Raw genomic sequence first — 109,919 nt, 5'->3', positions numbered from 1 at the left:
GTCCACCCGCTGGCGCTCGAGGGTCACATCGCGCAGGAGGCCTTCCGGGCTGACCAGGCTCAGGTGCACCTCACTGCCCTCTGGACCCCGAAGGGCGGCGGCTGTGGCCTCCAGCCCCAGGTCGCTCGCGGCCTGACCCTCGATGGCCAACACCTGGCTGCCGCTTGAGATACCCGCCCGTTGGGCTGGAGATCCCTCCAGTGGCGCCACCACGACGATGGAGCCTTCCTCGTCAGCGAGGGCCAATTGAAGCCCGACGCCGGTCACGGTGCCTTCGGTGTTCGAGCGCAGGGTGGCGAAGTCGGCGGGCCGCAGCAGCCGGGTGTAGGGATCTCCCAAGGGTTCGAGCATCGACTCGATCGCGGCGTAGGCGTCCTCGCTGCTGAGGATCGGCCGCTCGAGCGCCTTCTGGCGGAGTCGCCGCCATCTGACCTGATCGAAGCGGCTTGGATCGACGAAGCTCTGGTTCACCAGGCTCCAGCTGGCCACTACCAGCTCCTGGACATCGCTGAGGGCCAGGGCCGGCCCGGCCCGCAGCAGCAGTGGGCTCAGGACGAGTGCCGTGCTCACGAGCAGGGCCAGCAGCCCCTTGTGCGCGGAAAAGGCCCCTGTTGCAATCGGTTGAGTTTCCCGGTGGCGGGGGCGCTTGGCGTTCACGGGCGCTCCAGGTGGATCGGTAGACTCTCGCAACACCAGCCCCCCGCTGCATGGCGAATTCCTCACCTGCCGCAAAGTCCTCGCCGATCTACGACTGGTTCGAGGAGCGTCTGGAGATCCAGGAGATCGCAGACGATATTTCCTCCAAGTACGTCCCCCTCACGTCAATATCTTTTATTGCCTGGGCGGCATCACCCTGGTCTGCTTCCTGATCCAGTTCGCCACTGGATTTGCGATGACCTTCTATTACCGGCCCACCGTGGCTGAGGCCTACAGCTCCGTCCAATACCTCATGACGGACGTCAGCTTCGGCTGGCTGATCCGTTCGGTGCATCGCTGGAGCGCCAGCATGATGGTGCTGATGCTCATCCTGCACGTCTTCCGCGTGTACCTCACCGGTGGATTCAAGCGCCCTCGCGAACTCACCTGGGTGACGGGCGTGATCATGGCCGTGATCACCGTCTCCTTTGGCGTCACCGGTTATTCCCTGCCCTGGGATCAGGTGGGCTATTGGGCGGTCAGCATCGTTTCAGGTGTTCCCGCGGCCCTGCCTGTGGTGGGTGACTTCATGGTCGAACTGCTGCGGGGTGGTGAAAGCGTCGGCCAATCCACCCTGACCCGCTTCTACAGCCTGCACACCTTCGTGATGCCTTGGCTTCTGGCGGTGTTCATGCTCCTGCACTTCCTGATGATCAGGAAGCAGGGCATTTCCGGACCCCTCTGAGCCAACCATCAAGGTCCAAGGTTTTAGTTCTTTTCATCGCTTCAGCCACCGTTCCCCATCACCAGTCCATCCCATGCACATCCTCAAGAAGCCGGATCTCTCTGACCCCAAGCTGCGGGCCAAGCTGGCCAAGGGCATGGGACACAACTATTACGGTGAACCCGCCTGGCCAAACGATCTCCTCTACATCTTCCCGGTGGTGATCCTGGGAACCATCGCCTGTGTGGTGGGCCTTTCGGTACTTGATCCAGCCATGCTTGGCGACAAGGCCAACCCCTTCGCCACTCCCCTGGAAATTCTGCCCGAGTGGTACCTCTACCCGGTGTTCCAGATCCTGCGCGTGGTGCCCAACAAGCTGCTGGGCATCGCCCTGCAGACCATGATCCCCCTGGGTTTGATGCTGATCCCCTTCATCGAGAGCTTTAACAAGTTCTCCAATCCGTTCCGCCGCCCGGTGGCCATGGCGGCCTTCCTGTTTGGCACGGTGTTCACCATTTACCTAGGCATTGGCGCCGCCCTTCCGATCGATAAGTCACTCACCCTCGGGCTGTTCTGATCTCCGTCAGCGGAGCAGCCACGTCCAGTTGACCTCTCAAGCCGCTGCCATGGGTAGCGGCTTTTTTCGTTCCCGGCGGGCGCTCCCCGGGATCGTCTCCTTCGCTGCCGTTCAGAGCTCTTCAAGGTTGATCAGAGTGACGTCTTCGGGACGGATCCGCAGCAGGTGGTGCAGCAGCAGGAAGCCCACAATGGTCCAGGTCTGGTAGGTGCGCGATTGTGCCCCCACCCAGGTGCCTGTGGGGCCGTCGAAGTACTCCGCCCACTGTTGACGTGGCAGCTGGTTGAGGTGCGACCAGTAGCACTCCTCGAGCATGGCTTTCATCTGACCCATCAGCAGGACGTCGGCCTGGGGGTGTTGCCGTTCGTGCAGCAGGATCGCGCTGCCCATGTACCAGAGCAGGCTCGGCCAGTGGCCGCCATTGTGGTAACTCCAGGGCCAGTTTTTGGGATCGGCACCAGTCTTGTTGGCCCATTCACCGTTCTCCATCGGTGGGTGGCAGATGCGCATGGGCATCTGGGCCATGAGGTGATGGCGGTTGTGCAGCACCAGCCGGAACAGGGCCCGCTGCTGGGGGGCGCCAGCACGCCGAACAGGCAGCCCAGGCTGTTGCCGAGGCTGTAGAAGCGGAAATCCGGCCGACCCGTACGCATGTTGCCGATCAGGTAGCCGCCCCTGTTCTCCAGCCAGTCCTGAAGCCAGTCAGGGATCACCTGGGGCTGGACGTTGAATTCGTTCTCGTGCTGGTGGTCTCCGTACTGCTCGGTGGGCCGGCGCCTGAGCACCTGCATGGTCTTGCTGGTGACCCAGTAGTGCTTGAGCAGGTAGATGCGCAGGTCCTGCTGCCATTGGCGTGTCAGCGTCAACCTTTGCTCGAGCAGCCGGCTCTTGCTGCCCTGCTGGCAGAGTTCCATGAGACGGCAACAACTGCGTAGGCATCCAAACAGGAGCACCTCCACCTCCAGGGGGCTCCCCACACGTCCATCGGACGATCAATCATGAAGGCGCAGTCTGGTACGAACAGCACCGGCGTCCCCTCGAAGCTGGGATGCAGAACAAGATCCAGCAAAAGCTGAACCCCCTCTGCACCTTCTGGCTCGCCCCGAACTCCCAGTCCTTGCTGCGGCGCACGTAGAGCCAGCAAAGCACCGGCCACCAGAGGCTGGCATCCACCGAGGTGATCCGCCCGATCGATCGCTGGCCATAGTCCGCGATCAGCTCGCCGTTCTGCTCAATGAAGCTGGTGGGGAACACCCCCGTGTCTGGTACGCGCTGCTCTGGAGATCGAGGCAGAGGTCCAGAAAGTTGCGCACGATTTCAAAGCGCCCCTGCGTCAACAGGTAGATCATCACGGGCACGTTGTCCCGCAGAAAGATCTCGCCGTAGTTGAGTTCCTGGTGGTTGCGGGGATGCTCCAGGGCCGCCACTGATCCGGCCAGCTCGCCGCGTACCCGAATCAGCGTGCGCTCGAAGTGCTCCCGGGCCCGTTGCACCACCGCCTCTTCCTTCGAGCTGGGCCGAACGCGCAGCTGTTCTTGGCTGAAACTCCTGGCCACGCACATCCCCCCGGGCGAATGCCCTGTCTCCAAAACCTAGGCATGGCAAGGGGTGTGGGCGGCGACTTGGGGGCTTTGTTCAAGACTTCTATGGGCTTGATGGTGGCTAGCTGACTCCTGTGATACAGTTTTGGACTGCGCACCACCGAGAGGCGGAGCGCGGAGCCGAAAGCAGCGGATGGCGAGAGCCGATCGATGTTGTAGGTTGAAAAGGCGGTTGAGAGACCGCCGAACCGGAAGCCCTGAGAGGGGCGAACGGAGCACCTGGACAACCAAAAAAGTTTAGGAACTGACGCTTTTGCTGCGTCATGTCTGCTTTGAACTGAAGGCGCTGATCCGTTTGGGTTGAGCGCTAAGGGGAGGAGCAAGATGTGGCCGAATAGCAGCAAAGGTGTGAGGTCCCGTCAAAAAACAAACTAGCGACGGGAGCTGGAATGGAAGATTAATTGATGTGTTTTCACGGACGCAGCGGTTGATAGAAGAAAACCACCCAGTGACTGTTGCGACCGGATCTGAGATCTGGAAAGTCATTTTACCAGTGAGAGCAAAGCGCAAGTTTTGGGATTGATGGTGAGATGCGCTCTCGAACCCTTTTTAAAAAGGAGGCCAATCACTAAAAGTAGTACGCCAGTGCTGCATTTTAGGGATCAGGCAACACATGTTGAGAATTGCGCGAGCAGTTTAAAAGGATATGTGACTACAACGGAGAGTTTGATCCTGGCTCAGGATGAACGCTGGCGGCGTGCTTAACACATGCAAGTCGAACGAACCTTCGGGTTAGTGGCGGACGGGTGAGTAACGCGTGAGAATCTGCCCTCAGGAGGGGGATAACGGCTGGAAACGGCCGCTAATACCCCATATGCCGAGAGGTGAAATGAATTTCGCCTGAGGATGAGCTCGCGTCTGATTAGCTAGTTGGTGAGGTAATGGCTCACCAAGGCTTCGATCAGTAGCTGGTCTGAGAGGACGATCAGCCACACTGGGACTGAGACACGGCCCAGACTCCTACGGGAGGCAGCAGTGGGGAATTTTCCGCAATGGGCGAAAGCCTGACGGAGCAACGCCGCGTGAGGGATGAAGGCCTCTGGGCTGTAAACCTCTTTTCTCAAGGAAGAAGAACTGACGGTACTTGAGGAATAAGCCACGGCTAATTCCGTGCCAGCAGCCGCGGTAATACGGGAGTGGCAAGCGTTATCCGGAATTATTGGGCGTAAAGCGTCCGCAGGCGGCCTTGAAAGTCTGTCGTTAAAGCGTGGGGCTCAACTCCATTTCAGCGATGGAAACTACAAGGCTCGAGTGTGGTAGGGGCAGAGGGAATTCCCGGTGTAGCGGTGAAATGCGTAGATATCGGGAAGAACACCAGTGGCGAAGGCGCTCTGCTGGGCCATAACTGACGCTCATGGACGAAAGCTAGGGGAGCGAAAGGGATTAGATACCCCTGTAGTCCTAGCCGTAAACGATGAACACTAGGTGTCGGGAGAATTATCCCTCTCGGTGTCGTAGCTAACGCGTTAAGTGTTCCGCCTGGGGAGTACGCACGCAAGTGTGAAACTCAAAGGAATTGACGGGGGCCCGCACAAGCGGTGGAGTATGTGGTTTAATTCGATGCAACGCGAAGAACCTTACCAGGGTTTGACATCCTGCGAATCCCTTGGAAACGAGGGAGTGCCTTCGGGAGCGCAGTGACAGGTGGTGCATGGCTGTCGTCAGCTCGTGTCGTGAGATGTTGGGTTAAGTCCCGCAACGAGCGCAACCCACGTCTTTAGTTGCCAGCATTCAGTTGGGCACTCTAGAGAGACCGCCGGTGATAAACCGGAGGAAGGTGTGGATGACGTCAAGTCATCATGCCCCTTACATCCTGGGCTACACACGTACTACAATGCTACGGACAAAGGGCAGCAAACTCGCGAGAGCTAGCAAATCCCATAAACCGTGGCTCAGTTCAGATCGTAGGCTGCAACTCGCCTACGTGAAGGAGGAATCGCTAGTAATCGCAGGTCAGCATACTGCGGTGAATACGTTCCCGGGCCTTGTACACACCGCCCGTCACACCATGGAAGTTGGCCATGCCCGAAGTCATTACTCCAACCCGTAAGGGAGGAGGATGCCGAAGGTGGGGCTGATGACTGGGGTGAAGTCGTAACAAGGTAGCCGTACCGGAAGGTGCGGCTGGATCACCTCCTAACAGGGATACAATACAAATTTCTAGTCCAGACATTTTTGTAGCTGGCTAGGGATTCTGTCATCTCGATGGATAATCGGTACCTCAACTGAGGAGAGGATAAAAATCAGTGTCAACGAAAGTTGAGATTAATTTGAGATCCTTTAATTCAGATCTCAGTTCCTAAACTTTGTCTAGGTCACACCCCACAGAGGATTCTCCTGGGCCATTAGCTCAGGTGGTTAGAGCGCACCCCTGATAAGGGTGAGGTCCCTGGTTCAAGTCCAGGATGGCCCATTCGTGTTTGGGGGTTTAGCTCAGTTGGTAGAGCGCCTGCTTTGCAAGCAGGATGTCAGCGGTTCGAGTCCGCTAACCTCCACTGACCAACCCTTCCAAACAACGGGAGGTTTACTCTGTGTGTGATTGACTTTAGATTTGATCCGCTGCCTGCGGATTCCAGCTTCATTTCATTCCCATTGATCAGCCGATCAATAGCTTATCCAGCTGCCAATCATTGGCCTGCTTGATTGCCATGGGTTGAAACGACGCTGGGCTCCTTAACGAGTTCAGCAGAACCTTGACAACTGCATAGGAAAGTCTGTTAATTAAGCATCTCATAGATGCCTGACATTAACGTTCAAGCTTTGGTTTGATCCAGGCAATCACTGAGAGGTGATGGCTTGAGTTGAGCCGGGGTTTTGAGGCGTCAATGAGCAGGAAAATTCTTGAGCAAGAGCCGAGACTCCGCATCATTCCTCAAATGTCGCCGAGACAGGAGGGGTCTGATTCCTTGTTTCATACCACTAGAAGAACGCTGACATCAAGGCCAATCGAAAGATGCGCCAAGAAAAAAGCCAAGCTCTAGCCGGTGAAACTGGAAGAATCTGCTTACAACAGCAGCAATGTGATGTGGAGGTTAATTGGTCAAGCTACAAAGGGCTCACGGTGGATACCTTGGCACACAGAGGCGATGAAGGACGTAGTTACCTGCGATAAGTCTCGGGGAGCTGGAAACACGCTTTGATCCGGGAATTTCCGAATGGGGCAACCCCTAGAACGGTCCGCTGAATCTATAGGCGGACGCGAGCCAACCCAGCGAACTGAAACATCTTAGTAGCTGGAGGAAAGGAAAGTAAAAAACGACTCCCTCAGTAGCGGCGAGCGAACGGGGACGAGCCTAAACCGATGGTTTCGACCATCGGGGTTGTGGGACAGCAACGTGGACCAGGGAAGTTAGAGGAAGCGTTTGAATGGCGCGCCATAGAGGGTGAAAGCCCCGTACTCGAAAATGGAACTGGCCTAGCTGTATCCCGAGTAGCACGGAGCACGTGGAATTCCGTGTGAATCAGCGAGGACCACCTCGTAAGGCTAAGTACTCCTGTGTGACCGATAGCGCAACAGTACCGCGAGGGAAAGGTGAAAAGAACCCCGGGAGGGGAGTGAAATAGAACATGAAACCGTGAGCTTACAAGCAATGGGAGCCCGACTGATCGGGTGACCGTGTGCCTGTTGAAGAATGAGCCGGCGACTTATAGGCACTGGCAGGTTAAACCGGGAATGGTGGAGCCATAGCGAAAGCGAGTCTGAATAGGGCGATCGTCAGTGTTTATAGACCCGAACCCGGGTGATCTAACCATGGCCAGGATGAAGCTTGGGTAACACCAAGTGGAGGTCCGAACCGACTGATGTTGAAAAATCAGCGGATGAGCTGTGGTTAGGGGTGAAATGCCAATCGAACCCGGAGCTAGCTGGTTCTCCCCGAAATACGTTGAGGCGTAGCGTCTAGTGCTCCAGCAGGGGGTAAAGCCACCGTTTCGGTGCGGGCTGCGAGAGCGGTACCAAATCGATACGAACTCTGAATACCCTGTGTGTAACTAGGCAGTCAGACTGTGGGGGATAAGCTCCATGGTCGAAAGGGAAACAGCCCAGACCGCCAGCTAAGGTCCCCAAATCAATGCTAAGTGATAAAGGAGGTGGGATTGCCCAGACAACCAGGAGGTTTGCCTAGAAGCAGCCATCCTCAAAGGAGTGCGTAATAGCTCACTGGTCGAGCGATCCTGCGCCGAAAATGAACGGGGCTAAGCATTGTACCGAAGCTGCGGATTAATTTGTTCTTTGGAACAGATCAATGGTAGGGGAGCGTTCCATGTGGGGTGAAGCGTTAGCGTAAGCGGGCGTGGACTGCATGGAAGTGAGAATGTCGGCTTGAGTAGCGAAAACATGGGTGAGAATCCCATGCCCCGAAACCCTAAGGGTTCCTCCGGCAGGCTCGTCCGCGGAGGGTTAGTCAGGACCTAAGGCGAGGCCGAAAGGCGTAGTCGATGGACAACAGGTCAACATTCCTGTACCTGTCATGTTTTGGGAAGGGGGACGGAGAAGGCTAGCCCAGCCAGATGTTGGTTACTGGTTCAAGCGTTCGAGGCGTTGAGAAGTGGCGAAAACACTTTGAGCTGAGGCGTGAGTACGAGCTTCTACGGAAGCGAAGTGGGTGATGTCATGCTTCCAAGAAAAGCCCTATACCCGTTAAGGCATGATGGCCTGTACCCGAAACCGACACAGGTGGGGTGGTAGAGAATACCGAGGGGCGCGAGGTAACTCTCTCTAAGGAACTCGGCAAAATGGCTCCGTAACTTCGGGAGAAGGAGTGCCACCGCAAGGTGGTCGCAGTGAAGAGGCCCAGGCGACTGTTTACCAAAAACACAGGTCTCCGCTAAGTCGCAAGACGACGTATGGGGGCTGACGCCTGCCCAGTGCCGGAAGGTTAAGGAAGCTGGTCAGCGAAAGCGAAGCTAGCGACTGAAGCCCCGGTGAACGGCGGCCGTAACTATAACGGTCCTAAGGTAGCGAAATTCCTTGTCGGGTAAGTTCCGACCCGCACGAAAGGCGTAACGATCTGGGCGCTGTCTCGGAGAGAGGCTCGGCGAAATAGAATTGTCTGTGAAGATGCGGACTACGTGCACCCGGACAGAAAGACCCTATGAAGCTTTACTGTAGCTTGGTATTGTGCCCGGGCTCGCAATGCGCAGGATAGGTGGGAGGCATTGATCATCAGCTTGTGGGTTGATGTGAGCCAACGGTGAGATACCACTCTTTGCGAGCTAGGGTTCTAACCCTCATCCGTTATCCGGAGAGGGGACAGTATCAGGTGGGCAGTTTGACTGGGGCGGTCGCCTCCTAAAAGGTAACGGAGGCGCGCAAAGGTTTGCTCAGGCTGGTTGGAAATCAGCCGACGAGTGCAAAAGCAGAAGCAAGCTTGACTGTGAGACCAACAAGTCGAACAGGGGGAAACCCGGCTTTAGTGATCCGACGGTTCTGAGTGGAAGGGCCGTCGCTCAACGGATAAAAGTTACTCTAGGGATAACAGGCTGATCTCCCCCAAGAGTTCACATCGACGGGGAGGTTTGGCACCTCGATGTCGGCTCATCGCAACCTGGGGCTGAAGTCGGTCCCAAGGGTTGGGCTGTTCGCCCATTAAAGCGGTACGCGAGCTGGGTTCAGAACGTCGTGAGACAGTTCGGTCCATATCCGGTGCATGCGCAAGAACATTGACAGGAGTTCTCCCTAGTACGAGAGGACCGGGAGGAACGCACCTCTGGTGTACCAGTTATCGTGCCAACGGTAAACGCTGGGTAGCCATGTGCGGAGAGGATAACCGCTGAAAGCATCTAAGTGGGAAGCCCACCTGAAGATGAGTGTTCTCATGGCTTAAGCCAGTAAGGTCACGGGAAGAACACCCGTTGATAGGCTCTACGTGGAAGCTTGGTAACAGGTGAAGCGGAGGAGTACTAATAGACCGAGGGCTTGACCAACGCTCGACTCTTGCACAGAAGGTGTGAGATGTTTGATGACAGACAACTGAATGACAGGTCTGGTTTTGTGAATGCAAGCCGGATGAGTTGATCAGTTCCTATGCAGTTCTCAGGGTTTTCCTGAGGATGAAAGACCAGGTCTGGAGACAGACCTATCCTGGTGTTCATGGCGCCGTGGAACCACTCCGATCCATCTCGAACTCGGTTGTGAAACGCGGCAGCGGCGAAGATAGTTGGAGGGTAGCTTCCTGCAAAAATAGCTCAATGCCAGGTAAAACTTTCATCCAATACCATCAGCTCAAGCTGCCGATCATCCGAGAGGAGTGAGTGGCGCGAGTGAGATGGAGAGAAGGCCACCCGAAGGGGTGGCTTTCTTGTGTCTGGAGATTCTGTGCCTCGTACGCGAGCACCCATTGAGAGATCTGATCGGGTGGCGCTGTTTATGTTATGGCTGGAGTATTCCCAGGCGTCCCGTTCGGTTCACTTAATTAATGACAATTTGATCAAAGTGAGTGATCCTGGCGAAGCCTTCATTGTCCCGTGCTGGGTTCCCTGGGCGGTCACTGAAAAGTGCCTTCATGCCGGCTGATTGGGCCGCTTCCAGTTCAGCAATGGAATCACTGATGAACAGGGTTTGATTGGGATCAACTTCCATTTCAGCGGCGATAAGTTTGTAGCTATCCATTGCCTGTTTAGGGCCCGTGCGCGTGTCGAACCAGTGGCCGAACAGATCCCTCAGGTCCCCCTCTGTTGTGTGTCCATAGAGCAATTGTTGGGCGGTCACGGACCCCGATGAGTAGACCGCCAGGTTGACTCCAGCCATGGCCCATGCCCTCAGGGCCGGGGGCACATCGCTGTAGAGAGGCGCCAGCAGTTCGCCGTTTTCATAGCCGCACTCCCAGATCAGCCCTTGCAATTGCTTCAGTGGTGGGAGCTTGCGGTCTTGATCGATGAGCCATCCCAGATAGGCCACCAGCTGGGCATGGGAGTCCAGATCAACTCCGATCGCCCTTGCTTCCGGGTCGATGGCTCTGGCCTGTTCCGCCTCATCGAGGAGGCCTCGGACGGGCTCTTCGTGACGGTGGCGCTCCAGATACTCCGCCAGATGGTTTCGGGCATAGGGGAAGAGTGTTTCTGCCACAAAGCTCACCGGACAGGTGGTTCCCTCGATATCAAGCAACAGATGGGTGATGGGGGCCATGGAGAGATCCTGGGTCGTCGTCAATGGCTGGGATTGGGCAGGCGATTGAGCCCATCCAGTAACAGTTGCCTCCAGTGTTGCTCCAGCAGGAATTCCAGGATTTCCAAGTGGCGTCGGGCGCTGAACAGCGCATCTCCCCAGGCGTACAGCCCATGGCCAGCGATCAACAGCCCCTGGGGCGCATCGGCCAGCAGGGGAGCGGCCCGAACACTCAGCCGCCTCAGGTCCTGGTCGTTGGCGAGCACGGGCAGCCGCACTCGCGTGTCATGGCTGTGTATTCCTTTGAGCCCCTTGAGCATCTCCAATTGCTCGAGCACCACAGACCCATCGGCGCCGGAGGCTCCAGGGCTGTGGCGATCAGTTGCCAGGGCCCGGCGCGACAACAGTGTGGCGGCCTGGGAATGGGTGTGCAGCACGGCCCCAGCGCCCGAGCGCCGCACGATCTCCAGATGGAGGAGGGTCTCGGCGCTGGCGCGTCCATGGCCGCGTAGCACCTGTCCGTCGCCATCCACCACGATCAACGCCTCAGGGGCGACGGTTCCCTTGTCGACACCACTGGGGGCCATCAACAGCTGCAGCGGTTCACGCTGCAGCACACAGCTGAAGTTGCCGCCGGTGCCATCGCACCAGCCCCGCCGGTGGAGGGCCGCGATGGTGGAGCTCAGGTCTTCGGCGAGGTCGGCCGTCACGGCAGATGGGCACTGAACTCCCTTCTAGCCCACGGGCCTCGGCTCAGTGCTGGCAGCTGGGACACCAGTGGCTGCTGCGTCCCGCCAGCCGCTCCCGCGCAATGGGGGTGCCGCAACGGCGGCAGGGCTCGCCCGTGCGCCGGTAGACCCAGGCCTGCCCCCCATAGCTGCCGTTGGTTCCGGAGAGGTCGCGGAAGTCGCTGAAGGTGGTGCCGCCGGCCCCGATGCTGGTCTCGAGGATCTCCACCAGGGCCCGTTGCAGCCGCTCCAAACGGCGGGGGCCCACCCGTCCGGCCGCCGTGGCCGGTGCGATGCCGGCGGCGAACAGGGACTCATCGGCGTAGATGTTTCCCACACCGGCCACCAGGCTCTGATCCAGCAGGGCCGCCTTGATCGAGCGTTTGCTGCCCGCCAGCCGCTTCTGCAGATAGGAGCCATTGAAGTCCGGCCCGAAGGGTTCAGGCCCCAGCCGCCTCAGGCCGGTGATCACGGTGTCCGTCGCTGAGCCGGGGGCACCCACCACATTTCGCCGAAGCTGCGCAGGTCCACGAAGCGCAGCTCCTCGCCCCGGTCGTTCCAGAGGCGCACGCGGGTATGCCGGCATGGCTCCCGCGGCGTCTCGATCCAGAGGAACTGGCCGGTCATGCGAAGGTGCACCCCCCAGGTGCCCGCATTGGCCTCGCCTCGGTGCAACTCCGCCAGCAGGTACTTGCCCCGGCGGCTCCAGGCCCCCACCCGGCACCCCTCCAGGGCGGCGCGAAAGGCGCCCGGGTCTTTGGGGGCGGCGATCGCCCGCTCCCTGAGCACCTCCAAGCGATCGATGCGGAAGCCTTTCAGCTGGCGCTCAAGCCCCCGGCGCACGGTTTCGACTTCGGGCAATTCGGGCAAGGAAACTCCCCTTTCGCACAGCATGAAGAAATCCCTGATCCGGTGGGCGGATCAGGGATCAAGACATCGAATGGAGCGTTGCAGGCGGGCCGTTCGAGCCTTTGGGCTCAGGCCTTCACCAGCTCGCTTTCGGCGAAGTTGTTGGTGTTGATGCCGCCCTCTGAGCCGCTGTAGCCGCTGTAGTTCACCTTCTCAAAGCGCACCACCACGGGGTAGCGGATGCCGGAGGTGTCGATCGAAGCGACGGTGCCGACTTCGTTGAACCAGTAGGACTCAGGACGCTGGATGCGCACCTTGTCGCCGCGGGAGATCGCCATCGCTGCGTTGAGGAGGATGTTGCTGTCGAAGGGACCATACCCCTCCTTTTTGGTCAAGGTTGCGGGGCCGTCACGAAATGTCGCTGCCCATGGATCGCCCGTTTGTGTGCCATCGGCCCGGGCCCCCGTGGCACGATCGCCTCCGCTGAACTTCGTCTGTGCTGGAAGCCCCCTCCCTGACCCTGGATCTGCCTGATCCGGAGCGGGACGACATCAGCACCATGGAGTTCCTGGCCCGGCTGGAGGAGGCCTGGGCCGTGTGCGATCGCTTCGACCTGCAGACCGAGATCTGGCGCGGCCGGATCCTGCGGGCCGTGCGTGACCGGGAGAAGCGGGGCGGTGAGGGCCGGGGCACAGGCTTTCTGCAGTGGCTCAGGGAGCAGGAGATCAGCAAGACCCGTGCCTATGGGCTCATCCAGCTGGCCGATTCCGCCGACAGCCTGGTGGGGGATGGCCCCCTGGAGGAGGCCTGCGTCAACAATTTTTCCAAGCGAGCCTTCGTGGAGACGGCCCAGGCGGACCCCGAGGTGCAGCTGATGATCAGCGAGGCAGCCAATGAAGGGCAGCAGATCACCCGCAAGCAGGTGCGCCGGCTCACCGATGAGTTCACCGCGGCCACCAGTCCGCTGCTGCCGGAGGAGATCCGCCAGCGCACCCAGGAGAACCTGCTGCCCCCGCGGGTCGTCGCGCCCCTGGTGCGGGAACTGTCCAAATTGCCGGAGGCCCAACAGGACGACCTGAGGCGGGTGCTGCGGGATGAGCCGGAGTTGTCGCGGGTCAAGGATGTGACCAACACCGCCCGCTGGCTGAGCAAGGCGGCCGAGGCGGGGCTGGCGGTGCGGGCCTTCCAGCAGGGGGAACTGGACCTGGAGAAGGCGATGCAGGAGGCCCAGCGCCTCGATGCCTTGGGGTTGCTGGCGGATGCGGTGGGCCAGGCCCAGCAGTTGGAGAGCGCCGTGCTCAAGCTCCACACCAGCTGGCGGCGGCTGGGCGGCCTGCAGGAGCGTCTGTGGTTGGAGAGTGGCAGCAGCACGCCCCACCTGCGGGAGCTGCTCCAGGCCTTGGGGAGTCTCAGCGGCGCCACCCTGCGGGTGTCCCTCGGGGAGCTGGCCGGCGGCAAGCGGGTGCGGCTGCAGCTGGTGGAGGAGTCGCCCGACCAGCTGGAGGCGCCGCCCCTCACCTGAACCCCCTCTCCCCCAGATCTGGTGCCGGTTAGGTTCGGGCATCGCCAGGGGTGGGGTGGAGGTGCCATCGGGCGCAATGCGTGCGGATCCGTCTTTGACCGATCCTCCCTCGAGCGATCCCCTGCTGACGGCGCTCCAGGCCCATTTCGGCTGGGAGGACTTCCGGCCTGGCCAGCGGCCGGTGGTGGAGGCCCTCCTGCAGGGGCGCGACTGCCTGGCGGTGCTGCCCACAGGAGCCGGCAAGTCGCTCTGTTATCAGCTCCCGGCCCTGGTGCGGGAAGGGTTGGTGCTGGTGATCTCCCCCTGGTGGCCCTGATGGACGACCAGGTGCGCCACCTGCAGCGGATGGGCATCGCGGCGGCCTGTCTGCATGGCGGCCTCGATCTGCCGGCCCGTCGTCAGCTGATCACACGCCTGCGGGAGCGCAGGCTGCGCTTGCTGTATCTGGCCCCGGAGCGGCTCCAGGGGGAGGCCACCCGTCAGCTGCTGGAGGAGGTGCTGGAGCAGGGGCAGCTGGTGGCCCTGGCGGTGGATGAAGCCCACTGCATCAGCGCCTGGGGCCATGATTTTCGGCCCGATTACCGCCGGCTGGGGCAGCTGCGCCGCCTCTGCCCGGGGGTGCCTCTGGTGGCCCTCAGCGCCACGGCGGCCCCGCGCGTGCGCGCCGACATCATCCGCTTGCTCGAGCTGCGACGCCCCCTGATCCAGGTGCGCTCCGCCCGCCGCCCCAACCTGGCCTATGGCATGGCGCGGCGCCCCACCGATCCCCTTGAGCTGGTGATCGAGGCGGTGATCGCCGCCCGGGGGCGGTGTTGATCTATGCGCGCACGCGCCGCTCGGTGGGGCGCTGGGCCTCCCTGCTCACCGCCGCCGGCATCGAGGCGAGCCCATACCACGCGGGCATGGATCCGGAAAGCCGGCGCCTGGCCCTGACCCACTTCCAGGAGCACCCGGCGCCCGTGCTGGTGGCCACGGTGGCCTTCGGCATGGGGGTGGACCGCTCCGATGTGGGGCTGGTGCTGCACCTGGACCTCCCGGCGAGTCCGGAGGGGTATCTGCAGGAATCGGGCCGGGCCGGGCGTGATGGGCTCCCGGCCCGCTGCCTGGTGCTGTTCGATCCGGAGGATCGCGCCAGCCTGGGCTGGGCCATGCGGGCGGCGGGCCACCAGCTCAGCCCCGAGGCCCGCCAGCAGGAGCAGGTGCGGCTCGAGCTGGCCCAACGGCAGCTGCGGCGCATGGAGGCGGTGGCTGAGGGGGAGGAGTGCCGTGAGCAGGCCCTGTTGCTGGCGGTGGGGGAGTTGGTGCCCCCTGCGGCCGCTGCGATGCCTGCAGCGCCCGGCCCCAACGCCAACGCCAGGACTGGAGCGAGCAGGTGGGCCGGTTGCTGGGGCAGCTGGAGCAGCGGGACGGCGTGGGCCAACGGGGCCTGGGGGAGACCCTGGCCGGTGAGGGGGACTCCCTGAGGAGCGTTGGCGCTGGCTGGCCCGGCGCCTGATCCAGGAGGACCTGATCAGCGAGAGTGACGACGGTGCCCAGCGCCTCTGGCTGCGGCCGGCTGGCCGGCGCTATCTGCTCCAGCCCTGGCCCCTTCGCTGGGCGGCCTGAGGGGGTCAGAGCCCCTTGGCCCTGCAGAGGTCCTTCACCAGCTGCGACTCGAATTCGGTCTGGGGGGCATCCCAGGTTTTCCAGGCGCCGGACTGTCCGGTGGCGTTCAGCTTGCGGGCGGTGCAGTTGATCGCCAGGTAGAGAGGTTGCCCGTTGCTGTTGAGGCTGGGGGCCACGTAGCTGCCGCCCATGGGCTGCCAGTTGGCCCAGTCCACCTGCAGGGGGCCGTAGGTGCGCCAGTCGGGAGTGCTGGCCTTGGCCACGGCGCCGGGTTTGGCGGCTGCGCTGGCCGCCGTGGGATTGGGCCGGCTGGCGACGACCGGTCGGCTGGCGGTGGGTCGGCTGGAGGCGGCCACTGGGGCGGCGGTCGCCGGTTCGACGCTGGGCTTGGGCCGGGCCGTGGGCGACGGCTTGGGAGCTTCCGCACTGGCTGTCTCGACCGCCGCCTCGGGGGTGGGCCTGGGCCGGGGGCTGGGGCCGGTGCTGGTTTAACGGTGGTGGCGGGCTTGGTCGTGGCCACCGCTGGAGTCGGCTTGGGGGTGGGTTGCTTCTCCGCCGGGCTGGGCTTCGCCGCCACAGGGGCCGGCCTGGTGGCCGCCTTGCTGGCTGCGGCACTGCCGCCGGGCAGCTTCAAGCGGCTGCCGGCGGGGATGGAGTTCGGCTCCTTGATGTTGTTCAAGGCAATCAGGCGATCGATCGACACGCCATAGGCCTCTGCGATGTGAGACAGGGTTTCACCGGGCTGCACTTCGTGCTCCTTCGCCCCCTTGGCCACCGCCACGGGCTTGCTTCTGGCCTTGGCCGCGGCCGTTTTGGCCGCCCCAGGCACCACCAGTTGGCTGCCGGCCTGGAGGTCGTTGGCTGATTTGAGGTTGTTGAGCTGGATCAGACGGTCCACGGAGACGCCGTAACGATCGGCCAAGGCCGAAAGGGTGTCACCGGGTTGAACGGTGTAGGTGCCGCTCCCGCCAGGGGCGGCCTTGGCTCGGTTGGATCGGCCAGCGCCGGCCGCTCCTGGCACCACCAGTTGGCTGCCGGCCTGGAGGTCGTTGGCTGATTGGAGGCCATTGAGCTGCTTCAGCCGTTCCACCGAAATGCCGAAGCGCTCAGCGAGCTCCGAGAGGGTGTCCCCCGGCTTGACGGTGTAACCACCGCCCCCGCCACGGCCCGGCCGGGCCAGGCTGGTTCCGCCACCGCCGGGGACCACCAGCTTGCTGCCCGCCTGCAGGCTGTTGGCGTCCTTGAGGCCGTTGAGCTTGAGCAGGCGCTCCACCGTGACGCCGTAGCGCTCGGCGAGCTCGGAGAGGGTCTCACCGGGCTTGACCGTGTAGCTCCCAGCCAGGGCAGGCCAGGGCAGGAACAGGGCAAGGGCCAGGGCAGCAAGCGCTCGGCGCATGGAGATCGATCAGCTGGAGGAACCATAAGGACCTCCGCCCGTGGCGCCAGGGGGCCGTGGGCACGGGGCCCAGGCCAGCGATGGGCCGCGCTCAGCCCAGCAGCCGCTTCACCAGGCCCAGGCGCTCGCCGTAGGGGGCATAACGAAAGCGCAGATCCAGCCAGAAGGGCCGCCGCAGCACGCTGCGCCGGTGGGAGAAGGTCTCGAAGCCGGCCAGGCCGTGGTAACTGCCCATGCCGCTGTTCCCCACCCCGCCGAAGGGCAGATCGGGCACGCCCACCTGCATCACCACATCGTTGAAACAGACCCCACCGGAGCTGGTGCCCTGCAGCACCGCCTGCTGGGCTGCCGCGCTCTGGCTGAACAGGTAGAGCGCCAGGGGCTTGGGCTGACGCCGGATGTGCTCGATCGCCTCCTGCAGACCGCCCACGCTCAGCACCGGCAGCAGTGGACCAAACAGTTCGTCCTGCAGCAGTGGATCGGCCGGGTCATCCACCGCCAGCACGGTGGGGGCGATCCGCAGACCGGAGGGATCACACTGGCCCCCCGCCAGCACCTGGCCACGGCCTCTGGCCGCTTCCAGCAGGCCTGAGAGGCGCGAATACTGGGCCCGGTTCACGATCCGGGCCAGGTCGGGGGAAGCGAGCGGGTCGTCGCCATAGCTGCGCTGGATTTCTTCCTTCAGCTTCTCCACCAGGGCGGACCTCACGCTCTCCTCCACGAGCAGGTGGTTGGGCGCGATGCAGGTTTGCCCCGCATTCAGCCCCTTGCCCCACACCAACCGCCGCGCCGTGGTGGGCAGATCGGCATCGGCCAGCACGATCGCCGGGCTCCTTCCCCCCAATTCGAGCGTGACCGGCACAAGGTGCTCCGCGGCTGCGGCCATCACAAGCCGGCCCACCCGTTCGCCCCCGGTGAAGAAAATGTGATCGAAGGGCTCCTGCAGCAGGGCGGCGGCCACGCTGCCGTCCCCCTCCACCACCCGCACCACGGATGGATCGAAATGGAGCCCCACCAGCTCGGCGATCAGGGCGGAGGTGTGAGCTGCCTGCTCCGAGGGTTTGAGCACCGCGGTGTTGCCGGCCGCCAGGGCGCTCACCAGCGGCTGCAGCGTGAGTGAGAAGGGGTAGTTCCAGGGGCCGATGATCAGCACGCAGCCCAACGGCTCCAGGACCACCTCGGCCCGCCCCGGCCGCTGCGACAGGGGCAACGGCGCCCTGCGGGGGCCATCCAGCGACCTAGCTGGCGCTGGGCGAGCTTGAGTTCGCTGCGTACCGCGACCACTTCGAAGTAGGCCTCCAGCGGCGGCTTGCCCAGATCGGCCGCCAGGGCCGCAAGGATCGCGCCCTCGTGCTGATCGATCAGCTGCTCCAACCGCTCCAGCTGGCTCAGGCGCCAGGCCCGGGGGCGGGTGTGGCCGCCCTGCACGAGGCCCCGCAGGTTGGCCAGGGGCAGGCGCTGGGGCAGAGAGATGGTCATGGTCGCGGGCACTGGATCGCCCCAGCCTGACAAGGCTGCCGCCCCGCCGGGGCAAGACATCACCCCTGCCAGCTAGATCAGGTGGGCTGCCGTTGTCCTCGGGAAGCGGGGATCCGATCAAAAGCCCTTGACGAGATTTGAACTCGTGACCTCTCCCTTACCAAGGGAGTGCTCTACCACTGAGCTACAAGGGCATGTGGAAAGGTGGGCCGGGTTGGATTTGAACCAACGTAGGCAGAGCCAGCGGATTTACAGTCCGCCCCCATTAACCACTCGGGCACCGACCCGAACCACACCGCAAGAACTTACCAGCCGACCTTCCTGATGCAACTGCTGCTGCTGCACGGCCCCAACCTCAATCTCCTCGGTACGCGGGAGCCCCATCTGTACGGCCACCAGAGCCTTTCCCAGCTCGACGACGACCTGCGTCAGCGGGCCCGGGACCTGGGCGCGGAATTGGAGAGCTTCCAGAGCAACCACGAGGGTGAGCTGGTGGATCGGATCCACCGGGCCCGGGGGGCGAGTGACGGCATCGTGATCAACGCCGGCGCCTACACCCACACCTCGATCGCCCTGCGGGATGCCCTGTTGGGGGTGGCGATTCCCTTCGTGGAGGTGCACCTGAGCAACACCCACGCCCGGGAGCCCTTTCGCCACCATTCCACCCTGGCGGATCGGGCCATCGGTGTGATCGCGGGTTTTGGACCCCTCAGCTACCGGCTGGGGCTTGAGGGGTTGGTGGCCCACCTGCGCGCCCAGCCGTGAGCCCCAGCACCGCCCCGCTGGAAACGGTTCGCATCCGCTGGCTGACCCAGGCCAGTTCAGCCGCCTGGCTGGAGCAGGCCCTGGCCCATCCCGACCTGGTACTGATCGATCATGCCCATTGCGAGCGCAAGGCCGCCGGTGTGGCCCTGCAGCTGATGTTCCGCTACCCCTCCGACACGGAGCTGGCGGAGGCCCTGAGCCCGCTGGCGCGGGAGGAGCTGGAGCACTTCGAACGGGTGCTGGCCCTGCTGCAGCGCCGCGGCGTGGCCATGCGTCCCCTGGCCGCCCCTCCCTATGGCGCCTCCCTTTCGGCCCAGGTGCGGCGCCAGGAGCCGGAGCGGATGCTCGACAGTTTGCTGGTGGCCGGTCTGATCGAGGCCCGCAGCCACGAGCGCATGGCCCTGCTGGCGGCCCACAGCCCCGAACCTGAGCTGGCGGCGCTCTATGGCGAGTTGCTGGCCAGCGAGGCGCGTCACTTCGGTCTGTATTGGGTGCTCTGTGAGCGGCGCTGGCCGCGGCCCGAGTTGATCAAGCGGCTGGAGGAACTGGCGGCGTTCGAAGCGGGGCTGCTGGCGAGCCTGCACCTTGAGCCCCGCATGCACAGCTGATCCCGCAGCCCTCAGTCCAGAAGCGGATAGCTCTCGGCGATTGGATCGCCGGTGAAGACAGCCACCCAGCCCTCGGGGTTGTCGAACAAGCGGATGGCGCTGAAGCGGGGGCGCTGCCCATGTCGAACCAGTGGCGGGTGCCGGCGGGCACCCGCAGGAAATCCCCCTGCTCGCAGAGCACCTGGGCCACCTCGGCGCCGAGGTGCAGGCAGAACAGGCCGCGGCCCTCAACGAAGAAGCGGACCTCGTCTTCGGCGTGGGTGTGCTCGGAGAGGAACTTCTGGCGCAGGGCCACCCGGTCGGGGTGATCCGGGCTCAGGCGGATCGCATCCACGGTGGGGTAGGTGCCACTGGCCTGCACCCGGGCGATCTCCTCGGCGTAGGCGCTCAGCACGGCAGCGGCATCGGCCGCCTCTGGCAGCTCCGCTTGAACGGGCCAGCGATCGTAGCCGATGCCCCGTGCCGCCAGCAGCTCGGCGATCTGCTGGGGATCGCTGCTCTCCAGCAGGGGAGCGCCTGGCCTTTCGGCGCTGCTGGTTTCGGCGTAGAGGGTGAGGCGGCCCATGGGCAGAGAAGGCAGGGGTGCGGTGGGCCCGAGCCTAGAAAGAGAGCCCCTGGGGGCCGCGTGTGTTGGAGGAGTGGGGGGCAGAGACCCCGCCGCAGCCGGGGCTGACCCTGGTGGGGGTGGGGCCCGGCGATCCGGAGCTGCTCACGGTGGCGGCGGTGCGGGCGATCCGCGGGGCCGCTGTGGTGGCCTATCCGGTGGCCCGCCCGGCGGCCGAGGGCATGGCGGCCCGCATCGCCGCCCCCTGGATCGCCCCTGGCCAGCGGCGTCTGCCCCTGGTGTTCCCGATGGTGGAGGAGGCCGAACCCCGCCGGGTCGCCTGGCGCGCCGCCGCCCATGCCCTGGCCTCGGAGGTGGCGGCGGGCCATGCCGTGGTGCTGCTCTGTGAGGGGGATGTGTCGCTCTATGCCAGTGCCTCCTATGTGCTGCTGGCCCTGCGCCAGAGCCATCCGGGGCTGCCGCTGAAGCTGATTCCCGGGATCACGGCCGTGGCGGCGGCCGGGGCGGCGGGGACCTGGCCCCTGGCGCTGCAGCAGGAGCCGCTGCTGATCCGGCCGACCCCGGAAACGCCAGCTGAGCTGGCTCGGTTGCTGGATGAGGCGGCGAGCGCGGGGGCGGTGCTGGCGCTGCTCAAGCTGGGCCAGCGCTGGCCCTGGGTGCGGTCCCTGCTGGAGGAGCGGGGGCTGCTGGCGGCCAGCCTGTTCGCCTGCCGGCTGGGCTGGCCCGATCAACAGGTGTGTCCGGGCAATCAGTGGCCGGCGGAGGCGCAGCCCTACTTTTCGCTGGTGCTGGTGCGCCAGGGCTGGCCGACGGTGCTTCCCTAGATCCTGCAAACGGGCGAACGATGACGGCGATCGATTGGTTCAGCCTTCTGCACCCGGTGCTGATCATCCTGTTCGTCTACCCCGTGGTGGGGGCGACGATCCGGCTGGGGATCCTGGCGAGGGAGCGGCGGTTGAAGATCAACCCCCTGCCGCCCTCGGTAGGGGTGGAGCACGCTGAGCACGGCCGCTGGGTCGCCACCGGGGTGGTGGTGGCGGTTCTGGTGGCGCTGCTGTACTCCTTTTGAGCAAATTCCTCAACCCCTCCACACCCTTTGACGGCGGCGCTCCGCGCCTGGCCCTGTTGCTGCTGGTGAGCGCCGGCACCCTGGGGAGCCTGCTCGCCCTCTGGCGGGTGAAGAAGCCATGGCTGCGGGCCAGTTTCGCCCTGCTCACCTGGGCAGGCATCCTGGGGCTGGGAAGCCAGGGCGAGATCTGGCGCCTGTCCGACAACCCCCTCAGCGGTGCCTTCTGGAGTTCCCACTACTGGGCCGGGGTCTCGCTGGTGGGTTTGCTTCTGTTCGCCACGGCGGCAGAGCAGGACATCCTGCGCTCGCTGCGAATGCGGCGCCTGCATGTGACGGCCGGGGTGCTTTCGGCCGTGCTGCTGGCGGTGCTGGGGATCACCGGCACCCGCGATCTGCTGGAGATCCCGCTGAGCTGGCAGAAGCCGGTGATCTACGGCTGCAACTTCGAAGCCCGCACCTGCCCAGCCCCGCCCCCGGCCTCCGCAAAGCCGCCCGCCTAGACGCCCGCCAGATCGCCGGCGGCCCGCTCCAGCAGCGCGTCGGCCTGGGCTGGATCGGCGGCTCGCATCAGGGCGTGGCGCAGCTGGGCCGCGCCGGCGAAGCCCTGGCAGGTCCAGCCCATGTGCTTGCGGGCGATCAGCAGACCGTGGTCGCCCTTGGCCGCCACCAGGGCCCGCAGCTGCTCCTGGGCCAGGCGGATGCGTTCGGTGGCCCCCGGTGTGTGGGGCACGGGGCGCCCGCCCAGGGCGGCATCGATCTGGCCCACCAGCCAGGGGGCGCCCATGGTGCCTCGGCCCACCATCACCCCATCGGCGCCGGTTTCCAGCAGGCAGCGCAGGGCGTCCTCGGGGCCTTTGATGTCGCCGTTGGCGATCACCGGGATGGCCAGGGCGGCCTTCACCCGGGCGATCGCCCCCCAGTCGGCGGCACCCGCAAACCCCTGCTCGCGGGTGCGGCCGTGGAGTGTGAGCGCCTGGGCTCCGGCGTTCTCCAGGGCGCGGGCGAAGCCCACCGGATCGGCCGAATCGCCGCACCAGCCCAGGCGGGTTTTCACCGTCACCGGAACACTCACCGCGGCGCTGACTTGCTCAACGATGCGGCAGGCCAGCTCCGGATCACGGATCAGGCCGCTGCCGCCCCCTTGCGGGCGATCTTGCGCACCGGGCAGCCCATGTTGATGTCGATCAGAAAGGCACCGGCGGCCTCGGCTCGGCGGGCCGCCTCGGCCATGGCGCCGGGGCGGTGATCGAACAGCTGCACGCCGATCGGCCCCTCCTCTTCGCTGATCTCCTCGACCTTTTGGGAGCCGAAGCCCAGCTCCAGGCTGGTGGCGTTCACCATCTCGGTGAACAGCAGGGCGTCCGGGGCCCAGCGGCGCACCAGGGCGCGGAAGATGCGGTCGCTCACCCCGGCCAGGGGCGATTGCAGCACCCGGCAGGCCAGGCTGCGCGGCGTGCCCCGGCCCGGCAGCAGCAGGCCGCCGCGCGCCAGGGCCCGATCGGTCGGCTCGAGGTCGTGGAGCGCCAGGGGGCTCAAGGGACGCGGGGCGAAACAATGGAAGGCCATTCTCCCGCTGCCCCCTGCCGCCGCCCATGGCCCCCAGCTCCTACCCCCTGAGCCGAGCCCTGCTGGAGGCGGCGCTCGCTGACCGGCTCACGGACCGCTTCGTCTGTGAGCTGGTCTGGAGCCGGTTGGGCTACGAGCCGGCGGGAGCTGAGGGGGCGCGTGGCGCTCCGGAGCGGCGACGCCGCCCGACTGGGCCGAGGCCTACCCCCTGGCCCCCGAGCTGATCGCCGAGCGTCCCCCGAGCGTGCGCCTGACCCGTTCGATTCAGGCGCCCCACAAGCAACTGCTCAAGGAGCAACTCGGCTTTAGCGGTTACCGCATCGGCGAGCTCTACCCCCGCCGCACCCGCCGGGCCACGGCGGTGAACTGGTTGCTGGCCCACCTGGCTGTGCGTGGGGAGCCACTGCCTGAGACCGGCCCCCTGCCGACCCTGCGGGAGCCGCCCGCCGATCCAGCGGCGGAGGATGGCATCGCCCCTCTGTAGGGTCAAGAGACGCAACTGTTGATTGGATCAGGCCTCTTGGCGCTCCCTGTCGTCGCCATTATCGGGCGCCCAAACGTAGGCAAATCCACGCTGGTGAACCGGCTCTGCCGCAGCCGTGAGGCGATCGTGCACGATCAGCCGGGGGTGACGCGGGACCGCACCTACCAGCAAGGCTTCTGGGGGGATCGCACCTTTCGGGTGGTGGACACCGGCGGCCTGGTGTTCGATGACGACAGTGAATTCCTGCCGGAGATCCGCCAGCAGGCCAACCTCGCCCTGGCGGAGGCCACGGTGGCGGTGGTGATCGTCGATGGCCAGCAGGGCCTGACCGCCGCCGATCAGACCATCGCTGAATGGCTGCGGGGCCGTCCGTGCCCTGTGCTGCTGGCGGTGAACAAGTGCGAGTCACCGGACGCGGGCCTGGCGATGGCCGCCGACTTCTGGGCCCTTGGCCTCGGCGAACCCCATCCGATCTCCGCCATCCACGGCGCAGGAACCGGTGATCTGCTCGATCAGGTGATCGCCTTCCTGCCGGCCACCGAGGAGGTGGAAACCGAAGAACCCGTGCAGCTGGCGATCATCGGTCGCCCGAACGTGGGCAAATCCAGCCTCCTCAATGCCATCTGTGGCGAGCAGCGGGCGATCGTGAGCCCGATCCGCGGCACCACCCGCGACACGATCGACACCACCCTCGAGCGCGAGGGCAAGACCTGGAAGCTCCTGGATACGGCGGGCATTCGCCGCCGCCGCAGCGTCAGTTACGGGCCGGAATACTTCGGCATCAACCGAAGCTTCAAGGCGATCGAGCGCTCCGATGTCTGCGTGCTGGTGATCGACGCCCTCGATGGCGTCACCGAGCAGGATCAGCGCCTGGCCGGTCGCATCGAGGAGGACGGCCGCGCCTGCGTGCTGGTGGTCAACAAGTGGGATGCGATCGAGAAGGACAGCCACACCATGTCGGCGATGGAGAAAGAGCTGCGCGCCAAGCTCTACTTCCTCGACTGGGCGCCGATGCTGTTCACCTCCGCCCTCACCGGCCAGCGGGTGGAGAGCATCTTTGCCCTGGCGTTTCTGGCGGTGGAGCAGCACCGCCGCCGGGTCACCACCTCGGTGGTGAACGAGGTGTTGCAGGAGGCGGTGAGCTGGCGCTCACCTCCCACCAGCCGTGGCGGACGCCAGGGGCGCATCTATTACGGCACCCAGGTGGCGATCCGCCCCCCGAGTTTCACGCTGTTCGTGAACGATCCAAAACTCTTCGGTGAGACCTACCGCCGCTACGTGGAGCGCCAGATCCGCGAGGGTCTGGGCTTCGAGGGCTCTCCCCTGAAGCTGTTCTGGCGCGGCAAGCAGCAACGCGACGCCGAACGGGATCTGGCCAAGTCCCAGGGGAAACCGGGCGGTCGTTGATGGACTGGCTCCGGCAGCTCCCCATCGGCCAGTACGTCGATGGCACCAGCAGCTGGCTGCGCCGCCTTGATCCCCGTCTGAAGCTGGCCTGGACCCTGGCCTTCCTGGTCACCCCGATCCTGGCCGGCCCCTGGTGGCGCCTGGCCCTGGTGGGGCTGCTGCTGCTGGTCACCGCCGTCAGTGGCTTGCCCTGGCGCCTTTGGCGGCGCAGCCTGCCCGTGCTGCTGGCCCTGGCCCTGCTGGTGGGCCTGCTCTCCGCCCTGATCCCCGTCGGCGAAACCGTGACCCGCCAGCTCAACCGTCCCCCGACGGAGCTGCTGCTGGAGCCCGTGCCGGCGGGCGGCCCGCCAGCGCAGCGCAGCGGTGAGGCCTGGGAGTTGCTGCGTTGGGGCCCCCTGCGGCTCGGACCCCTGCCCCTGGGCCCCCTGGTGGTCAGTCGCCGCTCGGCGGAGCTGGGGCTGAACGGGGCGACGCTCCTGTTCACCGTGATTCACAGCGCCAACCTGTTGCTGCTCAGCACCCCGCCGGAGGAGCTGGTCTGGGCCCTGAGTTGGTCGATCGGTCCCCTGGGGCGCCTGGGGCTGCCTGTGGAGCGCCTGGGCTTCACCCTGCTGCTGGCGCTGCGCTTCCTGCCCCTGGTGCAGGAGGAGTTCCAGAACCTGCTGCGCTCGGTCTCCACCCGGGCCGTGAACCTGCGGCGCCTGGGCTGGAAGGCCTCCCTGGGGCTGGTGCTGGCCCTGGGGGAGCGGCTGTTGGCCAACGTGCTGCTGCGGGCGGAGCAGGGGGCCGAAGCCCTGTTGGCCCGGGGCGGCCTGTGGATGGCACCCCGGGACTTGCGTCAGGCGCCCAGGGGCTCGGCCTTGCTTGATCTTGGCGGTGGCCTGGCCCTGATCCTGCTGTTCGGTTTGCGGTGGAAGTACGGTGCGCTCTGATCGGTGCCATTCCCTACAGACGACGTGAGCGCAGAGCATTACCTCAATCACCCCACGTTTGGGTTGCTCTACCGCGTGGCCCAGGCCGGTGAAGGCCGGGATCTCTACGCCACCCTCTACGCCCAGCGGATGTTCTTTCTGGTGACGTTGCAGGCGCGGGGGCCCAGTTCGAGGTGCTCCCCTGATGGACGCCCGCCACCTGGCCGAGCAGAACCTGGCCCGCTCCCGGAGGGATGGCAGCGAGTCCCACGCCCACTGGCGCCAGCTGTTCGACCAGACCTTCATCTGAGCGGGGACATCGTCGTGGACGGCCTTGCCGCCAGGCTGGATCAGCTGCGCTCGGCCCTGCCCGCCTCGGTGAAGCTGCTGGCGGTCAGCAAGGGGCAGCCCCGGAAGTGATCCGCGCGGCGGTGGCCCTGGGCCTGCGCAGCTTCGGCGAGAGCCGGCTGCAGGAGGCGCAGGCCAAGCAGGGGGCCCTGGGGGATCTCGAACCGCTCGATTGGCATTTCATCGGCCGCCTGCAGGCCAACAAGGCCCGGGGGTGCTGCGCCATTTCGGCACGATCCATTCCGTCGACAGCCTGGAGCTGGCCCAGCGCCTGGGGCGCATCGCCGCCGAAGAGGGCCTGAGCCCGGCCGTGTTCCTGCAGGTGAAGTTGCGGCCCGATCCCAGCAAGGGCGGTTTTGATCCTGAAACCCTGCGCCAGCAGTGGCCCGAGCTGGCCGCCCTGGCGCCGCTGCGGCCGGTGGGTCTGATGACCCTGGCGCCCTTGGGGCTGGCGAGCGACGGACGGCTGGCGCTGTTTCGAGACTGCGCTGCGCTGGCGGCGGAGCTGGGGCTTGGCGAGCTCTCGATGGGCATGAGCGGCGACTGGCCCGAGGCGGTGGAGGCGGGCAGCACCTGGGTGCGATTGGGGGGGCGTTGTTTGGCTCCAGGCAGATGTGAACGGAGTTTCAGGACTCAGTCACACCTTGCAACCCATCCCGTGGGACGCTATTTAGGTTCTGTGACCACAGAGGAATTCAAGGTGTCGTTGTTTTCACGCCTGCGTGCTGTCGTTTCCGGAGACGACTACCTCGATGGTGACTACGACGACGAACTCGATTACGACGCCGAGGAAGGCACCGAAGGAAGTGCGGCAGCTCGCCACCACGGTTCCGGCCTCCCTGGATCCGGCGCCCTGGCGCTGAGCAGCGGTTTTGGAGCCGATGATCCCTTCATCGGCAGCAACGTGATCGGCATGCCGGGCCTGTCTTCCTCGGCGGCGGAGGTCACCTTGATGGAGCCCCGCAGCTTCGATGAAATGCCCCGGGCGATCCAGGCCCTGCGCGAACGCAAGACCGTGATCATCAACCTCACGATGATGGAGCCGGATCAGGCGCAGCGGGCCGTGGATTTCGTCGCCGGTGGCACCTTCGCCATCGACGGCCACCAGGAGCGCGTGGGCGAGAGCATTTTCCTGTTCGCCCCCAGCTGTGTGACCGTGACCACCACCAGCAGCGACGAGGCTTCTTCCCCCACAATTGTTTCCCGGGAGCTGTCCCAGGAGCAGGAGGCCGCCCCCAGCCCCGCCTGGGGCCGCAGCTCCGATCTCAGTGCCGGCCTGGGTGGTTGATCGCCTCAGCGGCCCCTGCCTTTTCCCCTGAGACCCTCGGGGTGATCGGCCTGGGCCGCATGGCCCAGGCCCTGCTGCTGCCTCTGCTCGAGGATGGTCTGATCGCCCCTGGCTCCGTTCGGGCGGCGGTGGCCACGGAGGCCTCGGCCCAGCGGTTGTCGGCGCTCCATGGCCTTGAGGTGACCACCGACCCCAGCCGCGCCTGGAGCGCACCTGTGCTGCTGCTGGCGGTCAAGCCCCAGCAGCTGGAGGCCCTGTCCCCCCTGCCCCTGCGGCTAGCGCTGCCGGTGGCGCTGCTCCGCTGTTGGTGTCGGTGCTGGCCGGCGTCAGCCTGGCGCGGCTCCAGGCCCGTTTCCCGGGCTGGGCGGTGGTGCGCGCTGTTCCCAACACCCCTGCCTGGTGCGCGCCGGCCTCACGGCCCTGGCCTGGGATGAGCGCGTCAGCCCCGCCCAGCGCCAGTGGGCGTTGCAGCTGTTTGGCCGGGTGGGGGAGGTGTTCGAGTTGCCGGAGGCCCAGCTGGATGCCTTTCTGGCCCTGACCTCTTCGGGTCCGGCCTTCGTGGCCCTGGTGGCCGAAGCCCTGGCCGATGGGGCGGTGGCGGTCGGGCTGCCCCGGGCGCTCGCCCACCACCTGGCCAGCCGCACCCTGGCGGGCACCGCGGCCCTGCTCAGCGAGCAGGAGCTACACCCCGCTCAGCTCAAGGACATGGTGGCCAGTCCGGGGGCACCACCATCGCTGGGCTGCGCCGGCTGGAGCAGGCGGGGCTGCGCTCGGCCCTGATCGAGGCGGTGGTGGCCGCAGCCGAGCGCAGCCGATCGTTCGCCTAGGCCCAGTGGAGGGCGGGCCGGGGGCTCAGGGATCGACCTGCCTGGCAGCCCCCAGCTTTGGTTCGCTGCCGGCCAGCAGTCGCTGAATGTTGCTGCGATGCCGCCAGAGCACCAGGGCGGTGGTGAGCAGCGCCAGCAGCAGGTAGGCGGGCCGCAGACCACTGCCCTCGGCGGCAAACGAGCCCAGCATCAGCAGCGGCAGGCTCAGGGCCGCCAACACGCTCGAGAGCGACACGATCCGGCTGACACTGAGCACGGTCAGGAAGATGCCGAAGCAGGCCAGGCCCACCAGGGGCACCAGGCCCAGCAGCATCCCCAGCCCGGTGGCCACCGCCTTGCCCCCTTGCCGCCCAGCCAGATCGACCAGCTGTGGCCGGCCAGGGCCGCCAGACCGCTCGCCACCACCCACCAGTCGGTGGCGGCTCCCAGGGCCAGCGGCGGCAGCAAGGTTTTGGCCAGCAGCACGGCGGCCGCCCCCTTGAGCACATCGACCAGGAACACCACCAGGGCCGGGCCCTTGCCGACTTCCCGCAGCACGTTGGTGGCGCCCGTGGAGCCGGAACCGTGCTCCCGCAGGTCGATGCCCTTGAGCCAGCGGCCCGCCAGCCAGCCACTGGGAATCGAGCCCAGCAGGTAGCCCGCCAGCAGCGTCAGCAGCAGGGTGATCGGCGCGTTCACAGCAGGTCGTCTTCGAGGGCGAGTTCGGCCGGGCCGGGGGCGAAGGCCAGCCAGAGCGGGAACTGCAGGATGGGAATGTCCACCACCTGCTCGGCCGCATCGACCACGATCAGGGGCAGCTCACCGCGCTCCTCCAGCCGGTCGGCCCGCTCGATCAGGGCATCGGGGCGCTCGAACAGCACGATGCCGCTGTTGGGGCCGAAATCCTCCCGCGCCAGGCCCAGGCAATCCTGCAACCCGCGGCGCCATTCCCCCAGCCGCTCCGGCTCACCCGCCAGCACCAGGGTCTGGAGGCGTTCGCCGTAGAGCTCTCCGAGCACGGCGATGGCGGCGGCGGCCACTAGGGCGTTTCGGTTGCGGCTGCCGCTGCTGGGCTGGGCGCCACGACCCCCTGGCTCAGGAACCAGTCCTCCAGCAGGGCGGCCCCGGCGGGCTCGAGGGTGCGGCGCAGCTTCCAGGGATCGGCATAGAAGTCGGGCTGCCCCAGGAAGCGCTGGAGCCGCTCGCGGATCAGCGCCTCGTCCTGGCTGAACAGGCCTGCGGCGGCCACGGTGGTGGCGGCCTGCTGGGAGGCCACCGCCGCCGCCTGGGCCTGCTGATCGAGGGGAGGGCTGCACCAGCAGCGGCTGGTTCACCAGCTCCATCGATTCCGCCTGGATCACCAGCTCCTGGAGCGCACCCACCAGGTAGTCCTGAAACCCCTTGAGCCGCCGGGCGATCGCATCGGACTGGCCGGCGAAGCTGGCGCCGAGCTCCTGCTGCAGGACAGCGCGCCGGCTTTCGAGCTCCTTGATCTCCGCCTCCAGTGCGGCCCGCCTGTGGCGCAGATCCGCCAGGGCCAGATCCAGCAGCTCGCTCGGGGCGGCGGCTTCTGGCGAGGCTTCAGGGCCCGGCGGCTGGGGGTCTCAGGATCGACCGGGCCGGGCAGGTCGGAGCCCGGGAACGGGGAATCGACGGGGCCTGTCATCGCACGTGCAGGGCGAGCTGGCGGCGCAGTTCGCTGGCATCAAACAGCACCGGCAGGAAATGGATGCTCTTCTGTTCACGGAAATAGAACAGCACCGGCAGCGGTGTCCAAAACAGGGTCCAGCCCAGCCAGGCGTCGTAGGGGAAACGGCGCAACTCGGTGCTCTGGCGCCAGACCACCAGCGCATCGCCGGTGAACTGCAGCCGCAGCAGGGCGGTCTGCAGCAGCAGGAACAGGCCGAACAGGCCTGTGGCTGAGGCCACCCACAGGGCCGGGCTCCACAGAAGCGTCAGGGGCAGCAGCGCCACTCCCAGCAGCATCACCCCCAACGCGACACCGAAGTGGGGAGCAAGAATCACCCCGGCGCTGGGGTCCGGAGCGCCCAGCGGGGTGGAGGGCGCCTGGGCGGAAGGGACAGTCATGGGATCCATTGTCGTGGTTCGAGTTGTCATCGGCCGACTCGTCATTGGCCGAAGAGCAACTGGGTGAGCACCACGTCCATCAGCGCCACGGTGATCAGAATCATCACCACCGCCCCGGTGGTGCTGGTGCCCACCTCCTTGGGCCCCCCTTGGTGCTGAGACCCCAGCCGCAGGAGATCACGGCGATCAGCAACCCGAAGACCACCGCCTTGATCAGCATCGAGGGCAGATCGGAGGGCTCCATCCAGGTGCGCACCGAGTTCCAGAACACGGCCGGCGGGATGCCGTAGAGCGCGGTGCTGCTCATCTGACCCGACCAGACCGCCACCGCGAAGAAGAGCAGGCACTGCACCGGCGCCATGATCACCATGGCCATCACCCTGGGCACCACCAGGTATTCGACCGGGTCGGTGCGCAGCATGGTGATCGCGTCGATCTGCTCGGTCACCTTCATGGTTCCCAGCTGGGCGGCATAGGCCGTGGCCACCTTGCCCGTCATCAGGGTGGAGCTGAGCAGCGGGGCGATCTCCCGGGCGAGACCCAGGGCGAGGATGCCCCCCACGGTGGATCCGGCCCCCTGTTTGGTGAGCTCGGCGGCCACCTGGATGTTGAACACGGTGCCGGCAGCCAGGCCGGTGATCAGCACGATCAGGAAGCTGCCGGGGCCGGCCTCCATCATCTGCTCGAACAGATCGTTGACGCTGATGCGCCCCCGGGCGATGGCGGCGACCGCCTGGCCGCCGATCAGGGCGCTGGCCCCCAGGCGCCCTAGCCAGCGGGGCGCTCTCATGGGTGCCCGTGGAGCAGGTGGGCAGCCCGATCCGGCCAGCGCCGCATCACCAGCAGCCCCAGCACCACCATCACCGCCGGGATCAAGCCCATGCACAGGCGGATCGCCACCAGGGCGCTCTGGGGCTGAAGGATCGTCTGGGTGGCCTGGTAGCCGCTGAGGCTCATCAAGTTGCCGAAGAAGAACAGCGCCAGGGAGATGCAGATCTTCTGGGCCAGCACCATCCAGGCGCTGTACTGACCAGCCGGTTTCTCTGGATCGGCGTCGATCGCGTCGGGAAGCAGGGCCCAGGGGATCAGGTAGGCCGTGGAGGCCCCCAGGCCCGCGACCATGATCGTGAGCACCAGCAGGACCAGTCGCAGCAGATTGTCGGGAGAGCCGGTGGGGGTGATCGCTCCGTTCAGGGGGCAGCACCATGGCGGCCAGGCAGGCACCGATCCACAGGCCGCAGCCCAGCTTCAGCGCCTGGATCCGGCCGCTGCGGTAGGCCACGGTGTTCCAGATCCACAGGCCCCCAGGGTGCTGACCATGAAGGGCAGCAGAATCCAGTTGCTCCAGCCCTCCGGCAGGCGCATCACCACGGGCAGATAGATCAGGGCGGCCGTCTGCATCAGTTGCAGGGCACACCAGAGCAGCAGATAAAGGCCCAGCACCCGGATGAACCGACCGTTGGTGGCCACCCGCTTGAGCAGGCGCCTCGTGGTGCCGGGGTGGCTGGTGGGTCGTTGGCAGTGGCGGGCTGCCGGGGCGAGGCCCCAGCCACAGAGGAGAGTGGAGCCGGTGATGATCACCCCAGAGAGCAGGCCCACCTGGAGGTAGCTGCTGGCGTTGGAGTGATCGCGCAGCAGCAGGGCACCGAGCACGATGCCGACCAAGGACGCAATGATCGAACCGGTGAACCGTGCTGTGTTGAGCCGAGTGCGCAGGGAGACATCGGTTGTGAGTTCGGCCGCCAGGGCGGCGTAGGGCAGGTTGACGCAGGTGTAGAGGCTGTTGGCCACCATCGAGATCAAGATGAAGAAGGTGAACTTCATCCAGGGACCGCCTGGCGGCAGCCACCACATCCCCGCCATGGCGATGCCGAGGGGCAGGGCGCTCCAGAGAATCCAGGGCAGGCGGGGGCCTGAGCGGGAGTTGGTCTTGTCGCTCAGCCAGCCCACGATGGGGTCGTTGAGGCCATCCCAGAGCCGGGCGATCATCAGCACCAGCCCTGCCATCCAGGGCGGCAGCCCGGCGGCTGAGGTGTAGAAGATGAACAGGTAGAAACCGATCAGCGAAGCGGCCATGCCGGTGCCGGCATCGCCCAGGCCGTAGGCCCAGAGCAAGCGTTGCCGGGCTCCCCCGCGCAGATCGGCCGCATCAGTGAGGACCCTCGTGCCGCCTTCGCTCAAGAGGCTGGGGATGGGGGCCAAGGGCTGGAGAGCGCACGCAGGCCATAATGCTCCAGCCAGCCGTGGCAGAGCGGCTGTGGCAGGCATCCCCAACCCCGTCCATGGGCTGGTAGGGATGTATCACTGCGGGCGTAGTTTAGTGGTAAAACCTCAGCCTTCCAAGCTGATGATGCGGGTTCGATTCCCGCCGCCCGCTTACTTTTCTCGATAAGGATTTTTCCTTCAAATCCCTTTCTGTCACTGGCTTTCGTGCTGCCAGTGGTTGGCTGGCTTTGGCTGGTCGTGCCAAGCTTTGAGGCCAAACATCTCACATAACGTCTCACATGCCCGCAGCCCTTGCTTGGGAGATTGTCCTGAGGGCAGGCGTGTCCCATTCCCTGTCTCAGCGGGGGTGCCGCCGGGGGTGGACGGTGCTGAATCACCGGGGCCTAACGCGCCTCAACATCGCTGCTGGAGCTGGGGGTGGACGCCGCCGGCAGCTGCTGTTGCCCGTCCCCTGGCAGGGCAACCATGTCGATCAGATCCGCGATGCGGTCGTTGAGGTCTACGACGCCTTTCGGGAGGGGATCGACCCGGAGACCTGTGTGGCCCGGATGGCAGCATCAATCGAGTTTCCAGCGGCTGAGCCTGCTGCAGGGCTTCAGGCTCCCCATCGACCAGGTCGGCTGAAGCGAAGGGGCCTGATCGAGGCGACAGGCCCTCTGGTCTGGCAATCCCTGGTGGAGGACTACCGGAAGTACAAGCTCATCAGCGGCGAGATCAAGGCCTCCACCTGGCACCGGGTGCATCGGCATCACATGCGGCATGTGCTTGCTGCCATGGCCGCGCCTCTTCCGCCTGAGAGCGCCAAGCAGTTGCTCGACTCCCTGGTCCAACTCTGGCCTGATACTCCTGGAGGCCGCACCCGCCAAATCCAAATGCAGTGCACAGCTGCACTGTTGCGGTGGGGGGTTGGTGATCATCGATTGGGGGAGGACTGGGAGCCCCCGCAGGATCTGGCTCCTTTCGTTGGCCGTTCACGCGCGCCCCGGGCGATCACCACTCCTCTTGAGGTGGAGCACATCCTTGCCCTAGTCCTGGCGATCCCCGACCTGCGCTGGCGGTTCGCTTTCCAATTGATGGCCGCCTACGGCCTCCGCCCCGAGGAGCTGCAGCACCTTCAGGTGCGCCAGGGTCGCCTCTGGTGCCTGTACGAGAAGGTCGCCTCTCGCGGCAAGACCAAGCCCCGGGTGCTGCGCCTGCTGCCCTGTGATGACTGGGCTGATGGCTGGCGGCTCGAGGAGCGCTTTCCATCTCAGGAGCTTCCGCCGATGCAGCCGGGCCTCGGTGGGGGCTACTTCGGCCACTACCTGATGAACCGCACCCTCTGGAAGCAGCTGCGGCGGGACTACGAGGCCAGGGGCGAAAAACTCGTGCCCTACTCCTGCCGGCACGGCTACGCCCACCGGGCCCATGTGATCTGTGACCTGCCGCCCAAGGTGGTGGCCGCGGCGATGGGCCACAGCGTGCAGACCCACCTCGCGGCCTACAGCCGCTGGTGCGGCGATGACGTGGTGGATGACGCCTTTGCCAAGGCGCAGCGGCGGCTTCTGGCTTTCTGAAAAACCCATCAGGCTTTCAAAGCCAACTTCTCGAGTCAGTCCATGAGACCTTTTTAAAGACCTTTTCTGCGACCTATGATGGGTGCATAAATCGGTTTGAGCTGTTCATGGCGCATCGCGTGCTGACCGAGACCGCCGTGAGCATCTCGGAACTCAAGAAGAACCCCATGGCCGCGGCGGCGTCCGGGAAGGCATGCCTGTGGCTGTGCTCAATCGCAACGAGCCGGCTTTCTACTGCGTGCCGGCCAAGGCCTATGAGGAACTGTTGGATCTGGTGGACGACCTGGAGCTGGGTCGCATCGCCGATGCCCGACTGGCAGATGGGCAGGAGCCGGTGCGGGTCAGCCTCGATGCCCTTGAGCTGGCCTTTCATCCCGAGGCTCTGCGGGAGTGGCACAAGCTGACAGCGGGCATCCGGGAACAGTTCAAGAAGAAGCTGGCAGAACGGCTGATCGAGCCCAGGATGCCGGCCAGCAAGCTGCGGGGCTCAACCGATCGCTACAAGATCAAGCTCCGGGCGGCTGGATTTCGTTTGGTCTACGAGGTGCGCGATCAAGAGTTGCTGGTGCTTGTCGTGGCGGTGGGCAAGCGGGAGCGCAATGCTGCCTACAGGAAGGCAGACCAGCGCTGAGGACCTCCCGCCATGGCTGACTCCAGTTCCTCTGAGCTCGATCAGCTGCGCCTCGAGAACGCCCGGTTGATTGCCCTCCTGGAAACCCATTGCATCGACTGGCAGTCCACTGAGAAGGCGCCATCCACACAGCAGTTTGCATCGGCCGAGCTCCCCGATGCCGCGCCGCGCTCGGCCCAGGAGAAAGTGGCGCTGTTCCGGCGTCTCTTCCGCGGCCGTGAAGATGTCTATGCCCTGCGCTGGCAGAGCAGCAGCAGCGGCCGCTCTGGCTATGCGCCGGCCTGCGCCAATGAGTGGCAGCCGGGGGTTTGCGAAAAGCCGCGGGTTGCCTGCCGCGATTGCAGCCACCGACAGCTGCTGCCCCTCACGGACGTGGCGATCTATGGCCATCTGGCCGGTGAACACACCCTCGGCCTCTACCCGCTGCTGGCGGACGACACCTGCCATCTGCTGGCGGTTGATTTCGATGAGCACGACTGGCGTGACGACGCCCGCGCCTTGCTGCGCTCCTGCCGGGAGCTGGCGGTGCCGGCGGCCCTGGAGATCTCCCGTTCTGGGGAGGGCGCCCATGTGTGGGTGTTCTTCGAGGAGGCGGTGCCGGCGCGGGACGCCCGCCTGCTGGGGGCGGCTCTGATCAGCCATACCTGCAACGCATCGCGCCAGCTGCAGCTGAGCTCCTACGACCGGCTCTTCCCCAACCAGGACTTCATGCCCAAGGGTGGCTTCGGAAATCTGATCGCCCTGCCGCTGCAGAAGGAACCCAGGCAGCGGGGCGGCAGCGTCTTCGTTGACGAGGACCTGCGCCCCTATCCCGATCAGTGGGCCTATCTGGCCTCCATTCAGCGCCAGTCCGTGGCTGGGCTGCAGACCCTGCTCCAAACCTCTACCGGTGGCGCCCATCCCCTCGATCTGCACTTCATTGATGAGGAGGATCTGGCGACTCCATGGAAGGCCGCTGCAACTACCCCGAAAATCAGCGGGCCGCTGCCGGTGTCGATCACGCTCACCCTGGCCGATCGCCTCTATGTGGAGCGACCAGGGCTGCCGCAGCCGCTGCTCAATCGCCTGATCCGCCTTGCCGCCTTTGCCAATCCCGACTTTTACAAAGCCCAGGCGATGCGCTTTTCGGTATGGGATAAACCGCGGGTGATCGGCTGCGCTGAGAACTTCCCCCAACACATCGCCCTGCCGCGTGGCTGCCTGGAGCCGGTGCAGACTTTGCTTCGCGAACAGGGGATCCATTGCGATCTGGTGGATGGGCGCCAAAGCGGCTTACCCCTTGAACTTGCCTTTGCGGGCCAGCTGCGTGACGACCAGGAGGCGGCGGTGGAAGCGATGCTGCGCCACGACATCGGCGTGCTGCAGGCGCCGACGGCCTTCGGAAAAACCGTTGTGGCAGCTGCGATCCTGGCTCGCCGAGGGGTGAACACTCTGGTGCTGGTGCATCGCTCGGAGCTGCTGCGTCAGTGGCAGGAACGGCTCCAGACCTTCCTGGAGGCACCACCGGAGACGATCGGCTGCATTGGTGGCGGTAAGGCGAAACCCACTGGGCGACTCGATATTGCCGTGATGCAATCGCTGGTGCGCAAGGGGAGGTGAATCCGCTGGTGCAGAACTACGGGCAGGTGATCGTCGATGAATGCCACCACATCGCCGCCGCCTCATTTGAGGCCATTCTCCGTCAGGTCAAGGCCCGTTACGTGCTGGGGCTATCGGCCACTTTGATTCGCCGCGACGGCCTGCAGCCGATCCTGTTCATGCAGTGCGGCCCCATCCGCCATACCGCTGAGCGGCCCGCCGGGGCGCCCCATATTTTGGAACTGGTGAGCCGCAGCCATGAGCTCCGGGGGCTGCCCACCGATCTGCCGATTCAGGATCTGATGCGCCGGCTGGCGGAAGATCAGCAGCGCACCGACCGGATCGTTGCCGAGGCCCTGGCCGCCTGGCGTGAGGGCCGCAAGCTGCTGCTGCTGAGCGAGCGCACCCACCACATCACGGCGATTGCTGCCGCTCTCGAAACCCAGGTGCCGGAGCTGTTCCTGCTGCATGGCCGCCTGAGCGCACGGCAACGCAGCGCCACCCTCGCTGCGCTGGAGGAGCTACCGCCGGAGTCGGCCCGCATCGTGCTGGCCACCGGGCGACTGGTGGGTGAAGGCTTCGATCACCCGCCGCTCGACACCCTGCTTCTGGCGATGCCCGTGTCCTGGAAGGGCACCCTGCAGCAGTACGCGGGCCGGCTGAATCGGCAGCAAGCAGGTAAGAGCAGCGTGCGGATCATTGATTGGCTCGATCTCGGTCACCCTGTGACGCAACGCATGTGGGAGCGACGGCTGCGCGGGTATCGGGCCATGGGATACGAGCTGGTCTCCGCTCAATAGCCCATGCCGAGCACTTGGGCCATCAGGGGTCTGCTGGCTGGTGAGCTCGTGAACCGGCACCTAGGAGACCGCATTGCCCTGGGCCATCTGCACCAGGATTCCCTGCAGCAATTCCAGAACCAAGGCCGGGATCGGCACGGATGCGCGCTTGCCATTTTCCAGTTCAAGGGAGAGGCTGACTCGCCGCAGCCCATGGGTATCCCGGAACCGGGCGAGATCGCGCAGGCTGGCCCCTGCGGCCTCGGCGGCCTCTGCCGAGGGGACCACCGGCTCACCGGAACTGGGGAGACCGACTGCCATGGGCAGAAGGAGGAACAGGCTTTCCGAACCGTCCTGTGCCTGCTTGAGCCCATGGGTGCTCTCGTGGCTTCCCGCTCAGCGGCTATGCGTCTGCGGTTGCTCGCCCCCGTGGTGATGGCAGCCGCACCGGCCCCTTGTCATGCGAGCCGTTTTATTGAGATGACAGCAACCACGTCGCTCAGCTGCTGGCCAAGCTTTCGTGCTGCCATCAACCCAGCGTTGGGCGCACCAGCTCGAACATCTCCCCCAGGCGCGTGTAGTCGTTTAAGGCCAACTTGCCCACCGGGCGGAGGGCTTCCGCAGAAGCGGTACCGGAGGGGCCTAGGCAACGCTCCTGCACGTGCAGCATCACCACTTGGCCCAGCACCATGGTGAACGTGGTGCCGGGCACGGGGATCAGCTTGAGCAGCTCACACTCCAGGCAGGCGGCGGCATCCCGCAGGCGTGGGGCCGCTATCCGGCTGCTTGGCACAGCCGCCAGAGCAGCGGCCTCGAATTCATTGGTGCCGGCTGGGTAATCGGTGGCTGTGATGTTCATGGCCCCGGCGAGCCGCTCATCCACCACATGAACCGCCAAGCAGCGGGTCTGGCGAATATTCCGCAGGGTGTCCTTTTCCCGGTCGCGTCTGGCACCGATCGACAGCATCAACACAGCCGGCTGATCACTCACGGCATTGAAGAAACTGAACGGCGCCAGGTTGGGTTGCCCCTCGCTGCTGATGGTGCTCACCCAGGCAATCGGCCGAGGCACCACCAGGCTGGTGCAAAGCCTGTAGAGCGCCCCGCCATCCAGGCTGTCTGGGTCAATGGAGCGAATCGGCTCGGCTTCGAGCATCGACGGGCCGATCTCGGGGAAACACAATGCTGCAGCAACCACGCTGCCCTTGAGATTCGGCTGTGGCGAGGGCCTGTTGGTGCTCATCAACAGCCGGTTGCCTTATGCCAGCCGCTCGATCTGAAATGGCCGCGAGGCATTCAGCAGTTCAGCAGGCCACTGGGCGCTCTGGTGCGTGCCCTACAGCTGCAAATTGCGCCGGCTCCAGCCGGTGATCGTGGCCTCCACGTTCTCGAGATGCCACTGCAGCGGGCCTCGGCCCTTGGTGCTGGCACGGCGCGGTGGAGGTGGTGCTTTCTGAATGCGATCCAGGGCAAGCAAGCAAAGCTGGATTGGCTGCTGTTGGATCGGCCATTCAGACGCAATACAATGTGGTGCATGAAGAGCTGCTCCCTGACGATCCGCCTGGAAGAAAAGCTGGAGCAGGAGCTGGAAGCTGCCTGCGCTGAAACCGGCCGCTCCCGCGGCGACATCGTGCGGGACGCCCTGCGCCGGCAGCTTCAGCTGATGCGCTTTGAGCGCTTGCGGCGCCAGGCCCTGCCTTTTGGCGAGGCGGCCGGCTGGCTCACTGATGACGACGTGTTCGCTGCCATCTCCTGATCGGCGTGCGGGTTTTCTTCGACACCAACGTGCTGGTGAGTGCTTTTCTGGCCCGTGGCCTGTGCTCCGATCTGCTGCGGTTGGTGCTCACCGAACACACCCTGGTGAGCAGCGAGGTGGTGCTGGATGAGCTCAGGGATGTTCTGGGCCGCAAAGGCCGACTGCCGCCGGCCCAGATAGAAGCCATTGAGAAGCTCCTTCGCGACCAGCCTGTTGGGGCAAGACCCCCGGAGCATCTGGAGCTTGGGCTCGTTGACGCAGACGACGAATGGGTTGTGGCCAGTGCCGTTTTGATCGAGGCAGACCTGTTCGTGACCGGCGATCAAGGCGTGCTGGCCTGCAGCCGGCCACCCTTACCCATTCTCAATCCACGGGCCTGTTGGGAACAGTTACGCGGGCCTGGCTCATGACATGGCCATGCTCGTCATCCCGAATTGCTATCCCCACAGGTTCTTCCTGCTCCAGCCTGTGATGGTGGCCTCGACGTTGTCCAAGTGCCATTGCAATGGCCCTCGGCCCTTGGTGCAGCCCCAGCGGCGGTAGTGCTTGCCGGGAACCAGCACCCCCTCAGCCGCAGCTGGCGAAGGGTCTCACGGCTCATGCCCATGGCTGCGCATGCCTCTGCTGTCGTCACCCAAACCCGTTGACGGGTTGGCGTTGTCGGGGTTTCCATCAGCTTCCTGCGAACTGAGCCCGGAAGCGCTTGAGGGTGTCGAGCAGCCAGGAGCGGCGGTAGCTCTTCACCTGCCGGGGAGCGCCATCGACGAATTGTTGGCGGCAGGGCGGCTCTTGGCCGAACTCCTGGCGATAGGCCTGAGCCACGAGCTTTCCTGCTGAGCAGAACTTCGTGCGCGGCAGCACCTGCTGGAACACCTCCAGCCAGGCATCACCCAGGGTCAGCTCGTCGTCTGCAGCGATGGCGGGCAACATCCCCGAGCTCGCGGTGAGCACGTTGCTGCGCACGATGTCCTTGAACAGGAGCTCGTCGCGCTGATCCAGACCGCCGAGCCGCTCGAAAAGCCCGATACTGATCTCCACCAAGGCGATCACCTCGGCTTCCCTGAGTCTGGGATGGGGTGTCACCACCGGTGCCGGTTGAGCCTGCTGGACGCTCTCCAAGAACCAGCCGTCCATCCACACCGCGAAGGGTGCGCTGATCCAGCGAGCCAGGTCGACCGCGACCTGGGGATGGACCCAGGTTCCGCCGCCGCCCGCACCGCCTGAGCGGGACTCCACAAGAGCGTGGACGGAAATTCCGGCCACGCTTTCCAGGGCGTCCAGATAGTGCTGGCACCGATCCGATTCGCGGTAGTCCTTCCACCGCTTGCCGTTGGCTTTGCACATCGCCGTGGCATTGACGTAGCCATCCGTCGTTCGGCGGCTGATCGGTGTCCCTTCCCACGAGCGGGTCACCAACTCGAAGGACGCCGGAGAGGAAACGATGCTCTTCATCGGTATGGATGCGGTGTGACGGAAAAAGTCCCGGCTGCAGCGGTGCCGGCTTCTGGGCGGAAGGCGTTGGTGGCCGGGGTCAGCCGTGGCGGAACAGGACCGGCGATCACCAGCAGCAGGGTGCTCAGCTGGAAAACCAGGACCAGCAGCACCAACCGGTAGAGCCCCCGCAGGCTGCTCACAGAAACGGTGGTGGTGGGCCGGCGCGTGCGGCAGAAAGCTGGTAGCTGGGGTTTGCCCCCTGGGGCCGGGCACCACCTACGCCGCCGCGGATGCTGTGGAGGTGGGTCATCAGAACGGTGCCTCCTCGTCGTCATCGGCGGCCCAGCTGCTGGAGCCGGAGTCGGTGGATGTGTTGACCGCGGAGTAGCCATCCAGCTCGTCGAAGCCGTCGGTGGGATCCACCTGCTCGTAGGGCACGAAGTCGACGACCTGGACGGCCCTGGGCTGGAAGGTCATGCCGCAGCCGTTCTCGCCGTCCCAGTCGTAGATGTCGAAGGCGACGATCACCTTGGAGCCGTTGCCGATGGCGGCCCCATCCCAGGGCTGCTTTTTGGAATCGACGATGCGGGGCCCCTCGGAGAGGGAGCCATCGCGCCGCTGAAACTGCGGCACCTTGAAGCGCACCACGGTGAGCTCGCTGGGCTTGTCCTTGTCGGCCTTCCAGGGGAAGCCCTTCTCCGCTCGGCGTTTGCGGCTGCCATGCAGGGCGATGAACTGATCCTCCATCGCCAGCAGGAAGGATTGCGCCCTCTCGTCGCTATTGGGTAGCAGCAGATCGCAGGTCCAGGCCAGCGGTTTGCTCTTGTCGAGCTGATGCCTGGGGGTGATCAGGTGGGCCCAGCGCACTGCGGCGAGGGGCGTGCGGAACAGGTCCTTAGCCATGGTGTGAATCCTGTGAAACGGTCGGTTGATCGAAGGGAGGAAGCGGCGGCAGGCCAAAGCGCTCACGCAGCAGGTGGTGCACCGCTCCGCTGGCGGAGAGGTTGCGGGCCTCCATCAGCTCGCGGATCCGCAGGTAGACGTCGGTGCGCACCTGGGTCTGGATGAAGTGGCGGCCGGCCAGTGAGCGGGGCTGCTCGCCGTAGCGACGGGGGGCCTGGGGCGATGGCTCAGGCTCATGGGGCGCACGGCGTGGGAACGACCTCCGGCTCCTGGCCCTGGCATTCCTCGAGGAAGCGCTCGATGAAGTCGCCGTGCTGGCGCTGGGTGATGCGATCGCCTATCGAGCGGGCACTGCGGGGCACCTGGAAGTGCTCACGGAACGCATTGGTGAGCTCGCGGCGAACGGCCGGCGGCAGATCCAGCACCTGGCGGTGGTAGCCGCTGATCTCCTCGGGCGTCAGCGGGAGCAGTGCTGGGTCGCCACCTTCATCGGGGCTACCGCTGCTGCTGGGCGGGGCCTCGGCCAGCTGGACTGATGCTTGGGCCTCCTCAACGGGCTCCGGCCGAGCCACAGCCATCAGTGGGCCGCCAGACTTGTCAGCCCCACTCAGTTCTTCACTGTCACAGGGCTTTGCAGCCTGAGCCTCTGGGGACACAGGAATGCCCAGCAGCATGGCCAGCATCAAGCCGGTCATTCCAGGCAGATCGCCGGTTTCCTCGACCCAAGCCTCACTGTTGAGCTCAGCGCCAGCGGCGTGCCTCACCGTGACCTGCAGCCTGGAGCGGCCCTGCTGCTCGTCCAGTTGGGCGGACCAGCCGATGCCCTGGCGGAAGGCAGGGCGTGCAGCCTCCACGACGGCGCCCAGGTCGGGGCAGGGGATGGCGGAAACCTCGGCCTGAAAGCAGGCCATGGCGTGGGTGAGCTGTTGCTCCGGGGGGTGATGAGACTGGGCCTCCAAGAGCCTGGCTGGTGTGACCATGAGGAATCAGATCGGGCGGTTGCCCGCTGATCGTGATCTTAGAACTCTTTACTGAAAGCCGCATTAGCAGCGGCTGTTAATTCCTAGCCATTAGGCCACGACGGGCTTCTTGCCCTTCCCCCTGCCGGGTTTGCGCGGCTGGCAGTTGGCGGTCTCCCACTGATCAAGCCAGCGCTTGGGCTGATACAGGTCGCCCTCGATCCAGAGGGGGGCCAGCTCTTCGGGCTTGTAGTCGCCAAAACCGGTGAGGACGGCGTAGAAGCGCTTGCGGTGTTCCTCGCTGGCTTCTGCCGCCAGGGCGGTGATGGCCTCGCTGGGCTCGAGCTCGCACTCGTCGACGACCCGCCGCAGCTGGTTGCGCCACTTGGTCGACAGCTCGGTGGCCTTGCGCTGGCCGATGGACGGGGCCGGCGTGGTGCGGAACGCATCCGGCACCTCGCGCAGGCCGCAGTAGCAGGCCCAGAATTCCAGTGGTGTCCAGACCGGGCAGTTGTTGTCCCCGATGGCAACCGCGCCCTTCAGCTTCTCCTTGATCGCCTGATCCTTGAGTGCGCCCCACTCCTCATCGGCGATGCGGCGGTTGAGTTCTCCCAGTTGCCAGAAGGCTTTCTGCCGCAGCTCGCCCGCCTTGCCCTGCTCGATCACCGAGAGGTTGCCGTAGGAGATTGTCTCGAAGCCAACCTCTTCCGCCCAACTGCAGGCGGTGTACTGGGTCCAGCCGTTGCGTCTGCGCCAGTTCAGCAGCATGCGTCCGAATGCAGCGCGGTTCTCCTCCTGGTGCTCAAGCAGCTCCGCGTAGGTGACGGCCACGTTCTGAATTCAGAGTTCTTAGCGAGAAGCTAAGACAAACTTGGCACCCGCAGCCAGAGCCTGTCATGTCTTGGCATGTCAAGACTGGTCAGTACCAAGCCTGTTGAGGATGTGCTTGGCCTTTCCCCAGTGATCGCTTTGCTTGTCTCCGCCTGCAATCTCAAAGCCAATGTGTAGGGATGCTCGCCGGGGTGGAGCTGGGCCAGCCGCCTGAGCCGCCGCTGCAGTTCTGCCGGATCCATCAGTGGCTCAGCCGGATCGATCTGGTCACGGCGAGCGACTGCTCGGCTTCCTCGATGGAGCAGCAGACGGCCGACACACCCCCGAGCTGCTCCACGAGTTGCAGAAAGGCCCGCTGCTCAGCGCTGACGACACCGTGGGTCGTCTTGATCTCGAGGGCGACGAACTGGGCGATCCGCTGGCCCACCATCTCGGGTGTGACCTCCAGCATTCGCAGGCCGATCAGGTCGCTGCTGCCCTTACAGAGCCCAAAGCGCACCAGCCGGCCCTGCTGATCGACCAGGGCACCGGTGTTGTTGCGCCAGAGCCGCACCGGCCCTCGGCCGCAGGACAGGCGGATGCGCTGCTGGATCTCGTATTCGTTGGGTGAGGGGGCCATGCCCCCTATTGCCGTGCTGCCTGGGACTGCTGGCCCCTGCCTCATGGATGGGTCTCGCCCCAGGATCCCGTTTAGAGTTGGTCATCTAGATGGACAACGGCATGAGGCAGGTCACGGTGGCGGAAGCCAAGGCCCAGCTTTCGAGCCTGCTCGACGTGGTGGAGAGCGGCCAGCCGGTGGTGATCACCCGACGCGGCAAGGCCATCGCTGAGCTGGTCCCCAGGCATGCCGTGCGCGATCTCCTGCCCCAGCTGCAGGCTCTGCGGAACTCCCTGCCCCATCAGGCCACCAGCGGCGTGGAGACCATGCGCGCGCTGCGGGATGAAGTCGGCTCCTGATGCTTTACGTCGATACCTGCGTGCTGTTGGCGGCTCTGACACCGGAGGCCCATTCCGATACCGCAGCGGCATTTTTCGAGCAGGCCACAGCACCACTGGCGATCAGCCCTTGGAGTGCCACCGAGCTCCATTCCGCTCTCGGGCTCAAGGTGCGCACCAAGGCCCTGAGCCGCTCGCAGGCCGAGGCGGTGCTGCTGGGCTTTGAACGCAGCCTGGCCCCAGGTCTTCTGATGCTGGAGGTGGAACCGCAGGACTTCCGTAATGCCAATGCCTGTCTGCTCGGCTGGACCACGGCCCTGCGGGCGGCCGATGCGCTGCACCTGGCGATCGCCTCCGGACGGGGCGCCACCCTCTGCAGCCTGGATGCCCCGTTTGTGCTGGCGGCACAACAGCTGGGGCTCGATGCCCAGTTGATTGGGGCTGACGAAACCTCCATTCAGGCCTGAAGACCCCGCTGCCGGGCAGCCCAGACATGCCTGGCCCAGCCGGGTTTGTAGCCCCGCTCCTGCTCCCGCTGCTGCAACTGCTCGAGGCTGCGGCAGCCGGCCGAGGGCGATCTGTGGCGTGGCCGCTGCTGTTGGCGGGGCTTGGGCCGGTGGGCACCGGCGACGATTTCGACCAGATCGCCCTCGATCTGCTGCAGACCGCGGCGCTGCTCATCGCGCTCCTCACTGAGGAACAGGTGGCCGCAGTCAGGGCACTGCTGGGCCGCGCTGGGGCAGCTGCAGAAACAGAGCGGGCAGTCCTTGATTGGAATCGAGACTCCCTCCCGGCGCTTCCGGCCGGCCAGGTTCCATTCGCGCTCGTCGGTGGGCAGCCCGTGGCGATGGGCATTGCCGACGTGATCAAGGATCACCGCCTCGCCCTTGCCTGGTGCGGGCCGCAGGGCCCGGCCGACCATCTGCAAGTACAAGCTCAGGCTGGCGGTGGGGCGCATCAGGATCGCCCCGCCCACCGAGGGGATGTCGGTGCCCTCGGAAATGATCATGCAGCTGGTGAGCACCTCCACCTCGCCGGTGCCCAGTCCGGCAATCAGGCGCCTGCGTTCCTCTGCTGGGGTGCTGCCACTGACCGCGGCGGCGCGAATTCCCGCAGTGCGGAAAGCGCCGGCCAGTTGCTCGGCGTGCTGGATCGTGCAGCAGAAACAGATCGCCGTGGCCGGGTGCAGCCGGCGGCGGTAGTGCGACACCGCATCGCCGACGGCAGCCCGATCGCCGAAGGCGCGAGCTGCCTGCTCCAGATCGAACTCACCCATCCGCTGACGCAACTTGGCGCCTTGCCCCTTGTTCTTTCTGGCACCTGGCCAGGAGAAGACCCTGGGCCGGGCCAGCCAGCCCTGCTCCACCAGCCAGGCCGCAGGCGGCCCCAGCACCAGGGCCTCAAAGAAGCCGCCCGCCTCGACGCCAAGCCCCTTGCCGTCGAGTCGCTCGGGGGTGGCGGTCTTGCCGATCAAGTGGGCGCCTGGCCAGGCGTTGATGATCCGGCCCCAGACGTTTCCCGCCACCAGGTGGTGGGCCTCGTCCTGAATGATCAGATCCGGCGCCGGAAGCTGCTTGGGACCATGCCCCTCCAGCCGCCTGGCCACGGTCTGCACCGAGCCCACGGCCACTTGCTGACCCTGGAGCTGGTGACCGGGGACGATCAGGTCGGGCTCCAGACCCCAGGCCCGCACGGTGGCGCTGAGCTGCTCGATCAGCTCGGCCCGGTGGGCCAGCACCAGCACCCGACGGCCTTTGTCGGCAGCGCCCCGCACGATCGCGCCGATCGTCTGGCCCTTGCCGGCACCGGTGGGCATCACGGCACAGACCCGCCGATGGCTCTTGAGAGCTGTGCGGAGATCGTCCAGGAGCTGGAGCTGGTAGTCGCGCAGAACGATCAGGGCCATGGAGAGGACTGGATGCTTGGCGCTGATTGGCGCGGGCTGACAATGTTCAACTTACCAAGCCTTGCCCTGTGTGCTTAGGCTGTGCTCAGAGTTCCTAGTCCGCATGGCCTCGTTTGCTTCACCGCTGAGCTTCTCGATCACCGAGCAGCAGCTGGCTTGGCTTGATCTGCGCCGCCGTCACGGTGCCCTGAGCCGCTCGGCAGCGCTGCGGCAGGTGCTGGACGCCGCCATCGCCGCGGAGCAGGGCAGCCTGAGCCAACCGGAGCCTTTCCCCGTGCCTGCTCTGGCAACGCCTGCTGCTCGGCGTTGATCCGCGGCGACATCCATGGCAACCGACGTGATCACGGCGGCCACGGGCCGCTGGAGTGAGCTGCTCAGCGCCCTGGCCGGACTGAGCCCGGAGCAGCTCAGCAACCACCATCAGCCCTGCCCCAGCTGCGGCGGCAGGGATCGCTACCGCTTTGATGATCGCGATAGCGGTGGCTCCTGGTTCTGCAACCAGTGCGGCGGCAAGGATCACATGGGCGGCGGCGGCTCCGGGATGGACCTGCTGATGCGGGTGCGCCGCTGGAGCTTTCGGCAGGCCTGCCAGGAAGTGGAGCGCTATCTCGGCCTCGAGCCTGAACCGGATCAACGGCACCGGCCTCTGCCGTGTGCGACCTCCAACGGATCATGCGGCAGACCAGTAGCTGCATCTCTTGCCGCACTGCCGGGCCATGGTGGCCGGCCCTGGCGGCAGCCCGAACTGCCGCCGCCGGAGGCTTTGCCGCCTGCTCTGGAGGAGGGCGCCATCGCCCAGTGGTGCTACCGCGACCCGGCCGGCGCTCAGCTGTTCTGGATCCAGCGACTCTGCCCAGGCCGCAGTGGCCGCAAGGCCTTTCTGCATCGCGTCTGGCTGGATGGCGGCTGGCATCGGCCCAGCCGCCGCGACGCCTTCTCCTGCGAGTGGCCTGCGCCACGGTCCCTCTACGGCCTCCATCACCTGGTCGCCCGCCCGGAGGCACCGGTGCTGGTTGTGGAAGGGGAAGCCACAGCTGATGCAGCAGCGCTGCTCTTTCCGCAGCACGTGGTGATCAGCTGGGCCAACGGCACCAACGCCATCGCCAAGGCCGACTGGAGTCCGCTGGCAGGGCGATCGCTGACGCTCTGGCCCGACGCCGATGCACCGGGCCGCAGGGCGATGCAACGCCTCGCCTCACTGATGGCTGAGCAGGGCTGTCCGGTGCAATTGGTGGAGCCCCCGGCCACGGTTCCCGAGAGCTGGGATCTGGCCGATGCGGACTGGACGCCAGCCCAGGCTGCCGAGCGACTGCAGGAGTGGGTGACGCCCCCGCCGGCCGGTGAGGCGGATGAGAGTCCTGGAGAAGCGGCCGGTGAGAAGACCGCCGGCGGCAACGAGACCACGCCCATCGCAGGCGGCGGCGCTCCGTTTCAGTGCCTCGGCTACGACAGCGAGTCGAACTACTACCAGCCCAGCAGCACCGGTCAGATCCTGCGGCTGGGCCGCTCCTCTCACACGGCCACCCAATTGGTGGCCCTGGCGCCGCTGCGCCACTGGGAGACCCTTTACCCGAGCCGCACAGGCGTGAACTGGGCGGCGGCGGCCAGCGACCTGCACGAGCGTTCCGCCGCAACCGGCATGTTCGCCCCCGAGCGCATCCGCGGCCGTGGCGCCTGGTGGGATAACGGCCGCACCGTGCTGCACCTGGGCGATCGCTTGATCACACCGGACGGGGAGCGGCCGATCACCGAACCCTTCCGCTCGCGGCACATCTACCAACGCCTCAAGCGCCTCCATGGGCCCGGTGGCGTGGGGCCCCTGACGGTGGAGGAAGCCGCCGTGGTCGTGAGCATCGCCAACCGCTTCCGCTGGGAGGTGCCCGCCTCCGGCACCCTGCTGGTTGGCTGGGTGGTGCTGGGCCCGATCTGCGGTGCCCTTCCCTGGCGCCCCCACCTCTGGCTCACCGCCGGTGCGGGGACGGGCAAGAGCGCGATCCTCGATCGCTTCGTGGTGCCGCTGCTCGGGGACTTCGCCCTGGTGGTGAGCGGCGCGACAACGGAAGCAGGCCTGCGCCAGACGATCTGCTGCGATGCCGTGCCAGTGGTCTTCGATGAGGCGGAGAGCAACGAGAAGGGCGACCAGCAGCGCATGCAGGCCATCCTCTCGCTGGCGCGGGTGGCCAGCAGCGAGAGCAGCGCCGCCATGCTCAAGGGTTCACCGAGCGGCGAGGTGAGCCGCTACCGGGTGCGCTCGATGTTCCTGCTCAGCTCGATCGCCACCGCCCTCAAACAGGGTGCCGACAAGAGCCGCTTTGCCCAGCTCACCCTGCGCAGCCCGAGCGACATCCCCAAGCAGGAACGGGAAGCTCACTGGACGGCCCTGGACCGTGATCTGGAGCGCCACATCACCCCGGAGCTGAGCCGGCGCCTGATCGCACGCACGGCAAGCCTGATCCCGATGATCCGTCAGGCCGCCGGGGTTTTCACCCGCGCGGCGGCGCGACACTTCGACTCTCAGCGGCTGGGCGATCAGTACGGCACGCTGCTGGCAGGTGCCTGGTCGCTGCTCAGCGATGTGGCCCCCACAGAAGCCGAGGCCGAGCTCTGCATCGCGGCCCACGAGTGGGACAGCTATAGCCAGAGCACCGAGATCCCCGACGAGCGGCGCTGCATTCAGACGATCCTGCAGCGGCCGATACGGGTGGAGACCAATGACAAGCCGCTGACTCGCACGATCGGCGAGCTGGTGGATCTGGCCACCAGCCGCGACAGCTGCATCGAGATCCCACCGGACCTGGCCGATCAGACCCTGGCCCGCCATGGCCTGCGGGCCGAACCAGAGCGCCTGCTGGTGAGCAACACCGCCAAGGCGATCGAGCAATTTCTGGCCGATACCGCCTGGGTGAACAGCTGGCCGGTGGTGCTCTCACGGCTGCCTGGAGCCATGCGCTTCGGCCCCGTGCGCTTCCGCGGCGCAGGGATGGTCACGCGCGCCGTTGCGATCCCCCTCACCTCCCTGTGACAGACCATGCGTCACGACATGAGCTCCTGGAACACCGCCGGTCACGCCGAGAACGATTGCGGCATCTGGGTTTGCGGCATGCGTAACGGTGTGACGGTTCCGGCGGGGCAGAGCCCCCCTTACAGAGATCAAGAGCTATCCCCCTCTCTAGTGATCCCTCTTCTGCTGCTTGCTAAAGCTTCTATGCCTTTACAGATGGTTACCTCGTTACAAGGGGCTCTAACCCTCTTCCAGCCAGGGATCTCGGTTGTGACGTCCACCGTCACCCGCCGTTGCAACCGAAACAGCGATGCTGAAGAGCACCTGGCTTGATCCCATCCCCGGCCTGTGGCGGGATGAGGCCGCCCACCGCTACTGGCTGGGCGAGCACCTGTTTCCGGTGTCGATCACCGGCGTCCTGGCCCATGGCCTCAGCGCCACGGCCCGCAGAGCGATCGAAGCCAAGCGGCCGGTCTGGGAACCACGCGGCAACACCGTGCACGCCGCCCTGGAGCGCTACAGCCAGGCCCGCTTCTCGGGCGGCCGCAACGCAGAACAGGCCTTACTGGCAGTCGAGCAGCTGCCTGGGCACCACCGGTACCGGGACTGGATCCTGCCGCTGCTGCAGCTGCCGCTCTGGGACGAGGTGCAGGTGATCGCCAGTGAACGGCTCAGCTGCTGCCTCACCCGCAATCTGGCCGGTGGCTTCGATGGGGCCTATGCGTCACCGGCTCTCAGTGACCGTCGGGGCCGCGAGGTCCGGGTGCTCTACGACCTCAAGACCCTCTCGGCCCATGGCCGCCCCTATTCCACCGCCGCCCAGCTGGGGGCTACATGGTGCTGGAGGCCGCTCAGGGAAACCACTACGAGCTGGGCCAGACGCTCTGGAGCAGGCCCGGAGAGGCAACTCCGAGCACCTTCTACAGCCGTGAGCAGTGCCTGGCGGCCTGGGCCGCCGCCTGGAGCCGCTACTGCCTGGCGTGCCGGCCGTTCTGAGCAGCAACGAAAACACCATAGGAATTAGCAGCCGCTGTGCTTGCGGCTCTAAGAACAGAGCTAATACACTGAACTGATCGCCAGGCTCCACTCCCCTGGCTTGCTTGTTGCTGTGCTGGCTGCCATGACCACCGCCCCTGCCGCTGCTTCTGCCTCTGCACCGGGCCCAGAGGCGATCGACGCCGTGCTGGATGCCCTCACCGCGCTCAAGGCCCAGCAGAAGCAGCTGGAGCAGGAGCTCGAACCCCTGTTGGAGTCGCTCAGCGCGGCGATGGACGCCGGCGAGCTGGATCCCTCCTTCTCCCACAACGACTGGGCCTTCTGCCACAACGCCGGCCGCCTGAACTACGAGTTCCCGCTGGCCGTGCAGCAGATCGAGCAGCAGCTCAAGGCTGCTCGCGATGCGGCAATCCAGCAGGGCAGCGCAACGGAGAAGCGCGGCAAGCCGTTCTGGACCATCCGCCCCCCGAAAGCAGCGGCACTGCCGATCTGAGCCCCATGCCGCCCCGGTCCGCCCCACCGACGCCAGATCCGATCGAGGAATTGCGCTCAGCTGCCAGCGCAGAGGATGAAAACGGCCAACCGCTGTATGAACCGACTGACCCCGCCAGGCCGATCGGGCACGCCAATCCTCCCCGCCGGCCCAGAGGCCTCGCCTCCCATCAGCCGCCCAGGCCCTCAAGGCTTGAGGTCGAACGTCGCATCGCCGAGGCGCAGTTGTGGATTGCCCAGCGGATACCGCTGGTGTTGATCTACGAAAAAGGTCGTGAAAGCTGGGGGTGAACAACAGCCAGACGATCAACAGGTATCTCAACCTCGCGCGCGAACGCATGGTTGAGGAGCTGATCTCGGATCGCAAGCGTCACCAGGCCGAGCAGATCTACGCCCTGATGGATTGCGCCCGTCGGGCAGCGGACGCCGAGCAGTTTTCCGCCGCCGTGGGTGCCCATCGGGTGATCGCAGAGATCGCCGGGATGTTGCGTGCCCCGGTCAAGCCGCCCAGCGAGGCCAGCTCATGACCAGAGGCTTGCTGCAGACCGACCAGGCCCACGCCCAGGCCCGAGCTCCTGCTCTCGTCACAGTCGGGCCGCTGCTCGATGGCGGCCTGCTCCACTCTCCGCACCACCTGGACTGCTGGCGTGATGGCGGCGTGCTCGGTGTTTCTGATCCCTCCCTCGCCTCTGCCAGCACCGAGCCACTGAGCTTCCGGGAGTTCATCGCCCAGGCCTATCCCCGCTACGGCTTCCATCGCTGGGCAGTGGTGCTTATCGCCCTGCTGCAGTCGATCGCTGATGGCGAGCTCTCGCGCCTGATCGTCACCTGCCCGCCGCGCCTGGGCAAATCACTGCTGGTCTCCAAGCTCTTCCCCGCCTATTTCATCTACCGCCACCCGCATCTGTTCGCCGCCATCGCCAGCTACTCGGGCGAGCTGGCCTATGCCCACTCCCGCGAGGCCCGGCACTTCTACCGCGTCACCGGCAACTCGCTCTCGAAGGATTCCGCGGCCGTTGGCAACTGGCTCACCCCGCAGCGTGGCGGCTGCATCGCCGCCGGTGTCGATGGTCCGTTCACCGGCAAGGGCTACAGCCTCGGCATCATCGACGACCCCTACAAGGGTCCTGCGGATGCTGGCTCGATCCGAGTGCGAGCACGCATCGAGGACTGGCTGAAAGCCGTCTGGTTCACCAGAGCTGAGCCGCAGTTCATTGACGCCGGCACTGGCGCCCTGCAGCGCAATCTCTCGGCTCAGGTGATCGTGCTCACCCGCTGGGATCACGAGGACGTGATCGGGTGGCTGATGGCCCAGGAAAGCGGAGATGCCCCGCAGGAGTGGCATGTGCTCAACCTGCCGGCCATCGCTGAGCACCGGGCCGATCGGCAGAGCTTCCCGTCGTCCTGCACCGTCGAGCCCGATTGGCGCTTACCCGGCGAGGCGCTCTGCCCCGAACGATTTCCGCTATCTGAGCTGCTCAAGATCCGCACCCGGGTCGGCTCCTTCTGGTGGAACGCGCTCTTTCAGCAGCGCCCCTCGCCGATGCAGGGCGCCATCTTCCAGCGGGCCTGGATCAAGCCGCCGTTCCCTCGCGAACAGCCGCGCCGCTTCTCGCCCTTGGTGCTCTCCTGCGACCTCTCCTTCAAGGGCGAGGAGCACAACGATCACTGCGGCTTCGTACTGATGGGCCTGCTGCTTCCCGATTCGGCGGGGCCACAACAGCTGGGTCCTCTGGCCCGGCCTCAGGCTGCGCAGCTGGAGCTGGAGGTGATCTGGGCGGCCCGCCACCACTTCGATCTGCCGCAGACGCTTCGCTTCCTGCTCTCCACCCTCGCGGCCCTCGACGCCCAGGGTCTTCGTCCCCACGCGGTGCTGATCGAGGACGCCGCCAACGGTCCGGCGGTGCAGCAGACCCTCAAGCGCAAGGTGCCAGGCCTGTTGCCGATCCCCGCCCGGGGCAGCAAGGAATCGCGCGCTCATGCCGTCGCCCCGCTGCTGGAAGCAGGCCAGGTGCGTTTCCACCACCGGGCTGCGCCGCTGATGGAGGAGCTGCCGCGCTTTCCCAAGGGCACCAAGGATCTGGTTGATGCCTTTGGTCATGGGGCCCTGTGGCTGGAGACGCGCTACTGGCGCGGCCTGGGCATCAAGCGCGATCCGCTGCCGATGCTTCTCTCCCGGTGATGCCGTGGCCCAGCTCCTCCTGCCGCTGCTCGCGTCCGCCACCGATGTTGTTGTCTCCTCGCCCAGGCCCCTACGGCGCCGCCGCCGGCTCCCCAGTGTTCATCAGCAACTCGTCTTTGCTTTCCCCTACCAGCCGCCTCCCCAGACGCCGCGCAAGACCAGGCGGCAGCGGCCGGAGCACCCTCATGCGGCTGTGCATCGGCTCGCCCTGGCTCACGTGGACCTGGCCGACAAGATCGCCGGTAATTTTGCCCGCCGCACTACTCATTCTTTTGATGACCTGCGCCAGCTTGCTGTGATCGGTCTGCTCAAGGCAGCCGCCCGCTTCGATGGCACGGGCGGGCGCTCCTTTCGGCCCTACGCCCGCACCTACGCCAACGGCGAGATCACGCACTACTTACGAGACCACGGCTTTGCGATCAAAGTGCCGCCGTCCTGGCGTGACCTCTACGCCAGTGGCCAGAAGTTGCTGCGGGAAGGACAGCCGCCCCATGCTGTGCCGCAGCGGCTGGGGATCACCGCCGAGCGCTGGCGGGAGATCCATGATGCCTGCTCGGTCACCGTGATTGCGCTACAGGCGGATAGCTGAGGATCGAAAAGCAGTTGTGGCCCATTCATGGCCTTTCCTGACAGTCTTAAAGATCTTCAACCTGGTGAAGTCAGAGTATCGGGTGGTTTGACTCCTTAGGTTTCTTCAAAATAGTCGTTGTCCACATTCTTCAATTCAAAGATTTCGCGTGGGTTGACACCTATGTTGTTTGTAATCATCAGTCTAGCGAGGCGTTCTCCGTCAATAAGGATGATCTTGCGATCAATGGAACTGACAAACTCATGGGCGCTCTTGGGAAAGTCCGAAGTAGTAATGAACACTCCTTTTCTTGCGTTCTTGCCCATCAGACTTCCAGCGAAATCACGAATTTCCTTGACTGGAACTGTGTTTTCCCAGCGTTTCGCCTGCAAGTAAATAGTATCCAAGCCAAGTTTATCCTCGTTTATAATTCCGTCAATTCCTCCGTCTCCAGACTTCCCTATGGCGCTACCGGCCTCTTTACGTGAACCACCATATCCCATTTCAATCATGAGATCGATGACGAGTTTTTCAAAGAAGGCGGGGGAGCAGCCCTTCACTATTTTCAGCAGCTCACTTACCAGTCCACGGTTGACGATTTCGTATGCAGCGAAGATAATCTCCTCGGGCGATCTAGTTTGTTCTTCAACCGCGGATTCCGCTTCAGCATCGACGGACTCTTTGCCTTTGGCTTGATGAAATTCTTTGAAACGTGGAATCTTCTTTAGGTCGCCAACCTTAATCTCTCCATTATGATTGGCAAGAAACTCATGACCACTTTTTGTTATTTGTAGATATGCGCGCCTATCAGACCCAATCAGCCCTGCTTTCTTCAGATACGTGTTCGCCCATCCTAGTCGATTGTCAAAAAGGAAGGCTCTTCCGCTAGGGATTTTTTCTCTTAGGTCGTCCTCCGTTAACTTGAATAATTCAATAAGCTTCTTTTTGACGACCTTTAGTTCTTGCTCAGGTAGACCATCGATAACCTCGAGGAGTGGTCGCATAAATGTCTGAAAATCCGGCACGCTCATTGGGATTCTTCCCTAAATTCCTTGTCAGCGAGTAATCCTAACGCTTAAGATCAGCGCCGGGAAGGATCTCCATGCTGGCATCGAGCTTTATGGATCCGCCCGCTGCGCCTTGATGTTAGGCAGATCAAATGAACATTGTAAGAGCGAAATTTCATGTGAACTCAAAAACACTAGATCGTGGCATGCGACGATTCGAGGATGCTTTTGGGAGTATCTCCATCATTGCTCTTGCACTGTTGCACATTAGTTAGGTGGTCGAAAAGCGAGTTCGATGCACAACGCGCTATGGTCGCTCTCGCCGCCTGGACGACGTACGTCGTGCCTGTAAGCACACTCGATAACTTCGAAGTGAGATGATATGAATGCGTGGTCAAACCACCGCTCAGGACGCGAAGCTGAGCGTGTCAAATAGGTTGCTTCCATCGCACCGGTACCGTACTTTGCCCAAAAGGCGTGCTGGAGGTCATGCAGGGCACCATCATCGAAGAACCAGCCGACCGCATTGTCCCAGCGTTGACGCGGATGACCTTCCATACCGCCTCGAGCGTTCTCGCGAGTCATCAGCTCATCTCGGCGACTCGCCCAGCTTTTCTCGCTTGTCCACGCCCAACTACGAACAGGAAGTTTGCCAGGAAAGAACTGTGGTTCATTGTAGTCGCCAGTAACGATTACTGGGCCAGGAGAGATCGATCGAATTACTCGCTGAACCGCCTCTAGCGTATGGATCTTGTCCCAGCCATTGTTGGATCCATTTGGTGCATGTACGGTCAGGATATCTACACCCTCATTGGTGCCAATTGAAACATGTGCACGACCGATGAGGCAAGGAAACGGCGGTGGATTGGACAAACCGAGTGGCTTTTGTTCAATCGGCCACCTGCTCGCAATTAAGTTACCGTATGTTTTTCCACCATCCCCCGAGTCTCCAGTGTGTATCGCGTGAAACCCTAGTTCTGAAAGACGTTGCATGAACTCCGTGGCGTACTTGTTCTTCACCTCCTGAAACGTCAATAGATCAAAGGCAATCTGACCATCGACAATGAACGCGTTGAGAACCTTCGCGGGACGGAAGTTCACGTTCCAGGTCAATAGACGTATATTCATGTTCACAACTCAAGAAGGCATTCTGACGTGTATTGAGAGAGATGCACAATGCGAAGAGAAGGTACCAAAATTCCGTTTTTTCTAACCGATAGCCGTCAGCCGCGGTGGCATCAACTGGTTACATTCGCCTCCGTCGGCTGCACGGCGTGTTGGCCAGCTTGTTGTTCAGCACTCCACAGGTAAATTCGACGATTCCTGGATTCGATGAACTCTATTGCGGCCTGCCGATATGCCAGATAGCCATCAAGGTCCTGCGGGACCGGTGATGTGTTGAAGTCCATGAATGAGGAGAAGAATCTCACTGCCGAACAGTCCTCGGTGACGAGGTCTTGTAACAGGAAGAACTCAACGTATCCGCGAAAGTCACCGAACAGACCCAAAAAGGAACCGTATCGCTGGAGAACGTCACCCAACGGACTTGGCTCGCTGCGGTAGTGTCGACGGATACACTCGACCGTAAGGTCGAACCGATCTTTGATCCGTGGGTGGAAACCGCGTGCGCCGTTGATTGTCATCTTTCGGCCAACCCGCTCTGCTGGGAACACCATCATCCCGCCGATCGTGTAGCCCACCCGTAGAAAGGACTCCTGCTCTGCGGTAGGGATCGAACTGAGGACCTTCTCCAGACGCGATTCTTTCCTGAACGTAGGGATCACCGCATCGCTGGCAAGGAAGAATTCCCCCAATCCGGACCTGTGGTGTAGGTAGTGCTGGCCGATGTCATCGAGTGTGAACAACACGCCATTAGGTAGGTGTTTACTCCACAAATGCCGATGATGTCGACGAAGAGCTGGGCTGTAGGAGTCTGGATCTTTCTTCGGATAGCCGGGTGTGTCTGACCTGAAATCAAACGTGACGTCAATCTGATTGTACGTGCGCATTTCAGGCATGATGTGTTATCTGAAGGAATAGCCTGGCGTACCAAAATTGTAACTGGCTAACAATGATTGGGCGGGTCCGCAACCTCCCTACAGGCTCACCATCCAACCAGATAAAACCCTCAATTCCTGCAGTGTAGGAGCCTAGATCCATTTATGGCCAACTGATCACAGAGACCTATGTGGCTTGTTCTGAACTTTAACCGGGTCTGAGAACCAACTGTTCTTAAAGTTAAAAAGGGGCGGCTGGGCTTCGAAAACCGAGTTTGCTCTGGTTCAATTCATGTCTGTTGATCATGGTCGTGCTCACGTCCCGATGACCCAGAAGCTCCTTGATCGTGCGAATGTCCAGACTGCCCTGCAGTAGGCGGATGGAATACAGGTAGCGCCACTTCATGCCGTTGGAGGCTGACATTGAGGCACCCCCTGTGGCAATAGCTCCCAGCCGCACCAAGCCCTTGGCCTCCAGGAGTCGCAGCCGATCCCGCAACAAGTGGCTGCCGCTCTCTGCGAGCGAGCAGCGGGCACGCGCTGCCGCCAAGGGCACCCCGCTGCTGGAGCCCTGGCGCGAGCACAACACCCTGCGTGGCCTGCGCGATCGGTTGCAGCTGGCCTTCGATTGCTGGAACCTGCTCGATGCCCCTGACGGCACCAGCCGCCGCACGGTCTACCTGCCCCCAGGCGTCAAGGAGCCGGATTCCTCCTATCGCAACCGGATCGAAAACGCCAGGCCCACCGGGTTCTTCCGCGACGCGCTGCGCACTTATGCCGGGATGCTCTCTTTCCTGCACTGGCAAGCGCTGCCGCCGTCGCTGCAGGCGGTGATCGGTGACGTGGATGGACGCGGCACCGATCTGGGGGTGTTCCTGTTCATCGCAGACCTGCTGGTGCTGCGTGATGGCGGCTGCCTGATCCTGGTTCTGCCGCCGGAACATCGCTGGCCCTCAGAAGGGCACAGGCTTGATGCTCTGCACCGTGGTGATCGCCTCTCGTTGCCTCGGCTGGCCCTGGTGCCTCGCGCTGACTTCCTCGACTGGCAACTCCCCAATCCCAACGGTCTGCCGGTGCGCGTGGCCTGGCGGGTGGACGTTCACAACCCGATCAGACCCGACCACTTTGGGGGGTCCCGGTTCATTACCTCACGCCGAACAACACGCCGGCCTACGACCTCTCCAACTGGACCTACCGGGTGGCGGAGCTGGCCGCCGATGGCCTGCGATTTCAGGCGTACCGGGCCGTGCCATCGACCTCGGCTTCCTGCGGCTACCAGGCTGAGCCCCTCGGGCCTGCGGTGCTGCTGGAGGGCCAGCACACCATGCCCTGCGTCTGGTACGCCGCCGACGGAGCGGCCTTCGGGGAAGGTGATCTGCCTCACCTGGGCCTGGCCAACCAGTACCTCACCCACTACCGGCTCAAGAGCGAATACGAGGACCTTCTCTCCCGCTGCGCCCTGCCGGTGGGTGTGCGCAGCGGCCTGGTGGATCAGTACGGCTTCCAGCGCACCGAGGACGGCGAAGCTCGCGCCCCTGAGCAGCTCGTGCTCTCCACCTCCACCTTCATGGACCTGCCTGAGGGTGCGGACTTCAACTGGAAGGAGATCCGCGCCCGCTCACTCGCCGAGCACCGCGCTTACCTGAGCTTGCTGGATGAAACCATGCGCCGTGATGCGCTGGTGCCGACCCAGAACCGCGGACCAGGCAAGAGCGAGCAGGAGGTGAGCCTCACCGCTGGCCAGGCCTACGCCCTGCTCCAGTCACTTGCCACCCAGAAGACCTCGGTGTTCTCCACCCTGCTGGAGCATTGGTGCCGGGCCACGGGTGACGTTCTCCAGCAGGGTGCTGGCGTGTCTCTGATCGTGACGCCGCTCACCCCTCCGCCCAGGCCGCTGCCGTCTGTTGGCGAGTGGCTCACCCTCCACGAGCGCGGTGTGATCAGCACCGATGAGCTGCGCCACCAGCTGGCTCTGGCTGCTTCTCCGGGGTTGGTGACACCGATCGGCAGCAGCAGCGCCGACAGCTTTGCTGCCTCGGCTCCGGAGGCAACGTGAGCGAAACCCCCAACCCCTACGCCTGGCGGCCGTCTGATCTAGAAGCGATCCGCCGGGCGCTGACGATCCCTGTGTCGCCGGCCAGCATCCGCGCCATCAACGACGAGATGGCGGCCCTGGAGCGCAGCTACCCCGACGCCATTCCAGGCGCCAAGGCCAGCCTCGATGCCATTGCCGCGATCGATGCCGCCCTGGTCGGCGGTCAGACGGCGGCCGATCCGTTCGTGATCAAGACCACTCGCAAGGCGGCCGTCAGCCCGGCCGACCCCAACCAATTGCCCAAGCGGAAACTCGATGTGATCGAGTACGCCACTGAGCTACTCATGGAGGAGGTGTCGACGGAATACGCCGAACCGACCGCCGCCAATGGATCTCTCAGTCCCGGCGCTCTGCGGCGGGCGCATGTCGAATCTCTGCTGCTGATCCTTCCGCGGCTGCGCAACTGGCAGGCGCCGCAGCCCACGCCCTTCCAGGGCCAGCTCGCCCGCGGCTGACCATGGCACCGACTCCCACCAGCTCCCCGCTGCAGTTCGTCGCCAACGTGCGGCTGCTGCTGCGCCAGGTGGATCACACCGGCGCCAGGGAGCCGCTGACGCTGGCTCGCCACGTCTTTGAGTGCTTCATCCAGCAGACCAAGCTGATTTCCAGCCGCGACAACGGCCCCGGCGTCGACACCGGCGACATCCTCTGCGAGGGCTACCTGTGTCGTGCCGCGGTGCTGCCCCATCCGGCCGTGGACGCCTGGGACTGGCTCGATGCTGATCTCGACTGGCAGGGCGCCGCCGTGCGAGGTGAGTACCAGCCGCCGGCCACCGGTGGCGTGCTGCCGCCCAGCTCCACCGTCCAGGCTCCTGCCGATGGCGCCTGCTGGCTGGGTGATCTCTCACTGCTCCAGACGCCTGGCGTGCTGCCCCATGCGCCCCGGGCGCTCTTTGCTGCTGCCAGCCTGCTGATGATCGGCGCCGCCTACGGACCCGGTGGGATCGGCGCCCTGGTGCAGCCGGAGCTGGGCGAGAAGCTGACCTTTGCGATCAAGCCTCACCGCGTCTACGTGTTGGAGGCGGGCGACACGCTGAATTCGATCGCCTATCGCTTCGGTACGACGGTGCCGACACTGCGGCGCGTCAACCAGGACCTGCAGGAGCTGCAGACGATCGAGACAGCCCCGGGGGACACGCTCACCCTGTTGGCCGGCACCTACGGCACCACCGTCGAGACCCTGCGCAAGCACAACCCGGAGCTGCTCCGGGCCGATGGCCACACGGTGGTGGAGGGCGACACGATCGCCACGATTGCTGAGCTGTACGACACCACCAACCGCACGATCCGCAAGTACAACCCGCCCCTGGCGGAGTACCCGAAGCGGTGATCAGCTTCCGTTGGCCATGGTGGTGAACGTGCCAGCGATCCGGCCGTCGTCACCGCTGGACCCCGGCCAGGAGCTGCTGGTGCCCAGCGTCACGCCATCAACCGTGCTGCCGGCTGGCGGTTGGATCTACCTGCCGCAGCAGCGGGCGGTCTCCTTCCCTGACGAGATCGACCTGGACGCCGCGCCGCCACCGCCGGTGGCCATGCTGCGCAGCTCGGCGCCGCTGAGCCTCTGAGCTGCTGGCAATAGGAAGCGTGAGCGCAGCCCGGATGGGGTGCTCGCGTCAACCACAGCCGTGATGGGTGGACCCATGACCAAGCGAACTAGAGAGCTCCAGCCCCAGCCCGAGGCCGCATCGCAGTCCTACGTCACCTACGCGCAGCAGCAGCAGTGGCCCAATCAGGACTCGTCGCTTTCTGAGGGCGAGGAGCTCGATGCCGTTGATGACTCTGAGCTCGATCCACTCGATGACGAGCCCCTCGATCCAATCGAGGAGCCTGCCACCACGGGCGATGAACCGGCAGCAGAACCCGATGCCCTCAAGGCCGAGCGCCGCAAGACCAACCAGCTGGAGCGGGATCTGCGCACCCTCAAGCGTCAGCTCTCCCAGTTCTCCAAGATCAACCCCGACGAGTACGAGCGTCTCCAGGAGGCCGAACGCCAGAAGGTGCAGCTGGAGCGCGAGATCGCGACCCGCGAACGCCAACTGGAGGCCGCTGCGGCCCGCAAGGTGAAGGCTGTCGCCAAGGAGCGCGACGACGCCCTGGCCGAAGTGCAGCAACTGCGCAAGGACCGGCTGCTGGAGCGCCTGTTCGTCGACGCCGAGGGGCGTCCCGGTGGTGACAACCGCGGCTCCTTCTTTGAGATCTTCAAGCAGCAGGTGGGCGGCGAGTTCCGCCTGACCAAGGACGGCAATAGCCGTGACGTGCTGGAGCCGATCGATTCCAAGGGCAATGCCCTGCTCAGCGACAACGGCAACCTCCAAGCCGCTGAGCATGTCGAGAGCCTGCGCACCCATCCGGTGCTGGGCTTTCTGTTCCAGCAGCGCGGCGGCATCGGCCCCACCACGGTGATCGCCGAATTCGATGGCAACGGACAGGCCACCAACCTGCAGAGCATGAGCGCCAGTGAGCTCTATCTGGCCAGCTACGCCCGCAAGCCAACCGGCGCACGGAGCTGAGCTGAGCTGAGCTGCCGCGATGCCGCCGTACCTCGCCTTCTGGAGTCGCCGCACAACCGCCACGGTGGTCAGTGCGGCAACGCGCTCATCGGCGCGCTCGCGTGCAACTGCCAGGCACCGGGCCGGTTACGGAACCCTGGTGAGTCTGAGGCGAGCGAATGCTCAGGACAGCCGGCTGATCGAGAAGGGAACCTGGGTGCGTCGCCGCCGTGATGGCAGCAGCCCCCAATTCGGCAGCCGAGCGCAGAAGGCAGCGGCACGGCGCCAGCGCAGCCGCTACCGCTCCTGGCTGTAGCAGTGGCTGCCGCGAGCGGAGCGAGGGAGATTGTCAACCAACCAACCAATCCAGACATTCGATCAATCAATCGAACAACCACATCCACAAAAGGGGGTAATACCCCCGAAAACGAGAATCGCGCGGACAGCGCTTCTCAAATGTCGCAAAATCTGGAAATTTACTTCTGCAGCGCATCGCGCAAGTGTCGGGGCCTCCACGAGCCAGCGGAGTGAAGCCCGAGCAGGCGCGAGAGGCGGAGCGCAGCGGCAGGAGTCCCGGCTGCTGGATTGAGGGGCGGCACGAGCGGCAGAAAGCGCAATCCCGAGCGGGAGCGAGTGGGTGGAGCGTTGCCGCAGCCGCCCCGGCTGTTGGTCCCTGCGTTGCCCACGTGTCGGGTGAAAGGGCCCCGCAGGGCCTTTGAGCGGAGCTGGAGGCGTGCTCACACGGCCCAGCGCAGCGGGAGCTCCAGATCGGCCTCATCGAGCTCACTGGGATCGATCAGATCCCACCAGGAGCCGGGGCAGATGGGCTCGACCGGCTTGGGTTCGACCCACCGGCCGGCGGCCACCTCGGCTTCCCAGCCGCTGAAGGCGGCTTCCTGCTGCGGATCAGGACGATCAGCGGCTGCTTTTGCTGGCGGTTTGATGCGCCGGGCGGCGTAGCCGGCGGTGAACCCGGCCTCATAGGTGAGGAGACAGGCGAACCAGATCACCGCGATCGAATGCGCGAGAGCGGAGCGGAGCAAGGGGCGCAGGCTGGTGAAATCCACGAGAGGCGAAGCGAAGAACGCCGCCGTCACGCACCGGAACGAGGAGGAGACAAGGGCGGCGAGGAACGAGCCGCTTGCGCAGCCCTTGACGCCTCCGCGCTGCCAGCCCGGGAGTGCAGCGATCGGTTGCTGGCGCTCTGGTGCAAACTCGGGCGCGTTTTGCTGACCCCCGTGGATCCCCTCTGAGTCCCGGCCGCCTCAGTGCTGACTTGCTGTGTCTGAGAAGGCTGCGGTTGTTGTCCACCTGGCCGGGTTGCCGCTTGCCGCGAGAAGAAAAAGGGCAGCCAGCTTGCGCTGACCGCCCCTGCAGTGGAGCGCTCAGTGGGCCTGGGCCGTGTGGTTCCGGAACGGATCCGCGCAGTAGCCCTCGATCAGCTCCATGGCGAGGAACGAGGGAAAGCTGATGCGGCCGTTGCCGATCGATTCGCTTGCGCCTGGGAAGGACCGCCTCAACGCCAGCGGGCGGCTGGGTGGCTTGGTGGCTGGCAGTTTCTCCCTGGGCTCGAACTCCTGCAGCCGGCTTTCAACCAGCGCCCAGAGGTATTTGGGGATCTTGCTGGGCCTTGTGCCTCGCCAGGCTTTGCAGGTGGCATCCCAGGGCCTGGATTCTTTCAGCAGCAGGCCGTTTTTGCCGGCCTTGGTGAACAGGACCATGACCAGGTGCTCGCTGATCTGCTCGCTGACGGCTGCTTTCCAGGTGATTCCGCTCATCGTGGAATCGTGAAGTGTGTGTGCCATGGTTGTGAACCAGGCGAAGGACGCAAAGCGTTGGCGCGGCGAGGGCAAGGGTGAGCGAAGCGAACTCGCCTGGCCCTTGCGCCGCCGCGCACGCTGAAGCAGGCCGCCGCCGCCCTTGTCGCTCACCAAAGCCCAGGCTCAGCTGACGTCGAGCTCAGGCAGCTTCCATAACTGCTCGCTGCGCTCGGGTTGCTTCTGTCGATCTTCTTTCAGAGCCTGATCCACCTCGATCATGCTCCGTTCGGTCTCTAAGTACTCAAATGCCAGAGCTGTGGGCTTGATGCCACGCAAGGCAGCTTGGTGCTGTATGGAGCCTGCGATGAAAGCCCGGATCAGCGGTGGCACCGGAAGCTGGCCGGCGAGCTTGATCTGCAGGCCCGCCAGCTGCTGCCAAGTGATGATCCCAGAACGATGTTGTGGACCAATGAAGTGGGCTGCGTCATCAGGAATGAAGGCTTCATCAATGCAGTAGATGAGCCGACGGCTCTCTGCGGCCTCCTCGAATTCATCCTGATCAAGGTAGTAGCCAGGATTCTGGTTCTTATCGCCGGTAAGCGTTTTGCCAAGATTCTTCGCTTCAATCACAAGGAGTCCAAGAACCCCACGACCATCGCGGTAGTGGATCACGACATCGGCCATCGGCCGACCGTTCTCCCCCTGTTCCCACTCGTAGCTCCAGCGGCAGTCCACAACTTCTGATGGCGGCTCCAGGCCTGCGAGTTCAACAATCGCTGGGATCCATTGATCGGGCTCAAACAACGTGAAGTTCTCCCAGGCCCCCACAGTGAGGTAGGTCTCGTGCCTTGGGTTGACGAACTCATGGGAACGCTTGTTGAGGTATTCCCTGGTTTCCCCATCCTTTGGAGGCGTTCCGCTGAATCGCGTGGTGTCACGCCAGAGGCGGCCAAGCCTTCGGTGCTGCAGCCCGTCGGGCTCGGGAGGGATCATGGGAAGGGCCATCCACCAGTCACTGAAGTTTCCGCTGGCTGTGTAGGTCGACCCTGACTTGGCTCTCATCCCGTCGCTCTTGAACGGCCCTGGTCCTAGCCGGGATGGAGCAGATTTGGGGAAGACCTGCAACTTATCAATGAGATTGATCAGAACTGTAACGTCGTAATGCCATGTGGAGATCTCCCTTGCGAGATCCCAGGACAGCTACAACTTATGGACTTGGGGTTGATCCACAAGACAGAGAGACGCTGGCCATCACCTGCCCACAAAGAGCTGAAGGAAGAATATCCAAGAGAGCGCAATGAATCTGCGGATGCGGGCCAGGTGCATGGCCATGTTAGCCAGCGTGCCATTGAGAACTACTTGTTAACAGCAATCAACCGCTCCCTACCGCCGCAACACTGCTTCGCACAAGATATAGCAGTGAATATCGCAGACTTTGTTGGCCTAGGGATTAGGAGTCTTCCTTAATGCCTGCGGTTGTTCCGATAAGGTTCGACCTCTGGTGCCTGACTGTTTGCGATTGAGAAGTAGAATCTGATGGCGCTGGTGCGCTCTTCAAGGCGGACCAGTTACTGACAAGCCAGGATAAGAACGTTGAAGCCAAGATACTAAAGACGGCCCATCGTACCGTAGCCTTAATTCCTGATTCACCCTCTTTTTGAACCGGGCGGATTATGTTCTTGTATACATCAATATAATTAGACGCAACCGTGTTAACGCTCCCCAGTTGTCCCTCAATCTGTTCAAGCGGGCGCAGTAGCGGTTTAAGAAGATCGCTTTTCAAGGCCTCTTTCTTGACATTCTTAATTTGGAGTTGAGCGCCCATCAACTCTTCGGAGAGTTGGTGAGGGTCAAATGTCAAGATATCCTTGAGATCTCCGCGTAGCGATGTGAGCTCCGTATCAATTACCGTCAAGAGCTCAGTTAGCCTTTGTGCGCTGTGTTCTGTGATGCCTGCAATCACGATAGGGGCAAAGCCATCCTCTCCGATCTCTTCGTATGTGAGAGTTCCGTTGCCGTTTAGGTCGTAGAGGGCGGTATCAAGTTGGTATGGCTTAGGTATGATTGTGTCGAGATCACGCCAGAAATCCTCGTTTTTCGAGTCGATGTGCCCCTCTGTATCGGCATGACGAATGAATGCGGCGATCAATCGTGCTTGCTGTAGAACCTTACGTGGATCTTCCATTCTGAGGTTCGAGTAAGGATGAGGAACAACTTAGAGTGGGTTGAGCAGCAATCGCTGACCCAGCACAAAAGATACAGGTCAGCAGGCTAACTCTACTTCGGCAGAACGTCCATCCTGCCGATCTTCCTATCCCATTCAGCCCATCATTCCTCGCTCAACAACCACATTGCCCCCAGAATCCTCCAACTGCAACTCCTTGCCTCAATGGGTGTAGCTCACGATACCTGTTTAACACTGTCAGCCTATCCAACCTCTCACTCTGGGAAGTTTTGCCAATCTCTACACCCCCGCAGGCCATTGATTGAGGAACTGCGTGGGATTCATGGTTGCCGCAGGCAGCCCTTGAACGTCATTTCTCCCAATGCGAGACCAGTGCTGTTGGCGAGTTGAAAAAAGGGCCGCCGCAGCGGCCCTTGGGCCTCAGATGACCGAAACGGTGCAGCCCTTGGTGCCCTGCAACTTGCGGGCGATCGCGTGCGCCTTTTCGGCGGGAATGAAGCGCATCTTCTTGACGGGCTTGCCGCGCTTCCCGAAGAACTGCAGCTCACACGGGTGGGCGCTGCCCTTGAGGCCACCGGGATAGAAGTGAACGACGACGCAGCGGATTGGGCTGCTCGGGCCGGATGGAACTTTCATGGTGCGTGTGGCGAGGGACCCCTCGGTGCTGGCCTCCCGCACAGGAGAAGGCAGGGGCGGCTTCGCCGCAGCGCGGCAGGCCGCTTGCGTAGCCCTTGCCGAGCCGAGCAGGAGGCCACCGTGGGGGACCCATCGCCATGCCCTGAGGTTCTGCAGCAGCCCCAGTTGACGCCGTTCGGCCGTGCTCCCGCCACGAGCTGTGAGCGCGATGGGGGACGCCAAGCGTCTGGCCCACTCCAAGAGCCTCTGGATCGGGTGCTCAGCGAAACCAGAGCGAGCACTCGCCGCCAAAGAAGCGCTGCAGCTGCTGGCCGCGCAGCTTGGCGATCGGAGCGGGCACCAGGCGGCAGGGCCGCACCACCTGGCCGGTGGCATCGAGGAACCAGATGCGGGCTTGGGCGCCGGGGTTATCGGCCGGCTCGAGGAACTCGACGCCGATGCAGGCAATGGCGGACATGGATGGCGAGCGACGGACACCCGCGCCGCGCCCCGCCAGGGGCATCCTGGCCGTGGTGCCGAGCCGCCATCCAGCCGCCACTGGTGCACGACGCCCGGTCGGCGCTGGCCAACCCAAGCGAACTCCTGCTAGTACAGGTGTACCTCTCGCTTGGCGCTCTGGTGTCTGCTCCCCCTGCTCGCTCTCGCGGTTCCCATCGGGACACGAACCCCAGCGCGGAGGAAGTGACCGTCGAGGACTGGCCCTATCTGGATCAGGCCGTGCTGCGCCCCAGCCGCAGCCGCAAGGTCTGCATGACCTGCCACTTCTTTCGCCACCACGCCGGGGTGAACTGCATTCCCCTGCTCACCTGTCAGCTGCACCAGGGACTGCTGGCCCAGGGCGAGCACCTCACGCACCGCTGCAAGGGCTGGACCGATGACATGACGCGCCAGCGGGGCTGGTGTCCGGAGGTGGCATGAGCAGGCATGGCCATCAGCAAGGGACCACCCCTGTCGCCCAAAGAAGGGTGGCTCAGCGACGGCCGCCAGGTGCTGCGTTTCCGCCCCACGCGCTGGGAGCGCAACCGCTTCCGCATCGTTGGCGTCCTGCCCGGGCCTTTCGCCTCAAACAACTGGGCTACGTGATTGCCCTGGCGCTGTTTCAGGGGCTGCTCCGATCGGATGGGTGAATGGCCGGCATCGTCCCAATCGACACGCAAGACAACAGTGGCAGTGCAAGTGCTAAAATAGTGAGATCCTCAATGACGTCCTGAAGCCCCCATGGATCAACTTCCTCCTTTGGCCCAGAACTGGCTTGATCAGCTGACCGTGACCGCACGCAGCATCGACAACCTTGTGGAGGAGGGCTTCATGGGCTGCTCCGAGCAGGATCTGCTCCCCTGGTTGGCTGAGGCCCGCTCGTTTGAGGCCATCAGCCGGATCACCTGGGTCAAGACCAAGCCGGATGGAGAGGGAGAGGTCGCCCTGATGACCGCCGATGTGACGGGTCTGGACGAGCTGCTCGAGTGGATGCTGGAGAGCCGGGGTTTCTGTCCGAAGGTCTATGCGCCGGAAGAAGAGCCCATCGTTCCCGGTTCCCTGGTCGCGCTGATGCCCACGGCCTACAACCTGCCGGAGGGCAGCAGTTCGGAGGAGGTTCTCAGCGAGGAGGTGCTGGAGGTGCTGGCCGAGATTTTTCAGGATCTCAAGCAGGCTTACGGCAACCACGCTCATCTCCATCGCCTGGACTATGGAGTCTTCATGGCCGCGGTGGACGAGCACGACGTCATCGTGCTGACGGGGCAGTTCATCGACCTCAATGATGGAGAGCTTTACGACTTCACGATGGATGGGATCAACCAGCGCCTGCGCTACAGCTCGACCGGGGTGATCCATCCCGCGTTTGCCCACCGGGAGGACGGAGTCGCCGCTGAACCGGCTCACGCCACCTCCTCACAAGCGTGAGCGGAGGGACGATGCCATCCCTCCCGCTAAAAGTATCGCCCGTCCTTCTTGACGACCCACCTTTGCATTCTACATATAAGGTTTTACCGTCCTTGGTCGTCTCAATATCGTTACCCGATTAGCTATTTAGCCTAAATGAGACAATATTGTACCCATTGCTCTTAAGTTAAGCGCACATGCTTCCACTGCACCGTTCCCAGTTGGCATGCCAATTCCTAGTTCGTTGAGTTCCAGTGTGACATTGTGGCTGGCTTAGAACACAACTCCAGTTTGGTCACTGTGAACTCAAGGCTTACAGTATTGGGGTGGGTTTCAATGTCACTGATCTTCCTCATACCAAACGGAGTTTCGCCCATTGCTCTTGAACTCTCCGGTAAATGCACGAGCATTCCGGAAGGCGACGACGATACGCCCTTTATCGACGCATTCTTGTACGTGGGCGCTAGCAGCTTGTATGGAAAAGGAGTCCTTGTCTTTCGAGTGCTTGAGCATCTCGTGCTCGACGTACTCATCAAGACGCTTCGGGTCCATGACGTGCGTCGCATCCGTGTCAATCTCAGCAGCAAGCAAGAAGTGATGCCCATTGAGCGTGCCAATTCTCAGGATGCGCTCATTGCGTACGCGGTTCAGCGATGCAAGCCAGAAACCAGTAATTCCGTGGCATGAGCCAGATGGCTTGGCGAGTACAGAATCGACTACCGCATCTACCAACCAAGACTTGACGTTGAACGACATAGGGTATCCAATTCAGTTCAGCTGATATCTCGGCGATCATCTTCCATGGAAGCTTGGACCAAGCGGCACAACCGATTGATCTGCTCCGCCTCCTCCACCGTGTTGGCGATACCCGTTACGAGGCCGGGTGAGCCGACAACGATCGAGAGGCAACGGGCACGGCTGATGGCCACGTTGAGCCGGTTGGGCTGCAACAGGAAACCCAGGCCTCGGGGGCGGCATCTCCGTCACTGGCGGTGAGGGAGTGGATGGCCACGGGGGCTTCCTGGCCCTGGAATCGGTCCACCGTTCCCACCCGGGCACGGTTGCCCAGCCTTTGCTGCAGCCGGTTCACCTGAACGTTGTAGGGAGCTGTCACCAGGATGTCGATCGGGGTTAGAACCCCACTGCGTTCAGCGCCGCTGCTGGCATGGCGGTAGCTGGAGCCCAGCAGGGATTCCACCAGCCGAGCGATGCGCTCGATTTCTTCTTCTGAGCTGACGCTGCAGCCGGTGTGCTCAACCGCCTCAAACACCAACCCTTGGCTGGGGACGACTCCACCATCGCTGCCGGTGAAGGGCTCCCGCCACTCGATCCGGTTGATCGCATTGGCGGGGCTGGCCTTGAGCCGGCCGTTGTAGAAGAGCGCCGAAACCATCGAGGTGAGCGAGGGTTCCATCCGCCAGCTGGTGGCCAGGAACACGCCCCGATCTGCCGGCACCACCGCTTTGTCCTGCATCAGATACTCCAGGCAGGAGCGGCCGCTTTCTCCCGGGTGATCGGCCTGGCTGGGCTGGGCCAGTTGCTGCTGGTCGCCCACCAGCAGGATTCCTCGGGCGCAGCGAGCCATCACCAGCAGATTGGCCAGGGACATCTGCCCCGCCTCATCCACCACCAGCCAGTCGAAGGCCTCCTCCATCACGGGGCGAGCGAACATCCAGGCCGTGCCGCCCACCACGGCCATCGATCCGGCGAGGGCATCGGGTTTGCAGAGCGCCACGGGCTGGCCGACCAGACCTTTGTCGTCTTTAGCGGTGCTGCATTTCACCACCTGCTGGCTGAGGCCACGGCCTGCGCAGGTGCTGTGGGCCTTGAGCAGCAGGTTGTTGATCGCGGCGTGGCTGTTCGAGCTGATCGCCACCCGCAGACCGCGCTCCACCAACTCGGCAATGACCTCAGCGGTGACGGTGGTTTTGCCCGTGCCGGGGGGCCCTGGAGCGCCAGGGTCAGATTGCTGTGGGAGGCAAGAAACGCCGCCAGATGGGCCGGCAAGGCGCTCGGATCGGCTGCGAGGGCATGATTGAGCGAGATCAGTGGCTCAATGGCACGGCGCTCCAGCAGGTGAACGATGGCGGCAGGGATGGGCTTGCCACCATCCACCCAGCTCTCGGCCTGGGCCAGCAGGCTGTCGCGTAGAAGCTCGCTGATGTCCTCGGGCACCTTGATCAGAGGGATGGGACCCTTGGGAAGTTCCACCGCCTGGCCGGCGGCCTGCCGCTTGTCTCTCGTGCTCCAGGGGTACTTGAGGGTGAGGGTGCCCTGTTCGCCGTCGATCACCACGGCCTGGAGCTTCTGGCCGGTCTCGGGGATCTCCAGCTTGATGGACCCATCTCCATGGGCGACATGGAGTTTGAGGGTCTGACTCGGATCGAAGGCGAAGGTGTGCAGATCGGCGCCGGTGCGCGCACTCGGCACACTCTCGGAGCCTTGCCATACGACTCCGTTGATCGCCTCGCCATCGGCGTCGAGTTCCTCCGGGCTCTGCAGGGCCTTACCCCTGCGATCGAAGTAGGCCCACCAGGCCACCTTGGCCTCGCGGTGATGGAACGGCAGCAGCTGGGCCAGTAGCCGTTGCACCCGCCAGCTCAGGCCCCGGGGACCCAGTCGTTCCTGGTCGAGCAGGTCGGCTTCTGGAGCATTGGCGGCGGGATCGCTCTGGAGCTGCTCAGGCAACTCGGCGATCAACCGGGCGCTGAGGGCTTCCAGGGGCCAGGGTTCCGCATCAGGGCGTTCCTCCTCAGCCTGTTCAAGCGGTTGATCGGGCAGGCCCTGGGCGCGGCGCAGAACCAGCAGCCAGTCATGCAGCAGCACCGTGGAGACGCAGTCGTCGCGGTTGTAGTCCTCGATGGCCTGAAGCCTGGGGCTGCCTTCGGGAGCTGCGCCCGGCAGGGGAGGCTCACCGGAGGATTGCCAGTGCAGGTACGCGACGACGGAATCACCGGCATTGGTGACATCGGCGCCACGGGGGCCCATGTAGAGCCCCTCCACTTTCTTGATCGAGTAGCTGCCTTCACCGAGCACGATTGAGCGGGTGACGACCGGCAGCAGGTCACAGAGCAGATCACTGCGCAACCAGTCATCGATCACCGCTTCTCGGGTGGAGTGTTGCTGGGAGAGGCGTCGCATCGCCGCTTTTTCATAGCTGGCGTAGTGGTAGACGTGCAGGCCTGGATGACGGCGTCTTCGTTCCTCCACCCAATCCACAAACCCCTCGAAGGCCCGCTTCTCTTCCAGGGGGCGATGGCCCCACCAGGCGATGAAGGCTGCCGGCTCAGCCGGGGCCTCCCGGTAGCAGGCCCCAAAAGGTATTCGAGCTTCTTGGCGGCAACGGCATCCTGGAGTCCCTCCATGTCGAACCAGATGTCGCCGGCATCGGCGGCGGGGAGGGCGGCTAAGCCCTTGCCCTGCTGCAGGGGGCGCACCAGGAACGCGGGCTTGCCATCGGCCCCATGGGGTGTGAGTTGCAGCTGGGCCTGCTGACGTAACTCGAACAGGACCTCGGCCGCCAGGCCAGCGATGCTGGCGGCGGGAGGCAGTTCGGCCAGCTGCTCGATTGTGTGGATGCCGGCGGCCTTGAGCTTGAGGCGCTGGTTCTGGCGCATGTTCGCCACCAACACAAGATCCCGCTCGGCGATCAGCCGCTCCTCGATGAAGGCGCTCCAGCTGCCGTGATCACCGGGTTCATCCTCCGGCGGCGAGGCGGAATCGAAGGAAGCACAGAAATCGCGGTAGCGGTTGCGGAGCTGTTGGTACCAGGCCCAGAAGCGGTCAGTGTCATAGGTCTGGAAGCGGCCACCGCCGAGAAACAACTCGAAGCGATCGGGCCGGTGCCCCAGCAATGGGGTGAGCAGTTCGCAATAGGCACAAGCCTGGACCAGAAAGGTGGTGCGTGGCTTACTGGCCAGCTTGCATTCGATCGGGATGTAGCTCCAGTCACCCAGGGCCGAGGGCTGGGGAATCCTGCGCAGCACATCGGCCGAGCCGCGGATCTCTCCGTTGTTCAGTGAGGCCTGATGGATGAAGTCGAACCCTGCTGCCATCGCCTCGCGGGTGGCGACGTAATCAGCCTCGCTCTGCTTGCCGGCCAGGCGGGCGATGCGATAGCCCTCGGCTTCCAACCGGTTGAGCAACACCTGCTCAAGGCGCAGACCATCGGCGAACAGTTGCTCATCAAGGGAGGAGGGAGGTGGTTGCTTGCCCGTGAAAAGACCCCTGGATTTGAGCTCCTCCCACCAGGCACCGATCCGTGGGCTACGGCTGAAGAGGGCGAGCTGGCTAGGGGTGGTGGGGCGAGAGGTCATCGAGAGGTCATAAATGTGAGACGTGGCTCGCTCAGCCTGCTTTATCCATTACCCATGAGATGAGACCCACGTCAATGGCCATGGAGGCAATTTTAGAGATATCGAGAATCTTGATTTTAGTGCCGTCAACACCAGAAGGGATGGTGAAGTCTTCCAGAAGACATTCTGATGAATGATATACGAAGTAGAAGAACTGATAAGTTTCTAGGCCGGGAGACGTTGCGTATTCATGGAATTCAGCGGGAGTTGTTCTTGATTTTACCTGAACACTCACCTTGCTTTCGTCTAGTGGATTCTCGAACACAAGATCTACAAAGTCCTGCACTTTGCCAGTTGTGCTTATTCTTCGGAGGGTTTGCGAGAAAATAAGCTCCACAAGAAGCTCAAAGTCCCCAGGCGTGAGTGAGCGTATTGCTGCTGTGATGCCGCGGCTTAATTGCCCCATTGCCAAAACAACCGTTTTTTGATAAGGGTGCAGTTGGCAGAGAATTCTCCGAAGAAGATATTCTTTCGCATCATTTGCAATTTTACATGAGGTTCCTCTATAGGACTTTGTTTGGGTTATTCGACCCGAAAGCTTCTCTTCCAGGAATTCATTTCCTTCGATATCTGTGCAGCGCCATTGGCCGAGAACTGAGCGATGGCTACCATCCTCTGCGCGTCTTGGCGGAATAGAGGGGTCTAGAATTGCAAAGTAGAGCTTTCGCGCATGGAAGGTTATCCAGAGCGTTTCCTCTCCTGATTCAAAGAAGTAACGCAACTGGTTTGTCGCTGATGTTGCATTCTGTTTACGTTTATTGTCTGTACCCTTCGCTTCTGAGAAATGGAAGTCCCATACGAGTTTCCAGGCCTTATCCTTATTGGAGGCGCCAGCGCTCTTTGCCTCCATCATGAGCTGAAAACAATCTGGATCTGATGAGCAAAATCCAATGTAACAAAAGTCATTTTGGATACATGCTATCTCTTGCCTGCCTTTGTCTCCTAGCTTGATGTAGCGAATCTCGTTGACTGCTTGTAGATCTGGAACTGATTGAGATTGTTGAAGAACTGGCATTGGGGAGTGTGAATGCTGAAATTGGAAGTGTTCTTGACTTGAAGGCTGGGCAGTCGTGAAGTGGGCCTAGTGGCTACAGGCTGCTTACTAAAGCATCGCTTCCAACAATGAGCTCATGGCGCACATTCACCTGTTATGCAAAAATACTATAGGCCATCTCAATCGGTCTTGCTAATTAGTAAGACCGAAAATCTCATCGATCATCCCAGCAGGCCTTGACCCTGTCACATCTAACTGTGGTACGTAAAGCATGGCGGTCATGGGCTTGATCCTCCGGCCGTCCTCGCTCCAGGCGCGTTGTTTCATAGCCGTGAAATCAGCCACATCCTCGCAACACCACACCTTAATCCGACAGCAGGCATCGGTTGGATGCAGGGTCAGAATCTCCTTTAAGGTCAGCGCCTGCACAAGAGGCGAGAGCGCCTCGTCGAAAATCAGGTAGTGATGTGGGCTGCAGATCGAGGCAGCCACAGTCCTGGAGAAATAGTCCAGATAGGCCAGCCGTGCCTCACAGCAGATCTCCTGTTGCCTCATGCGTCCGCCTCCCCAGTTGGCTCGGATTGAAGTTCAAACCGCATGATCGTCAGCGTTCCACTCAGATACGCCCCGGTGTCGATCCCAATCCGATGCGGCAGCCGCGTCACCTTGTAGTCATGCCGAAACGTGTGTCCATGCACCACGGTGTAGGCCAACCCGTGGGGCTTGGTTAGAAACGGCCTCCGGATCCAGATCAGATCGTCTGTGGCCTGGTGCTCTAGGCGGATTCCGGGGCGCACGCCGGCATGGACGAACAAATGGTCGCCGCGGATGGCCGTGAACGGCAGCTGCTCGAACCAGTCCCGGCGCTCGCGGGCCAGGGGCAGGAGGTCGGGGTTGCCGCCGTTGCACAGCCACAGATCCACGTCCTGGTCCTGCGCTCTTGGCGCCAGCGCCTTCAGCAGCATCTGCTCGTGGTTGCCCCGCAGCACCGTCACCGCCGCCAGGCCGAAGGCGGCGGGGTTCTCCTGCAGCAGCCACACCTGCTCCAGCACCTTCCGGTCGCCCTCCGGTTCAGGGGAGCGATCGATCAGGTCCCCCAGGAAGATCAGCTCCGCCCCCGTATCTAGGTGCGGCCATAGTTCCTGCTCCAGCAGGGAGGCGCAGCCGTGCACATCCCCGATGGCCACCACATCAGTTCTGGTCATCGGCGCTATCCCAGACGTTCAGGCTGGAGCGCTGCGACTCCCGCTTCAAGTTCTTGCGGCTGCGGTTCGGGTCGCTCTTGAGCATGGCCAGCTTTTCGTTCAGCAGGTCGAGTTCCCGCGAGAGCTTTGGGCTGGCGGGCATGGCCGACAGCTCCTCATACAGCTGGCTCAGGTTGAGGCTGGCGCTGCTGATATCCCCCCGATCAAGTTCGGCGATGACATGTCTGCGCTCCCGGTTGGCCCGCAGCAGCGCCAGTTGTTCAGCCACCGCCTCATCGGGGTCAAGCTGCTTGATCTCCTCGCTTTCCATCACCGGCAACGTCAGATGCTCGATCAGGGTCTGGCGTTCGCTGCCACCGGGGGCATCCCAGGCCAGCCGCACGCTGAGGATCTCCTGATTGGGGATCCAGGCGGGCAGTTGGAGCTGCACACCCACATTGAGCTCCTGGCCGGCGCGCAGGTTGGGGAGCTGGTGGTTGCCTGCACCGGTGGGCTTGAGGTCGTTGAGCAGATCGACCACCTCGGCGCCATGCTTGCCCCGTAGGCCGAGGCTCACCCGACGCCCGAAGGTGGTGGCCAGGCCCTGAAGCTCGGAGGCGTAGAGATCCGCCAGCTGGCTGGGGCTTTCGATGTGGGCCAAGGTGCCATCGCCTGCAGCGGCCATGGCCCCCATCAGGTCTTCATCGAAGTCCGCGCCCAGGCCAAAGGCACTGGTGCTGATGCCCCGCTGGGTGAGGCCTGCCACCTTGGTGGCGATCTGTTCGTGGTCGGTGAGGCCCTCATTGGCCTGGCCATCGGAGAGCAGCAGCACCCGGTTCATCTGGGTGGGATCGAGGTGTTCAGCCACCTGGGTGGCTCCAGCCAGCCAGCCATCAAAGAGGTCCGTGCAGCCGCCGCTGTGGATCGTGTTGATCGCGTCGATGAAGGGCTGGGGATCGATAACGGGAGTGGAGGGCACGACCACCTTCACCTCGTCGTCGAAGCTGACGATGGCGAGGCGATCACGGTTGGTGAGTTCCCCGGCCAGGAAGCGTGCCGCCTTGCGCGCATAGCTGAGCTTGGTGCCGCTCATCGAGCCGGAGCGGTCGATCACCAGAGCCAGGTTCAGCGGCGGTCGCTGCTGACGTTGGGGCTCAGCCTTCAAGGCTGGTGGTGTGATCGTGAGCAGCAGATCAAGGCGTGACGGGCGATCAGAAGCCACCGCCGGCCGCAGGGGCCGGAAGCGCAGGGTGGGTTGGGTCATGGCTGGTTAGGCGGTGGTGCTTGGAAAAAAGGGATTCAGCTGAAGGGGTCGTCGATCAGTTCGTTGAGCCGATCCAGTAGCCGCTTGAGCCACTGCTGACGGCGGGAACCAGCAGGAGGAAGGGAAACGGATTCGCGGACGTGAACTTCGATCCCGGGGGCGAGGGTGGAAGCGCAGCCAGCGGCTGGAGGCCTCCCGAGTGCTGCCCCCAAATCGGGAGCCAGATGGAGAACGTTCCGAACGGGCCTGGGTGGAGAGGGGTTCGCTGAGCATCCCGAGAACGGGACTGAGCGAATGGGTTTTGCTCAACAGGTGGGCAGGGAAGTCGTCGGTGGTTGGGGTGGATTCCTTTGAGGACTGCAGATCCTGGAGGTAGTCGAGGGCGGCACGGGAAGCAGGCGGGGAAGGAACGGTGGCCGCCGCCCCCACCCCATCGAGCAGCTCCAGCTGTTGCTCCAGATCGGCGTCGGCCAGAACGCAGAGGGGAGCAATGGCCGAAAGACTGAGACCGCGCCGGGCCAGGGCACGCACCAGCACCAATTGCAGGAGGTGGCGGTGGGAATAGACCGCACTGCGGCCCTCCTTGCCGGGGCGATCGATCAACCCCTGGGTGGCGTACAGACGCACGGTGCGAGATGAGATCACCTCTCCCAGCAGCTTGCCGGCAACGAGGAGGAGTTCCTCGAGGCCGTAGAGGGCGTCAGCTGGAGTGGAGACCTTCACCATCGCTTCATTATGCACACTTGCATTGCAGGTGTCAAGCGATTAAGCTTGATCCCCCAGTGACCAACTCGCCATCAACCACCCCGCCCCCGACCACGTACAAGGCCACACCCGCTTGCTGGAGCACTTGCAGCACCTGGCCCGGCCCCGCCATGCCCGCTGGGATCCCCTGGGCCTGATGGCGGTGCGCGCCTACCTGGGCGAACAGCTGGGCGCCCTGGGGCCGGTGGAAGAGCACCACTTCCGTGAGGGAATCGATGCGGGCACCAACCTGATCCTCAAGCTCCCCGGCCAGCACCCGGAGCTCGATCCCCTGCTGGTGGCGGCCCACTACGACGGCCCCTTGCACTCGATCGGCGCCGACGACAATGCCTCCGGTCTGGCGGCCCTGATCGAACTGGCCCGGCACTGGGCCCGCCAGGCGCCCCGGCGGCCGGTGTGGATCGTGGCCTTCGATCAGGAGGAATGGGGCATGGTCGGCAGCAGCGCCCTGGCCCGCGAACTCCAGGCCAGCGGCCAGAAGTTGAAGTTGATGGTGAGTCTGGAGATGCTCGCCTACACCGCCGCCACCCAGAGCTATCCCCATCCGGCGATGCGGGCGCTCTACGGCGATCGGGGCGACTTCATCGCCGTGGTGGGCAACCTCGGTGCCGCAACGATGTTGCCTGGCCTGGCGAGCCACATGGGGAAGCACGTGGTCACCAAGGTGCTGCCGGTGCCCGATGGGGGCCGCTCGATGCCTGATGTGCGCCTGAGCGACCACAGCCCCTTCTGGGATGCGGGTTACGACGCCGTGATGGTCACCGACACCTCCTTCCTGCGCAACCCGCACTACCACCAGATGAGCGACACGATCGACACCCTCGATCTGCCCTTTCTCGCCGCTGTCACCGAGGGGTTGAAGGCTGGGCTGGGGGCGCTGTGAGCAAGGGGTTCCAATTACGCCGGGAGATCAGCCGAGAAGACGCCCTCAAGCTGTGGGCCAGCAAGCGCCAGGAGGGCTGGAGCCCCTGCGAGCCCCAGTGGTGATCACCATCACCACCCAAACCGATCGCAACTCCACCAAGCTGAGCTCAGAACCAATGGCCACCTCCTTGCCGATGAGCAGCAGCAACCAGCCACGGCGTTATCGCTTGGTGGATCATCACGGGTTACCCCACCTTGAGCTTGATGAGCACTTCGATTCGATCGACGAGGCCTGGGGCTTCGCTACCCACTGGTGGCAGCAGCAGCAACCCGCTGGCGTAACGGCGACGCAGGTTGGCCTTGGCCTGGAGGTGAGCACCGAGAGCGGCAGCTGGCGCACCCTTCGCCACCCGCAAGGCTGAACCCTGCAAAGGTGAGGCCACAAGCCACCTCCGCCCTGGCACGCCCGTCTCCCACCGAACCTGCCCAGGCCAGCCCGCAAACCAGTGATGTGCTGTCGGGATCGATCGAGCGTGTCACCTTCCACAACGCTGAGAACGGTTTCTGCGTGTTGAGGATCAAGGCCCGTGGCCACCGCGACCTGGTGACGGTGGTGGGCCATGCCGCCGAGATCGTCGGGGCCTCGGCCACGGCCAGGGGCAGCAACACCAACGCCGCACCGGCGTACAGCAGACCCGCCACGAGCACAGGAGAAGGCCCGTGGCTGAAGCTGCCGAGCAGCGGAGCGCTGGAGCCGAACAGCGCGGCGGCGAGCAGGCCCGACAGCCAGCCACGGCGCTGTTCTCGCGTCTGGGAGGTCATCAGGATCACCACAGCAACCGGACGGGCTCCATTGCAAAACTATGGGGAAGTCAGTTGGAACCGACAGGAGAGAAAGTGTTGCTCCGCGCCGCCTGGTGTGCGATGGCGGAACCGCTCATGGCTGAGCAGCGAAAATGCAGTCCCCAGGGTTTCCAGGAGCCTCTCAGGGCTGTACCGCACCACTGGCAAGCCACTGCAAGTGGTGGGGCCATCTTCTGCAAAGGTGGCCAGGAGAAGAGTGCCACCAGGCTTGAGCGCCTGCAGCACGGCCTGGACATAGGCCTGCTGATCGGCGGGGCTGGTGAGGAAATGAAACACCGCCCGGTCATGCCAGACGTCATAGGCAGCATCGGGCAGGGTGGCCGTGAGGATGTCGGCCTCCAGCCACTGCACCGCAGCCGCGCGAGCGCCAAGCCGCTCTTTGGTCACGGCCAGTGCCGTGCCGGAAAGGTCCAGAACCGTGATCCGTTGATAGCCAAGGTTCAGGAGGTCATCCACAAGCGTGGAGGCACCGCCGCCCACATCAATGATTGCCGCATCCAGTGGTAGGCCGGCAGCCTGAAGCAGCTGGAGTGAGTCATCGGCATGGGCTTGATACCAACTCAATGACTCAGGGGCCTTGGTTGCGTAGATCGTCTCCCAGTGCTTTTTGCTCGTCATGGGCCCATGCAGAGGCTGCTGTCAACAGTTCAGCCGCCCCGCAGCACCGCGCTGAGCAAGGAGAGGTTGATCATCACAATCACACCGGCGCACAGCCAGCCCGCGGCCTGCAGAGCGAGCGGCGCTCTGAGCTCGCCCATCAGAGCGCGCCGCCCGCAGAACCACACGAGCGGGATCACCGCGAACGGCAACTGCAGCGACAGCACTACCTGGCTCAGCACCAGCAGGTTGGTGGTGGCCCGTTCCCCGAACAGGATCACGGTGGCCATCGCCGGAATCAGGGCCAGGCCGCGGGTGAGCAGCCGCCGCTTCCAGTCGGGAAGACGGATCTGCAGGAACCCCTCCATCACGATCTGGCCAGCCATGGTGGCGGTGAGCGTTGAGCTCTGGCCCGCCGCCAGCAGGGCCACCCCGAAGAGCACGCTGGCCAGCGAGGTGCCCAGCATCGGCGTCAGCAGCCGGTAGGCCTCGCTCAGGTCCGTGACCGGCAGCGGCAGCCGTCCGTAGAAGCCGCCTGCGGCCAGCACCAGGATCGAGACATTGATCAGAAAAGCCAGGCTGAGGGCGATCAGGGTGTCCCAGGTGCTGAAAGCCAGGGCCCTGCGCTGCGTTCCCTGGCCGCCGACCCAAAGGCGGGATTGCACCAGCGAGGAATGCAGATAGAGGTTGTGGGGCATCACCGTGGCCCCGAGAATGCCGGCGGCCAGGAACAGCTGCTGGCCGTCCCTGAGGCTGGCGGCCTGGGGAAGAAAGCCCAGGCCCACCTGGCTCCAATCGGGTTGGAGCAGCAGCATCTCGACGGCGAAACAACCGCCCACCAGAGCCACCAGGGCGATCACCAGGGCCTCCAATCGGCGGATCCCGAAGCGCTGCAAGGCCAGCAGCAACAGGGTGTCGGCGGCCGTGAGCCCCACCCCCCAGAGCAAGGGGAGACCGAAGAGCAGCTGCAGGGCAATGGCGCTGCCCACCAGCTCGGCCAGGTCGCAGGCAATGATGCCCACCTCGGCCAGTAGCCACAGGGGAATCCGCCAGAACCGCGGCAGCAGCTGGCTGCAGGCCTGGGCCAGATCCAGCCGCGTGGCGATGCCCAGCCGGCAGCAGAGCGACTGGAGCACCATCGCCATCAGGCTGGAGAGCCCGATCACCCACAGCAGGCGGTAGCCGAACTGTGAACCGGCCGCCAGATCCGTGGCCCAGTTGCCTGGATCCATGTAGCCCACGGCCACCAGGTACCCGGGGCCGAGCACCCGCAGGAAGGTGCGCAGGGTGCCCAGGCCGGCGGGCACCTCCACGGTCTGCGCGTCGATGCGGGCGGCGGTGCCGAGCGGTGCATCAGGCATGAAGTGATGCCAGCGGAGCTGGAGGGTAAGGCGAGGGAGGCTGCGATCCTGCCGGGGCACAGCTGGCCTGACCCCGCCCTGATGAAGGGATCACCGCCAGTTCAGAAGTCGCGGGAACCGGTGTAGCCACTGAGATCAGCGAGAGTATTCAGCGGCTTGACGCCTGAATCCACAACGCCCTTGATCTGCCAGCTGGGATAGCCCTGAACCCCCTGCTGCTTGCAGAGCGCGGCCTGGCTGTTGACGCCGTCTTCGGCACATTCGATCACCTGGAGCTTGGCGGCGGCTTCCTTGCCGAAGGCCTCCTTCTGGTCATGGCAGTGGGGGCACCAGTACGCCGTGAACACCCGGGCACCACTGCTGCTCAGATGCTCCGCCAGCGCAATCTTGGCTTGCGAGCTGGCGCTGATGACAGCTGGAGCCACCCGCCCGCTTTGAGCGACAGACTGGTCCGCCGAGGCCGCCCAGCCCAGCCCCAGCAGAGCGACAAGAAAGGCCGTCATCATTCCGCGAAAGATCACTTGGCTGCGGTCGATCCAGAGACCTCCAACAAGGCTCAACAGGAACAGCGCGAGGCTAAGGGCGGCTGACACCACACAGAAGGTGCAGAAGGCCTTGATCTCGAACACCAGGAGCCCCATCAGCACCAAGCTGAAGACGGCCATGCCGCTGCAGGTGAGGAACAGAGCCCACCGATTGCCCTCCGATCCAGGGGACCGCAGACCTCCTCGCAGCAACGGCATCAGGGCCAGCAGGAGCACCGTGGCGTAGGCAAAAATCCAAAGAGAGAAAGCGGCTGGCCCAGCAGCGTGCCCCAGGCGCTGCCGAGCACCTTGTCGCAGCCATCGCTGCCGCCCGGACAGGACAGGCTGCCGATCCAACCCCAGCGCTTGGCGGTGATCGAGCCAGTGTCGATCATGCCGATCGTGGCGAGCACGGCCATGGTGAGCCGCACCCAGGGCCGGCCTTGCTCCTGGCCGGCCCGGCGGGAGAGAGGTTTGGTTCGCGTAGCACTGCTCACAGGCTGAGAGAAGGTTGGAGATGCCGCCATTGAAAAGCCTGAAGTGGCTCCAGGGTCAAGGACCTAATGTGCTCGAGAAGGGGTTGCCACCTACCGGGGAGGGAGGATCGATGCAGATCGGCGAGTTGGCACGGTCCACCGGGGTGAAGATCGAAACCATCCGCTATTACGAACGGGAGCACTTGCTGCCGGTGCCACAGCGCACGGATAGCAACTACCGCCTCTATTCGCCGCGGCATGTGGAGCAGCTGCGTTTCATCCGCTACTGCCGCGGCCTTGACATGAGCCTGGAGGAGGTCCGCGTCCTCATCGGGGCGCTCGACACACCGACCGGAAGCTGTCTGACGGTGAATGTCCTGCTGGACGAGAAGATCGCCGAGGTCGATGCCCGCGTGGATGAATTGCATCAACTCCAGGGATCAGCTGCGGCAGCTCAGAGGGTTCTGCCGGCAGCCGGATCAGGGGAGACCTGCGGTATTCTCGCCGAGCTGAATCGTTGCACTGAAAACAAAAAGCCAGTCATCTGAAAAACTCGCAGTGGATGATCAGAAGACTGGCAGAACTTACAAGCCTGGCGATGTCAGTTCATATTCTTCATAGGTTGCTTGCAGCAGCAACATCCACCTTGAGAAGGTGTGCTGTCAGCCGGTTGTTGTGGGATTGCCGCCAGATCAGCGCTGGATACCCGAATCTGCTCATTACCAGTTGGTTTGGGTTGAGTGCTTGCCTGAGCTGGCGCAGCCATGAAGCCAATGGCAAGGCCTGCAAACAGCAAAGTAGCCAGCGGGGTGATTTTCATCACACAGTCATTAAAAGGCAACTCACCATATAGCCTCCACCCAAGGGGAGAGTCAAGCCTGGGGAGATCCAGGGCTGCTTAGCGGCGATGGGTCAGGAGATTGGGGCTGCGGAGCAGACGCAGGCCATTGGCGATCACAATCAGGCTGGTGCCCATGTCAGCAAAGACCGCCATCCACATCGTGGCATTGCCCGCCACGGTGAGCACGAGGAAAAGGGCCTTGATTCCCAGCGCGAGCGCAATGTTCTGGCGGAGGATTCGGAAGGTGCGGCGAGAGAGGGCGATCGTTTCTGGTACGCGCATCAGATCGTCGTTCATGATCACCACATCGGCGGCTTCGATGGCGATGTGGGTGCCCGCGGCCCCCATCGCAAAGCCAATGTCCGCCTGGGCCAGAGCCGGCGCATCGTTGATGCCATCGCCGGCCATGGCCGCGAATCCGTAGCGGGCCTGCAAATCGGCCACCGCCTCGAGCTTGTCTTGAGGCAGCAGGTTGCTCCTCACCTCCTCAATTCCTGAAAGGGCCGCGATCGCAGTCGCGGTGGCTGCGTTGTCGCCCGTGAGCATCACCGGAGTGACACCCAGGCTCCGCAGGGCCTCCATGGCTGCCGCGGAGCTGGGCCGAACGGTGTCGGCGACGGCGATCAGGGCGAGCACGCCGCTGTCATCCGCCAGCAGGCTGAGCGAATGGCCCTGGCGCTCGTGAACCTGCATCGAGGCTTCCAGGTCGCTGGAGCAGAGCCCCAGCTCCTCGATCCAGCGGTGGTTGGCCAGCATCAGCGGCCGCCCCGCGATCAGGCCGCGCACCCCCGCCCCGGCAGGGCCTCGAAGGCCTCCACGGCCAGCCGCTCGCCATCGAGGCCGGCGGCCACCGCCCGCGACACCGGATGGTCGGAGCGCTCCGCCAGGCTGCTGGCCAGCTGTTTCAGAGCGCCAGCGTCTGCTCCTTCTTGCCGTGGGGAGAAGGCCACGAGCTTGGGCTGCCCCAGGGTGATCGTGCCGGTCTTGTCGAGGGCCAGCACCTTGATCTTGCGGGCCTCCTCGATGTAAAGGCCGCCTTTGATGATGATGCCGCGACGGGCGGCGGTGGCCAGGCCACTCACCAGCGTGACTGGGGTGGCGATCACCAGCGCGCAGGGGCAGGCGATCACCAGCAGCACCAGGGCCTTGTAGATCGCCTGGAGTGGGGTGAACCCCAGTAAGGGCGGCGCCAGCAGGGCAACAGCCAGGGCCATGACGAACACGGCCGGGGTGTAGCGGGCCGCAAAGCGATCGACGAAGCGCTGGATTGGGGCACGGGAGGCCTGGGCTTCCTCCACGGCCTGGATGATCTGCGCCAGCGTGCTGTGGGAAGCCGGCGCCGTCACCTGGATTTCGAGGGCGCAGCCCTGGTTGATCGTGCCCGCAAACACCCCATCCCCTGGCCTTTTGTCGACCGGCAGGCTTTCGCCGGTGATCGGGGCCTGGTTGATCGCACTCTCGCCGCTCAGCACCGTGCCATCGAGCGGCAGCCGTTCGCCCGGGCGGACACGCACCACAGCTCCGATGGCCACAGCAGTGGCTGACACGCGTTGCCAGCGGCCATCGCTCTGGCGGATCTCCGCCTGATCGGGGGCCAGGGCCATCAGGCTGGTGATCGCCTGGCGGGCCCGCTCTACCGCCCGCGCTTCGATCGCCTCGGCGACGGCATAGAGCGCCATCACCATGGCGGCTTCCGGGAAGCGGCCGATCAGGAAAGCACCCGTGACCGCCACGCTCATCAGCGCATTGATGTTCAGCCGGCCCTGGCGCAGGGCCGCGAGGCCCTTGCGAAACACGGAGAAGCCCGCCAGGGCGATCGCGGCGATGGCGATCCCGATCTCCAGCAGCTCATGGCCCGGGTAGGCGGGAACGACCAGATGCAGCAGCTCCGCCGTGATCGCCAGCGCCAGGGAGCCCGCCAGGCGGAGCCGTTCACGGCGCCGTTCGGCGCGGGTCTGGGCGGCGGACGGCCGGTGATCGGGGCTGATCGGCTCCGGGTTGAACCCCAGCCGGCGGATCGCGGCGAGCGCGGAGTTGAGCGCAGCTGTTTCGGCATCGATCGCCAGAATCCGCTCGGCCAGCAGGAACCTCAGACCTCGGATGCCGTCGAGCGCTGAGAGGGCATGGCGAATTTCGGTTTCTTCGGTGGCGCAATCCATGGCGCTGATCCGATACAACCTTTCGGTACCGGCGGCCGGCTGCGGCGCTGGGAGGGCTCCGGCCGTCTGCCCGCTGGTTCCGCTGCTGCAGCAAGGATCCGCCATGGAGTTGTCATCCAGACCCCAGCAAACAGCCTGTAGTCGCTTCAGGGTCAAGGGTCTGGCCATCACCTCATGGCCACAGGTTGTTGATCAACGCAGCTGGGGGCACTCCTGATCCCGCAACGGCTGCATCAGCCGATCGGCTTGCCGGGCCAGCTTTGCTCCAGCCGCCGTGTAAAACCTGAACAACTGGCGGTTGACGTAGAGAACCCGCTGGTTGCGCAGCAGCTGTTTTTCCGCCTTGTGGCGGCAGTCGAGCAGGGCCTGGTAGTCGATGGTCAGCCCGTTGCGGTCGTTGGCATTGGCCCCATCGGCCTGCTGGCTGAGCACCGGGCAGATCCGTTCACGGGTGGTACGGACCAGGGCGATTTCGGCCTTCATGGCCTGCTCGGCCAGGGCATTGCGTTGATCCAGCAGTCTCTGACACGGCTCCAATTCAGCCGCCATCACCGGGGCTGCCAGCCACCAACAGCTCATTAACAGGGTCAGGACGTGGCGCATGCACGGATCAATTCGAGTCCTGTGTCTTTGGCGACTATGGAAGTGATCATCTTGAGAAGAGTCAGACCATTCACTCATCGATCTGCAGCACCCCCATCAGCCCCAGATCCTCGTGGTCGAGGTTGTTGCAGTGGTAGACAGTGCGACCCGAAAAATCCCGGAAGCTCCCGCGCAGGCGCACCTCCTCGCCCGTTTTTGAGGCCCTGCGAGCCCCAGCGGTGATGGGGTGTGGCCCAGGAGTGAGGTTTGCCGTACTGACACCACGGCCAAACGGATCTATCAATGAATCAGAGGTCTCGACCAGGGCGGTTCAAACCAGTTCCCTGCAACCGGCCCGAGGGCGCCCGACACGGGGCGCCCTTTTCATTGGAACTGAGTTCGGCCCTGACAAGGCCACGAGGAGGCAAGTCGTGCTGAGCTGTCTCTCTTAAGCTGACCAAGGCTTCTGGGTTGCCATGCGCCTCGACGACCTGCTGGCTCAGGCTCCAAGGATCAGGGAGATCGCAACTGCCCACGGCGCCACCAATCTGGCGGCGTTTGGCTCGGTGGTCCGTGATCAGGCTGGAGCCGACAGTGACCTGGATCTCCTGGTGGATCTGCCTGCACGCACGGGTCTGCTGGAACGCATCGCCCTGAAGCTGGCTTTGGAAGACACGTTGCATTGCCGCGTGGATCTGATTCGCCGACGCAATCTCAAGCCAGCCGCACTGGCTTCTGCCGAGCGGGACGCCATTCCCCTGTGATCGAGCCAAGGGACCGTGATGCCCTGGGCGACATCCTGACCGCGATCAGGCGGGTTCAAGGCTTCACCATCCCCGATCGCGAGACGTTCCTGGCCAGCGACGTTCTACAGGACGCGGTGGTGCGCAATCTTGAGATCATCGGAGAAGCCACAAAGCGTCTGAGCGACTCGTGCCGCCAGCAACATCCGCAGATTCCCTGGCGGGAGATGGCCGGAATGCGGGACGTACTCATCCATGCCTATGACCGCGTGGACCTCGAAGAGGTGTGGATCACGTTGAGCGAGCAATTGCCAGCGCTGCTGGAGCAGATCGAGCCTGTGCTCGGCCTTTGATCAGTTGGCTGCTGATCGGTGCCGCTGCGTTCATCGCTGGGTGGGGCAACGTTTTCTTTGTAGGCACGGCGCAGGCCAACCAACAGGCTTCCGCCACGGTGCTCTCGATCGGCGACGGCGACACCATCCGCTTGCAACACGGCCAACAGCGGATCACGGTGCGGCTGGCCTGCATTGATGCGCCCGAGATGGCCCAGGCCCCCTATGGCGCCGAGGCCCGCAGCTACCTGCAAAGCCACCTGCGGCTGGGCTCCAGCGTGACCCTCAGGCCGCAGACAGTGGATCGCTACGGCCGCACCGTGGCCGAGGTGATCGGTGGCGTGAATATCAACCTGGCCCTGGTGGAAGACGGCATGGCCTTCGCCTACCGGAAGTACCTGGGCCAGTGCGACGCCAAGGAGTATCTCGATGCTGAATTCAGGGCCTCCCGCAGCCGCTACGGCGTGTGGCAGGTGCCCGGCGGTATCACCCGCCCCTGGGACTTTCGATGCCGCAGATCACCCCCCCGATCGGGCGGCAACTCCTGATTGCCCTGCTGATGCCTGAGATCAAGCCGCCTCGAGCTGCTGTCGCATTGGCGGTGGCAAGCGAATCCCCGAAAGGAAGGCCAGGGCCACCAGCAGGCACGAGGCCCACAGGCAGGCCTGCAGGCCGCCCACCAGGAACAGGGCACCGGAGAGCAGGGTGCCCACCAGCCGGCCGGCCGCATTGGCCATGTAATAGAAGCCCACGTTGAGGCTCACCGATTCGGCATCGGTGTAGGCCAGCACCATGTAGCTGTGAATCGAGGAATTCATCGCGAACACGGCCCCAAAGGCCGCCAGGCCCACCACCACGGCGATGCCGGGGTTGCTCACGTCGCGCCACAGGCTGATCGCGATCAGAGCGGGGATGGCCGTCAGCACGGCGCTCCAGAACTGCACGGCGGACACTCCCGGAGGCGCACTCTTCCCCCAGCTGCGCCGCAGGGCCGGGGCCGAGGCCTGAATGATCCCGTAGCCGATCACCCACAGGCCCATGAAACCGCCCACCTCCCAGTACTTCCAACCCAGGGCCGCCTGCAGGAAGACCGGCAGGGCCACCACGAACCAGACATCACGAGCGCCGAACAGGAAGAAGCGAGCCAGCGACAGCACATTGATGCCCTTCGATTTGGAGAACAGGGCCGTGATGGCGGGCTTCTCCTTCATGCGGCCGATCTCGCCGGGCAGCACCAAAGTCATCAGAAAGGAAAGAAACAGACCGGCGGCCATGGCCCCAACGGCCGCACTGAAGCCGATCGTGGTGAGCAGCAGGCCGCCAAGGAAGAAGCCCACCCCCTTAAGGGCGTTTTTGGAGCCGGTGAGGATCGCCACCCATTTGAACAGCTGGTTCTCGCCCCTGCTGGGGTCCTCGGGGGTTTCCGCCACCACCGTCTTGATGGCGCTCTTGGCACTCATCTTGTTGAGGTCCTTGGCGATGCCGCTGATCGCCTGGGCCACCATCACGTAGGCCACGCTCCACCAGCGCGGCCAGTCGTCGGCCACCGGAATCAGCATCAGCAGGGCCGCCACCTGCATGAGCGTTCCGGCCCAGAGGGTGAGCCGCAGCCCGAAGCGGGCCCCCAGCCAGCCGCCGTAGAGGTTCGTGATGATTCCGAAGAATTCGTAGAAGAGAAACAGAAAGGCGATCTCCAGGGTGGAGTAGCCGAGCTGGTGGAAGTGGAACACCACGAGCATGCGCAGGGCCCCATCGGTGAGGGTGAAGGCCCAGTAGTTGGCCGTCACGACCGCGTACTGCTGCAATCCCGTGAGGTGTTTCATCGGGCGGCACCCTCCAGGGCTTCACGTTCCAACGCAGCCACGTGGCAGGCCAGATCTGCCATCCGGCAGCTGTAGCCCCACTCGTTGTCGTACCAGGCGTAAACCTTGAGCTGGGTGCCATTGATCACCATCGTCGAAAGGCCATCAACGATGGCGCTGCGCGAATCGTTGACGTAGTCGATCGACACCAGCGGCCGGGTTTCATAGCCCAGGATTCCCTGCAAGGGGCCGTTGGCGGCGGCCTCGAAGGCGGCGTTCACCTGCTCAGTGCTCACCTCCTGCTGCAACTCGAACACCGCATCGGTGAGGGCGGCATTGAGCAGCGGCACCCGCACGGCATGGCCGTTGAGCTTGCCCTGCAGTTCAGGGAAGATCATCCCAATCGCCCGCGCCGAACCGGTGGTGGTGGGGATCAGTGATTGCAGGCAGGACCGGGCCCGACGCAGGTCGCTTTTGAAGGCATCCACCACCACCTGGGTGTTGGTCACATCGTGCAGGGTGGTGATCGAACCGTGGCGGATGCCGAAGCTTTCCTGCACCACCTGCACCACCGGTGCGAGGCAATTGGTGGTGCACGAAGCGGCGGTCAGCAGGCGGTGGCGGATGGGGTCGTAGAGGTGGTGATTGACGCCATAGACGATGTTGAGTGCTTCTTCTCCGGCGATCACCCCCTTGACTGGGCAGGCCACGATCACGCGCTTGAGGCCGGGCAGGGAGAAGTAGGGCTCGAGGGTTTCGGGGGTTTTGATCTTGCCGCTGCATTCGAGTACCAGATCCACATCGGCCTCAAGCCAGGGCACGGCGGTGGGATCCTTCTGCTGGCTATAGCCCACGGACTGATTCCCAACAAGGAAGCCTGCCCCGCCAGCTTCCACAGCAAGGGGCCAGCGGCCATGCACCGAGTCGAACTCAAGCAAATGAGCCGCGGCGGCGGCGTCTCCCGCCGGGTCATTGACGTGCACCAGCTCAATGCCAGGGCGGCCCCAGAGGGCGCGGAACACCAGGCGGCCGATGCGACCGAATCCATTGATGCCGATCTTCATTCGGAAAGCCTGCGGTGCTCTGACCATAGATCAACTAGAGTTGATTCAAGACGTGTTGCCGATCACATGGCCGATCCAGGGGCTGTTGCCAGCCCACCCCTCCAGTCCGAGCAGGCCCGGGCACTCCTCAGGGCCCTCGCCGAGCCGCTGCGCCTGCAGGTGATTGAGGCCCTGGGCGGCGGCGAGCGCTGCGTCTGCGATCTCACCGCCGATCTCGGGCTGGCCCAGTCGAAGCTCTCCTTCCACCTCAAAGTGCTCAAGGAGGCGGGGCTGCTCGCCGATCGGCAGGAGGGCCGCTGGATCTACTACAGCCTGCGCCCAGAAGCGATCGAACAGCTGCGCAGTTGGCTGGCGGAGCTGGGCGCCCAGTGCGGCAAGCCCGCCGCTCCTTGCACGTGAGCGGCCCGGCTCCTGAAGAACGTGCCGTGCTGGCCAGGCTGTCGCTGCTGGATCGATTCCTGCCGCTCTGGATCCTGTTGGCGATGGCCGGCGGCCTGCTGCTGGGCCGCTTCTTCCCAGCCATCCAGGGGGTGCTCGATGCCGTGAGGATCGGAAACACCTCCCTGCCGATCGCCCTGGGACTGCTGCTGATGATGTACCCGGTGCTGGCGAAGGTGCACTACGAGGAGCTGGGCCGGGCGGCGCGGGACCGGCGCCTGCTGCGGCTGTCGTTGCTGCTGGTGTGGGGCCTGGGACCGGCGCTGATGTTCGCCCTGGCCTGGATCTTTCTTCCGGGTCAGCCGGCGTTCCGCACCGGGCTGATCCTGATCGGCCTGGCTCCCTGCATCGCCATGGTGCTGATCTGGATCGATCTGGCCCAGGGCGATCGGGAAGCGGCGGCCCTGCTGGTGGCGATCAATTCGATCGTGCAGGTGCTGGCCTACGCCCTTCTGGGCGGGTTCTATCTGAAGATCCTCCCCGGCTGGCTGGGCCTGGCCACCCAGGATGTGGCCTTTTCGATGGCGGAGATCGCCAAGGCGGTGCTGGTGTTCCTGGGGCTGCCGCTGGCCGCGGGCTACCTCAGCCGGCGGATCGGGCTGCGCCTCAAGGGCCCCCGCTGGTACGAGCAGCGCTTCATCCCCTGGATCAGCCCCTTCGCGCTCTACGGCCTGCTGTTCACGATCGTGGTGATGTTCGCCCTGCAGGGTCAGGCGATCACCTCCGATCCGCTCACGGTGGCCAGGGTGGCCGTGCCTTTGGTGCTCTACTTCGCAGTCATGTGGACCGTGGCCTTCGCGGTGGGCCGGCGCAGCGGCCTCAGCTATGCGAAAACAGCGACGCTTGCCTTCACCGCCGCTGGTAACAACTTCGAGCTGGCCATCGCCGTGAGCATCAGCGTCTGGGGGTCAGCTCCCGCCAGGCCCTGGCCGGGGTGATCGGCCCCTTGATCGAGGTGCCGGTGCTAGTGGCGCTGGTGTATGTGTCGCTGTGGCTCAGGCGCCGCTTCCAGGCCAACACGAATCGCCCCGCCATAACCACTCCTTAACTCATCAACACGGGTTGATGGGTCAAAGTCATGTGGTTGGACGCTGCATGCATGTCTCGACCCTTCAGGCTCAGCCTGACCCTGGCGGTCACGCTCGTCTTCCCCGTTGCCTCCGGAGCTGCTCTCGCCCAGCAGCAGGCATCCACCCGGCCGATCCGCATCAGCGGCTCCAGCACCGTGTATCCGATCGTGCAGGCGGGCATCAGCGCCTTCCGCCAGACGACGGCCGGCAAGGGCGTCCGCATCAGCCTCAAGGAAACGGGCAGCACCGCAGGTTTCAGGGATCTCTGCAGCGGACGGGTGGAGATCAGCAATGCTTCCAGGCCCATCAACACCAAAGAACTCAAGGCCTGTGCCGCCAAGGGGATCCGCTTCATTGAAGTGCCCCTGGCCTTCGATGCCCTCTCGGTGGTGGTCCATCCCGGCAACAACTGGGCGAAAGCCGTGAGCACCCAGCAGCTCTCGCTCCTCTGGAACCGCAACGCCCAAGGGCGCATCAACCGCTGGAACCAGGTGAACCCGGCATGGCCAAAGCGGCCGATCAAGCTGTGCGGAGCGGGCGGCGATTCAGGCACCTTCGACTACTTCAACAAGGCGATCAACGGCGATGAAGACAACTCCCGCCGCGATTACACCGCCAGCGAGGATGACAATGTGGTGGTGAACTGCGTGGCCGGTGATCCCCAGGCCCTTGGCTACCTTGGCTATGGCTGGTTCCGCAGCAACAGTGGCCGGCTCAAGGCCCTGGCGGTGGTCAATCCCAAGGGGAAACCTGTGCTGCCCTCCATTCAGTCGGTATTGCAGGGTCAATACCAGCCCCTCTCTAGACCCCTGTTCATTTATGTCAACGATCAGGCCTTGCTCGAAAGTGCCGAGGTCCGTAGCTTCACCACCTTCCTGATCCGAAACGCCCCCGCGATGGTGGCCAAAACCAACTACATTCCGTTTCCTGACTCCACCATTCGTCTGGTGGAGACCAAACTTTATCGGCATGTGCTGGGCACTTCCTTCGGCGGTGACCTCCCTGTGGGGCTGACGATCCGCGACGCCCTTCAGCGCAGCTTCGACCAGCACAAGCGGCCAGAATTTCGCTAAGCAGATGGGGCAACTCTGAAATCGCGGCTGCGGATCGGGGCCCCGGTCACACTTCTGACGCAGACGGTGCATCGCTACGGCCGCACCGTGGCCGAGGTGATCGGAGAGATCAATCTCGGCCTGGCGATGGCGGAGTACGGCCTGGCGTATCCTCTTCGCGAGCCTGCGGCTACGCCTATCTCAAGTACCTGGGCCAATGCGATGCCAAGGAGTATCTGGAGGCGGAGTTCTGGGGTTTCCGCAGCCGCTATGGAGTATGGCAAGTGCCCGGCAGCATCACCCGCCCTTAGGACATCCGCCGCGGCAGAGCAGCAGGGCGCTCAGCTCGTAGCACCGGGGTCAGTTCCTGATGGCCGGAAGTATCGCTGCAAGGAGATTGGCGCTTATCAGCAAGCCCAGCTGCCGTTGCGCCAGGGACACACCTATTTGGACTCGAATGGTGATGGCGAGGCCTGCGAGAGCCTGCGCTGAACGACCACGACACAAAGCCTTACTATCGATGACCACAATTGGGGGCTGGTACTCAACGAACCAGCCTGTATGTTTGGGTTACAACAACAACACGACCCATGCCCCTCTCTGGTGCTGATCTGCTGAGCAAGGTGAAAGAGCTAGGCGATGCCAGCAAGTCCGATCTGGTCAGGGCCGCTGGCTACGTCAGCACCAAGAAGGACGGCAGCGAGCGGCTGAACTTCACCGCCTTTTACGAGGCGCTACTGGAGGCCAAAGGCGTCACCCTGGGCTCAGCCACGGCTGCGGTGGGCAAGGGCGGCCGCAAGCTGAGCTACGTGGCCACGGTTCAGGGCAACGGCAATCTGCTGATCGGAAAGGCCTACACCGCTTTTCTGGATCTGCAGCCCGGCGATGAGTTCGAGATCAAGCTGGGTCGCAAGCAGATCCGCCTGATTCCTGCTGGTGCGGCCGACGAGGAGGAGTGAAGCGGATGGCGGTGGGTCCGCCTCACTCAGGTCGATGAAAGGGCTCACATGACACCAGGAAGCCGGTGACATGGTCGGGCCACTGGGCCAGCGCTAGTAATTCCCGGGGCTCGCGGGCAAACCCATTCTGGGAGAGGGCGGTGAACTCGGCGAGGTTGTCGTCGGTGACCAGGGGTTTTCCCCGCTTGGCGGCTTCGCAGGCGTCGACGAACTCCTGCCCCTGTTCAGCCAGGCACTGGTCGTAGGCCTCTATGCCGGGAATGATCCCCTGGCGGCGGAAAAGCTCCAGGATCGGCGTGCCATCGCTGGCGTCCTGGAAGAGGGTTTCCTCGTAGAGGATCACGCCGCTGATGTACTCGCCCAGCCCGCTGGTTGTGCCCAGCAGAGAGCGGTAGGCGCGGCGATGGTTCTCGGTGTTCTCGAGGGCGATCGCCTCGAAGCGCTTGCCGATCGTGCCGGTGGATTCATCGGCCGCCAGCAATCCCTTGCCCGGGGAAGCGATGGTGGTGGCGGTGGCGATGAGCTCCTGGCGGAAGGCCTCGAGTGCCATGGCGACCAGATGTGCAGGGCGTTGCCCAAACCCTAGCTGTGTAGTCCCACCAGGTTGTTCAACTCACAAGGGGGTGTGAGGTCGCCAGGGTTGGAGTGTCACCGCCGTCCTAAGACATCACACACCATGCCTGGCAACCAGATGACTCGTCTGACAACCACCAGTTTGGTACGGCTTTTCCGCCGGCATCTTGATTAGGCCGTGGCACTCTCAGCCCCTGAAGCGCAACCCTGGATCGGCCTTCGCACGGCCTACAAGCAGCTCTCCAGGCTCCTCGGAGGCTCTTGTTGGATCGATGAGTTAAGGAGAGCAAATATTTTCACTTGATTTTCCTGCAACGGGCTCCATGCCCAAGACGTGGCTAGATTGTGATCAGAAGAAGAGATGTGGGGATAGGCCGAAATGTGGAGAGGATAATCTTCTTCTCCCTTCACATTCCACGTAAAGGTTAGAGACTTCTGATGACAAACTCAATTGCTGAGATCATTCTTGGTTACGGCTTTACCCTTGTCCTGTTTGTAGGCTTGCCGGCAGTCCTCTTTTTGATGATCTTCCTGCCTGGTCTTATGCGGACCACGGGTGAAACAGTCGGAGCTTCTGGGCCCAAGGGGCTCGCTATTGCTGCGGTTTCCAAGAAAGTCGCGCTGCGCCGTGCCCCTCAGGCGCCATTGACGATGCTCCATACAGCCTGAGGAGTGTTCACTCTCCCCAGTGCCAGCGCAGCTCCGCAAGGAGAGCAGCGTGAGGGGCTTGTTCAGCCATCACATCGCTTCGACGGCTCTTGGGTGCCAGTGCTTAGGCGATCCGATCCAGGGGAGGGGTTCAGCTCACGACGTGCCCCTCAGCGGCGAGGGCGGGCAGAAGCTCGCCCTGCTGCTCTGACAGGAGCTGGTGGTGACCAAGCTGCTTGACCTAAAAACCTGGCGGAAGGGTCCAGCCTGATGGTGATCCAATTGGTGGGATGGATGGATCGGGCAATCGGACTCGTCAGGCCGAGTGTGTTGGCGTGTGGGCTCCATCGCAGAACGGCTTGTTGGCTGATCGGCCGCAGCGGCAGAGGGTGCACTGCTGGCGAACCTCATAGGCGAGCCCCATCTCCGAGTGGATGGGAATGCCACCTCGCACCCATATGGGGCCATTCACGCCTTCCTTCGTATCCACGATCAAGGCGATCGATGGCGGGTGGGCGGATTCGATCGATTGACCCGTGGCACGCTCCCAGGCGATCAATCGCCCTGAGGGGCAATGGCTGGCCTGGAAGACCACCAGCTGGTGTGCGTCTGGTTCGTCCGACTGCTTCACGAGTGCCCAGATGCCGCCGTGGGGGTCGCAGAAACGGGCATTGGAGCACAGCGCCTTGGCATCGGTGATCGAGAGCACGGGACCTGCGATGGTTTCGGCCTGCTCTAGGTATGGGGCATGGCTGCAGGTGGTGGTGCCATCGAAGCTCACTGTGGCGTGGGTTCCATCGCAGAACGGCTTGGTCGAGGACTGGCCACAACGGCATAGTTCAAAGGTGGCCTGGGACGGATACAGGCGGCCCTGCTGGTAATCAATGGAGTCACCAGCGGCGTTCACCACGATGGACTGCTCGCTCAGTGGCACCCCGCCGCTAACCACATACGGGCCGTTGGGGCAGATGGTGATACTGGCCCCAGGGGCTGCAGATGGCTTGACCATGGCGGTGGCACAGGTGGGAGTACTCCATACCTAGCCAACCCATGAGCGCCCGATGGTGATCCATGCGGGAATTGGATCTCGGCTTGTAAATACATCGGACTCAAAGGAGTGGCCAATGCAGCGGATATGCTTGAGGAGGATGTAACATGTATTGAATCTTCTTTAGAGATCTATGGCGCTAACCGGACCTGAACTGCTCGCCAAAGTCAAGGAGCTTGGTGATGCCTCCAAGTCCGATCTGGTGCGAGCCGCCGGCTACCTCAGCACCAAGAAGGACGGCAGCGAGCGGCTGAACTTCACGGCGTTCTATGAGGCGCTGCTGGAAGCCAAGGGCGTCAGCCTCGGAGATGGCGGTGGCAACGGCAAGGGAAGGGCCGGCCGCAGCTTGAGCTACACCACCAAGATTCAGTTCAACGGCAACCTCATGGTGGGCAAGGCCTACACGTCCCTGCTTGACCTCAAGCCTGGCGATGAGTTCGAGATCAAGCTGGGCAAGAAGCAGATCCGTCTGATCCCGGCTGGTACATCAGAAGATGAGGAGTGAGAGTTCGCTTCATGAGATCCAGGTTGAGCACTCGGCTGCTGGGTGGTTTTGAGATGCCGGGAGTAGCAGATTGACCTGGGCACATACCCAGCTGGGATCATCACAATCGCGTGCTGGGTGCCGTCATTCGAACATCGTCCTCTGATTTTGATGGTCAGTGATGCTTGGTCATGTCGGCCATCACCCGCCCCATGATCCGAACCCGCGCCCATCGCGGCAGAGGCACGAGCGCATAGGTCAGCAGCTTCGACAGGAACCCTGGAAAGATCGTCGCTCGGTGCCCGAGAGCATCGAGGATCGGTTGAGCAATCTCTTCCGGTGCCAGGGCCATCCCCATCCGCTGGCCAGCCCTGTCTGCAAAACCGCTGTGAGTTGGGCCCGGGGCAGCGGAGAGGACATCGACACCACAACCCCTGAGTTCAACGTTGAGGGCCTCAGCCAGGGCCTGCACGTAGGCCTTGGTGGCGGCGTAGTGAGCCGCATAGGGCATCCCCTGAAAGCCAACGATCGAGCTCAGCAGCACAAGGCCGCCTCGGCCCCGCTGCGAGAAGCGGCGTCCGAAATGGAAGCAGGCATTGAGGACCGCACGGCAGTTGACCATCAGCATCTCCTCTTCTGACTTGATGTCGGCCTCAAGGAAGGGCCCGGAGGTGCCAAACCCTGCGGAGGCCACCAGCAAGCCCACATCCAGGTCAGCCGTCGCTGTTCGGATCGTCTCAAGACTTGCCTCGAGTGCGACGTCGACGTCGATGGTTCTCACCTGAATGCTGTTTTCGGCTGCGAGGCTTGCCGCCAGATCCTCAAGAACGCCCCGGCTTCGGGCCACGATCACAAGGTTCAGCCCTGCCTCGGCCAGACGGCCGGCGATGGCGCGGCCGATGCCAGAGGAAGCGCCCGTGACGATGGCCCAGGGGCCATAGCGATCAAAGAAGCGCTGCTGGTGATGGGTTCGAAAGGGTGTCATCGGTGGGTTCATCAATGTGGATTTGCCTCTCAGCGGGGGAAACAGGCCGCGAACCGATCCAGCAGACGCCGGTCGCCCGTGATCCGTAGTCGGCGCCGCAGCACCGCCAGCACAGGGCTTCGCCGCCCGCTGACGATGTCGATCCAGAGGCGGGCATCGGCGCGCACCAGCAGATCGGGCGTTCCCGCCAGCACCCCGGGCTCCACCTCCAGCTGTCCATCGTTGATGCGCACGGTGGCACGCACCGCATCGGTTCCGCTCAGATCAAAGTGGTAGGTGGCGGCCCAACCCCTCGCCGGCCCCCGCTGGAAGATCAAGGCCAGAGCGCCGAAGAACTCCTGGGGCCGGGTGGCCCGCAGGCTGGAGCGGATCCGTTGCACCCGCTTGTGGGGAAAGCGACGGCGCACGTGGGCCTCGGCGTCTGAGCCTTCCACCACGTAGATGGTTTCCTCCCGCTCGGTAAGGGGCTTGACGACCCGACGCAGATGGCCTGGGCGGTCGTGGACGAAGTTTCCGATGACGTCGTCGCCGGCAGGGCAGACGGCCACGCAGTAGGCGGCCTTGTAGCTGGGTTTGTAGGCCAGGCCTTGCCAGGTGGTGACAGCCTGGTCGAGGGGAACGCGATCGCGGAAGTCCTGGCGGTTGCGGCTCTCCACCACATCTTCAACGAAGTCGGCGAAACCGCTCATGAACTCGCGGTAGTTGTGGTCGTAACAGGCGGAGAAGCGGAAAGCGCCGCTGGGCTCGATGGCGCCCACGGGACAGGCCACCACGCAGAGCTGGCAGTCGATGCAGGGGTTGTAGGTGAGCGGGGCAATTGCCTGGGCTACCTCCGCGCTGGTGATCACCGTGCCCAGCAGCACGAAGGACCCGAAACGGGGATGGATCAGGTTGCGGTGCAGCCCCATCTTTCCGAGCTGGGCCGCCTCGGCGACGCGCTTGTGGGAGACGATCCAGGAGCGGCCCGGGAACGTGCTCATGTCCATGGGGAAGGCCATGGGCGGGTTCATGGCCCGGTGGCCCCGTTCGTCAAGGGCCCGGGCGATTCGGGCAGCGATCTCATCCACCTCGTGGCCGCTGCGGTGGAACTCGAGGTTGGCCACGTTGCGGCGAGGGCTGCGCACGTTTTCGGGATGCATGCGCAGCACGATCGGCACCAGCGAGCGAGCCCCCGGCATGGCGGCAAGAACGTGGGGTAGCTCCTCGCTCAGGTCGGGGTGATCCAGCGACACCCAGGCGGCGTCATCGGCACCGGCGGCAAGCGCGATGGCGCGCACCTCCTCGAGGGTGAGCGGTGGAGGCGGTGGCGCTGGTCCTCGGGAGCGGGCAGCGGCGAGGGCGGGATGGTCGTAGGTGGTTGCCATGATGCTTGTCATGCAATTGGACAAAAAGAGAAGCCCCGACTCAAGCCCTGCCAGGAGAAGGTTCAGCCGAATGTGCCGCCACCTCCAACAACCGCTGGGCCAGAGCGGGATCGTCTACCAGGCGAGCCAGTACCACGGCTCCCACCATGGTGGACACCAGGCGCAGGGCCTGGTCGCTGGGCAGACGGGAAGGACGGCGGGGATGCAGCTTGCGCTCGATCGCCGTCAGCAAGCCTCGGGCAGCCGCCGCGAAGGCTGAGCGCACCGGGGCCGGCTGACGGGCGCCCTCGCCGCCGAGCGCAGCAATGACGCAGCCACGCTCTGGGTGGGCAAGGTGCTCAGGAGAGAGGTATTGGGCGAGGCTCTGCTCGAGGGTGGAAGACCCTGCCAGTGGACCGTCAGCACTGGCGGCGGCCGCTGCACGAATGGCCTCGGCGACAAGGGCCTCACGGTTGGGGAAATGGGAATAGAAGGCTCCATGGGTGAGGCCGGCGCGCTTCATCAGGGCGGGGATGCCGATGCCCGAAAGGCCGTTACGGCGCAACTCCTCAGCGGCAGAACTGAGGATTCGCTCGCGCACGGCTTGGTTGTGGCCTTCGGGGTATCGCATGATGATCATCATGGCATAAAACCTTGAGCTTTGACTTGGGTATTCGGGCCTTGTGGCAACTCAGCCGAGTCGGCGCTGGACGTGTTTGGACGAACGAGTGATGCCTACGGAGTCCTTTGGAGAGCAGGCTTCAGGGCAAGTGGCGCCAGACGCCTTGGTTCCTTGAGGCCTTCTTCTGGTGGGCAAGGCCTACACAGGTCTGCTCGACCTCAAGCCCGGCGATGAGTTCGAGATCAAGCTGGGTCGCAAGCAGATCCGCCTGATTCCTGCTGGTGCGGTCGACGAGGAGGAGTGATCTGCTGAAACTGGCGATGGCCGCCTCATCCTTCAGGTGAGCCCTCCGATGGCCAGCACCACCAGCTGGCGCAGTTGCTGTAGCTCGGCGGGGGTGACGCAGGAGTCAGTGGCTGTGGTGATGCGTGTCTTGGCGACACAGGTGAGATTCTGAGGGAGCAGATAGCTCACCTTCTTGCAGCCGTTGGTCGCGCTGGGTTGCAGCACCACAGTCAGGTCGGGAATGGCCAGTTCGGGGTCGCTCGTCATCGGCACCACCAGGACTGTGGGATAAGCAAAGTCAAACAGTTCGCAATCCTGCACGACCACAGCCGGTCTGAGCTTGTTGGGCTCCGGGGGGTGAGGGTCTTGATCGGGGTCATCTGGATCTTTGCGCCAGTCGACCGTGACAATTTGCCCTGCCTTCAGCTCCACGCTTGCGCTCAGCGGCCGAGGAGTTCAGGTGTGGCCCAGTCGCCGATGAAAGAGTTGGCGTCCGGATCAGCCGCGATGTGCTCGGCCACGGTTTTGCTCTGGGCCCGAATCCGTGCCCGCAGAGCCTCCATGGCGCTCACCGAACTGCTCACCTGCATGACGCTTCTCCCCCACGTTGCCGGCGGCGGACGGAGAAGGGAGCTTCGAGGTTTTGGCTGGCTTGATCGGCTGGGGTCATGACGGCAGCGGCTTTCGCCAACCTCATGGGCTGAGGCTTCAACGTTAGACGTCATTCCGGTCTCGGCCCGATGCTGACGGCACCACCTGGTTGGGCCAGGTTCTCCATGGTTCAGGGAGCTGCACGACAAAGCCCGGTGACGAGGCCACCGGGCTCTGAAGCAGTTTGTTTGGTGGGGGCGGAGCTGCTGACGCTGGCACCTGGGGCCAGTTGACAAGTGGGACCTCCCGTTGGGTCCGGGGCACCTGAGGCGAGGCCGTTAACGGTGCAATGGACGGCGTTGCAGCAAATCAAACAGCCGCGTCACGCGCCAGGGAAGTCAGTGATCCGTCGAGAGTGTTGGAGCAGGGACCGGATCGTCAGCGCACTCCTAACTGATGCTCAGGTGGGGTGTCTTCCATGGTCTGGAGCCTCCCGGTTGTCGATGAGTTCACAATCGGCCGGCCAGCTGATGGGGGCAATAGGGGTTTATGCCTGAGTCAGCCAGCCCCGGATCCGGGCCAGCCGGCCTGCTTCCTGGACCGCCTCGATGCAGCGCTTGGCACGCCGTTTGAGGTCATCCTGGCCCTGGGCCCGCAGCAGGTAGGCCTCCATCGCCTCGGGGGTTTCGATCAAGGTCAGCAGCCCGCTGGTGCACTCACCGATGGTGGGATCGTTCAACAGGCGGCTCACCAGGTTCAGCTCCCAGAGCTGCGCTCCGCTGCCGCCGGGTTGGAACAGCTGCTGGTGGAGCACGTTCGGCAGCACTGCTTGAGCGAATCCAGCTGGCGGGCGCGCAGGCGGCGGCTGTTGGGCAGACCCTCTGCTAAGCCAGCAGGGGATGGCTGCCCGCAGGCCACTCGGCTGACACCAGATCCTTCCTGTTCCCAACCATTTCAGCCCAGCTCAAGGCAGGCCAAGCCGTAGAGGTCTTGCAGCGGTAGCTGGGGCGGCCCACCTCGGTACATGCGCACCGTATGGCTCACTACCGAGAAGCCCGCCGACCGCAGCAGCGGACCGGAGTGGGGGTTGGCATCCGGAGCGTCGATCAACACCGGGCCATGGCGGTGGGCGGTCAGCTGATCGATCAGGGCCTGCGCAATGGGGCTGCTGTCAGCGATCAACGGCCCTAGCCGCCAGCCCCCTGCCCGCTCTGGGCCATCCAGCAGGCAGGGCCTGATGCGGCCGTACCCGCGACAGCAGCCCTCGGCGTCGAGAGCTACCACCACAGTGCCGGGATTCGGCTCCCCCAGCCAGAGGCCCAAGAAGAGCGGCCGGGGAGTGGCCTCGTGGCGGGCGTCATAGTCCTGCACCACATCCTTGGGCACGGCGGCTGCCGGCAGCAGGTTGATCCCCTGTGGTTCGGGCGCAGCGGCGTCGCGATCCCCCCGGCCACCTGTGTCCCGACGCCAGCGCAGGGTTGCGCCTGCGGCGGTGAACCCCCAGCCGGTGTAGTCCACCAATCGCGCATCGGCCGCCTCCAGTCCCACGCAGGCCACCCCCTCAAGGTGGGCCAGGGCCCGCTCCCAGAGGGCCACGCCGTAACCATGGCCCCGGTGCTCAGGGCGGACCAGGAACAGGCCGATAAAGCCGTATTGGTCGTCGTAGCGGACGCCGGCGATACACCCCACAGGCTCGCCGTTAAGGCAGCCCACCCATAGGCCGTCAGAATCGGTGTCGCGATAGTCGTCGACATCGCATGGGCCTGGGCAGAAGCCTTCCCGCCGCGCCCACTCGGTCACCTGGGGCAGATCTGCAGGCCGCATGGGCCGGATCGAATAACCGGACATGGGCGAGGTTTGGGAAGGTTGCTGGAGCAGGCTCCAGATGTTGCGGCTGCAAACGTTGCTTTCGTGCCTAATTATGGAAGCCGAGGCGTTTCCCTTGATCGATGGACCCGACGCCGCGCCGGCCTCCGTGCTGCTGGCCCATGGGGCCGGTGCACCGATGGACAGCCCGTTCATGGCGGCGATCGCCGGCGGCCTGGCGCAGCAGGGCTGGCGGGTGGTGCGCTTTGAATTCCCCTACATGGCCCGGCAGCGAATCCTGGGCAGGCGTCAGGGACCCGACCGGATGCCGGTGCTGCAGGAGGCGTTCCGCCAGCAGGCGCGGCTCGAGCAGATGGAGGAGCCGGACCGGCCGCTGTTTATCGGCGGCAAGTCGATGGGCGGCCGAGTGGCAAGCCTGCTGGTCGATGAGTTGGCCGCCAGCGATCGGGTGCGCGGCTGCATCTGTCTGGGCTATCCCTTTCACCCGCCCGGCAAACCGCTGCAGCTGCGCGCCGAGCACCTGAGCGCCTTGCAGACGTCCACCCTGATCCTGCAGGGGGAGCGGGATACGTTCGGTCGCCGCGAGGAGGTGGAGACCTACGTCCTCTCGCCGCAGGTGCAACTGCGCTGGATCCCCAGCGGTGACCACAGCTTCAAGTCCACCCGCAGCTCCGGGCTCAGCGAGGCGGAGAACTGGGCCACGGCGGTGGCCTTGAGCGATCAGTTCCTGCGGGAGCGTCTGATGCACTGAGCTCTCATCTCCCGGAAGGAGATCTGCACCAGCGAGGCCGATCGGATGTTCAATGCTGGAGGCCGCCTCGATGAGTTCCCTTCATGCCGCGCCAGCGCTACCGGCAGAACCCACTGCCGCTCGGTCCTGATGCTCCGCCGGTGGAGCTGTTCGGACCGGAGCAGCCCAACCCATCTGGACTCCAAGTAGCGGAACAAGGCCAGTTGGGAGTGGTGCCGCTGGGGCCGCTGTTCGACGCTCAGAGCGGGAACACAAGCTGCAACGAGGCCTGAGCAGCACCATGGCCGACCTCACGATCACCACCCAGGACGAACTGCCAGGCCCCGGTGACGATCGTCCCTATGTGATGTTCGTCAACCAGACCGAGTACGGGATCGGCCGGTTCCTGCGCACCAATGTGCTCTCGGCACGGCCCGATCTCAAACGCTTCACTTCCATCCGCTTCCACATGACCCTGAAGCGGCATCCGAGCGACAGCGCCGGGGAAATCGTGCTGGCCCTGCTGGAGGCGATCGATCTGGATCCGCCCCTGTCGGTGTTCTGCGGCGACCTGCATCTGGAGATGGAGGGCTACCCGATGGAGGAGGGCTGCACGATCGAGGTGCCGCTGCTGCCTCCTGGTCGGCGGCCACCGGCGAGGGGCTTCAGCTGAAGTCGCTGAGCGGCGGGTTGCCCGGTTGAAGCTCCAGGTTGCCCACGTTCACCTGGCTGCTCTCGCCATCAGCCCAGGCGACGGTGGCCAGCACGAGGGAGCTGCCAGGGCTGATCGGCGCCATCGCCGTCACGGTGCCCCTGGCAAACGGCCCCACGCTGGTGGGGGCCGCCGGTCCGGTGACCATGGCGGTGGATTGCAGGAAGGCCCGCGAGAGGCGCACGGTGGCACCGATCTGCAAAGGCGTCGCCACTTCATCCGTTGGAGGCCTCCCATCCTCGCTGGGGAGCCGAGGAGCGGCCGATACCGTGGGGACACTCCTGCCGCAGCAGCCTCTTGGCGATGGTTGAGCACGCGCTCCTACCGGCCGTGTCCCGCATCCTCCAGCGGGTGGAAGCGGTCAGTGGACTGCCGGTGGCCGTGGCTCAGGAGCCGGGTCTGAGCACCCTCGCCACCCTCAAGCCCGCCAACAAGGAACGGCAGGCGCACCTGATCCTGTTCAGGCAGGACGACGAGGCCTGCAGTTACCACGTGGCCTTTGAGGCAGCCCTGCTGCTGCGGCTGGTGGAGGTGCCCCAGGAGCTGCGGGTGAACCTCACGGAGAAGCGGGAGGCGCGCGAGCAGGTGGTCTCGCAGGTGGAGAAGCTGCACAAGGGCAAGCTGCCATTGGCCCGGGTACGGGAGTTGGGGCTTGGCTTCTACAACGGCCTGATGGTGCAGCTGCGCTCGATCGGACCGGGGCTGTGCGCTGACCAGTGGCTGTTTGAGGAGGCACCGGAGTTGCGGGGCTTGCAGGCGGCGGTGCTGCAGGAGCAGGTGCAGCAGAACGTGCCCAGCCTCAATGCCGATATCGACCGACTGGCTCCTGCCGCGGTCGTCAAGGCGAGCCGGGGGATGAACGCGGCCTATGCCTTCCAGGCCGCTGAGCTGGTGGGCCTGCCGCCACTGGCGGTGCCGTATCAGGCGGCAGGGTTCGAAGCGCTGGCGCGGGAGCTGATCGCCAGCACCCGAGAGCAGGCCACGACGCCGGATCCGGATCGGGAGATGATCGACGCCTGGGCCGAGAAGCTCGGGATTGCGCGCTGGTACAACTGGCAGCCTGCCTATCCCGCTGGGGTTTGCTGAATGGGCATGCAGGCCACCTCGTTCACGATCGAGGAGACAACCTTCGATCGGAAGCTGCTGCCGGAAGACAGCGGTAAGCCGGGCAGCGCGGCCTTCCACCGGGCGGTGACCGACTACTTCCAGCAGGCCTATGGCGCCATGGGCGGGCGGGTGGATGTGGTGTTCGCCAATGGGCGCATCGAGGTGAACTGGAGCCCAGCCACTGAGAGTGCAACTTCGACAGCCGAGGCGATGGCGGCCATCACACCGCTGCTGAAGCAACGCCGCTACGGCGAGGCCCGGCCGTTGCTGGTGGCCCTGCTGGAAGCCGAACCCGAGAACCGAGACGCGCTCTACAACCTGGGCATGGTGGCCAGCGATGAGGGTCAGCTGAAGGAGGCCCGTGAACTCCTGCGGCGGGCGGTCGCGGTGGATCCTTCGTTTGCCAATGCCCAGGTGGCCCTGGGTGTGGCAGCGCTGAGGGACCAGGACCAGGCAGAAGCACGCCAGGCGCTTGAGAGCGCGATTGAGCTGGAGCCTGGCAACCCCTATGCGCTGCGCACCCTCGGGAGCCTGCTCACCGCGGCGGGCGCACTGGCGGCAGGGGCAGCACGGTTCCGGCAGGCCCTTGCGGTGGCACCGAACGATGCGGTGGCCAGCCTGAGCCTGGCCCAGGCGCTGTTGGAGCTGGATCCAGGTGAGCACCGCGACGAGGCCGATGCGCTGCTGCTGCAGGTGATCGAGCAGCACCCGTTTGGGGAGCTGGGCGAGCAGGCCAAGGCGCTGCGGGGGCAGGTCGCCGCGCGGGACCTACGCCAGGCCAGCAGCAATGGTTTGAGGCCGGACGCGGTGACCTACTGCCTCGATGCCCTGCGCCGCTTCCAGGCGATGGACCAGGCCGAGTTCCTGGCGGTGATCAGCGAGGTGGCGGCGGTGGGCCAGAGCGGGCTGCAGATCAATGAGCCAGGCACCTCCCGCACCCTGAAGACCCTGCCGGGCCGCTGGAGCGACCTAGCCCTGGCCTGCCTGATCCATGTGGGCATGAAGCGGCTCACGCCTGATGAGGATTCAGGGCTGGGGATTGAGGCGGAATACGAGGAAGCGCTCAGACTGATTGGTGGTGACGGAGTAGGCCCATGACCCTTTGGCTGATCCGCGCCGGCTCCCACGGCGAGCAGGAGCAGAAGTTTCTCGACGAGGGTCGCGTGTACTTGGCCTGGGATGCTCTGAATGTGGATCTGGCTGCCCTGGCTGACCGGCAGGCCCTGATCCATGCAATGGAGCAGCGCTACCAAGAGGAGAAGGCCAAGGCGCTGATCAACTGGTCTGCGCAGGTGTGGGCCTTTGGGCGCGACATGGCACAGGGAGACTGGGTTGTGATGCCCTCCAAGCTCCAGTCGGGCCTCTACTTCGGAGAGATCACCAGTGGCTATCACTTCGAGCAGGGAGGCCCGGATCCCTACTTCCACTGGCGCAGCGTCAACTGGTTCAGCGGCCTGATCCCCCGCAGCGCCTTCCCGCAAGACATTCTTTATTCATTCGGGGCGTTCCTCACCATCTGTCGCATCCAGCGGAACGACGCGGAAGCACGGGTGCGGGCGATGGCTGCGAACAAATGGAAGCCGGAGAGCGCTGGCGCGAGCGTGGCCACACCGCAGCAGCCAGGTCAGGGTGAAACTATCAGCGACGTCAGCGCCCCGATCAACGTCAACCTGGAGGAGCTGGCCGGCGATCAAGTGGAGCGGCTGATCGAGGCCCGCTTCAAGGGGCATGGCCTCACCGAACTTGTGGAGGCGATCCTGCGGGCCGAGGGATACACCACCTACCGCAGCCCGGAGGGAGCTGACGGAGGTGCCGACATCCTGGCTGGCGGTGGTGAGTTGGGCTTCGGGAAGCCCAAGATTTGCGTTGAGGTGAAGTCAGGATCCGAGCCAGCGGATCGGCCAACGGTGGACAAGCTGATCGGCGCCGGGCAGAAATTCGGCGCCGAGACCTGCCTCTTCGTGAGCTGGGGTGGTTTCAAGCCCAATGTTCAAAAAGAGCTGGCACGGGATTTCTTCCGGGTCCGGCTCTGGAGCCGCAAGGATCTGCTTGAGAAACTCTTTGAGCACTACGAGAGGCTGCCGGAAGAGATCCGCCTGGCTCTTCCACTCAAGCGGGTATGGATGGTGGCCACTCAGAACGACTGAGTCGTCAGGGTTTCACAGCGATGTAGTTGATCTCGCAACCCTTCACCAGCCTGGCCTCCTGCACCGCCGCTGCGGCATTTAAGGCTGAGAATTCAAACCATTGGAAGAAATCCAGGCCTCGATCGAGGGTGATTTTCCAGCCCGTGTTGGTGGTGAGGCTGCGGGCATGGAAGTTGGCGCTGGCATCGATCTCCCAGCTAAACGGTGTGCTGGTGCCCGCGAATGAATCCTGCACTTGGCCTAGGTTCTCCAACTGCTTCTCCATCGTGTCTTGATCAGATCCGGTGATTAAGTGGACCGACACCTCATCGCCCACAGGTGTAATCTCATTCACCATGCGTAGAAATTCCACCATGTTGCGGACTTGGTGGAAATGGCGGATGTAGGGATCTCGAATGATGATCCCCGTCGCACCACGAAGGTAATCACCAAACAGCCGCCGGTAGCTCCAACCCTTGGAGTTTTCAGGAACGACCAGATGGTGCTCCTTGAGAGTTGAGGAATCGGACTGCGGATCGGTTGTCTCGCTTTGGTCGCTGTCCGTTGTTCCTGCAACCAGGCCTCCTTCGCCAGGGGCCGGTTCGGTGGCCACTCCACCTGGTTGGGAAGCGGGGGGACGGAGACCGGAGAAGGCAGGGTACTGCTTCTCTTCCGGGGTCAGAACCGTTACCTCACTGCCGGTTTTGAGGTCGCGGAAGATGAAGTCGTTGGGCTTGAAGGTGTCGTCGATTCTTAGTATCTGCTCACGGATTCGGCGGCGGCACTCCATCGCGAACTCCAGCAGTTCGGCGACTTCCTCCTTGTTGGCCTTGCCATCGGGATGGATGATCTTCATCAGCCCGGAGAAGGTTTTCTCGAAACCGGTCTGATCTCGAGTGGTGACCTCTGAACTGATCTCAAAGAACGTCTTGTAGCGACTGGTGAAATCCTCGGTGCGCAGGTGCTTGAGCACCTCGGCGATGTAGTCGACTACAAAGCCATAGCCTTTGCAGAACAGCTCATGGCGCACCGGTGCCACTTCCCAGCCGGGGTTGAAGGCGTGGATGCGATCGAGGAAGGCCGAGTCGATGTATTTGTCGGGCAGCGGCTCATAGAAATGAGAGTGCTTAAGCATGTAGGCCACCGACTTCTGGGTGTTTCCCATGAACACCATCGAGGCCTCGGCCGAAAGCTGCTCGATGCCGCGCGAGAAGGTGCGGTTAGCCATGTAGTTCTTCATAATATCGACCAATGTCTTATCGACCTTCTTGTCTTTACCGGCGAACTCGTCAAAACAAATGCAATCCCAGTAGCCCACCAGGCCAATCTTGCCGTTGATATTGCTGACAAAAAGCTTTGGTGCGGTGACCTCTGAACCAGAAATAAGCATCCCGTGGGGTGAGAACTCGGCAAAGATGTGCGATTTACCCGTTCCCTTTGGTCCCAGTTCGAGCAAGTTGTAGTTGCGCTCGCAGAAAGGAATCAGCCGGATCAAAGTGAGTAGCTTGGCGCGGCGGCTGAAGTGCTCAGGGTTGAAGCCCACGCTCTGCATGAGCACATCGATCCATTCATCGGTGCTGAATTTCGCCCGTGCCGCCAGGAACTCCTCGTGATCGACGCCGGCCACCTGGATGGGCTTCACTGTTGAGATCTGCCAGGGGCTGGCCTTGGGGTCGACGGGGAGTTCGTACTCCACGTCCGTGATCGCCCAGATGCCACCCACCAGCAGCTTGGGGTAGCGCTTGACGTAGGAATCGTCGATCGGCACTTTCTTGATGCCGAGGTTGGTGAACTCCACCTCGTGGAAGCCAGCCCTTTCGTTGAAGGTAACGGTGAGCTTGTCGATCACCTTGTGGCTTCCCTTGTCCTTGATCGTGGATTTCACCAGCTCCGACTGGTTGCGGTGCACGTAGTGCTTTGCGAGGATGCGGCGCACTGATTCGAGCCCTTCGGCAATCAAAGCCGGATCGTCAGTGGCGCAGTGCTGGCCGAGCAGGTACTCGAGCACGTAGGTGGGCACCACCGCGTTCTGCTTGAGCTCGGTGGTGAGGTCCTTGCGGACCACCAGGCCGGGGAAGTGCTCGAGGATCTTCTGATCGAGGGGGCTGTGCTCAATCGCCATGCGAGGTCACCAAAGGGTCTGACAGGGGAAGGTGGAGAGCTGCGGATCGGCGGTGAGCAGCACCAGGCGATCCAGTTCTGCCTGGGCGGCCAGCACCCGATCAAACGGATCCCGGTGGGCCTGGCTGTAGGCGCCGGCCCTCAGCCCATGGGAGTGGGTGATCGGCAGGGGCTGGAAGCCATCAGCCTGCAGCAGTCCCGGCAGGTCATCGATGGCGCGCTCCAGCTCAGGCAGCTTGCCGCGGTGGTACTTGAGGCTGAGCTCCCACACCGTGGCTGCACTCACCAGCACCGTGTTGGTGGGCTCGATCAGCAGTTCACGCACAGCGGCCGAGAGCCGATCAGGATCAAACCACCACCAGAGCAGCACATGGCTGTCGAGCAGGTAGGCCGCGGAGTTCGTCACGGGTTGGGGGCTGCCGAGATCAGCGGGCTCTCTTCCCAGCTGGCGAGCTCATCAGCCTCCAAAGGCTCCAGGAGGATGCCGGGATCGCTCAGGGGTCCATAGCTGCGCAGGCGACCAGGAAGGCGCTGCGGGGGTGGCGGTGCCAATGGCATCAGCCTGGCCCAGGGCTTGCCGGCCTTGGCCAGAACGATCGTCTCGCCGGCATGGGCATCATCGATCAGGCGAGACAACTGGGTTTTGGCCTGATGCACATTCACCAGACGAGGCCCTGAGTGCGGCCCCGTGTGCGGCTCCGAACGCGGCAGTGGGACAGCTGGCTCCATGGCAAAGGGCTCCAATGATGCCATTAGCTTAGGCATGGGCTAAGGCCATCAGAACTCATCGAAATCACTGCCGAAGGGCCGCTGCAGCTTCAGTTCAGCGCTCTTGTAGGGAACCGGATCGGCGACACCCTCCACGAGCCGCTCTAGGCGCAGCTCCACCATCTGGTTGTTGTAGTCGTCGGCAGCGTTGGAGAGTTCCAGCATGAGTGGCTGCTCGCGCTCACGGGGATCGGTGGCGGCCGAATCAAACAGCACCGTGCGGGGCGCGCAGAGGGGGCGCCATCGGCCTTGGCGTATAGGCCAATGCGCAGCTGCAGGGGCATCACCTTCTTGGCCTCCACCGGATCGTGCTGGAACAGGGCCAATGACAGGCGAACTGTGGTGATCTTGGCGGGCAGTCGCAGCACCTCCACCTCCACCAGGCGACTCTCCTCTTTGGTCTCTCGCTTGAGCTTGATCACCGGCACCACCACCTCCTGCAAAGACGTGCCGCCGTGCACGAAGCGGGACCCCGAACCCTTGATCGGGAAGCGATCGAGGCCCAGAGGGAACACAGCACTCCAGCCGCCAGTGAAGCCGAGGGCCTGGGCCGCGAAGATCTTCTGGCCAGGCCTCGGCTCGATGCCATCACCCAGCGCGAAGCGTCGACTTTTGGTTGGGAGCTGATCGGCTGGGGGGAACACCGCCTTGTCGTTGGCATCGAGGGGCTCCTGCTGGAACAGGAAGCCGTGGTCGGCGGTGATCAGGGCCTGGCTTCCCTTGAGGCTGGCGATCTTGCGCAGGATCTGCTCGAGTTCCTCAAAGGCCTGCTCCACCGCCTGGAAGGTCTGGGCTTCGGTGGCCTGCTTGTCGCCTACTTGATCGATGCGGTTGTGGTAGATGACGATCAGGTCGTTGTCTCGCGTGAGCTCTTTTCCGGCGGTGCTGGTGGGGAGGCTGAGGAAGTCATCGGCAAGCAGGGCCTTGGCGCGGCCCTTGGCGTAGGTCTTGAGGATCTTGTCGCGGTTGACGGTGCCGCTGGCGCTCTGGCCATCGACCACGGCTGAACCATCGGCGGGATTGATGCTCACTTGTGCCCCAGGCAAAAGGGAGGCCATGCCCAACTGCGTGTAGGAGGGCAGCGAACCCAGCAGCGCGTCGACCTCCACCTGCCATCCCTTGCCTGGTTGGTTCAAGAGACGATCGGCAAAATCGCGGGCGGCCTCGTAGCGCAGGGCATCGGAGATCACCACAAACAGCCGCTTGATGCCCCTGGAGCCCAGGGGTGCATGCACGTAGCGCATGTGGAACTCCTTCTGCGCTGGCAGGGCCTGTGAGCGCCACTGACTCAGGCCGGCCACCTGATCACTCCAGTTGTTGGTGAGCGGCAGCAGGAAGTTGTTCACGTAGTGACTCTCCACCCAGTGGCGGAGTTTCTGGAGCAGGCCGGGCTGTTGGTAGGTGCGGGCGTGAAAGGTGCAGCGGCGGTAGGCCTCATCGATGCGCCACCAGCCGCTGATGTATTGCTGCAGACCAGCGTCCAAGCTCTCCACCTGGAGTACGGCCTTCTCCAAGAGGCTGCGCAGACTGATGGCGTGCTCAATCGCCTGGTAGCCGTGCTGGTGCTTGTCGTACCAGGTGGAATGGCGCCGGTTGCGGATGGTCTGCAGCAGCTGGGCATCGGCCACACCGGCGGTGAACCCGTTCACGAGGCGATGCAACACGAAGCGCTCGATCAGTTCGAAGCTGTCCTCTTCGCCTGGATCGAACTCCGGGGGCGCGTCGTTGAGCTGCGGCTCGATGGCCAGCAGCTGAGCCATGGCTAGCGACCAGGCCTCGAAGACCGCTCGATTGCGGTTGCTGTCTTTCCAGAAGCTCAGGAACACGCGCCCGTGGGGCTGCAGGTCGCCTTGGGGACCGATCGGGCTAACGCTCTTGAACAGCGCTACAGCGAAATCGCGCAAGCTCGGGGCCATGCTGCGGTAGCCGAACTTGCTGGCCACGGCTTTCCAGAAATGCTCGCTGAGGAGCGCGCTGCCGTAGGCCGCCTGCACCGGATCATCGGCCTCTGTATCGGTGGGATCCAGCTGCCTGAAGGCATGGAGCAACAGCTTGTCGATGTCGGCTGGTTGCTTGGCCACCACGGCAAGCATCTTGAGCCGAACGGCGCTCTCGTCGTCGTTGGGGCGCAGCAGCTCTTTGAGTTGCTGGGTGCGGATGGGAGAGCGGAAAAAGGCCTTGTGCTGCTGGGCCAACTCCTTGAACTCAAGGGTGAGGCCCGCTTCCTGGAGATCGAGAGAGGCCCGGTCGGCCTTGAATTCATGGCCTGCCAGGAGCAGATCCAGCAGCCAGTTGTCCTTCTCAGCAGGCTTCTCGGAAGGGATGTAGAGCAGGAAGCGCTGGTTCAGTGGCGCCCGACTGATCTCCACCTTGGTGGAGAATTCGTTGCCGATCACGCGCCGCTTCTCGGTGCCTTTGGGCTGGAAGCTCTCGAAGTCTTCTGTCCACTCACCGCTGGGGTCGTACCAGATCACCACGCGCTTACGGGCAATTGCGGCGTCCAGACTCTCGTGGATGCGGGATGTGGAGGCGGGGGTTCGGGTCATGCTGACTTAATCCTGATTTGCAACGAACCCTGAGATAGCTGACCACAACTTCATTAAAAACGAGGCGATCTCATACACAGATATATCGATTAAGTCAAAATGAGCGACAGAAAGCTGACAATTCTGAATTGCGAATAATGATTTAACCATACTTTATAGCTCATTTCGAAGATCGGGCGCGGACGAAGCTGTTTTTTCAACA

General features: G+C 63.9%; 111 protein-coding genes, 5 tRNA genes, 3 rRNA genes and 18 pseudogenes (1 of these 137 running past the window's edge). 67 read left to right on the top strand and 70 right to left on the bottom strand.

What is annotated here, in order from left to right:
- Positions 1-585: the 5' portion of a carboxyl-terminal processing protease CtpZ gene (gene ctpZ / locus AAF143_RS03100; protein WP_409995655.1), read on the bottom strand. It extends 633 nt beyond the left edge of the window; 585 of the gene's 1,218 nt are visible here — the first part of the coding sequence; it begins with the start codon at positions 583-585; the stop codon falls past the left edge of the window.
- Between the two features lie 122 nt (positions 586-707).
- Here ctpZ and petB point away from each other — a divergent pair.
- Together petB and petD are read left to right on the top strand one after the other, a co-directional pair.
- Positions 708-1,381, top strand: a pseudogene (gene petB, locus AAF143_RS03095) (cytochrome b6).
- A gap of 73 nt (positions 1,382-1,454) precedes the next feature.
- A complete protein-coding gene (gene petD, locus AAF143_RS03090; RefSeq protein WP_255009409.1) occupies positions 1,455-1,937 on the top strand; it encodes a cytochrome b6-f complex subunit IV in 483 nt (160 codons plus the stop codon).
- Between the two features lie 111 nt (positions 1,938-2,048).
- On the opposite strand, the pseudogene AAF143_RS03085 reads toward petD, so the two are convergent.
- Positions 2,049-3,499 (bottom strand): annotated as a pseudogene (locus AAF143_RS03085) (glycoside hydrolase 100 family protein).
- A 693-nt stretch (positions 3,500-4,192) separates the two neighbouring features.
- Between AAF143_RS03085 and AAF143_RS03080 the strand changes: the two are divergent.
- From AAF143_RS03080 to rrf, 5 genes are all read left to right on the top strand, one after another.
- Positions 4,193-5,678, top strand: a 16S ribosomal RNA gene (locus AAF143_RS03080).
- A 199-nt stretch (positions 5,679-5,877) separates the two neighbouring features.
- A tRNA-Ile gene (locus AAF143_RS03075) sits at positions 5,878-5,951 on the top strand.
- A gap of 9 nt (positions 5,952-5,960) precedes the next feature.
- Positions 5,961-6,033, top strand: a tRNA-Ala gene (locus AAF143_RS03070).
- Between the two features lie 543 nt (positions 6,034-6,576).
- Positions 6,577-9,463: ribosomal RNA gene (locus AAF143_RS03065) — 23S ribosomal RNA — on the top strand.
- Positions 9,464-9,619: 156 nt separating this feature from the next.
- A 5S ribosomal RNA gene (gene rrf / locus AAF143_RS03060) occupies positions 9,620-9,736 on the top strand.
- Together the 16S, 23S and 5S rRNA genes with 2 tRNA genes alongside form the textbook arrangement of a ribosomal RNA operon.
- A 211-nt stretch (positions 9,737-9,947) precedes the next feature.
- Here the strand turns inward: rrf and mtnC are convergent.
- From mtnC to AAF143_RS03040, 4 genes and pseudogenes are all read right to left on the bottom strand, one after another.
- Positions 9,948-10,664 carry an acireductone synthase gene (gene mtnC, locus AAF143_RS03055; protein WP_255005765.1) on the bottom strand — a complete coding sequence of 239 codons (717 nt, stop codon included), beginning with the start codon at positions 10,662-10,664 and terminating at the stop codon, positions 9,948-9,950.
- A 20-nt stretch (positions 10,665-10,684) separates the two neighbouring features.
- On the bottom strand, positions 10,685-11,353 hold the full coding sequence (gene mtnB, locus AAF143_RS03050; protein ID WP_255005756.1) for a methylthioribulose 1-phosphate dehydratase: 669 nt from the start codon (positions 11,351-11,353) through the stop codon (positions 10,685-10,687).
- 43 nt (positions 11,354-11,396) lie between these two features.
- A pseudogene (locus AAF143_RS03045) lies at positions 11,397-12,241 on the bottom strand (DNA-formamidopyrimidine glycosylase).
- Positions 12,242-12,348: 107 nt separating this feature from the next.
- A complete protein-coding gene (locus AAF143_RS03040; protein WP_255005751.1) occupies positions 12,349-12,558 on the bottom strand; it encodes a photosystem I reaction center subunit IV in 210 nt (69 codons plus the stop codon).
- 158 nt (positions 12,559-12,716) lie between these two features.
- On the opposite strand from AAF143_RS03040, the gene AAF143_RS03035 reads away from it, so the two are divergent.
- The gene (locus tag AAF143_RS03035) at positions 12,717-13,742 is read left to right on the top strand and encodes a hypothetical protein (protein ID WP_255005749.1); all 1,026 of its coding nucleotides are present in this window, start codon (positions 12,717-12,719) and stop codon (positions 13,740-13,742) included.
- A 76-nt stretch (positions 13,743-13,818) separates the two neighbouring features.
- A pseudogene (locus AAF143_RS03030) lies at positions 13,819-15,347 on the top strand (RecQ family ATP-dependent DNA helicase).
- 106 nt (positions 15,348-15,453) lie between these two features.
- Here AAF143_RS03030 and AAF143_RS03025 read toward each other — a convergent pair.
- The 4 genes and pseudogenes from AAF143_RS03025 to AAF143_RS03010 all read right to left on the bottom strand — a co-directional run bounded on the left by AAF143_RS03025 (position 15,454) and on the right by AAF143_RS03010 (position 18,509).
- A complete protein-coding gene (locus AAF143_RS03025) occupies positions 15,454-16,743 on the bottom strand; it encodes a LysM peptidoglycan-binding domain-containing protein (RefSeq protein ID WP_414026502.1) in 1,290 nt (429 codons plus the stop codon).
- 91 nt (positions 16,744-16,834) lie between these two features.
- Positions 16,835-18,222, bottom strand: a pseudogene (locus AAF143_RS03020) (aldehyde dehydrogenase family protein).
- A 122-nt stretch (positions 18,223-18,344) separates the two neighbouring features.
- Positions 18,345-18,416 (bottom strand) — tRNA-Thr (locus AAF143_RS03015).
- A gap of 11 nt (positions 18,417-18,427) precedes the next feature.
- Positions 18,428-18,509, bottom strand: a tRNA-Tyr gene (locus AAF143_RS03010).
- Positions 18,510-18,546: 37 nt separating this feature from the next.
- Here AAF143_RS03010 and aroQ point away from each other — a divergent pair.
- Positions 18,547-18,987, top strand: a complete 441-nt coding sequence (aroQ, locus tag AAF143_RS03005) for a type II 3-dehydroquinate dehydratase (RefSeq protein ID WP_255005743.1) — start codon at positions 18,547-18,549, stop codon at positions 18,985-18,987.
- A complete protein-coding gene (locus tag AAF143_RS03000; protein ID WP_255005741.1) occupies positions 18,984-19,595 on the top strand; it encodes a tRNA-(ms[2]io[6]A)-hydroxylase in 612 nt (203 codons plus the stop codon). The genes aroQ and AAF143_RS03000 overlap by 4 nt, the downstream gene beginning before the upstream one ends.
- 11 nt (positions 19,596-19,606) lie before the next feature.
- Here the strand turns inward: AAF143_RS03000 and AAF143_RS02995 are convergent.
- Positions 19,607-20,160: pseudogene (locus AAF143_RS02995) on the bottom strand (1,2-dihydroxy-3-keto-5-methylthiopentene dioxygenase).
- 113 nt (positions 20,161-20,273) lie between these two features.
- Here AAF143_RS02995 and cobI point away from each other — a divergent pair.
- The 3 genes from cobI to AAF143_RS02980 are packed head-to-tail and all read left to right on the top strand — an operon-like array spanning position 20,274 to position 21,729.
- Positions 20,274-20,984, top strand: coding sequence for a precorrin-2 C(20)-methyltransferase (gene cobI / locus AAF143_RS02990; protein WP_255005899.1), 711 nt, complete (start codon positions 20,274-20,276; stop codon positions 20,982-20,984).
- 20 nt (positions 20,985-21,004) lie between these two features.
- Positions 21,005-21,229: a DUF4079 family protein gene (locus AAF143_RS02985; protein WP_414026501.1), complete on the top strand. Its 225-nt coding sequence runs from the start codon at positions 21,005-21,007 to the stop codon at positions 21,227-21,229.
- Entirely contained in the window at positions 21,226-21,729 is a 504-nt protein-coding gene (locus tag AAF143_RS02980; protein WP_414026500.1) for a DUF4079 domain-containing protein, read from the top strand. The genes AAF143_RS02985 and AAF143_RS02980 overlap by 4 nt, the downstream gene beginning before the upstream one ends.
- On the opposite strand, the pseudogene dusB reads toward AAF143_RS02980, so the two are convergent.
- Positions 21,726-22,795, bottom strand: a pseudogene (gene dusB / locus AAF143_RS02975) (tRNA dihydrouridine synthase DusB). The gene AAF143_RS02980 and the pseudogene dusB sit on opposite strands and share 4 nt — an antisense overlap.
- 26 nt (positions 22,796-22,821) lie before the next feature.
- Between dusB and AAF143_RS02970 the strand changes: the two are divergent.
- From AAF143_RS02970 to proC, 8 genes and pseudogenes are all read left to right on the top strand, one after another.
- Positions 22,822-23,279 (top strand): annotated as a pseudogene (locus AAF143_RS02970) (DUF1823 family protein).
- A gap of 36 nt (positions 23,280-23,315) precedes the next feature.
- A complete protein-coding gene (der, locus tag AAF143_RS02965) occupies positions 23,316-24,686 on the top strand; it encodes a ribosome biogenesis GTPase Der (RefSeq protein WP_255005726.1) in 1,371 nt (456 codons plus the stop codon).
- Positions 24,686-25,618, top strand: a complete 933-nt coding sequence (locus tag AAF143_RS02960) for a CbiQ family ECF transporter T component (RefSeq protein WP_255005723.1) — start codon at positions 24,686-24,688, stop codon at positions 25,616-25,618. Before der ends, AAF143_RS02960 begins: the two co-directional genes overlap by 1 nt.
- A gap of 24 nt (positions 25,619-25,642) precedes the next feature.
- A pseudogene (locus tag AAF143_RS02955) lies at positions 25,643-25,907 on the top strand (PipX family protein).
- Positions 25,908-26,013: 106 nt separating this feature from the next.
- Positions 26,014-26,247, top strand: a complete 234-nt coding sequence (locus AAF143_RS02950; protein ID WP_414026499.1) for a hypothetical protein — start codon at positions 26,014-26,016, stop codon at positions 26,245-26,247.
- Positions 26,160-26,474: pseudogene (locus AAF143_RS02945) on the top strand (alanine racemase); the annotation flags it as partial. The gene AAF143_RS02950 and the pseudogene AAF143_RS02945, both read left to right, overlap by 88 nt.
- Before the next feature lie 171 nt (positions 26,475-26,645).
- Positions 26,646-27,233, top strand: coding sequence for a cell division protein SepF (locus AAF143_RS02940; RefSeq protein WP_255005890.1), 588 nt, complete (start codon positions 26,646-26,648; stop codon positions 27,231-27,233).
- A pseudogene (gene proC, locus AAF143_RS02935) lies at positions 27,233-28,060 on the top strand (pyrroline-5-carboxylate reductase). The gene AAF143_RS02940 and the pseudogene proC overlap by 1 nt, the downstream one beginning before the upstream one ends.
- A gap of 25 nt (positions 28,061-28,085) precedes the next feature.
- Here proC and plsY read toward each other — a convergent pair.
- The 6 genes and pseudogenes from plsY to AAF143_RS02905 all read right to left on the bottom strand — a co-directional run bounded on the left by plsY (position 28,086) and on the right by AAF143_RS02905 (position 32,329).
- Positions 28,086-28,738 (bottom strand): annotated as a pseudogene (gene plsY, locus AAF143_RS02930) (glycerol-3-phosphate 1-O-acyltransferase PlsY).
- Positions 28,735-29,637 (bottom strand): annotated as a pseudogene (locus AAF143_RS02925) (DUF3086 domain-containing protein); the annotation flags it as partial. The pseudogenes plsY and AAF143_RS02925, both read right to left, overlap by 4 nt.
- Before the next feature lie 64 nt (positions 29,638-29,701).
- A complete protein-coding gene (locus tag AAF143_RS02920) occupies positions 29,702-30,127 on the bottom strand; it encodes a DUF3119 family protein (RefSeq protein ID WP_255005705.1) in 426 nt (141 codons plus the stop codon).
- A gap of 41 nt (positions 30,128-30,168) precedes the next feature.
- A pseudogene (locus tag AAF143_RS02915) lies at positions 30,169-30,917 on the bottom strand (MlaE family ABC transporter permease).
- The gene (locus AAF143_RS02910) at positions 30,914-31,351 is read right to left on the bottom strand and encodes an MFS transporter (RefSeq protein ID WP_414026498.1); all 438 of its coding nucleotides are present in this window, start codon (positions 31,349-31,351) and stop codon (positions 30,914-30,916) included. The pseudogene AAF143_RS02915 and the gene AAF143_RS02910 overlap by 4 nt, the downstream one beginning before the upstream one ends.
- Before the next feature lie 24 nt (positions 31,352-31,375).
- Complete coding sequence (locus AAF143_RS02905) at positions 31,376-32,329, bottom strand: MFS transporter (RefSeq protein WP_414026497.1); 954 nt, start codon at positions 32,327-32,329, stop codon at positions 31,376-31,378.
- A 104-nt stretch (positions 32,330-32,433) separates the two neighbouring features.
- On the opposite strand from AAF143_RS02905, the gene AAF143_RS02900 reads away from it, so the two are divergent.
- The 6 genes and pseudogenes from AAF143_RS02900 (at position 32,434) to AAF143_RS02875 (ending at position 36,918) form a co-directional block, all read left to right on the top strand.
- A tRNA-Gly gene (locus AAF143_RS02900) sits at positions 32,434-32,504 on the top strand.
- A 169-nt stretch (positions 32,505-32,673) separates the two neighbouring features.
- On the top strand, positions 32,674-33,909 hold the full coding sequence (locus tag AAF143_RS02895) for a hypothetical protein (protein ID WP_255005701.1): 1,236 nt from the start codon (positions 32,674-32,676) through the stop codon (positions 33,907-33,909).
- Positions 33,910-34,016: 107 nt separating this feature from the next.
- Positions 34,017-34,267 (top strand): annotated as a pseudogene (locus AAF143_RS02890) (antitoxin of toxin-antitoxin stability system); the annotation flags it as partial.
- Positions 34,244-34,540: a type II toxin-antitoxin system RelE family toxin gene (locus tag AAF143_RS02885; protein WP_414026881.1), complete on the top strand. Its 297-nt coding sequence runs from the start codon at positions 34,244-34,246 to the stop codon at positions 34,538-34,540. The pseudogene AAF143_RS02890 and the gene AAF143_RS02885, both read left to right, overlap by 24 nt.
- Positions 34,541-34,552: 12 nt before the next feature.
- Complete coding sequence (locus AAF143_RS02880; RefSeq protein ID WP_414026496.1) at positions 34,553-36,139, top strand: TOTE conflict system archaeo-eukaryotic primase domain-containing protein; 1,587 nt, start codon at positions 34,553-34,555, stop codon at positions 36,137-36,139.
- Complete coding sequence (locus tag AAF143_RS02875) at positions 36,136-36,918, top strand: DEAD/DEAH box helicase (protein ID WP_414026495.1); 783 nt, start codon at positions 36,136-36,138, stop codon at positions 36,916-36,918. The genes AAF143_RS02880 and AAF143_RS02875 overlap by 4 nt, the downstream gene beginning before the upstream one ends.
- Positions 36,919-36,978: 60 nt before the next feature.
- Here AAF143_RS02875 and AAF143_RS02870 read toward each other — a convergent pair whose 3' ends face one another.
- The 3 genes from AAF143_RS02870 to AAF143_RS02860 form a co-directional block, all read right to left on the bottom strand.
- Positions 36,979-37,218: a hypothetical protein gene (locus tag AAF143_RS02870; RefSeq protein ID WP_255005681.1), complete on the bottom strand. Its 240-nt coding sequence runs from the start codon at positions 37,216-37,218 to the stop codon at positions 36,979-36,981.
- Between the two features lie 208 nt (positions 37,219-37,426).
- Positions 37,427-38,140: a flavin reductase family protein gene (locus tag AAF143_RS02865; protein WP_255005679.1), complete on the bottom strand. Its 714-nt coding sequence runs from the start codon at positions 38,138-38,140 to the stop codon at positions 37,427-37,429.
- A 93-nt stretch (positions 38,141-38,233) separates the two neighbouring features.
- Positions 38,234-38,374: a hypothetical protein gene (locus AAF143_RS02860; protein WP_255005677.1), complete on the bottom strand. Its 141-nt coding sequence runs from the start codon at positions 38,372-38,374 to the stop codon at positions 38,234-38,236.
- Between the two features lie 57 nt (positions 38,375-38,431).
- Here AAF143_RS02860 and AAF143_RS02855 point away from each other — a divergent pair, with 57 nt between their 5' ends.
- Positions 38,432-38,653 carry a ribbon-helix-helix protein, CopG family gene (locus AAF143_RS02855; RefSeq protein WP_255005676.1) on the top strand — a complete coding sequence of 74 codons (222 nt, stop codon included), beginning with the start codon at positions 38,432-38,434 and terminating at the stop codon, positions 38,651-38,653.
- A 5-nt stretch (positions 38,654-38,658) separates the two neighbouring features.
- Positions 38,659-39,063, top strand: a complete 405-nt coding sequence (locus tag AAF143_RS02850) for a putative toxin-antitoxin system toxin component, PIN family (protein ID WP_255005672.1) — start codon at positions 38,659-38,661, stop codon at positions 39,061-39,063.
- Positions 39,064-39,325: 262 nt separating this feature from the next.
- On the opposite strand, the gene AAF143_RS02845 is transcribed toward AAF143_RS02850, so the two are convergent.
- The 7 genes from AAF143_RS02845 to AAF143_RS02815 form a co-directional block, all read right to left on the bottom strand.
- On the bottom strand, positions 39,326-40,066 hold the full coding sequence (locus tag AAF143_RS02845; RefSeq protein WP_255005668.1) for a KilA-N domain-containing protein: 741 nt from the start codon (positions 40,064-40,066) through the stop codon (positions 39,326-39,328).
- A 35-nt stretch (positions 40,067-40,101) separates the two neighbouring features.
- Positions 40,102-40,287, bottom strand: coding sequence for a hypothetical protein (locus tag AAF143_RS02840; protein ID WP_414026494.1), 186 nt, complete (start codon positions 40,285-40,287; stop codon positions 40,102-40,104).
- A 109-nt stretch (positions 40,288-40,396) separates the two neighbouring features.
- A complete protein-coding gene (locus AAF143_RS02835; protein WP_255005664.1) occupies positions 40,397-40,990 on the bottom strand; it encodes a hypothetical protein in 594 nt (197 codons plus the stop codon).
- Positions 40,983-41,141, bottom strand: a complete 159-nt coding sequence (locus tag AAF143_RS02830) for a hypothetical protein (protein WP_414026493.1) — start codon at positions 41,139-41,141, stop codon at positions 40,983-40,985. The genes AAF143_RS02835 and AAF143_RS02830 overlap by 8 nt, the downstream gene beginning before the upstream one ends.
- 82 nt (positions 41,142-41,223) lie before the next feature.
- The gene (locus tag AAF143_RS02825) at positions 41,224-41,970 is read right to left on the bottom strand and encodes a hypothetical protein (RefSeq protein WP_255005661.1); all 747 of its coding nucleotides are present in this window, start codon (positions 41,968-41,970) and stop codon (positions 41,224-41,226) included.
- Positions 41,971-42,060: 90 nt separating this feature from the next.
- A complete protein-coding gene (locus AAF143_RS02820; RefSeq protein ID WP_255005659.1) occupies positions 42,061-42,780 on the bottom strand; it encodes a hypothetical protein in 720 nt (239 codons plus the stop codon).
- Positions 42,781-43,021: 241 nt separating this feature from the next.
- Positions 43,022-43,399, bottom strand: coding sequence for a VRR-NUC domain-containing protein (locus tag AAF143_RS02815; RefSeq protein ID WP_255005657.1), 378 nt, complete (start codon positions 43,397-43,399; stop codon positions 43,022-43,024).
- An 89-nt stretch (positions 43,400-43,488) separates the two neighbouring features.
- On the opposite strand from AAF143_RS02815, the gene AAF143_RS02810 reads away from it, so the two are divergent.
- Together AAF143_RS02810 and AAF143_RS02805 are read left to right on the top strand one after the other, a co-directional pair.
- Positions 43,489-43,737, top strand: coding sequence for a type II toxin-antitoxin system Phd/YefM family antitoxin (locus AAF143_RS02810; protein ID WP_255005655.1), 249 nt, complete (start codon positions 43,489-43,491; stop codon positions 43,735-43,737).
- Positions 43,737-44,183: a type II toxin-antitoxin system VapC family toxin gene (locus AAF143_RS02805; RefSeq protein WP_255005653.1), complete on the top strand. Its 447-nt coding sequence runs from the start codon at positions 43,737-43,739 to the stop codon at positions 44,181-44,183. The genes AAF143_RS02810 and AAF143_RS02805 overlap by 1 nt, the downstream gene beginning before the upstream one ends.
- Here AAF143_RS02805 and AAF143_RS02800 read toward each other — a convergent pair.
- On the bottom strand, positions 44,174-45,622 hold the full coding sequence (locus AAF143_RS02800; protein WP_255005651.1) for a DEAD/DEAH box helicase: 1,449 nt from the start codon (positions 45,620-45,622) through the stop codon (positions 44,174-44,176). The genes AAF143_RS02805 and AAF143_RS02800 overlap by 10 nt on opposite strands.
- Positions 45,623-45,725: 103 nt before the next feature.
- Between AAF143_RS02800 and AAF143_RS02795 the strand changes: the two genes are divergently transcribed.
- The 7 genes from AAF143_RS02795 (at position 45,726) to AAF143_RS02765 (ending at position 52,882) form a co-directional block, all read left to right on the top strand.
- Entirely contained in the window at positions 45,726-45,932 is a 207-nt protein-coding gene (locus tag AAF143_RS02795; protein WP_255005649.1) for a hypothetical protein, read from the top strand.
- Positions 45,933-45,947: 15 nt separating this feature from the next.
- Entirely contained in the window at positions 45,948-48,644 is a 2,697-nt protein-coding gene (locus AAF143_RS02790; protein ID WP_255005647.1) for a primase-helicase zinc-binding domain-containing protein, read from the top strand.
- A 289-nt stretch (positions 48,645-48,933) separates the two neighbouring features.
- On the top strand, positions 48,934-49,647 hold the full coding sequence (locus AAF143_RS02785; RefSeq protein ID WP_414026492.1) for a hypothetical protein: 714 nt from the start codon (positions 48,934-48,936) through the stop codon (positions 49,645-49,647).
- Between the two features lie 96 nt (positions 49,648-49,743).
- On the top strand, positions 49,744-50,112 hold the full coding sequence (locus tag AAF143_RS02780; RefSeq protein ID WP_255005644.1) for a hypothetical protein: 369 nt from the start codon (positions 49,744-49,746) through the stop codon (positions 50,110-50,112).
- Between the two features lie 286 nt (positions 50,113-50,398).
- Entirely contained in the window at positions 50,399-50,638 is a 240-nt protein-coding gene (locus AAF143_RS02775; RefSeq protein ID WP_414026491.1) for a hypothetical protein, read from the top strand.
- Complete coding sequence (locus AAF143_RS02770; RefSeq protein ID WP_255005640.1) at positions 50,635-52,293, top strand: terminase; 1,659 nt, start codon at positions 50,635-50,637, stop codon at positions 52,291-52,293. Before AAF143_RS02775 ends, AAF143_RS02770 begins: the two co-directional genes overlap by 4 nt.
- A 4-nt stretch (positions 52,294-52,297) precedes the next feature.
- Positions 52,298-52,882 (top strand): sigma factor, encoded by a 585-nt coding sequence (locus AAF143_RS02765; RefSeq protein ID WP_255005638.1) that lies wholly within the window; start codon positions 52,298-52,300, stop codon positions 52,880-52,882.
- Between the two features lie 95 nt (positions 52,883-52,977).
- On the opposite strand, the gene AAF143_RS02760 is transcribed toward AAF143_RS02765, so the two are convergent.
- The 3 genes from AAF143_RS02760 to AAF143_RS02750 form a co-directional block, all read right to left on the bottom strand.
- Positions 52,978-53,892 (bottom strand): restriction endonuclease, encoded by a 915-nt coding sequence (locus AAF143_RS02760; RefSeq protein WP_255005636.1) that lies wholly within the window; start codon positions 53,890-53,892, stop codon positions 52,978-52,980.
- A gap of 243 nt (positions 53,893-54,135) precedes the next feature.
- Complete coding sequence (locus AAF143_RS02755) at positions 54,136-54,969, bottom strand: endonuclease/exonuclease/phosphatase family protein (protein ID WP_255005634.1); 834 nt, start codon at positions 54,967-54,969, stop codon at positions 54,136-54,138.
- Between the two features lie 137 nt (positions 54,970-55,106).
- The gene (locus tag AAF143_RS02750; RefSeq protein WP_255005632.1) at positions 55,107-55,877 is read right to left on the bottom strand and encodes a DUF6994 family protein; all 771 of its coding nucleotides are present in this window, start codon (positions 55,875-55,877) and stop codon (positions 55,107-55,109) included.
- A gap of 1,186 nt (positions 55,878-57,063) precedes the next feature.
- Between AAF143_RS02750 and AAF143_RS02745 the strand changes: the two genes are divergently transcribed.
- The 6 genes from AAF143_RS02745 (at position 57,064) to AAF143_RS02720 (ending at position 60,765) form a co-directional block, all read left to right on the top strand.
- Entirely contained in the window at positions 57,064-57,921 is an 858-nt protein-coding gene (locus AAF143_RS02745; protein ID WP_414026490.1) for a DUF4055 domain-containing protein, read from the top strand.
- Positions 57,918-58,415: a hypothetical protein gene (locus AAF143_RS02740; RefSeq protein ID WP_255005629.1), complete on the top strand. Its 498-nt coding sequence runs from the start codon at positions 57,918-57,920 to the stop codon at positions 58,413-58,415. The genes AAF143_RS02745 and AAF143_RS02740 overlap by 4 nt, the downstream gene beginning before the upstream one ends.
- A 2-nt stretch (positions 58,416-58,417) precedes the next feature.
- Complete coding sequence (locus tag AAF143_RS02735) at positions 58,418-59,290, top strand: LysM peptidoglycan-binding domain-containing protein (RefSeq protein WP_414026489.1); 873 nt, start codon at positions 58,418-58,420, stop codon at positions 59,288-59,290.
- Positions 59,291-59,306: 16 nt separating this feature from the next.
- Positions 59,307-59,525, top strand: coding sequence for a hypothetical protein (locus AAF143_RS02730; RefSeq protein WP_414026488.1), 219 nt, complete (start codon positions 59,307-59,309; stop codon positions 59,523-59,525).
- A gap of 75 nt (positions 59,526-59,600) precedes the next feature.
- Positions 59,601-60,470, top strand: a complete 870-nt coding sequence (locus AAF143_RS02725; protein WP_255005627.1) for a hypothetical protein — start codon at positions 59,601-59,603, stop codon at positions 60,468-60,470.
- Positions 60,471-60,489: 19 nt separating this feature from the next.
- The gene (locus AAF143_RS02720) at positions 60,490-60,765 is read left to right on the top strand and encodes a hypothetical protein (protein ID WP_255005626.1); all 276 of its coding nucleotides are present in this window, start codon (positions 60,490-60,492) and stop codon (positions 60,763-60,765) included.
- A gap of 421 nt (positions 60,766-61,186) precedes the next feature.
- On the opposite strand, the gene AAF143_RS02715 is transcribed toward AAF143_RS02720, so the two are convergent.
- From AAF143_RS02715 to AAF143_RS02690, 6 genes are all read right to left on the bottom strand, one after another.
- Entirely contained in the window at positions 61,187-61,492 is a 306-nt protein-coding gene (locus tag AAF143_RS02715) for a hypothetical protein (protein WP_255005625.1), read from the bottom strand.
- A gap of 342 nt (positions 61,493-61,834) precedes the next feature.
- Positions 61,835-62,254: a hypothetical protein gene (locus tag AAF143_RS02710; RefSeq protein ID WP_414026487.1), complete on the bottom strand. Its 420-nt coding sequence runs from the start codon at positions 62,252-62,254 to the stop codon at positions 61,835-61,837.
- A 138-nt stretch (positions 62,255-62,392) separates the two neighbouring features.
- Positions 62,393-63,202, bottom strand: coding sequence for a hypothetical protein (locus AAF143_RS02705; protein ID WP_414026486.1), 810 nt, complete (start codon positions 63,200-63,202; stop codon positions 62,393-62,395).
- A gap of 457 nt (positions 63,203-63,659) precedes the next feature.
- A complete protein-coding gene (locus tag AAF143_RS02700; RefSeq protein ID WP_255005621.1) occupies positions 63,660-64,358 on the bottom strand; it encodes a hypothetical protein in 699 nt (232 codons plus the stop codon).
- 456 nt (positions 64,359-64,814) lie between these two features.
- Positions 64,815-65,252 carry a hypothetical protein gene (locus AAF143_RS02695; protein ID WP_414026485.1) on the bottom strand — a complete coding sequence of 146 codons (438 nt, stop codon included), beginning with the start codon at positions 65,250-65,252 and terminating at the stop codon, positions 64,815-64,817.
- Positions 65,253-65,289: 37 nt separating this feature from the next.
- The gene (locus tag AAF143_RS02690; RefSeq protein WP_414026484.1) at positions 65,290-65,532 is read right to left on the bottom strand and encodes a hypothetical protein; all 243 of its coding nucleotides are present in this window, start codon (positions 65,530-65,532) and stop codon (positions 65,290-65,292) included.
- A 38-nt stretch (positions 65,533-65,570) separates the two neighbouring features.
- Between AAF143_RS02690 and AAF143_RS02685 the strand changes: the two genes are divergently transcribed.
- From AAF143_RS02685 to AAF143_RS02675, 3 genes are all read left to right on the top strand, one after another.
- Positions 65,571-65,948 (top strand): galactose oxidase, encoded by a 378-nt coding sequence (locus tag AAF143_RS02685; RefSeq protein ID WP_414026483.1) that lies wholly within the window; start codon positions 65,571-65,573, stop codon positions 65,946-65,948.
- A 6-nt stretch (positions 65,949-65,954) separates the two neighbouring features.
- On the top strand, positions 65,955-66,113 hold the full coding sequence (locus tag AAF143_RS02680) for a hypothetical protein (RefSeq protein WP_255005615.1): 159 nt from the start codon (positions 65,955-65,957) through the stop codon (positions 66,111-66,113).
- A gap of 210 nt (positions 66,114-66,323) precedes the next feature.
- Positions 66,324-66,932, top strand: coding sequence for a hypothetical protein (locus tag AAF143_RS02675; RefSeq protein ID WP_414026482.1), 609 nt, complete (start codon positions 66,324-66,326; stop codon positions 66,930-66,932).
- Positions 66,933-67,250: 318 nt separating this feature from the next.
- On the opposite strand, the gene AAF143_RS02670 is transcribed toward AAF143_RS02675, so the two are convergent.
- The 8 genes from AAF143_RS02670 to AAF143_RS02635 all read right to left on the bottom strand — a co-directional run bounded on the left by AAF143_RS02670 (position 67,251) and on the right by AAF143_RS02635 (position 75,434).
- Entirely contained in the window at positions 67,251-67,667 is a 417-nt protein-coding gene (locus AAF143_RS02670) for a hypothetical protein (RefSeq protein ID WP_255005612.1), read from the bottom strand.
- Positions 67,668-67,782: 115 nt separating this feature from the next.
- Positions 67,783-68,805 carry a DEAD/DEAH box helicase gene (locus AAF143_RS02665; protein ID WP_414026481.1) on the bottom strand — a complete coding sequence of 341 codons (1,023 nt, stop codon included), beginning with the start codon at positions 68,803-68,805 and terminating at the stop codon, positions 67,783-67,785.
- Positions 68,691-70,160, bottom strand: a complete 1,470-nt coding sequence (locus AAF143_RS02660; RefSeq protein ID WP_414026880.1) for a ribonuclease H-like domain-containing protein — start codon at positions 70,158-70,160, stop codon at positions 68,691-68,693. The genes AAF143_RS02665 and AAF143_RS02660 overlap by 115 nt, the downstream gene beginning before the upstream one ends.
- Positions 70,161-71,258: 1,098 nt before the next feature.
- A complete protein-coding gene (locus AAF143_RS02655) occupies positions 71,259-72,281 on the bottom strand; it encodes a restriction endonuclease (protein ID WP_255005610.1) in 1,023 nt (340 codons plus the stop codon).
- A 171-nt stretch (positions 72,282-72,452) separates the two neighbouring features.
- Positions 72,453-72,815, bottom strand: a complete 363-nt coding sequence (locus AAF143_RS02650) for a hypothetical protein (RefSeq protein WP_255005608.1) — start codon at positions 72,813-72,815, stop codon at positions 72,453-72,455.
- Positions 72,812-73,447 carry a metallophosphoesterase family protein gene (locus AAF143_RS02645; protein WP_414026480.1) on the bottom strand — a complete coding sequence of 212 codons (636 nt, stop codon included), beginning with the start codon at positions 73,445-73,447 and terminating at the stop codon, positions 72,812-72,814. The genes AAF143_RS02650 and AAF143_RS02645 overlap by 4 nt, the downstream gene beginning before the upstream one ends.
- A 4-nt stretch (positions 73,448-73,451) precedes the next feature.
- Positions 73,452-74,708 carry a vWA domain-containing protein gene (locus tag AAF143_RS02640; protein WP_255005605.1) on the bottom strand — a complete coding sequence of 419 codons (1,257 nt, stop codon included), beginning with the start codon at positions 74,706-74,708 and terminating at the stop codon, positions 73,452-73,454.
- 6 nt (positions 74,709-74,714) lie between these two features.
- Positions 74,715-75,434 carry a MerR family transcriptional regulator gene (locus AAF143_RS02635; protein WP_414026479.1) on the bottom strand — a complete coding sequence of 240 codons (720 nt, stop codon included), beginning with the start codon at positions 75,432-75,434 and terminating at the stop codon, positions 74,715-74,717.
- A gap of 124 nt (positions 75,435-75,558) precedes the next feature.
- Between AAF143_RS02635 and AAF143_RS02630 the strand changes: the two genes are divergently transcribed.
- Complete coding sequence (locus AAF143_RS02630; protein ID WP_255005603.1) at positions 75,559-76,356, top strand: M20/M25/M40 family metallo-hydrolase; 798 nt, start codon at positions 75,559-75,561, stop codon at positions 76,354-76,356.
- Positions 76,353-76,460: a DUF1651 domain-containing protein gene (locus AAF143_RS02625; RefSeq protein WP_255005601.1), complete on the top strand. Its 108-nt coding sequence runs from the start codon at positions 76,353-76,355 to the stop codon at positions 76,458-76,460. The genes AAF143_RS02630 and AAF143_RS02625 overlap by 4 nt, the downstream gene beginning before the upstream one ends.
- 180 nt (positions 76,461-76,640) lie before the next feature.
- Here the strand turns inward: AAF143_RS02625 and AAF143_RS02620 are convergent, their stop codons facing one another.
- The 4 genes and pseudogenes from AAF143_RS02620 to AAF143_RS02605 all read right to left on the bottom strand — a co-directional run bounded on the left by AAF143_RS02620 (position 76,641) and on the right by AAF143_RS02605 (position 80,210).
- A complete protein-coding gene (locus AAF143_RS02620; protein WP_414026478.1) occupies positions 76,641-77,159 on the bottom strand; it encodes a hypothetical protein in 519 nt (172 codons plus the stop codon).
- 39 nt (positions 77,160-77,198) lie between these two features.
- Positions 77,199-77,819, bottom strand: coding sequence for a class I SAM-dependent methyltransferase (locus tag AAF143_RS02615; RefSeq protein ID WP_255005598.1), 621 nt, complete (start codon positions 77,817-77,819; stop codon positions 77,199-77,201).
- 29 nt (positions 77,820-77,848) lie between these two features.
- Positions 77,849-79,159, bottom strand: coding sequence for an Nramp family divalent metal transporter (locus AAF143_RS02610; RefSeq protein ID WP_414026477.1), 1,311 nt, complete (start codon positions 79,157-79,159; stop codon positions 77,849-77,851).
- Positions 79,160-79,260: 101 nt separating this feature from the next.
- Positions 79,261-80,210, bottom strand: a pseudogene (locus tag AAF143_RS02605) (vitamin K epoxide reductase family protein).
- Between the two features lie 80 nt (positions 80,211-80,290).
- Here AAF143_RS02605 and AAF143_RS02600 point away from each other — a divergent pair.
- Positions 80,291-80,707, top strand: coding sequence for a MerR family transcriptional regulator (locus tag AAF143_RS02600; RefSeq protein WP_414026476.1), 417 nt, complete (start codon positions 80,291-80,293; stop codon positions 80,705-80,707).
- A gap of 53 nt (positions 80,708-80,760) precedes the next feature.
- Here the strand turns inward: AAF143_RS02600 and AAF143_RS02595 are convergent, their stop codons facing one another.
- From AAF143_RS02595 to AAF143_RS02580, 4 genes are all read right to left on the bottom strand, one after another.
- Positions 80,761-80,979 (bottom strand): hypothetical protein, encoded by a 219-nt coding sequence (locus tag AAF143_RS02595; protein ID WP_255005579.1) that lies wholly within the window; start codon positions 80,977-80,979, stop codon positions 80,761-80,763.
- Positions 80,980-81,057: 78 nt separating this feature from the next.
- On the bottom strand, positions 81,058-81,786 hold the full coding sequence (locus AAF143_RS02590; RefSeq protein ID WP_414026475.1) for an HAD-IC family P-type ATPase: 729 nt from the start codon (positions 81,784-81,786) through the stop codon (positions 81,058-81,060).
- Positions 81,774-83,159: a heavy metal translocating P-type ATPase gene (locus AAF143_RS02585; RefSeq protein WP_414026474.1), complete on the bottom strand. Its 1,386-nt coding sequence runs from the start codon at positions 83,157-83,159 to the stop codon at positions 81,774-81,776. Before AAF143_RS02585 ends, AAF143_RS02590 begins: the two co-directional genes overlap by 13 nt.
- Before the next feature lie 192 nt (positions 83,160-83,351).
- Positions 83,352-83,762, bottom strand: coding sequence for a hypothetical protein (locus tag AAF143_RS02580; RefSeq protein WP_255005575.1), 411 nt, complete (start codon positions 83,760-83,762; stop codon positions 83,352-83,354).
- A gap of 455 nt (positions 83,763-84,217) precedes the next feature.
- On the opposite strand from AAF143_RS02580, the gene AAF143_RS02575 reads away from it, so the two are divergent.
- From AAF143_RS02575 to AAF143_RS02565, 3 genes are read left to right on the top strand one after another with little or no spacing between them, the layout of a single operon-like run.
- Positions 84,218-84,505, top strand: a complete 288-nt coding sequence (locus tag AAF143_RS02575; RefSeq protein WP_255005573.1) for a nucleotidyltransferase family protein — start codon at positions 84,218-84,220, stop codon at positions 84,503-84,505.
- Entirely contained in the window at positions 84,502-84,837 is a 336-nt protein-coding gene (locus tag AAF143_RS02570; RefSeq protein WP_255005570.1) for a DUF86 domain-containing protein, read from the top strand. Before AAF143_RS02575 ends, AAF143_RS02570 begins: the two co-directional genes overlap by 4 nt.
- Positions 84,834-85,364 (top strand): thermonuclease family protein, encoded by a 531-nt coding sequence (locus tag AAF143_RS02565; RefSeq protein ID WP_414026473.1) that lies wholly within the window; start codon positions 84,834-84,836, stop codon positions 85,362-85,364. Before AAF143_RS02570 ends, AAF143_RS02565 begins: the two co-directional genes overlap by 4 nt.
- A 21-nt stretch (positions 85,365-85,385) precedes the next feature.
- Here the strand turns inward: AAF143_RS02565 and arsJ are convergent, their stop codons facing one another.
- Positions 85,386-86,639, bottom strand: coding sequence for an organoarsenical effux MFS transporter ArsJ (gene arsJ, locus AAF143_RS02560; RefSeq protein WP_255005566.1), 1,254 nt, complete (start codon positions 86,637-86,639; stop codon positions 85,386-85,388).
- On the bottom strand, positions 86,636-87,682 hold the full coding sequence (locus tag AAF143_RS02555) for an ArsJ-associated glyceraldehyde-3-phosphate dehydrogenase (protein WP_255005560.1): 1,047 nt from the start codon (positions 87,680-87,682) through the stop codon (positions 86,636-86,638). The genes arsJ and AAF143_RS02555 overlap by 4 nt, the downstream gene beginning before the upstream one ends.
- 66 nt (positions 87,683-87,748) lie before the next feature.
- Here AAF143_RS02555 and AAF143_RS02550 point away from each other — a divergent pair, with 66 nt between their 5' ends.
- The 5 genes and pseudogenes from AAF143_RS02550 (at position 87,749) to AAF143_RS02530 (ending at position 91,201) form a co-directional block, all read left to right on the top strand.
- Positions 87,749-88,081, top strand: a complete 333-nt coding sequence (locus AAF143_RS02550; RefSeq protein ID WP_255005556.1) for an ArsR/SmtB family transcription factor — start codon at positions 87,749-87,751, stop codon at positions 88,079-88,081.
- Positions 88,082-88,164: 83 nt separating this feature from the next.
- Positions 88,165-89,168 (top strand): annotated as a pseudogene (gene arsB, locus AAF143_RS02545) (ACR3 family arsenite efflux transporter).
- 51 nt (positions 89,169-89,219) lie between these two features.
- The gene (locus AAF143_RS02540; protein ID WP_255005549.1) at positions 89,220-90,263 is read left to right on the top strand and encodes a PstS family phosphate ABC transporter substrate-binding protein; all 1,044 of its coding nucleotides are present in this window, start codon (positions 89,220-89,222) and stop codon (positions 90,261-90,263) included.
- 66 nt (positions 90,264-90,329) lie between these two features.
- A complete protein-coding gene (locus AAF143_RS02535) occupies positions 90,330-90,734 on the top strand; it encodes a hypothetical protein (protein WP_414026472.1) in 405 nt (134 codons plus the stop codon).
- A 98-nt stretch (positions 90,735-90,832) separates the two neighbouring features.
- On the top strand, positions 90,833-91,201 hold the full coding sequence (locus tag AAF143_RS02530) for an AbrB family transcriptional regulator (RefSeq protein ID WP_255005548.1): 369 nt from the start codon (positions 90,833-90,835) through the stop codon (positions 91,199-91,201).
- Between the two features lie 22 nt (positions 91,202-91,223).
- Here the strand turns inward: AAF143_RS02530 and AAF143_RS02525 are convergent, their stop codons facing one another.
- A complete protein-coding gene (locus AAF143_RS02525; protein ID WP_255005545.1) occupies positions 91,224-91,751 on the bottom strand; it encodes a class I fructose-bisphosphate aldolase in 528 nt (175 codons plus the stop codon).
- A gap of 461 nt (positions 91,752-92,212) precedes the next feature.
- Here AAF143_RS02525 and AAF143_RS02520 point away from each other — a divergent pair, with 461 nt between their 5' ends.
- Positions 92,213-92,443, top strand: coding sequence for a hypothetical protein (locus AAF143_RS02520; protein WP_255005544.1), 231 nt, complete (start codon positions 92,213-92,215; stop codon positions 92,441-92,443).
- 295 nt (positions 92,444-92,738) lie between these two features.
- Here AAF143_RS02520 and AAF143_RS02515 read toward each other — a convergent pair whose 3' ends face one another.
- A complete protein-coding gene (locus AAF143_RS02515) occupies positions 92,739-93,431 on the bottom strand; it encodes a CDGSH iron-sulfur domain-containing protein (RefSeq protein ID WP_255005543.1) in 693 nt (230 codons plus the stop codon).
- A 172-nt stretch (positions 93,432-93,603) separates the two neighbouring features.
- On the opposite strand from AAF143_RS02515, the gene AAF143_RS02510 reads away from it, so the two are divergent.
- Positions 93,604-93,975 (top strand): AbrB family transcriptional regulator, encoded by a 372-nt coding sequence (locus AAF143_RS02510; RefSeq protein WP_255005537.1) that lies wholly within the window; start codon positions 93,604-93,606, stop codon positions 93,973-93,975.
- Between the two features lie 154 nt (positions 93,976-94,129).
- Here the strand turns inward: AAF143_RS02510 and AAF143_RS02505 are convergent, their stop codons facing one another.
- Genes AAF143_RS02505 through AAF143_RS02495 form a run of 3 tightly spaced genes read right to left on the bottom strand, consistent with a single transcriptional unit; the run spans position 94,130 to position 96,913 of the window.
- Positions 94,130-94,939 carry an SDR family NAD(P)-dependent oxidoreductase gene (locus AAF143_RS02505; protein WP_255005536.1) on the bottom strand — a complete coding sequence of 270 codons (810 nt, stop codon included), beginning with the start codon at positions 94,937-94,939 and terminating at the stop codon, positions 94,130-94,132.
- Positions 94,940-94,968: 29 nt separating this feature from the next.
- Positions 94,969-96,315: an SCP2 sterol-binding domain-containing protein gene (locus AAF143_RS02500; RefSeq protein WP_255005530.1), complete on the bottom strand. Its 1,347-nt coding sequence runs from the start codon at positions 96,313-96,315 to the stop codon at positions 94,969-94,971.
- 28 nt (positions 96,316-96,343) lie between these two features.
- On the bottom strand, positions 96,344-96,913 hold the full coding sequence (locus AAF143_RS02495; RefSeq protein ID WP_255005529.1) for a TetR/AcrR family transcriptional regulator: 570 nt from the start codon (positions 96,911-96,913) through the stop codon (positions 96,344-96,346).
- 166 nt (positions 96,914-97,079) lie between these two features.
- Here AAF143_RS02495 and AAF143_RS02490 point away from each other — a divergent pair.
- Positions 97,080-97,208, top strand: a pseudogene (locus AAF143_RS02490) (AbrB-like transcriptional regulator); the annotation flags it as partial.
- A gap of 32 nt (positions 97,209-97,240) precedes the next feature.
- Here the strand turns inward: AAF143_RS02490 and AAF143_RS02485 are convergent.
- From AAF143_RS02485 to AAF143_RS02470, 4 genes are all read right to left on the bottom strand, one after another.
- The gene (locus AAF143_RS02485; RefSeq protein ID WP_255005528.1) at positions 97,241-97,621 is read right to left on the bottom strand and encodes a type II toxin-antitoxin system PemK/MazF family toxin; all 381 of its coding nucleotides are present in this window, start codon (positions 97,619-97,621) and stop codon (positions 97,241-97,243) included.
- Between the two features lie 8 nt (positions 97,622-97,629).
- Entirely contained in the window at positions 97,630-97,779 is a 150-nt protein-coding gene (locus AAF143_RS02480) for a hypothetical protein (RefSeq protein ID WP_414026471.1), read from the bottom strand.
- A gap of 548 nt (positions 97,780-98,327) precedes the next feature.
- Positions 98,328-98,594: a hypothetical protein gene (locus AAF143_RS02475; protein ID WP_414026470.1), complete on the bottom strand. Its 267-nt coding sequence runs from the start codon at positions 98,592-98,594 to the stop codon at positions 98,328-98,330.
- Between the two features lie 140 nt (positions 98,595-98,734).
- Positions 98,735-99,628, bottom strand: coding sequence for a GNAT family N-acetyltransferase (locus AAF143_RS02470; protein ID WP_414026469.1), 894 nt, complete (start codon positions 99,626-99,628; stop codon positions 98,735-98,737).
- Between the two features lie 37 nt (positions 99,629-99,665).
- On the opposite strand from AAF143_RS02470, the gene AAF143_RS02465 reads away from it, so the two are divergent.
- Together AAF143_RS02465 and AAF143_RS02460 are read left to right on the top strand one after the other, a co-directional pair.
- Positions 99,666-100,358 carry an alpha/beta fold hydrolase gene (locus AAF143_RS02465; RefSeq protein ID WP_414026468.1) on the top strand — a complete coding sequence of 231 codons (693 nt, stop codon included), beginning with the start codon at positions 99,666-99,668 and terminating at the stop codon, positions 100,356-100,358.
- A 280-nt stretch (positions 100,359-100,638) separates the two neighbouring features.
- Complete coding sequence (locus AAF143_RS02460; protein WP_255005522.1) at positions 100,639-101,010, top strand: hypothetical protein; 372 nt, start codon at positions 100,639-100,641, stop codon at positions 101,008-101,010.
- Here AAF143_RS02460 and AAF143_RS02455 read toward each other — a convergent pair.
- A complete protein-coding gene (locus AAF143_RS02455; protein WP_255005520.1) occupies positions 101,003-101,263 on the bottom strand; it encodes a hypothetical protein in 261 nt (86 codons plus the stop codon). The genes AAF143_RS02460 and AAF143_RS02455 overlap by 8 nt on opposite strands.
- A gap of 116 nt (positions 101,264-101,379) precedes the next feature.
- Here AAF143_RS02455 and AAF143_RS02450 point away from each other — a divergent pair, with 116 nt between their 5' ends.
- The 3 genes from AAF143_RS02450 to AAF143_RS02440 are packed head-to-tail and all read left to right on the top strand — an operon-like array spanning position 101,380 to position 104,303.
- Entirely contained in the window at positions 101,380-102,135 is a 756-nt protein-coding gene (locus tag AAF143_RS02450) for a hypothetical protein (RefSeq protein WP_255005519.1), read from the top strand.
- A 6-nt stretch (positions 102,136-102,141) separates the two neighbouring features.
- On the top strand, positions 102,142-103,254 hold the full coding sequence (locus tag AAF143_RS02445; protein ID WP_255005516.1) for a tetratricopeptide repeat protein: 1,113 nt from the start codon (positions 102,142-102,144) through the stop codon (positions 103,252-103,254).
- A complete protein-coding gene (locus tag AAF143_RS02440; protein WP_255005515.1) occupies positions 103,251-104,303 on the top strand; it encodes a restriction endonuclease in 1,053 nt (350 codons plus the stop codon). The genes AAF143_RS02445 and AAF143_RS02440 overlap by 4 nt, the downstream gene beginning before the upstream one ends.
- 4 nt (positions 104,304-104,307) lie before the next feature.
- Here AAF143_RS02440 and brxL read toward each other — a convergent pair whose 3' ends face one another.
- From brxL to pglZ, 4 genes are all read right to left on the bottom strand, one after another.
- A complete protein-coding gene (gene brxL, locus AAF143_RS02435) occupies positions 104,308-106,404 on the bottom strand; it encodes a BREX system Lon protease-like protein BrxL (protein WP_255005513.1) in 2,097 nt (698 codons plus the stop codon).
- 6 nt (positions 106,405-106,410) lie between these two features.
- On the bottom strand, positions 106,411-106,809 hold the full coding sequence (locus AAF143_RS02430) for a type II toxin-antitoxin system VapC family toxin (protein ID WP_255005509.1): 399 nt from the start codon (positions 106,807-106,809) through the stop codon (positions 106,411-106,413).
- On the bottom strand, positions 106,806-107,066 hold the full coding sequence (locus AAF143_RS02425) for a type II toxin-antitoxin system Phd/YefM family antitoxin (RefSeq protein WP_255005507.1): 261 nt from the start codon (positions 107,064-107,066) through the stop codon (positions 106,806-106,808). Before AAF143_RS02425 ends, AAF143_RS02430 begins: the two co-directional genes overlap by 4 nt.
- A gap of 209 nt (positions 107,067-107,275) precedes the next feature.
- Positions 107,276-109,717 (bottom strand): BREX-1 system phosphatase PglZ type A, encoded by a 2,442-nt coding sequence (pglZ, locus tag AAF143_RS02420; protein WP_414026467.1) that lies wholly within the window; start codon positions 109,715-109,717, stop codon positions 107,276-107,278.
- Positions 109,718-109,919: the final 202 nt, after the last annotated feature.

The sequence above is a fragment of the Cyanobium sp. ATX-6F1 genome (assembly GCF_047395825.1).
GTDB lineage: Bacteria > Cyanobacteriota > Cyanobacteriia > PCC-6307 > Cyanobiaceae > ATX-6F1.
The sequence above is the reverse complement of the archived record's forward strand: the minus strand, read 5'-3'. Positions and strand labels throughout refer to the sequence as shown.

Coding starts and splice junctions, on each gene's coding strand:
- petD (WP_255009409.1), top strand. CDS start 1,455: ATGCACATCCTCAAGAAGCCGGATCTCTCTGACCCCAAGCTGCGGGCC.
- mtnC (WP_255005765.1), bottom strand. CDS start 10,664: ATGGCCCCCATCACCCATCTGTTGCTTGATATCGAGGGAACCACCTGT.
- AAF143_RS03040 (WP_255005751.1), bottom strand. CDS start 12,558: ATGGCGATCTCCCGCGGCGACAAGGTGCGCATCCAGCGTCCTGAGTCC.
- AAF143_RS03025 (WP_414026502.1), bottom strand. CDS start 16,743: ATGCGCCGAGCGCTTGCTGCCCTGGCCCTTGCCCTGTTCCTGCCCTGG.
- aroQ (WP_255005743.1), top strand. CDS start 18,547: ATGCAACTGCTGCTGCTGCACGGCCCCAACCTCAATCTCCTCGGTACG.
- AAF143_RS02985 (WP_414026501.1), top strand. CDS start 21,005: ATGACGGCGATCGATTGGTTCAGCCTTCTGCACCCGGTGCTGATCATC.
- AAF143_RS02960 (WP_255005723.1), top strand. CDS start 24,686: ATGGACTGGCTCCGGCAGCTCCCCATCGGCCAGTACGTCGATGGCACC.
- AAF143_RS02920 (WP_255005705.1), bottom strand. CDS start 30,127: ATGACTGTCCCTTCCGCCCAGGCGCCCTCCACCCCGCTGGGCGCTCCG.
- AAF143_RS02880 (WP_414026496.1), top strand. CDS start 34,553: ATGGCTGACTCCAGTTCCTCTGAGCTCGATCAGCTGCGCCTCGAGAAC.
- AAF143_RS02870 (WP_255005681.1), bottom strand. CDS start 37,218: ATGGCAGTCGGTCTCCCCAGTTCCGGTGAGCCGGTGGTCCCCTCGGCA.
- AAF143_RS02865 (WP_255005679.1), bottom strand. CDS start 38,140: ATGAGCACCAACAGGCCCTCGCCACAGCCGAATCTCAAGGGCAGCGTG.
- AAF143_RS02855 (WP_255005676.1), top strand. CDS start 38,432: ATGAAGAGCTGCTCCCTGACGATCCGCCTGGAAGAAAAGCTGGAGCAG.
- AAF143_RS02835 (WP_255005664.1), bottom strand. CDS start 40,990: ATGGCTAAGGACCTGTTCCGCACGCCCCTCGCCGCAGTGCGCTGGGCC.
- AAF143_RS02825 (WP_255005661.1), bottom strand. CDS start 41,970: ATGGTCACACCAGCCAGGCTCTTGGAGGCCCAGTCTCATCACCCCCCG.
- AAF143_RS02815 (WP_255005657.1), bottom strand. CDS start 43,399: ATGGCCCCCTCACCCAACGAATACGAGATCCAGCAGCGCATCCGCCTG.
- AAF143_RS02810 (WP_255005655.1), top strand. CDS start 43,489: ATGGACAACGGCATGAGGCAGGTCACGGTGGCGGAAGCCAAGGCCCAG.
- AAF143_RS02805 (WP_255005653.1), top strand. CDS start 43,737: ATGCTTTACGTCGATACCTGCGTGCTGTTGGCGGCTCTGACACCGGAG.
- AAF143_RS02800 (WP_255005651.1), bottom strand. CDS start 45,622: ATGGCCCTGATCGTTCTGCGCGACTACCAGCTCCAGCTCCTGGACGAT.
- AAF143_RS02795 (WP_255005649.1), top strand. CDS start 45,726: ATGGCCTCGTTTGCTTCACCGCTGAGCTTCTCGATCACCGAGCAGCAG.
- AAF143_RS02790 (WP_255005647.1), top strand. CDS start 45,948: ATGGCAACCGACGTGATCACGGCGGCCACGGGCCGCTGGAGTGAGCTG.
- AAF143_RS02785 (WP_414026492.1), top strand. CDS start 48,934: ATGCTGAAGAGCACCTGGCTTGATCCCATCCCCGGCCTGTGGCGGGAT.
- AAF143_RS02780 (WP_255005644.1), top strand. CDS start 49,744: ATGACCACCGCCCCTGCCGCTGCTTCTGCCTCTGCACCGGGCCCAGAG.
- AAF143_RS02770 (WP_255005640.1), top strand. CDS start 50,635: ATGACCAGAGGCTTGCTGCAGACCGACCAGGCCCACGCCCAGGCCCGA.
- AAF143_RS02760 (WP_255005636.1), bottom strand. CDS start 53,892: ATGAGCGTGCCGGATTTTCAGACATTTATGCGACCACTCCTCGAGGTT.
- AAF143_RS02750 (WP_255005632.1), bottom strand. CDS start 55,877: ATGCGCACGTACAATCAGATTGACGTCACGTTTGATTTCAGGTCAGAC.
- AAF143_RS02735 (WP_414026489.1), top strand. CDS start 58,418: ATGGCACCGACTCCCACCAGCTCCCCGCTGCAGTTCGTCGCCAACGTG.
- AAF143_RS02730 (WP_414026488.1), top strand. CDS start 59,307: ATGGTGGTGAACGTGCCAGCGATCCGGCCGTCGTCACCGCTGGACCCC.
- AAF143_RS02725 (WP_255005627.1), top strand. CDS start 59,601: ATGACCAAGCGAACTAGAGAGCTCCAGCCCCAGCCCGAGGCCGCATCG.
- AAF143_RS02720 (WP_255005626.1), top strand. CDS start 60,490: ATGCCGCCGTACCTCGCCTTCTGGAGTCGCCGCACAACCGCCACGGTG.
- AAF143_RS02710 (WP_414026487.1), bottom strand. CDS start 62,254: ATGGCACACACACTTCACGATTCCACGATGAGCGGAATCACCTGGAAA.
- AAF143_RS02705 (WP_414026486.1), bottom strand. CDS start 63,202: ATGATCCCTCCCGAGCCCGACGGGCTGCAGCACCGAAGGCTTGGCCGC.
- AAF143_RS02690 (WP_414026484.1), bottom strand. CDS start 65,532: ATGCCCCTGGCGGGGCGCGGCGCGGGTGTCCGTCGCTCGCCATCCATG.
- AAF143_RS02680 (WP_255005615.1), top strand. CDS start 65,955: ATGGCCATCAGCAAGGGACCACCCCTGTCGCCCAAAGAAGGGTGGCTC.
- AAF143_RS02670 (WP_255005612.1), bottom strand. CDS start 67,667: ATGTCGTTCAACGTCAAGTCTTGGTTGGTAGATGCGGTAGTCGATTCT.
- AAF143_RS02655 (WP_255005610.1), bottom strand. CDS start 72,281: ATGCCAGTTCTTCAACAATCTCAATCAGTTCCAGATCTACAAGCAGTC.
- AAF143_RS02650 (WP_255005608.1), bottom strand. CDS start 72,815: ATGAGGCAACAGGAGATCTGCTGTGAGGCACGGCTGGCCTATCTGGAC.
- AAF143_RS02640 (WP_255005605.1), bottom strand. CDS start 74,708: ATGACCCAACCCACCCTGCGCTTCCGGCCCCTGCGGCCGGCGGTGGCT.
- AAF143_RS02635 (WP_414026479.1), bottom strand. CDS start 75,434: ATGGTGAAGGTCTCCACTCCAGCTGACGCCCTCTACGGCCTCGAGGAA.
- AAF143_RS02620 (WP_414026478.1), bottom strand. CDS start 77,159: ATGACCTCCCAGACGCGAGAACAGCGCCGTGGCTGGCTGTCGGGCCTG.
- AAF143_RS02615 (WP_255005598.1), bottom strand. CDS start 77,819: ATGACGAGCAAAAAGCACTGGGAGACGATCTACGCAACCAAGGCCCCT.
- AAF143_RS02610 (WP_414026477.1), bottom strand. CDS start 79,159: ATGCCTGATGCACCGCTCGGCACCGCCGCCCGCATCGACGCGCAGACC.
- AAF143_RS02600 (WP_414026476.1), top strand. CDS start 80,291: ATGCAGATCGGCGAGTTGGCACGGTCCACCGGGGTGAAGATCGAAACC.
- AAF143_RS02595 (WP_255005579.1), bottom strand. CDS start 80,979: ATGAAAATCACCCCGCTGGCTACTTTGCTGTTTGCAGGCCTTGCCATT.
- AAF143_RS02585 (WP_414026474.1), bottom strand. CDS start 83,159: ATGGATTGCGCCACCGAAGAAACCGAAATTCGCCATGCCCTCTCAGCG.
- AAF143_RS02580 (WP_255005575.1), bottom strand. CDS start 83,762: ATGCGCCACGTCCTGACCCTGTTAATGAGCTGTTGGTGGCTGGCAGCC.
- AAF143_RS02575 (WP_255005573.1), top strand. CDS start 84,218: ATGCGCCTCGACGACCTGCTGGCTCAGGCTCCAAGGATCAGGGAGATC.
- arsJ (WP_255005566.1), bottom strand. CDS start 86,639: ATGAAACACCTCACGGGATTGCAGCAGTACGCGGTCGTGACGGCCAAC.
- AAF143_RS02555 (WP_255005560.1), bottom strand. CDS start 87,682: ATGAAGATCGGCATCAATGGATTCGGTCGCATCGGCCGCCTGGTGTTC.
- AAF143_RS02550 (WP_255005556.1), top strand. CDS start 87,749: ATGGCCGATCCAGGGGCTGTTGCCAGCCCACCCCTCCAGTCCGAGCAG.
- AAF143_RS02540 (WP_255005549.1), top strand. CDS start 89,220: ATGTCTCGACCCTTCAGGCTCAGCCTGACCCTGGCGGTCACGCTCGTC.
- AAF143_RS02530 (WP_255005548.1), top strand. CDS start 90,833: ATGCCCCTCTCTGGTGCTGATCTGCTGAGCAAGGTGAAAGAGCTAGGC.
- AAF143_RS02525 (WP_255005545.1), bottom strand. CDS start 91,751: ATGGCACTCGAGGCCTTCCGCCAGGAGCTCATCGCCACCGCCACCACC.
- AAF143_RS02520 (WP_255005544.1), top strand. CDS start 92,213: ATGACAAACTCAATTGCTGAGATCATTCTTGGTTACGGCTTTACCCTT.
- AAF143_RS02515 (WP_255005543.1), bottom strand. CDS start 93,431: ATGGTCAAGCCATCTGCAGCCCCTGGGGCCAGTATCACCATCTGCCCC.
- AAF143_RS02510 (WP_255005537.1), top strand. CDS start 93,604: ATGGCGCTAACCGGACCTGAACTGCTCGCCAAAGTCAAGGAGCTTGGT.
- AAF143_RS02505 (WP_255005536.1), bottom strand. CDS start 94,939: ATGACACCCTTTCGAACCCATCACCAGCAGCGCTTCTTTGATCGCTAT.
- AAF143_RS02500 (WP_255005530.1), bottom strand. CDS start 96,315: ATGACAAGCATCATGGCAACCACCTACGACCATCCCGCCCTCGCCGCT.
- AAF143_RS02495 (WP_255005529.1), bottom strand. CDS start 96,913: ATGCGATACCCCGAAGGCCACAACCAAGCCGTGCGCGAGCGAATCCTC.
- AAF143_RS02480 (WP_414026471.1), bottom strand. CDS start 97,779: ATGCAGGTGAGCAGTTCGGTGAGCGCCATGGAGGCTCTGCGGGCACGG.
- AAF143_RS02470 (WP_414026469.1), bottom strand. CDS start 99,628: ATGTCCGGTTATTCGATCCGGCCCATGCGGCCTGCAGATCTGCCCCAG.
- AAF143_RS02465 (WP_414026468.1), top strand. CDS start 99,666: ATGTTGCGGCTGCAAACGTTGCTTTCGTGCCTAATTATGGAAGCCGAG.
- AAF143_RS02460 (WP_255005522.1), top strand. CDS start 100,639: ATGGCCGACCTCACGATCACCACCCAGGACGAACTGCCAGGCCCCGGT.
- AAF143_RS02445 (WP_255005516.1), top strand. CDS start 102,142: ATGCAGGCCACCTCGTTCACGATCGAGGAGACAACCTTCGATCGGAAG.
- AAF143_RS02440 (WP_255005515.1), top strand. CDS start 103,251: ATGACCCTTTGGCTGATCCGCGCCGGCTCCCACGGCGAGCAGGAGCAG.
- brxL (WP_255005513.1), bottom strand. CDS start 106,404: ATGGCGATTGAGCACAGCCCCCTCGATCAGAAGATCCTCGAGCACTTC.
- pglZ (WP_414026467.1), bottom strand. CDS start 109,717: ATGACCCGAACCCCCGCCTCCACATCCCGCATCCACGAGAGTCTGGAC.